The 96544-nt window shown below is 57.9% G+C and carries 85 protein-coding genes, 1 tRNA gene and 1 pseudogene; 38 read left to right on the top strand and 49 right to left on the bottom strand.

The genetic code is table 11. From position 1 onward, the window contains the following. From E0F99_RS11350 to E0F99_RS11335, 4 genes are all read left to right on the top strand, one after another. Positions 1-1064: YncE family protein (locus E0F99_RS11350; RefSeq protein ID WP_207303085.1), on the top strand; the 1064-nt coding region annotated here is incomplete at its 5' end. Between the two features lie 316 nt (positions 1065-1380). Continuing rightward, on the top strand, positions 1381-2670 hold the full coding sequence (locus E0F99_RS11345; protein ID WP_083356445.1) for a GGDEF domain-containing protein: 1290 nt from the start codon (positions 1381-1383) through the stop codon (positions 2668-2670). A gap of 90 nt (positions 2671-2760) precedes the next feature. Further along, positions 2761-4530 carry an acyl-CoA dehydrogenase C-terminal domain-containing protein gene (locus E0F99_RS11340; RefSeq protein WP_083356446.1) on the top strand — a complete coding sequence of 590 codons (1770 nt, stop codon included), beginning with the start codon at positions 2761-2763 and terminating at the stop codon, positions 4528-4530. 152 nt (positions 4531-4682) lie between these two features. After that, the gene (locus E0F99_RS11335; protein WP_083356447.1) at positions 4683-6461 is read left to right on the top strand and encodes an acyl-CoA dehydrogenase C-terminal domain-containing protein; all 1779 of its coding nucleotides are present in this window, start codon (positions 4683-4685) and stop codon (positions 6459-6461) included. Between the two features lie 226 nt (positions 6462-6687). On the opposite strand, the gene E0F99_RS11330 is transcribed toward E0F99_RS11335, so the two are convergent. Further along, positions 6688-7587 (bottom strand): LysR family transcriptional regulator, encoded by a 900-nt coding sequence (locus E0F99_RS11330; RefSeq protein WP_083356448.1) that lies wholly within the window; start codon positions 7585-7587, stop codon positions 6688-6690. Positions 7588-7796: 209 nt separating this feature from the next. Here E0F99_RS11330 and E0F99_RS11325 point away from each other — a divergent pair, with 209 nt between their 5' ends. Further along, on the top strand, positions 7797-9065 hold the full coding sequence (locus E0F99_RS11325) for an aspartate aminotransferase family protein (RefSeq protein ID WP_083356449.1): 1269 nt from the start codon (positions 7797-7799) through the stop codon (positions 9063-9065). Between the two features lie 183 nt (positions 9066-9248). Beyond that, positions 9249-9407 carry a YqaE/Pmp3 family membrane protein gene (locus E0F99_RS11320; RefSeq protein ID WP_010207008.1) on the top strand — a complete coding sequence of 53 codons (159 nt, stop codon included), beginning with the start codon at positions 9249-9251 and terminating at the stop codon, positions 9405-9407. 5 nt (positions 9408-9412) lie between these two features. Here the strand turns inward: E0F99_RS11320 and pqqE are convergent, their stop codons facing one another. The 9 genes from pqqE to E0F99_RS11275 form a co-directional block, all read right to left on the bottom strand. After that, positions 9413-10543 carry a pyrroloquinoline quinone biosynthesis protein PqqE gene (gene pqqE / locus E0F99_RS11315; protein ID WP_083356450.1) on the bottom strand — a complete coding sequence of 377 codons (1131 nt, stop codon included), beginning with the start codon at positions 10541-10543 and terminating at the stop codon, positions 9413-9415. Further along, positions 10536-10811, bottom strand: a complete 276-nt coding sequence (pqqD, locus tag E0F99_RS11310) for a pyrroloquinoline quinone biosynthesis peptide chaperone PqqD (protein WP_083356451.1) — start codon at positions 10809-10811, stop codon at positions 10536-10538. The genes pqqE and pqqD overlap by 8 nt, the downstream gene beginning before the upstream one ends. Then, a complete protein-coding gene (gene pqqC, locus E0F99_RS11305; RefSeq protein WP_083356452.1) occupies positions 10808-11560 on the bottom strand; it encodes a pyrroloquinoline-quinone synthase PqqC in 753 nt (250 codons plus the stop codon). Before pqqC ends, pqqD begins: the two co-directional genes overlap by 4 nt. Before the next feature lie 11 nt (positions 11561-11571). Continuing rightward, positions 11572-12483, bottom strand: coding sequence for a pyrroloquinoline quinone biosynthesis protein PqqB (gene pqqB, locus E0F99_RS11300; protein WP_083356453.1), 912 nt, complete (start codon positions 12481-12483; stop codon positions 11572-11574). Positions 12484-12553: 70 nt separating this feature from the next. After that, positions 12554-12628 carry a pyrroloquinoline quinone precursor peptide PqqA gene (pqqA, locus tag E0F99_RS11295; RefSeq protein ID WP_009045898.1) on the bottom strand — a complete coding sequence of 25 codons (75 nt, stop codon included), beginning with the start codon at positions 12626-12628 and terminating at the stop codon, positions 12554-12556. A gap of 155 nt (positions 12629-12783) precedes the next feature. Then, on the bottom strand, positions 12784-15159 hold the full coding sequence (gene pqqF, locus E0F99_RS11290) for a pyrroloquinoline quinone biosynthesis protein PqqF (protein ID WP_083356454.1): 2376 nt from the start codon (positions 15157-15159) through the stop codon (positions 12784-12786). 59 nt (positions 15160-15218) lie between these two features. Continuing rightward, positions 15219-16013, bottom strand: a complete 795-nt coding sequence (locus E0F99_RS11285; RefSeq protein WP_083356455.1) for a carbon-nitrogen hydrolase family protein — start codon at positions 16011-16013, stop codon at positions 15219-15221. 10 nt (positions 16014-16023) lie between these two features. Then, positions 16024-17727 carry a flavin monoamine oxidase family protein gene (locus E0F99_RS11280; RefSeq protein WP_083356456.1) on the bottom strand — a complete coding sequence of 568 codons (1704 nt, stop codon included), beginning with the start codon at positions 17725-17727 and terminating at the stop codon, positions 16024-16026. Between the two features lie 146 nt (positions 17728-17873). Continuing rightward, positions 17874-18320 (bottom strand): Lrp/AsnC family transcriptional regulator, encoded by a 447-nt coding sequence (locus E0F99_RS11275; protein WP_083356457.1) that lies wholly within the window; start codon positions 18318-18320, stop codon positions 17874-17876. A gap of 539 nt (positions 18321-18859) precedes the next feature. On the opposite strand from E0F99_RS11275, the gene E0F99_RS11270 reads away from it, so the two are divergent. The 4 genes from E0F99_RS11270 to E0F99_RS11255 all read left to right on the top strand — a co-directional run bounded on the left by E0F99_RS11270 (position 18860) and on the right by E0F99_RS11255 (position 22718). Further along, a complete protein-coding gene (locus E0F99_RS11270) occupies positions 18860-19495 on the top strand; it encodes a 3'-5' exonuclease (RefSeq protein WP_130908765.1) in 636 nt (211 codons plus the stop codon). 245 nt (positions 19496-19740) lie between these two features. Then, positions 19741-21048: an SMODS domain-containing nucleotidyltransferase gene (locus E0F99_RS11265; RefSeq protein ID WP_162276179.1), complete on the top strand. Its 1308-nt coding sequence runs from the start codon at positions 19741-19743 to the stop codon at positions 21046-21048. Continuing rightward, positions 21045-21656, top strand: a complete 612-nt coding sequence (locus tag E0F99_RS11260) for an SLATT domain-containing protein (protein WP_083356458.1) — start codon at positions 21045-21047, stop codon at positions 21654-21656. The genes E0F99_RS11265 and E0F99_RS11260 overlap by 4 nt, the downstream gene beginning before the upstream one ends. A 99-nt stretch (positions 21657-21755) precedes the next feature. Then, a complete protein-coding gene (locus tag E0F99_RS11255) occupies positions 21756-22718 on the top strand; it encodes a hypothetical protein (protein WP_083356459.1) in 963 nt (320 codons plus the stop codon). 42 nt (positions 22719-22760) lie between these two features. On the opposite strand, the gene E0F99_RS11250 is transcribed toward E0F99_RS11255, so the two are convergent. The 9 genes from E0F99_RS11250 to E0F99_RS30415 all read right to left on the bottom strand — a co-directional run bounded on the left by E0F99_RS11250 (position 22761) and on the right by E0F99_RS30415 (position 29214). After that, positions 22761-23627: a DUF5677 domain-containing protein gene (locus E0F99_RS11250; RefSeq protein WP_083356460.1), complete on the bottom strand. Its 867-nt coding sequence runs from the start codon at positions 23625-23627 to the stop codon at positions 22761-22763. Positions 23628-23868: 241 nt separating this feature from the next. Next, entirely contained in the window at positions 23869-24441 is a 573-nt protein-coding gene (locus tag E0F99_RS11245; protein WP_083356461.1) for a plasmid mobilization protein, read from the bottom strand. A gap of 465 nt (positions 24442-24906) precedes the next feature. Beyond that, positions 24907-25197 carry an antitoxin VbhA family protein gene (locus tag E0F99_RS11240; protein ID WP_083356462.1) on the bottom strand — a complete coding sequence of 97 codons (291 nt, stop codon included), beginning with the start codon at positions 25195-25197 and terminating at the stop codon, positions 24907-24909. A gap of 721 nt (positions 25198-25918) precedes the next feature. Further along, positions 25919-26995, bottom strand: coding sequence for a TrbL/VirB6 family protein (locus E0F99_RS11235; RefSeq protein ID WP_083356463.1), 1077 nt, complete (start codon positions 26993-26995; stop codon positions 25919-25921). A 1-nt stretch (position 26996) separates the two neighbouring features. Continuing rightward, positions 26997-27269 (bottom strand): EexN family lipoprotein, encoded by a 273-nt coding sequence (locus E0F99_RS11230; RefSeq protein WP_083356464.1) that lies wholly within the window; start codon positions 27267-27269, stop codon positions 26997-26999. After that, the gene (locus E0F99_RS30260) at positions 27266-27604 is read right to left on the bottom strand and encodes a hypothetical protein (RefSeq protein ID WP_207303084.1); all 339 of its coding nucleotides are present in this window, start codon (positions 27602-27604) and stop codon (positions 27266-27268) included. Before E0F99_RS30260 ends, E0F99_RS11230 begins: the two co-directional genes overlap by 4 nt. A gap of 298 nt (positions 27605-27902) precedes the next feature. Next, positions 27903-28157, bottom strand: coding sequence for a hypothetical protein (locus tag E0F99_RS11220; RefSeq protein WP_083356466.1), 255 nt, complete (start codon positions 28155-28157; stop codon positions 27903-27905). A gap of 44 nt (positions 28158-28201) precedes the next feature. Further along, entirely contained in the window at positions 28202-28975 is a 774-nt protein-coding gene (locus E0F99_RS11215; RefSeq protein WP_083356467.1) for a helix-turn-helix domain-containing protein, read from the bottom strand. Beyond that, positions 28972-29214, bottom strand: coding sequence for a plasmid-related protein (locus tag E0F99_RS30415; RefSeq protein ID WP_083356468.1), 243 nt, complete (start codon positions 29212-29214; stop codon positions 28972-28974). The genes E0F99_RS11215 and E0F99_RS30415 overlap by 4 nt, the downstream gene beginning before the upstream one ends. A 198-nt stretch (positions 29215-29412) precedes the next feature. Between E0F99_RS30415 and E0F99_RS11205 the strand changes: the two genes are divergently transcribed. From E0F99_RS11205 to E0F99_RS11190, 4 genes and pseudogenes are all read left to right on the top strand, one after another. Then, complete coding sequence (locus E0F99_RS11205) at positions 29413-30024, top strand: hypothetical protein (RefSeq protein WP_130908764.1); 612 nt, start codon at positions 29413-29415, stop codon at positions 30022-30024. 310 nt (positions 30025-30334) lie between these two features. Beyond that, a pseudogene (locus E0F99_RS30410) lies at positions 30335-30460 on the top strand (effector protein); the annotation flags it as partial. 27 nt (positions 30461-30487) lie between these two features. Next, positions 30488-30961, top strand: a complete 474-nt coding sequence (locus E0F99_RS11195) for a caspase family protein (RefSeq protein ID WP_083356470.1) — start codon at positions 30488-30490, stop codon at positions 30959-30961. A 279-nt stretch (positions 30962-31240) separates the two neighbouring features. Further along, positions 31241-32164, top strand: a complete 924-nt coding sequence (locus tag E0F99_RS11190; protein WP_083356471.1) for a hypothetical protein — start codon at positions 31241-31243, stop codon at positions 32162-32164. Positions 32165-32369: 205 nt separating this feature from the next. Here the strand turns inward: E0F99_RS11190 and E0F99_RS11185 are convergent, their stop codons facing one another. The 7 genes from E0F99_RS11185 to rpsU form a co-directional block, all read right to left on the bottom strand. Then, entirely contained in the window at positions 32370-36221 is a 3852-nt protein-coding gene (locus E0F99_RS11185) for an RNA-directed DNA polymerase (protein WP_083356472.1), read from the bottom strand. A gap of 606 nt (positions 36222-36827) precedes the next feature. Next, on the bottom strand, positions 36828-37901 hold the full coding sequence (locus E0F99_RS11180; RefSeq protein WP_083356473.1) for a site-specific integrase: 1074 nt from the start codon (positions 37899-37901) through the stop codon (positions 36828-36830). Positions 37902-38029: 128 nt separating this feature from the next. After that, positions 38030-38106, bottom strand: a tRNA-Ile gene (locus E0F99_RS11175). A 15-nt stretch (positions 38107-38121) separates the two neighbouring features. After that, the gene (locus E0F99_RS11170; protein ID WP_083356474.1) at positions 38122-41865 is read right to left on the bottom strand and encodes a bifunctional diguanylate cyclase/phosphodiesterase; all 3744 of its coding nucleotides are present in this window, start codon (positions 41863-41865) and stop codon (positions 38122-38124) included. Between the two features lie 135 nt (positions 41866-42000). After that, positions 42001-43851: an RNA polymerase sigma factor RpoD gene (gene rpoD, locus E0F99_RS11165; protein WP_083356475.1), complete on the bottom strand. Its 1851-nt coding sequence runs from the start codon at positions 43849-43851 to the stop codon at positions 42001-42003. A 67-nt stretch (positions 43852-43918) separates the two neighbouring features. Further along, positions 43919-45889, bottom strand: coding sequence for a DNA primase (gene dnaG / locus E0F99_RS11160; protein WP_083356476.1), 1971 nt, complete (start codon positions 45887-45889; stop codon positions 43919-43921). 443 nt (positions 45890-46332) lie between these two features. Then, positions 46333-46548: a 30S ribosomal protein S21 gene (gene rpsU / locus E0F99_RS11155; RefSeq protein WP_002551877.1), complete on the bottom strand. Its 216-nt coding sequence runs from the start codon at positions 46546-46548 to the stop codon at positions 46333-46335. A 203-nt stretch (positions 46549-46751) separates the two neighbouring features. Between rpsU and tsaD the strand changes: the two genes are divergently transcribed. Further along, the gene (tsaD, locus tag E0F99_RS11150; RefSeq protein WP_083356477.1) at positions 46752-47777 is read left to right on the top strand and encodes a tRNA (adenosine(37)-N6)-threonylcarbamoyltransferase complex transferase subunit TsaD; all 1026 of its coding nucleotides are present in this window, start codon (positions 46752-46754) and stop codon (positions 47775-47777) included. Positions 47778-47809: 32 nt separating this feature from the next. Here the strand turns inward: tsaD and plsY are convergent, their stop codons facing one another. Continuing rightward, positions 47810-48379 carry a glycerol-3-phosphate 1-O-acyltransferase PlsY gene (gene plsY / locus E0F99_RS11145; protein ID WP_083356478.1) on the bottom strand — a complete coding sequence of 190 codons (570 nt, stop codon included), beginning with the start codon at positions 48377-48379 and terminating at the stop codon, positions 47810-47812. A 72-nt stretch (positions 48380-48451) separates the two neighbouring features. Between plsY and folB the strand changes: the two genes are divergently transcribed. After that, complete coding sequence (gene folB, locus E0F99_RS11140; protein ID WP_026140135.1) at positions 48452-48805, top strand: dihydroneopterin aldolase; 354 nt, start codon at positions 48452-48454, stop codon at positions 48803-48805. Next, the gene (folK, locus tag E0F99_RS11135) at positions 48796-49314 is read left to right on the top strand and encodes a 2-amino-4-hydroxy-6-hydroxymethyldihydropteridine diphosphokinase (protein ID WP_083356479.1); all 519 of its coding nucleotides are present in this window, start codon (positions 48796-48798) and stop codon (positions 49312-49314) included. Before folB ends, folK begins: the two co-directional genes overlap by 10 nt. Positions 49315-49381: 67 nt before the next feature. On the opposite strand, the gene E0F99_RS11130 is transcribed toward folK, so the two are convergent. From E0F99_RS11130 to E0F99_RS11080, 11 genes are all read right to left on the bottom strand, one after another. Continuing rightward, positions 49382-50611 (bottom strand): multifunctional CCA addition/repair protein, encoded by a 1230-nt coding sequence (locus tag E0F99_RS11130; RefSeq protein ID WP_083356480.1) that lies wholly within the window; start codon positions 50609-50611, stop codon positions 49382-49384. Between the two features lie 63 nt (positions 50612-50674). Further along, entirely contained in the window at positions 50675-52240 is a 1566-nt protein-coding gene (locus E0F99_RS11125) for a SpoVR family protein (RefSeq protein WP_083356481.1), read from the bottom strand. Then, on the bottom strand, positions 52237-53508 hold the full coding sequence (locus tag E0F99_RS11120) for a YeaH/YhbH family protein (protein ID WP_083356482.1): 1272 nt from the start codon (positions 53506-53508) through the stop codon (positions 52237-52239). Before E0F99_RS11120 ends, E0F99_RS11125 begins: the two co-directional genes overlap by 4 nt. Before the next feature lie 113 nt (positions 53509-53621). Next, the gene (locus E0F99_RS11115) at positions 53622-55544 is read right to left on the bottom strand and encodes a PrkA family serine protein kinase (RefSeq protein WP_083360357.1); all 1923 of its coding nucleotides are present in this window, start codon (positions 55542-55544) and stop codon (positions 53622-53624) included. Between the two features lie 285 nt (positions 55545-55829). Further along, positions 55830-56159, bottom strand: coding sequence for a thiosulfate sulfurtransferase GlpE (gene glpE, locus E0F99_RS11110; RefSeq protein ID WP_083356483.1), 330 nt, complete (start codon positions 56157-56159; stop codon positions 55830-55832). 9 nt (positions 56160-56168) lie between these two features. Then, complete coding sequence (locus E0F99_RS11105; protein ID WP_083356484.1) at positions 56169-57017, bottom strand: symmetrical bis(5'-nucleosyl)-tetraphosphatase; 849 nt, start codon at positions 57015-57017, stop codon at positions 56169-56171. Then, positions 57017-57397: a Co2+/Mg2+ efflux protein ApaG gene (apaG, locus tag E0F99_RS11100; protein ID WP_069551974.1), complete on the bottom strand. Its 381-nt coding sequence runs from the start codon at positions 57395-57397 to the stop codon at positions 57017-57019. Before apaG ends, E0F99_RS11105 begins: the two co-directional genes overlap by 1 nt. Positions 57398-57503: 106 nt before the next feature. Further along, the gene (gene rsmA, locus E0F99_RS11095; RefSeq protein WP_083356485.1) at positions 57504-58316 is read right to left on the bottom strand and encodes a 16S rRNA (adenine(1518)-N(6)/adenine(1519)-N(6))-dimethyltransferase RsmA; all 813 of its coding nucleotides are present in this window, start codon (positions 58314-58316) and stop codon (positions 57504-57506) included. After that, entirely contained in the window at positions 58313-59302 is a 990-nt protein-coding gene (gene pdxA, locus E0F99_RS11090; RefSeq protein ID WP_083356486.1) for a 4-hydroxythreonine-4-phosphate dehydrogenase PdxA, read from the bottom strand. The genes rsmA and pdxA overlap by 4 nt, the downstream gene beginning before the upstream one ends. After that, positions 59299-60633 (bottom strand): peptidylprolyl isomerase, encoded by a 1335-nt coding sequence (locus E0F99_RS11085; RefSeq protein ID WP_083356487.1) that lies wholly within the window; start codon positions 60631-60633, stop codon positions 59299-59301. The genes pdxA and E0F99_RS11085 overlap by 4 nt, the downstream gene beginning before the upstream one ends. Next, complete coding sequence (locus tag E0F99_RS11080; protein WP_083356488.1) at positions 60614-63454, bottom strand: LPS-assembly protein LptD; 2841 nt, start codon at positions 63452-63454, stop codon at positions 60614-60616. The genes E0F99_RS11085 and E0F99_RS11080 overlap by 20 nt, the downstream gene beginning before the upstream one ends. 130 nt (positions 63455-63584) lie before the next feature. On the opposite strand from E0F99_RS11080, the gene E0F99_RS11075 reads away from it, so the two are divergent. From E0F99_RS11075 to E0F99_RS11065, 3 genes are read left to right on the top strand one after another with little or no spacing between them, the layout of a single operon-like run. Beyond that, positions 63585-64610, top strand: a complete 1026-nt coding sequence (locus E0F99_RS11075; protein WP_083356489.1) for an aminoglycoside phosphotransferase family protein — start codon at positions 63585-63587, stop codon at positions 64608-64610. Continuing rightward, a complete protein-coding gene (murU, locus tag E0F99_RS11070; RefSeq protein WP_083356490.1) occupies positions 64607-65281 on the top strand; it encodes an N-acetylmuramate alpha-1-phosphate uridylyltransferase MurU in 675 nt (224 codons plus the stop codon). Before E0F99_RS11075 ends, murU begins: the two co-directional genes overlap by 4 nt. Position 65282: 1 nt before the next feature. Beyond that, positions 65283-66050: a TerB family tellurite resistance protein gene (locus E0F99_RS11065; protein ID WP_083356491.1), complete on the top strand. Its 768-nt coding sequence runs from the start codon at positions 65283-65285 to the stop codon at positions 66048-66050. A 153-nt stretch (positions 66051-66203) separates the two neighbouring features. On the opposite strand, the gene E0F99_RS11060 is transcribed toward E0F99_RS11065, so the two are convergent. Continuing rightward, positions 66204-67178 (bottom strand): alpha/beta hydrolase family protein, encoded by a 975-nt coding sequence (locus tag E0F99_RS11060; protein ID WP_083356492.1) that lies wholly within the window; start codon positions 67176-67178, stop codon positions 66204-66206. Positions 67179-67255: 77 nt separating this feature from the next. On the opposite strand from E0F99_RS11060, the gene E0F99_RS11055 reads away from it, so the two are divergent. The 10 genes from E0F99_RS11055 to trpE all read left to right on the top strand — a co-directional run bounded on the left by E0F99_RS11055 (position 67256) and on the right by trpE (position 79007). Continuing rightward, entirely contained in the window at positions 67256-69250 is a 1995-nt protein-coding gene (locus E0F99_RS11055) for a sensor histidine kinase (RefSeq protein WP_083356493.1), read from the top strand. 18 nt (positions 69251-69268) lie between these two features. Further along, positions 69269-69898, top strand: a complete 630-nt coding sequence (locus E0F99_RS11050; protein WP_083356494.1) for a response regulator — start codon at positions 69269-69271, stop codon at positions 69896-69898. 254 nt (positions 69899-70152) lie between these two features. Continuing rightward, positions 70153-71265 carry an ABC transporter ATP-binding protein gene (locus tag E0F99_RS11045; protein WP_083356495.1) on the top strand — a complete coding sequence of 371 codons (1113 nt, stop codon included), beginning with the start codon at positions 70153-70155 and terminating at the stop codon, positions 71263-71265. 43 nt (positions 71266-71308) lie between these two features. After that, positions 71309-72349, top strand: coding sequence for an ABC transporter substrate-binding protein (locus tag E0F99_RS11040; protein ID WP_083356496.1), 1041 nt, complete (start codon positions 71309-71311; stop codon positions 72347-72349). A gap of 106 nt (positions 72350-72455) precedes the next feature. Next, the gene (locus tag E0F99_RS11035) at positions 72456-73703 is read left to right on the top strand and encodes an ABC transporter permease (RefSeq protein ID WP_083356497.1); all 1248 of its coding nucleotides are present in this window, start codon (positions 72456-72458) and stop codon (positions 73701-73703) included. A gap of 12 nt (positions 73704-73715) precedes the next feature. After that, positions 73716-74540, top strand: a complete 825-nt coding sequence (locus E0F99_RS11030; RefSeq protein ID WP_028618151.1) for an ABC transporter permease — start codon at positions 73716-73718, stop codon at positions 74538-74540. Positions 74541-74735: 195 nt separating this feature from the next. Then, positions 74736-75884: an iron-containing alcohol dehydrogenase gene (locus E0F99_RS11025; RefSeq protein WP_083356498.1), complete on the top strand. Its 1149-nt coding sequence runs from the start codon at positions 74736-74738 to the stop codon at positions 75882-75884. An 83-nt stretch (positions 75885-75967) separates the two neighbouring features. After that, positions 75968-76642, top strand: a complete 675-nt coding sequence (gene rpe, locus E0F99_RS11020) for a ribulose-phosphate 3-epimerase (RefSeq protein WP_003194703.1) — start codon at positions 75968-75970, stop codon at positions 76640-76642. Beyond that, complete coding sequence (locus E0F99_RS11015) at positions 76639-77457, top strand: phosphoglycolate phosphatase (protein WP_083356499.1); 819 nt, start codon at positions 76639-76641, stop codon at positions 77455-77457. Before rpe ends, E0F99_RS11015 begins: the two co-directional genes overlap by 4 nt. Before the next feature lie 68 nt (positions 77458-77525). Continuing rightward, a complete protein-coding gene (trpE, locus tag E0F99_RS11010; RefSeq protein ID WP_130908763.1) occupies positions 77526-79007 on the top strand; it encodes an anthranilate synthase component I in 1482 nt (493 codons plus the stop codon). Positions 79008-79140: 133 nt separating this feature from the next. Here trpE and estP read toward each other — a convergent pair whose 3' ends face one another. Next, positions 79141-81063, bottom strand: a complete 1923-nt coding sequence (gene estP, locus E0F99_RS11005) for an esterase EstP (RefSeq protein ID WP_083356501.1) — start codon at positions 81061-81063, stop codon at positions 79141-79143. A 423-nt stretch (positions 81064-81486) separates the two neighbouring features. Here estP and E0F99_RS11000 point away from each other — a divergent pair, with 423 nt between their 5' ends. From E0F99_RS11000 to E0F99_RS10985, 4 genes are all read left to right on the top strand, one after another. Continuing rightward, entirely contained in the window at positions 81487-82080 is a 594-nt protein-coding gene (locus E0F99_RS11000; RefSeq protein ID WP_083356502.1) for an aminodeoxychorismate/anthranilate synthase component II, read from the top strand. Positions 82081-82089: 9 nt separating this feature from the next. Continuing rightward, positions 82090-83139, top strand: a complete 1050-nt coding sequence (gene trpD, locus E0F99_RS10995; protein ID WP_083356503.1) for an anthranilate phosphoribosyltransferase — start codon at positions 82090-82092, stop codon at positions 83137-83139. Then, on the top strand, positions 83136-83972 hold the full coding sequence (trpC, locus tag E0F99_RS10990; RefSeq protein WP_083356504.1) for an indole-3-glycerol phosphate synthase TrpC: 837 nt from the start codon (positions 83136-83138) through the stop codon (positions 83970-83972). Before trpD ends, trpC begins: the two co-directional genes overlap by 4 nt. A gap of 110 nt (positions 83973-84082) precedes the next feature. Then, positions 84083-84778, top strand: coding sequence for a lipoate--protein ligase family protein (locus E0F99_RS10985; RefSeq protein ID WP_083356505.1), 696 nt, complete (start codon positions 84083-84085; stop codon positions 84776-84778). On the opposite strand, the gene crp is transcribed toward E0F99_RS10985, so the two are convergent. Next, a complete protein-coding gene (gene crp, locus E0F99_RS10980; protein ID WP_083356506.1) occupies positions 84775-85419 on the bottom strand; it encodes a cAMP-activated global transcriptional regulator CRP in 645 nt (214 codons plus the stop codon). The two genes, E0F99_RS10985 and crp, sit on opposite strands and share 4 nt — an antisense overlap. Before the next feature lie 247 nt (positions 85420-85666). Here crp and E0F99_RS10975 point away from each other — a divergent pair, with 247 nt between their 5' ends. After that, a complete protein-coding gene (locus E0F99_RS10975) occupies positions 85667-86089 on the top strand; it encodes an OsmC family protein (RefSeq protein ID WP_005792019.1) in 423 nt (140 codons plus the stop codon). Positions 86090-86168: 79 nt separating this feature from the next. Here E0F99_RS10975 and coq7 read toward each other — a convergent pair whose 3' ends face one another. The 6 genes from coq7 to hemJ form a co-directional block, all read right to left on the bottom strand. Next, positions 86169-86816, bottom strand: a complete 648-nt coding sequence (coq7, locus tag E0F99_RS10970) for a 2-polyprenyl-3-methyl-6-methoxy-1,4-benzoquinone monooxygenase (RefSeq protein ID WP_083356507.1) — start codon at positions 86814-86816, stop codon at positions 86169-86171. A 117-nt stretch (positions 86817-86933) separates the two neighbouring features. After that, the gene (locus E0F99_RS10965) at positions 86934-87272 is read right to left on the bottom strand and encodes a histidine triad nucleotide-binding protein (protein WP_083356508.1); all 339 of its coding nucleotides are present in this window, start codon (positions 87270-87272) and stop codon (positions 86934-86936) included. 46 nt (positions 87273-87318) lie between these two features. Continuing rightward, positions 87319-88107, bottom strand: a complete 789-nt coding sequence (locus E0F99_RS10960) for an SDR family NAD(P)-dependent oxidoreductase (RefSeq protein WP_083356509.1) — start codon at positions 88105-88107, stop codon at positions 87319-87321. Positions 88108-88170: 63 nt separating this feature from the next. Continuing rightward, positions 88171-89136, bottom strand: a complete 966-nt coding sequence (locus E0F99_RS10955) for a DUF805 domain-containing protein (RefSeq protein WP_083356510.1) — start codon at positions 89134-89136, stop codon at positions 88171-88173. Positions 89137-89202: 66 nt separating this feature from the next. Further along, positions 89203-90165: an NAD(P)H-dependent flavin oxidoreductase gene (locus tag E0F99_RS10950; protein WP_083356511.1), complete on the bottom strand. Its 963-nt coding sequence runs from the start codon at positions 90163-90165 to the stop codon at positions 89203-89205. Positions 90166-90189: 24 nt separating this feature from the next. Then, positions 90190-90618, bottom strand: a complete 429-nt coding sequence (gene hemJ / locus E0F99_RS10945; protein WP_083356512.1) for a protoporphyrinogen oxidase HemJ — start codon at positions 90616-90618, stop codon at positions 90190-90192. Positions 90619-90754: 136 nt separating this feature from the next. Between hemJ and argC the strand changes: the two genes are divergently transcribed. Both argC and erpA read left to right on the top strand, forming a co-directional pair. Beyond that, complete coding sequence (argC, locus tag E0F99_RS10940; protein ID WP_083356513.1) at positions 90755-91789, top strand: N-acetyl-gamma-glutamyl-phosphate reductase; 1035 nt, start codon at positions 90755-90757, stop codon at positions 91787-91789. 164 nt (positions 91790-91953) lie between these two features. Next, a complete protein-coding gene (gene erpA, locus E0F99_RS10935; RefSeq protein WP_003176443.1) occupies positions 91954-92304 on the top strand; it encodes an iron-sulfur cluster insertion protein ErpA in 351 nt (116 codons plus the stop codon). Positions 92305-92369: 65 nt separating this feature from the next. Here the strand turns inward: erpA and E0F99_RS10930 are convergent, their stop codons facing one another. Together E0F99_RS10930 and E0F99_RS10925 are read right to left on the bottom strand one after the other, a co-directional pair. Beyond that, a complete protein-coding gene (locus E0F99_RS10930) occupies positions 92370-93461 on the bottom strand; it encodes an anhydro-N-acetylmuramic acid kinase (protein ID WP_083356514.1) in 1092 nt (363 codons plus the stop codon). A 3-nt stretch (positions 93462-93464) separates the two neighbouring features. Then, positions 93465-94865 carry a peptidoglycan DD-metalloendopeptidase family protein gene (locus E0F99_RS10925; RefSeq protein ID WP_083356515.1) on the bottom strand — a complete coding sequence of 467 codons (1401 nt, stop codon included), beginning with the start codon at positions 94863-94865 and terminating at the stop codon, positions 93465-93467. Between the two features lie 209 nt (positions 94866-95074). On the opposite strand from E0F99_RS10925, the gene tyrS reads away from it, so the two are divergent. Beyond that, positions 95075-96274, top strand: coding sequence for a tyrosine--tRNA ligase (gene tyrS, locus E0F99_RS10920; RefSeq protein ID WP_083356516.1), 1200 nt, complete (start codon positions 95075-95077; stop codon positions 96272-96274). The last annotated feature ends 270 nt before the right edge of the window (positions 96275-96544 follow it).

The following is a 96544-nucleotide window of genomic DNA, read 5'->3' as shown; positions in this document are numbered from 1 at the left end:
TTGTCCAATTTCCCATCAGCGCGACAATCATCGCCCAAAGCGCGGGCCAACCTATCAAGTTAAGTTACTTGGTGACGGTGGGGGGAACTACCGTGGCGTCAGAGGTTCAGGTACTGACGGTTCAGGCAGCCACAACAAATCCAGGAAGTCCAGGTGTGTTCGCCACTGTCGCTGTGGGCCTGCACGCACACGCTATCACGATCACCAAGGACGGGTTGCTGGCTTATGTAGGTAATTCACTTGACCACACAGTTTCAGTTATCGATATCAACTCCCGCAAGGTTGTTGATACCATTTTTGGAACACCGTCGGCGTTCCAGATGTTACTGAACGCAGATAACTCACGACTGTATGTGAGCAGTTTCAAGGCTGGAACAATTGCAGTTATCGACACCGCAACGCGCAGGTTAATTATGACGATGACGCCTTCGGGCGGCGAAAGGAGTGCATGGATGGCACTCAATGCGGATGAGTCGCGCCTGTTTGTGGCGTGTAGCTTCGGTGGGTTCGTAGCGGTCCATGATACGAAAACGGGTGCGCTTCTGAACCGTATCACCACGCCACCAATGCCGGAGGGTGTAGCGCTCAACCCAGACAAAACACAGGTATTCATCTCCACCAGTAAGGAGACCATGATCACGAATGCGAACGGGCTCGGCGGGGGGTTGGCGAAAGTTTCAGGCTATACCCGATTTACCCAATCCGAAGGCATAGCCTTCAACCCTAACAATAAACCGTATCCTCGTGTCTACGTGACCGGCAATGATTCACTGGCGATTATTGATACCCAAACCAATGCTGTTACCAAGAGCCTGTCCGGCTTCACTTACTCTTGGGGCGCTACGATGAAGCCGAAGGGTTCAGAATGCTATGTTGGCGCAGTGGGCCCAGGCGGGACGCCAGGCAATCGCGATTCGCTTTACATCATCAATACTGAAACGGAACAAGTCATTCGTCGCTACGCCGGCTTCGACAACATTGCAGGTATCGCCTTCACACCTGATGGTGAAATCGCCCTGATAGTCAATCATGGAACGGGGAAAGTATCGTTCTATAAGACTTGAGGTGTTTTTGGCGCCTCATAACCACACTCGGAAAATGTGATGGGACAGCCTAACCCTAGGCTGTCGCTTTTTTATGCGGACTCAGGCGGAGCCTGCAGCGGCTACTGCTCAGAATTGACGGTGAGCAGTGGTTGTTTCATCGCGCGGGCCCCTTTCCCTGTTCCGATGCGTGATAAAAAACCACAGCGCGACACTCAGGGATTAGGCCGATCGGCCGTTACAGTGATGGCAATGTGATACAGGTCACATTGAGTGTGCTTAACTGTGAGCAGTGAAGGCACTGTGCCATCTTTTTGAGTGGGTCGGAGCTTTACCCTTGTCGCGTGCTTCTGCTGTACGTTTCAGTCATTTCCTACCGTCACTGCTGTTATTAATGGCGGGGCTTTCGGCTGCGTATTTGAAGGACCTCAATGTGTTCTTCACCTCGCTGTTCAACGTACTGCCGACCTTGGTGTTGTTACTTGGCGGCTCGTATTGCGCGGTGTATCGGCGCCAGCGTGAGCTGTTCCTGATGATCACGGTGTACGTCGTTTACTTCCTGTTGGACACCCAGACCGATTACTACCGTGACAACGGCCGTGTTCGAGAAGATGCGGCGGTGGTCTTCCATCTGTGTTGCCTGTTGTTGCCGTTGCTGTTCAGCATTTATGCACTGTGGCAGGAGAAAACCCACTTGTTCCGCGACTTTGTGGCCCGCTGCGCCGTGCTTTTCGCGGTAGGCAGTTTGGCGCTGGCGCTTGAGCAGAGTTTCCCGCAGGCGTTGTTGAGTTGGCTGGCGCAGATCCGCTGGCCGGCCTTGCACGGGCGATGGATGAGCCTGATCCAGCTCTCGTACCCGATGTTCCTGATTGGTTTTGTCACCCTGGCGGCGCAGTACTGGTACCAGCCGCGCCCTCTGCATGCCGCGCAATTGGTTGGGCTGCTGGGGCTGTTCTGGATGTTGCCGCAAACCTTCATCCTGCCGTTCACCCTGAACATCATGTGCAGCCAGGTGATGCTGATGATCGCGGCCGGCGTGGCGCATGAGGCGTATCAAATGGCCTTTCGTGATGAACTTACCGGTTTGCCGGGCCGCCGCGCCCTTAACGAGCGGATGCAGCGCCTGGGGCGTAACTATGTGCTGGCGATGAGTGACGTCGACCACTTCAAACGCTTTAACGACACGCACGGGCATGACGTCGGCGACCAGGTATTGCGTCTGGTGGCCAGTAAGCTGTCCAAGGTCAATGGCGGCGGGCGCGCCTACCGCTATGGCGGTGAAGAGTTCGCCGTGGTCTTTGCAGGCAAGACGCTGGATGAATGCATGCCGCACCTGGAGGAGATCCGCGAGATCATCGCCAACTACGACATCAAGCTGCGCAACCCGGACCGCCCAAATGACGATCAACAGGGTCGCCAACGCCGTGCGGGCAGCGGCGCGTCGAGTGTGTCGGTGACCGTCAGCATCGGTGTGGCCGAGCGCCAGGCTGAGCAGCGCACCCCGGAAGAAGTGCTCAAGTGCGCCGACCAGGCGCTGTACGCGGCCAAGGGCGCCGGGCGTAACTGTGTGGTGGCGGCCGGGCAAACCCGGCGTGGCGCCGTGCGCATGGAGCGTGCTGCCGGTTAAGTGATGGCGGTGTATTCAGCGGTTCTACAGTGATTGTTTGCGGGCGTGGCCGGCAGTAGCTTGAAACCATCTGCTGCCGGAGACATCGCCATGCCTGAGTACAAAGCTCCCCTGCGCGACATGCGCTTTTTGATCGACAACGTGTTTGATTTCCACCGCCACTACGCTGCCCTGGGCGCGACGGACGCCAGCCCGGACATGGTCAGTGCGATCCTCGAAGAAGGCGCCAAGTTCTGCGAAAACGTGCTCGCACCGCTCAACCGCAGCGGCGATGAAGAAGGCTGCCATTTCGACAACGGCGTAGTGACCACGCCCAAGGGGTTCAAGGAAGCCTTCGCCCAGTACGTCGAAGGCGGCTGGCACGGCGTGGCGGCGGACCCGGCCTACGGTGGCCAGGGCTTGCCGCAGTCGTTGGGGTTGGTGTTGAGCGAGATGATCGGCTCCAGCAACACCTCCTGGGGCATGTACCCGGGGCTGACCCACGGCGCGATGTCGGCGATCCATGCCCATGGCACCGACGAGCAGAAAGCCACATTCCTCAGCAAACTCACCGCCGGCGAGTGGACTGGCACCATGTGCCTGACCGAAGCCCACTGCGGCACAGACCTGGGGCTGATCAAGACCCGCGCTGTGCCTCAGGCGGATGGCCGTTATGCAATCACCGGCAGCAAGATCTTCATCTCCGCCGGCGAGCACGACATGAGTGCCAATATCATCCACTTGGTGTTGGCCAAGCTGCCGGACGCACCGGCGGGCACCAAAGGTATCTCCTTGTTTATCGTGCCCAAGTTCCATGCGGATTCGGGTGAGCGCAACGCGGTGTACTGCGGTTCCATCGAGCACAAGATGGGCATTAAGGCGTCGGCCACGTGCGTGCTGAATTTCGACGGTGCCACGGGCTTCCTGATTGGCGAGGCGAATAAAGGCCTCAACTGCATGTTCACCATGATGAACCACGCGCGTTTGGGCACCGGCATGCAAGGCCTGTGCAATGGTGAGGCGAGCTTCCAGGGCGCAATAAAATACGCCAACGACCGCCTGCAAATGCGCTCGCTGACCGGTGCCAAGACGCCGGAGAAAGCCGCCGACCCGATCATCGTGCACCCCGACGTGCGCCGTATGCTGCTGACCATGAAAGCCTTCAACGAGGGCAATCGCGCGTTAACCTATTTCACCGCGCAATTGCTCGACACCGCACACCTGAGCAGCGATGCCGGCCAGCGCCAGGAAGCTGAAGACCTGTTGGCGTTCCTCACGCCCATCTGCAAAGCCTTTATGAGCGACACCGGGCTGGAAGTGACCCACCACGGCATGCAGGTGTTCGGCGGCCATGGCTACATTCGCGAATGGGGCATGGAGCAATTGGCCCGCGATGCCCGGATTGCGCCGATCTATGAAGGCACCAACGGTATCCAGGCCCTCGACCTGTTGGGGCGCAAGGTGTTGGGCAGCCAGGGCAAACTGTTGCGCGGTTTCACCAAGATTGTGCATAAGTTCTGCGCAGCCAATGCTGAGCATCCGCAGCTTAAGGCCTACGTGGAACAGCTCAACCAACTGAACCAGCAATGGGGCGAGTTGACCGTGAAAGTCGGCATGGCCGCCATGAAAAACCCGGATGAAGTAGGCGCAGCCGCTGTGGATTACTTGATGTACAGCGGTTACATCATTCTCGCCTACCTGTGGTTGCGTATGGCGATCGCGGCTCAGGCTCAAGACGACGCTGAGTTTGCCAACGCCAAACTGGCTACCTGCGAGTTTTACTTCAAGCGCTTGCTGCCGCGTACGGCGACCCATCGAGCGGCAGTGGAGGCGGGCAGCGAATGCCTGATGGCCTTACCTGCTCAGATGTTCGCACTGTAGGAGCTGATCCTCCCAGACAAGATCTGTGTGTGACTTATAAATACCTAATGGTCATGAATTGACTCTATGTGTCTGAAAAATTCTTCGGGTACACTCGGAGCTTGTAAAACCGATCCTATCGAATCACTCTTCACGTTCTCACGAGGTTTGCCATGGCTGATTACAAAGCGCCGCTGCGTGATATGCGCTTCGTCCTCAACGAAGTTTTTGAGGTCGCCAAGACTTGGGCCCAATTGCCAGCATTGGCAGACACCGTGGATGCCGAAACCGTTGAGGCGATCCTTGAGGAAGCGGGTAAAGTTACCGCCAAATCCATCGCGCCCCTCAGCCGTAATGGCGATGAGCAAGGCTGCCGCTGGGCGGACACCGTGGTCAGCACGCCGGAGGGGTTTGCTCAGGCCTATAAAACCTACGCCGAAGGCGGTTGGGTGGGTGTAGGCGGTGATCCGATTTTCGGTGGCATGGGCATGCCTAAGGCGGTCTCGGCCCAGGTTGAGGAGATGATCAACTCCTCGAGCCTGGCGTTCGGCTTGTACCCGATGCTGACGTCTGGCGCGTGTGTGTCGATCAACACCCACGCCAGCGAGGAGCTCAAAGCGACCTACCTGCCGAAGATGTATTCCGGCGAGTGGGCCGGCTCCATGTGCCTGACTGAAGCGCACGCCGGTACTGACCTGGGGATTATCCGCACCAAGGCCGAGCCTCAGGCGGACGGTTCTTATAAGGTCAGCGGCACCAAAATTTTTATCACCGGTGGCGAACACGACCTCACCGAAAACATCATCCACCTGGTGCTGGCCAAGCTGCCGGATGCACCGGCCGGGCCGAAGGGCATCTCGTTGTTCCTGGTGCCGAAGTTCATGGTCAATGCCGACGGTAGCTTGGGCGCGCGTAACCCGGTGAGCTGTGGTTCTATCGAACACAAGATGGGCATTCAAGCCTCCGCGACCTGCGTGATGAATTTCGACGAAGCCGTGGGTTACCTGGTGGGCGAGCCGAACCGTGGCTTGGCGGCAATGTTCACCATGATGAACTACGAGCGTCTGGGTGTCGGCATCCAGGGCTTGGCGTCGGGTGAGCGTTCCTACCAGAACGCGATTGAATACGCGCGCGACCGTCTGCAGAGCCGTTCGCCGACTGGCGCCCAGGCCAAGGACAAAGTGGCCGACCCGATTATCGTGCACCCGGACGTGCGCCGCATGTTGCTGACCATGAAGGCTTCCAACGAAGGCGGTCGCGCATTCTCCACTTACGTGGCGACGCAGTTGGACATTGCCAAGTTCAGCGAAGACGCTGCGGCGCGTGAGCGTGCAGACAGCCTGGTAGCGCTGTTGACGCCAGTTGCCAAGGCCTTCCTCAGCGACCTGGGCCTGGAAACCACCGTGCTTGGCCAGCAAGTATTTGGCGGCCACGGCTATATTCGCGAGTGGGGCCAGGAACAGCTTGTTCGGGATGTGCGCATCACCCAGATTTATGAAGGCACCAACGGCATCCAGGCGCTGGACTTGATGGGGCGCAAGATCGTCGGCAGCGGCGGCGCGTTCTACACGTTGTTCGCCGACGAAGTCCGCCAATTCATCGCCACGGCGGGCGCCGAACTGGGTGAATTCATCCGTCCGCTCAGCGCGGCGGTGGACGCCCTGGATGAATTGACCGCGTGGGTGCTGGACCGCGCCAAGGCCAACCCGAATGAAATCGGCGCGGCCTCGGTGGAGTACCTGCACGCCTTTGGCTACATGGCTTATGCCTATATGTGGGCACGCATGGCCAAGGCGGCGTGGGGCAAAGAGGCTGAGGAAGACTTCTATGCCAGCAAACTGGGCACCGCGCGTTTCTACTTTGCCCGCTTGTTGCCGCGTATTCATTCGCTGAGTGCGTCGGTAAAAGCCGGTAGCGAATCGCTGTTTTTGCTGGATGAAGCACTGTTCTAAGGGCTTTCAAGGCGTGTAAGCATTCTCTTACATGACGTGCTGCTATTCGTCCTCTATCGCCAAATTGGATCCACGGATAATCTACTTCACATGGACGTCGCGCAGGAAGCGCAAAGCAACAACACGGACACGTAGGATTCTGCCAGGACGGCGGAGTGAAATGGATGTCAGGGAAACAGTCTGCAAAGCCCCGCTTCGGCGGGGTTTTCTTTTGCCTGCGAAAAAGTCAGGCCGGTGCCTGCGGCGCGTTCATCACGTCTTCCAGCAAGGTGCGCAGCAACGCCACCGTGGCTTGCTGGCGCTGCACATCGCGGCACACCAAACCCACTTTCAGCGCTACCCTCGGCTCACTCAAAGGCTTCCACAGCAGTGCCTTACTGTTGTGCTCGTCCTGGGAGCGCCCGGGTAACACCGTCGCCAGTTTGGTATGGGGCAGGCTGTCGAGTATCCCAATCATCGTATTGAGCTCCGCCTGCACTTGCGGCCGCCGGCCCAGGTTAGAGAGCTGGCCTTGCCAAATCTGCCGCACCTGAAACTCTTCGCCCAGCAGCAACATCGGCAATTCGGCTGCCTGTTTCAGCGAGACTTTCTTGAACTCGCGTAGCGGATGGTCTTCGGGGATGACCACCTTCAACTCATCTTCATACAACAGCACGCCGTGCAGCCCTGGCTGACGTGGCGGCAGGTAGCTGATGCCGATGTCCAGCGAACCATTGAGCAGCCGGCGTTCGATTTCCAGCCCCGTCAATTCGTAGATCTGCACCACCAAATGCGGTTGGGCCTTGCGCACGCGCTCAAGCATTTGCGGGACGAGGCTAGTGTGCACGGTTTGCAGCACGCCGATAGCCAAGGTGCGCATCGCCTGGCCCTTGAAGTTGCGCAAGGCTTCGACGGCTTGCTGCATGCCGTCGATCAGCGGCAACGCGTGGTTGTACAAGGTATGTGCGGCCAGCGTTGGCAGCAGGCGCTTGCTGCTGCGCTCGAACAGACTCACATCCAGGTTCTGCTCTAACTGGCGAACCTGTTGCGACAGGGCCGGTTGCGAGATCGACAGGCGCTCTGCTGCACGGCCCACATGGCCTTCCTCATAGACCGCGACGAAATAACGCAGTTGCTTGAAATCCATAAGGATTACTTATCGAAAAAGCTGGAAAAACGAAATGGCCGTTGGCCCCTTTGACGCCTAGTCTAGCGCCTATTCGCAGGGTTTACAGGGCCGGATCTGGCAATGAACAGCGTATCTGTTGATAGCGGTTACATAGGCAAGGCAAAACACCTCAAGGTGGTTTTTCGGGGCTGCATCGACCATGGTCAGGTTGCTATCGGGGGTGAGCTGTGAACCTGTTCAATATGCGTCGCCCCGCGGCGAGTCTGGATGACCTGATCCTGGACGCCCCGCGCGACCATCTCTCCAGTGAATGTCTGATGCCGACGGTGGCGCGACCGCCTCAAGTTTTCGTGCGCGGCCAAGGTTCCTGGCTCTGGGACAGCGACGATCGGGCTTACCTGGACTTCAGCCAGGGCCGCGCCGCCAATAGCCTGGGCCACAGCCCGCAAGTGTTGATCCACGCCTTGGCCGATCAAACTCAAGCGCTGATCAACGCGGGTAGCGGCTTGTATAACCGCGCGCAACTGAACCTCGTCGACAGGCTGTGTCAGCGCACCGGTAGCGGCCAGGCTTACCTGCTCAACAGCGGCGCGCAAGCCTGCGAAGCGGCGATCAAGCTGGCACGCAAATGGGGGCAACTGCATCGCGGCGGCGCCTACCGCATTATCACCGCCAGCAACGGTTGCCATGGTCGCGGTTTCGCAGCGATGGCGGCTTCGGCAGGCGCGATTGCAAACCGTTTTGAGCCGCAGTTGCCGGGCTTCAGTCACGTGCCTTTCAACGACCTGCCAGCCCTGCACGCTGCGGTCGATGCGCAAACCGTCGCGATTATGCTGGAGCCAATTCAGAGCGAAGCCGGGGTCATTCCCGCAACGGAACACTATCTCAAAGGCGTCGAGCGCCTGTGCCGCGAGCTGGGCATTCTGCTGATCCTTGATGAAGTGCAAACCGGTATCGGCCGTTGCGGCGCGTTGCTCGCTGAACAACAGTACGGCGTACGCGCCGACATCATCACCCTCGGCAAAGGCCTGGGCGGCGGCGTACCGTTGGCCGCACTGCTGGCGCGGGGCAACGCCTGTTGCTTCGAGGTGGGCGAGTTGGACGGCACCCATCATGGCAATGCGTTGATGGCCTCAGCCGGAGTGGCGGTACTCGATGCGGTGCTGGAGCACGGCTTCCTGGAGCAGGTGCGCGAAGCCGGGCTTTACCTGGCCGAAGGGCTCGCGCGCTTGGCTTACCGCTACGACCACGGCCAATTGCTCGGTCAGGGCCTGATGTGGGGCCTGACGCTGTCGGATGATTGCGCAGATGCCGTGTTAAAGGCAGCGCTGCACGAAGGCCTGATCCTCAACGCCCCGCAACCCAATTGCCTGCGCTTCACGCCTGCCTTGACGGTGAGCAAAAGCAACATCGACGAAATGCTCCTGCGTCTTGCCCGGGCCTTCTCCCGCGTGCGCACCGCGCAACTGCAATGCCGCAAGGGCATCGCCGTTTAACCGCACATTCCAGAACCGTCTCGCGGCCTACGCGGCGCCTCCAGCCTGATTCTTTTGGCTGGGGGCGTTTTTTTGTCTGCTTACTGAAGGATGGCCCAGTGCCAGAACTCACTGAACCCTTACGAACGGCCAGGGTCGATTAGCTACACGGCTCACACGAGCCGACTTTCTGGAGTTGAACCCATGGATATTATTCGCATCATCATCGCCATTCTGCTGCCACCACTGGGTGTGTTCCTGCAAGTGGGTTTCGCCGGCGCATTCTGGCTGAACATCCTGCTGACCTTGTGCGGTTACTTCCCGGGGATCATTCACGCCGTGTACATCATCGCCAAGCGCTGAAACCCTCAGCCTTTTGCGATGAGCCGTGAATTACGCTCGTTGCGAAAGGCCAGTTGCTCGATGGTCTGAGTGGCGTGTTCGGCTTCTTCCCGCGCTTGCAGGATGATGCCGTGCTGCTCGGACTTGCTACACACCGGGTCGGCGTTGCTCGCATCACCCGTGAGCATGAATGACTGGCAGCGACAGCCGCCGAAGTCTTTTTCCTTCTCGTCGCATGAACGGCAGGGTTCAGGCATCCAGTCGTAGCCGCGAAAGCGGTTGAAGCCAAACGAGTCGTACCAGATGTGCTGCATGCTGTGGTCGCGCACATTCGGAAATTGCACCGGCATTTGTCGCGCACCGTGGCAGGGCAGGGCGGTGCCGTCCGGCGTTACCGTCAGAAAGATGCTGCCCCATCCATTCATGCAGGCTTTCGGGCGCTCTTCGTAGTAATCCGGCGTGACGAAGATCAGCTTGCACGGGTGGCCTTCGGCTTCCAGCTTGGCGCGGTATTCGTTGGTGACGCGTTCGGCGCGCACCAACTGTTCTTTAGTCGGCAGCAGCCCCACACGATTGAGCTGCGCCCAGCCGTAGAACTGGCAAGTGGCGAGCTCTACGAAGTCCGCCTCCAAAGCGATACACAGCTCAATGATGCGGTCGATCTTGTCGATATTATGCCGATGGGTGACAAAGTTCAGCACCATCGGGTAGCCATGCGCTTTCACCGCGCGGGCCATTTCCAGCTTTTGCGCGAAGGCCTTTTTTGAGCCGGCCAGCAAGTTGTTTACCTGTTCGTCGCTGGCCTGAAAACTGATCTGGATGTGGTCCAGCCCGGCTTTCTTGAAGTCGCTGATTTTCTGCTCGGTCAGGCCGATGCCGGAAGTGATCAGGTTGGTGTAGAAGCCCAGCTTGCGCGCCTCGGCGATCAGTTCGGCAAGGTCCTGGCGCACCAGCGGTTCGCCGCCGGAAAAGCCCAATTGCGCGGCACCCATTTCCCGCGCTTCGCGAAATACCTTAATCCACTGTTCGGTGCTCAGCTCCTTGCCCTGCTCGGCAAAATCAAGCGGGTTGGAGCAATACGGGCACTGCAACGGGCAGCGATAAGTCAACTCGGCGAGCAGCCACAGCGGCAGGCCAACAGGTGGTTTTTCAGGCAAGGGTGATCCAATGCTCAGCACGGGCGACCTCCATGAAATCCTCGATGTCTTTGCCGAGTTCAGGCACGCCGGGGAATTGTTTATCCAGCTCGGCGATGATGGCGGCCACGTCGCGCTCGCCGTCGATCAAGCCGCCAATCAGTGCGGCGCTGTCGTTGAGCTTGATCATGCCTTCGGGGTAGAGCAACACGTGGCCTTTTTGCGCCGGCTCGTATTGGTAGCGATAGCCCTGGCGCCAGGTCGGTTTTCTGCTGCGATCAACGCTCATAGGGCGATCCCCTTATGCCACACCCGCTGCTTGGTCACGCTGTGATAGGGCGGGCGGTTCAGTTCATAGGCCATGCTCATGGCATCCAGCATGCTCCACAGGATGTCCAGTTTGAACTGGAGAATTTCCAACATGCGCTCCTGGCCCACGCGGGTGGTGTAGTGCTGCAGCGTGATCGCCAGCCCGTGTTCCACGTCGCGCCGGGCCTGGCCCAGGCGGGTGCGGAAATATTCATAGCCGGTGGGGTCGATCCACGGGTAGTGCTGCGGCCAGCTGTCGAGGCGCGATTGGTGGATCTGCGGCGCGAACAGCTCGGTCAGCGAGCTGCTGGCGGCTTCCTGCCAGCTGGCGCGGCGGGCAAAGTTGACGTAGGCGTCCACCGCGAAACGCACGCCGGGCAGCACCAGTTCCTGGGAGCGCAGTTGGTCCGGGTCGAGGCCGACGGCCTGGCCCAGACGCAACCAGGCCTCAATGCCGCCGTCTTCACCGGGGGCGCCATCGTGGTCAAGCAGGCGCTGGATCCACTCGCGGCGGATCTCGCGGTCCGGGCAGTTGGCCAGGATCGCGGCATCCTTGAGCGGGATGTTCACTTGATAGTAGAAACGGTTGGCGACCCAACCCTGGATCTGCTCGCGGGTGGCGCTGCCTTCATACATCGCCACGTGGTACGGGTGATGGATATGGTAGAGGGCGCCCTTGGCACGCAAGGCATGCTCGAACTCGGCAGGCGTCAGCGGTGTGTCAGTCATGTGGTCTGCTCCTACAACTCAATGCTCATGCCGTCGTAAGCCACTTCGACATTACGCCGCACCAGCTCAGCGCGCTCGGGGGAGTCTTCATCGAGGATCGGGTTGGTGTTGTTGATGTGGATAAGCACCTTGCGCTGCTCGGGCAACTGCTCCAGTACTTCGAGCATGCCGCCGGGGCCGTTCTGTGCCAAGTGGCCCATCTCGCGACCGGTACGGGTGCCGACGCCACGGCGCTGCATTTCATCGTCGTCCCACATCGTGCCGTCCACCAACAGGCAATCGCTGCCGGCCATGATCTCCAGCAGCGGCGCGTCGACCTTGCCCAGGCCCGGGGCGTAGAACAGTTTGCCGCCGGTGCGCAGGTCTTCGACGATCAGGCCGATGTTGTCGCCAGGGTGCGGGTCGAAGCGGTGCGGCGAGTAGGGCGGCGCGGCGCTGCGCAGTGGCAGCGGGGTGAAACGCAGGTTGGGGCAGGCGGGGATGGTGAAGCTGGCGTCCAGCTCAATGCGGTTCCAGGCCAGGCCGCCATTCCAGTGCGTGAGCATGGTGAACAGCGGGAAGCCGGTGCTCAAATCTTCATGAACCATGTCGGTGCACCACACTTGGTGTGGGCAGCCTTCGCGCAGGCTCAACAGGCCAGTGGTGTGGTCGATTTGGCTGTCCATCAGGATGATCGCGCTGATGCCGGTATCGCGCAGGGCACGGCCGGGTTGCATCGGTGCAAAGCCTTGCAACTGTGCGCGGATATCCGGTGACGCGTTGCACAGCACCCAATTGACGCCATCGTCGGAGATCGCGATGGATGATTGAGTACGCGCCAGGGCCCGCAGGCTGCCGTCGCGAAAGCCTGCGCAGTTCACGCAGTTGCAGTTCCACTGCGGGAAGCCACCGCCGGCGGCGGAACCTAGAATCTGGACAAACATGATCGCTCCATCAGTAAAGCTCAAAACAAAAACGCCCCGGGCGAACCGAGGCGTTGTATTACTCAGCCAATCAACGGCTGGCGAAGTACATGGTGACTTCGAAACCAATACGCAGATCAGTGTAAGCAGGTTTGGACCAAGACATATTTATACTCCTACGAAGGGATGGGACGTTCAATACTCATACATATAGTCCACCTCCAACCGGAGATGTTCAGAGGTGTGCGTATGAATGTTACGCAATTCTTTTCAAGTTAGCGCTGTCTTGGTGGCAAAAGCCTTTTGCAGGGCCGGCAATGATCAGCCTGCGGTTTGCCAGAAACCCTCACAGGGCGGGCCGTTGGCCACACAGCGCCAGCCGCCTGCGGTGTCGTTGAGTTGCCGCGCGGCGTGCTGCAAATCCTCGCGCGTGCGGGTTTGGATCAGTGCTTGAAGCTGCTCCAGATAACCCGACGAATGGCCAGACATATGCGCGTGCCAGAGCAGGTCGGCGGCTTGGGCGATGGGTAATGCCTGGGCGGTCAATTGCTCTGCCAGGGGCTGGTTGCCCAGGTCGGCACTGTTGTCGATCAACGCCGGGAGCTGCGCCAGGAAGGTCTGCAGGTGCTCAATGATCCCAGCCAGGGAAGCACTTGGAGATTGCACGCCAAACAGCAGGCCGGTTTGCCCGTTGATCTGTCGGATACCGCTGAATACGGCGTAGCCGATTTGCAGTTCGACGCGCAGCCGCTGGTAGAACGGCCCTTGGAGCAGATGCGCGAGCAGGCGCCATGCCGCTTCATCGTCCAGAGATGACGTCGGCGTTGGGCAAAACAATAGCAACGCGGCCTCGCTGGATTCGGTCTTCACCTCGTGCCAGAGTCGCTGCCCGTCGAGGTTTTGCGGCGTGTATTCGATGGTTACTGGCTGCCCAGGCAATCGCGCTGTGGCGGTTTTGATTGCTGCCGCACATGTTGTGGGCAACCCTGCTCCCAGGCCTTGCCAGCGTGCGGTGGTCCATGACGCGGGTGTTTCACTCGGCCCAACGCCCGTACCAACACAGTAAGCGGGTAACGCCTTGAGCAGCGCTCGGATGGCAATCATCGGCGTTTGGGTGAATGGCGACGGCGGCTCACCGGATTGGCTCAGGTTAAGCGCCAGCGCTTCGACCACGGCAGGCATAGGCTCGTGAAGGCCGACCATTTTCACCCGCCAGTCATTGGCGAGTGTTTCGAAAGACAATTCGATTCCGGCCTGGCGGGCATTTTCACGCAATGGCTGCAATGCGTTTTCCAGGCCGGCGGGCACGGCGCAATCGAAACGCCACTGCAGATAAAGCGCACCCTCATCGGTGTCTTCCGCCAAGGCTTGGCTGAAGGTCAGTGCCGATACGTCTCGACGTCCCCGCGAGCGGTCCTGGGCAAAGGTGCGCAAACCTCTGTGAGCGCTGGTTTGGCCGCGTATCAACCCCGCGCGTTCTTCCTTGACCGGTGGGCGCAGGAATGGATTGTTGGGCGGCAACTGCCAGGTGTGCTCGCAGAGCGGCAGGTGCAGTGAATCGAGCAGGCGCTTCAAGGCTGCGACGCCCTGTTCCGACAAGTCTTCGCTGTCGTTGCGAGCCAGTGCCAGGGCCCCCTGGATCTGTTGCTGGCGGGCGTTCAGCAAGGCGAACTCTTCTCGTAACGGCGTCCAATCGCTCTGTACGAAAAAGCTCAGCCAGTCGTGCAACAACGCTTCGATCTGAGTAGCCGAATCGCCCTTGGCGCCGAGGGTAATGTCGATATCCAGCAGCGCTTGCCCGGCGAAGTGATAGAGCACGGATGCTTGCAGTGCGCTCGCGAGCTTTCGCGCCTTCAGCTCCGCCAGCAAGCCGCCGGGCGCCGAGGCGTTGAGCCAGATGCAGAGAAAATCCAGTGCTTCGCGGGGTACGTCACAGGCAATGACGTGGTGCTGGTGATGATTGGCGGCATGTTGATAGGCGTGTGCTGCGCCTCGCATCAGTGCGGGCGGTTCGGTCTGTGGGTGTAAAGGCCCCGAGGCCAATGCCTCGCTGAATTGCTGCGCCAAGGCTTGCAGCTCATCCAATGATTGCGGGCCAGCAAGGCTCAAGGTCATCTGCCCGCTTTGGTAAAAATGCGCGTGGAATTCCCGCAGTGCTTGCTGAAATGCCTCACGCTCCACAGGCAAACTGTCGCGATTACCCGCATGAAAACCGCACAGCGGATGATCAGCAGCCAAGCCTTTGAGTAGCGCAACCTGCTGCTGCGCCTTGGCATCCTGGGACCAGGCGACAAACTCCGCGTGCAGCACTTCGCGCTCACGCAACTGATCTTCAATCGCCAGGCGCGGGTGGGTGAGCATGTCCGCCAACCGTTCCAGCCCATTTGCAAACGTCGCCACCGGCAGCTCAAAGAAGAAATCCGTAGTGCGCTCGCGGGTGCTGGCGTTGATCTCCCCGCCATGGCGTTGTACGTAGGCCATCAGCCCTTCGCTTGCCGGAAAACGCTCCGTCCCGAGAAACAATAGATGCTCAAGAAAATGCGCCAGCCCCGGCCACGCCAATGACACGTCATGGCTGCCCGCAGCCACCCGTAAAACCGCAGCGCAGCGCTTCAGACGCGGCGCATGGCGCAGGGAAACCCGCAGGCCGTTGGTCAGGGTCAGGTGAAGGTGATGAGGGTGGGCCGGCGCAGGCATGGGCACTTCCGAAACGTAGGATGTGACCATGTTAACAAACCGCTGACAAACCGGCTGCGTCAGGGCTTGTGCAGTGCGCCGTACAACGCCGGGCGACGGTCTTGCAGGTAGTGATTGGCGGCGCGTGCATCAAGGATCGACTGGCGGTCCAGCGCCCCGACGATCAAAGCCTCGTCCAACCCAGCCTGGGCGACGCGCTGGCCATTGGGCGCAGCAATGCTGCTTTGCCCGCAATAGTGAATATCGCCTTCCTGCCCGCAGTAGTTGGCGTAGGCCACATAACACTGGTTTTCATAGGCCCGCGCTCGCACGGTCACGTCGGCGACAAAGTCGAACGGCGCCATATTGGCGGTGGGCACCAGGATCAACTCGGCGCCGGCCAGGGCCAGACGCCGGGTATTTTCCGGAAATTCAAGGTCGTAGCAGATCAGGAATCCGAGCTTCCAGCCGTTCAATTCCACCAACGGGAAATCATCTTCCCCGGCACTGAACATCGAGCGGTCCAGATCACCAAACAGGTGGGTCTTGCGGTAGTTGCACAGGCGCTGGCCGTGGGCATCGATTAACTGCACGGCGTTGTAGATCTGCCCATCCTCGGCCCGCTCCGGGTAGCCGTACAAAATCGCCAGCCCCGCGCTTTTGGCAAGGGTGGCAATCGCCTGCGCGGACGGCCCATCCTGAGATTCGGCAAGGGCGCCGACCGCTTCGGCGCCGATGTTGTAGCCGCTGAGAAACATCTCCGGCAGCACCAGCACATCGGCATCCGATGCCTCATGCGCCAGCTGATGCAGGCGCTTGAGGTTACCGGCCACATCCAGCGGTAGCGGCGGGCATTGGTACAGGGCGACGCGCATGCTCAACTCCTTAATCGGCCAGGGCGATCGGGCCGATTTCGTCAAATACATCACCCGGCCCAGGGTTCTGCGGATGCGTGCTGCCGCCGAAGTGGGTCATGATGCCCCACACCGCGTTCAGCGAGGTTTGCACCGCGCCTTCCACCCAGGCGGGCGTCCAGGAAACGTCGTCCCCGGCGATAAAAATCCCACGCTGTTCGGCGGGCATGTCCTTCTGCATGAAGTGCGCATACATCCGCTGGTTGTAGCGATAGTGGCCGGGCAGCGCACCTTTGAAAGCACCGAGGAAGTGCGGGTCGGCTTCCCAGGACACGGTGATCGGGTCGCCGATGATGCGCGCCTTGATGTCGACTTTCGGGTAGATCTTTTTCAGTGCGTCGAGGGCCAGTTTCACCCGCTTGTCGATGGGCTGCGGGAGCATTTTCAGTGCGTCGCTCATCCACGAGTACGACAGGCAAATCACGCCTGGCTTGTCGTCGCCGTTGTCGAACAAATAGGTGCCACGGGTCAGGCGATCGGTGAGGGTCATGCTCATCAGGTCGCGGCCGGTTTCCGGGTCTTTGTCTTTCCAGAACGGGCGGTCGACCATCACGAACGTCTTGGACGATTGCATGTAGCGCGTGCGATCCAGGGCCATCCACATTTTCTGCGAGAACAGGGTTTCGTCGCATTCGATCTGGGTGGTCAGCAGCCAGCTCTGGCAGGTGGTCAGTACCGCGGCATATTCGCGGGTGTCGCCGTAGTTGTCGGTCACCGCGAAACGGCCGTCGGCGGCGTGGGCAATGCGTTTCACGCCGGCCCGTGGCGCGCCGCGATGCAATGAGCTGAGGCTGGTACCCGCTGGCCAGTGAGCGCAACGCTCCGGCACGTGACGCCAGATGCCCATGGGCACTTGCGCCACGCCGCCAACGACCAAATGCTGGTGGTCGTCGCAGTTGGTCATCACCACGCGGAAAATTTCCAGCATCGAATTGGGAAAGTCCGAGTCCCAGCCGCCGGTGCCGAAACCGACTTGCCCAAACACCTCGCGGTGCGCAAAAGACAGTTTGGCAAAGGCCTTGGAAGTGGCGACGAAGTCATAGAACGTGCGGTCGTCCCACAGCGGCACCAGCTTGTTCCACAGCTCTTTGAGGCGCGGCACGTCGCGGTCACGGATGGCTTGCTGGATATCGCCGAACTGCGAGCCAGCTTCCAGCGCATCCGCCCACGCATCGGCGACTTCCTGGAACAGCACCGGTAAGTCCGAGAGTTTTTGCGCGTAGTGGGTCTGGCCTTCGAGGTCGACCACCGTGCTGCCGGAGGCTGGCGTCAGCGGGTTGGGGAAGGGTTTGGTCTCCAGGCCCAGCTTGTCCACATAGTGATAAAAGGCAGTCGACGACACCGGAAAACGCATGCCGCCCAACTCGGCGATGATGCCCTCGGCCCCTTCAAACGCCTGGGAGCGCAAACGGCCGCCCATTTTCGAGGCTTCGTACACCACCGGCTTCAGGCCCAGCTTCATCAACTCGTAAGCGGCCACCAGGCCCGCGATCCCGGCACCGACAATCGCCACTTCGGCGCCATGGTTGGCCGCCGGAATGCTGCCCAAGCCTGCCGGGTGCTCGATCCAGTCATCAAAGGCAAACGGAAAGTCCGGGCCAAAGATAGTGATGGGCTTTTTACCGTCGGCGGGATGGCGATGGGTCTTGCTGACGGTGCTGGACGGAATGCTCATGGCTGACCTTACTGACGACTCGGTGGGTTGTAGCCCGTTGAGTATAGGAAAAGATGGCAGCCAGTTTAGGGCGCGTAGCGTTCGTTATTAAGACGCAATGTGTCGTCGGATTGAACTGTTTTTAGTCAAAGTGACGAGCTAGTTGGTCATATCGGCTGGCCACGGTCCAATTTGTTGCTGAGAATGATCGACGTGGTGGTTTTTTCCACTCCTTCGACGCTGCCGATCTGGTCCAGCAGCTGGTCGAGCTGCTCCGGCGAATCGGTGCGTAGCCAGGCCACGTAATCGAACTCACCACTCACCGCACACAACTGCTGCACCTGCGCCATGGCACTCAGCCTGCGCAGCACTTCCTTGCCCGAACGCGCTTGCACGGTGATCCCGACATACGCCTGCAAACCCCCATCGACCACCCGCTGCCCGAGGCGCACGCCATAACCGGTAATCACCTGGGTTTTCTCCAGGCGCGCCAGGCGCGACGTCACCGTGGTGCGCGCGATACCCAACTGCCGGGCAAGCATGGCCACGCTTTCGCGGGCGTTGATCTGCAAGGCAGCGATCAGTTGGCGATCGATTTCATCGAGGACGGGCAAGGGCAGGGCTCCAGTGCGGGCGGCAATGGGGCTATATGTTACAGACTTCCAGACACACAAAAGCCGCGCATTGCGCGGCTTTCTTGTTTGGTGGGCCCAGTAGGACTCGAACCTACGACCAAGGGATTATGAGTTGCTGGGCGACGTGCTATGCCTAGAGAAATCGTTCGTAGGTGAACGTAGGTTGGCATAGCTGGAGGCCCCGTATTACGTGGTGTTGAGCGTAATTTTGAGTAGGTTGCTTAAGCTGGGCATTGTACCGCAAAGGTACTGTTTTTGCAGCTCGTGCACGTTTGTAAGTAAGGATCGGCTCCAATGCAAACTCGCGGGCGGCGACACTCATCAGAGCTGGCGAACTGTGTAGTGGTCCCTTCTTTCATGAAGCGCTAAACGTATGGTTGGCGAAGAGGTCTTACTAAATTATAAGGTTGGCAGATGAGTAACCCTTCTCTGCCATTCAGTAAGCGCTACGCATCAATACCCGGTTTGTCGGCCTCTATGGCAATGGAGTGTTGAAGATCCGCATTCCCGGAAGGCATATGAAAACTCTCCCCAATACCCGAAAATTGCGGACGTTCGAGACATTTATAAGTGCTTTCGAATTTATGCTATGCGTGGACCTTGAAGCGACATGCGACGAGCTCATAGGGGCTGAGTCTCCTCGAAAACTGATCGTAGGGCCGGATGAGATGGAAACCATTGAGATAGGGCTAGCCGTGGTGGATTTGCGAACGCTGGAAACTGTTGAAATGTTTCAGCGCTACGTTCGCCCGGTCCTTCACCCTACTCTGACACCCTTCTGCACCAGCCTGACTTCAATTAAGCAAGCTGATGTGGATGCAGCGCAAGAATTCTCGGAGGTCGCCATGGAGGTCGCTGCGCTCCTACAAAAATATCCCAGCGCATTGTGGGGCTCTTGGGGACATTACGATGCTGACCAGCTTGCGGCTGACGTCCTGAGAGCCAACTGCAGGCCGATACTGCCTGGAATTGCGTACTTAGATATTGAGCGGTGCTATTGCGAAATATTTGCATGTCCATCATTAGGGTTGAGGCCCGCAGTCGAAGCGCTTGGCCTAGCTTGGAGCGGCCGGTACCACCGAGGCATCGATGACGCTAGGAATCTCGCCAATATGGTTACGCTGCTGTTGGAAAAGGCTCGGTGCATCTCGTAGCTGCTTGTTCCCAGTGCCTATCAAAAGCGTGCTCCAATCCTAGCTGGCATCTCCTTGTCGACACGAAATTATGAGCTCTCAGTCATTTTTTTGCCGGTCGCGGGACTATGCGTAGTAGGTTACGCTGGCTCTTGCCCGCGCAGCCCACTGAAAAGTCAGACGATGGACCTTTATAATGGCTGTCGGCTACTATGTGCTCGCACTCCAACAAAGCGTGATTGGGGACTTGACCAGTAGGGATGCCGATGTCAGTTGCTGTTATTTTTAAGGATTTCGTATCCGATCTGCGCATCACCAATCACGTAACGATCGAAGATCGTTACGCCAGTATCACACGCTCGCTGAACAAGTATTTCCGGACGTTGGATTCGACCGCCAATAACCTTCAAGTCGGCTCATATGGCCGGTGGACAGCCATCAAAGGCGTTTCCGACCTCGATATGTTGTACATCATGCCCGGCAGTGCTTGGGATAGGTACAACAAGGAGGGGGGGCAATCGAAGCTGCTTTCAGATACCAAGGCTGCAATCCAGGAACGGTACTCCACGACCACTATTACGGTTGACCGCCTGGTGGTGTGCGTCAAGTTCCAGAATTTCAACGTCGAGGTTCAGCCCGTTTTCAAGCAAGACGACGGCAGCTTCAAATATCCTGATACGTACAACGGCGGATCGTGGAAGATCACTAAGCCCAAAGATGAAATCCAGGCTACCGGGGACGTCGATGATGACCAAAATGGAAACCTGCGTCGTCTTTGCAAAATGCTTCGGGCGTGGAAGAACAAGCATGGCATCGGGATTGGGGGTCTCCTGATCGACACGTTGGCACATAATTTCCTCACGCAGACGGATGATTATGCTGACAAAAGTTTCGCCTCATACGACTGCATGGTCAGGGATTTCTTTTACTACGCATCAAACCTTCCACAACAGGAACGTTACGCGGCGTTGGGCAGCCGCCAGCATGTCAAAGTGAAGCAAAAATTTCAAAAACCTGCCAAGCGAGCATATGAGCTTTCCCTGAAGGCCATCGAAGCTGCGGGTAAGGAAAATGAGGGGGAGCGGTGGAAGAAAGTATTTGGTCCCGACTTTCCGACCACACGTACAGCCGCACGTGCCGGCATGGAGTCACTGGCCAAGTCCTTTTATACCTTCAGGGACACAGAGGAATTCATCGAGGATCTCGCCCCGATCGATGTCCGCTACCCCTTGGTACTTGACTGTGATGTCGAGCAAAAAGGTTTTCGAGAGCGGTTGCTGAGTGAATTGATTTCACTAGGATTGCCCCTCCAGGCGCGCAAGACGCTCAAATTTAAGATTGGTCGAAACGACGTGCCTGAGCCGTACACCGTAAAATGGAAGGTTCTCAATATTGGGCAAGAAGCTGAGAAGCGAGATTGCATCCGCGGCTATATAATCGCCGACCAGGGCCATGAGACAATCCAGGAGTCCACGAGCTTTAAAGGCGACCACTCGGTTGAGTGCTATATCCTCAAGGATGGCGTTGTCGTGGCTCGGAGCGAGATAACTGTACCTATCAGTGAAAACATATGAGCCAAGCGTCGTTACTCAAAAGTATCGCAGAAACGGGCTACAACGTTGGCTTTGGTGGACGCAAGCACTGGGCTACGTATGACATCGTAGATAAAGTCCCAGGATTCATTGGGTTTATTGGTACGGCCGTAGGTATTTTCTCTCTGGTCTACGAGTCCCTGTCCGCAAAAAATGTTTCTGCGTTTATGGCCGTTTTCGGCGTTATCGGAATTTATATCTCGGTTTACGATTCTAAGAAGTCGGACTACGAAAAGTCTGCCGTGGAGATAACCAGAATTTTCAATGGTCTGCGTGATTTGTATCGCGAAGTTGAAGCGTTGGAGGCAAGTGCAGATTTTTCTAGTTATAGGGTAAGACTAGCTGCATTTGAATCGCAATACTATGGTGCCTCTATCAGCAAGCAAATTCTTTTTAGCGATTGGTACGCGCACTACAAGTTTTTTTGGCAGTATCAAATCGATTGGGTAGCAAAGCAGAAGAATTTTAGCTTTTGGAGAGACAAAGTGCCGCTTACGGCATGGCTAGCTATGGCCGCACTTTTTGTATTGATTGTCACCTCTTTTATTCTACACATCGACTCAGTTAAAAAATGTTTCGGTATCAACTGATCCGTGCAAAAACTTGGAATGATACAGGCGTTTCTACATCGGTTAACTTGAGCGGTGGATTGTTCTTTGTGCTGTAACTGCGTAGCCTAAGGAGTATTCATGATAAAACCACCATTCAAAATTCTCAAATCTCATCTGGTAGATGCATTTTTCATCACGGCTGAGAAGTTGTATCGCGAATTTAAGGAACCTCTAGGGATGGTGGATAGATTTAGAAGTGGACGAATCTATTTTCTTGTCAAGCGACGTAAAGCGCGGTTTTCCAGTGCCCGTCTAAGCAAAAGGTGCCAGATCGTATTTAAATATACCTCGCAGGGCATGCTGTCGCGCCCGCACAAGGTCGACATTGCTCAACTGATTCATGGCGCGCCGACTATCAACAGAAAATATTTCCCGACCCCGGCCCATCTGCAATCAATGATCGAATATGTCGACTCCGCGAATGAGTATGAACGCCTGCTGAAGCGAGATCCGCTGGTTGCAGCCGTCATGCCGGGAAGCGGGGAGAAGGAGCGCGTGGATCGGGCAATTGCCTACCATTTTTTGACACCTGCCGACCCGCTGCCCAAAGATGAAAACAGACACATCATCTTTGCTCATCAACTGCTGCGTGTTACCGATGATGTTCCGGAAAAATACGAAGTCATGTACATCGGCAAGGCCATGGAGCTGTCTGACCGAATGCACGGGCATAAACGCGTGCAGCAAGCCCAGGCAGAATGCGAAGACGATGCTGAAGTCTATCTGTACTTCTTCACTCCGCGATTCGAGGCGATTGAGTCTAGCGACGGCCGGATCCTCAAACAACCTAGTGACTATCTGGCCTTAGGGGAGGAAAGTCTTGTGCTCGCCGCCGAGGCAGGATTGATCAATCACTTTTCACCTGAAATGAACGTTCAGAATAAAACGACGGACCTGCGTAAAAGCAAGGTTATGGCCCGCGTGAGAAGTTTGAAATACACTCACTTTATTTCCGAGTGTAACTTCGACGAACATGACTATGCGTTCGAAACGACGAAAATTAGCAAGAGTGGCGTGCACGAGAAGATTTACTCGCTCTGATGCAGAGTAAGTGCTTCCAAATCTAGGTGTGCTCCGCTCGAACTAGGTATTTATCAAGAAATCTTCAAATTTAGCAGTGCCAGAATTTAAACCCTCTAGCCTAGTGTGGTCGAAATTATCATGGCGCATTATTAACTCATTTAATTTTTTCGAAAGTGACTCTGCTAGGTCGTCAGTAAGGTCTGGCACTAGAAAATTACAGCATCTTGAAAAAGCTTCTGCCCTCAGTCCTATGGCAATCGCGTAATGATAAATTGCCAAGCGTAACCTCTCTTTGTTCCAATAAATCAATGCCTCCTCTCCCTCAGTCATTGAGATTGAAAATAGTTCGCCGAGGTCAACAAGTACCGACATTTCGTCGGAAAAACTGTGGACGGAATCGCAGAGTGGTGAGTAAAACGCATAATAGTGACTCTCCCAGCCTAGCGCTCGGAATAAGCCCTTAGTCCCTGGATAGCGCCCTATGTTCGGCCAGCGCTTATCAAACCTTGCTAACATTGTGGTCCCAGATTTTTGCCTACCTTGTGCAGCAGGATTAACTGCCCCTTGAGATGCTAGATAAGTTGACCAATCCTTACCGTTGTTTTCTGTCAGCTGCTTGCTGCTGCGAAGCAAGGCCAGCGCGTTATCGCCTTTATCCATAGACACATATAGCATGTTGGCAGATTGCTCAATGATTACGCGGCTCATTGCTTCTAGCGTCGAAAAAGACTTGGTGTCTAAGCACGCGCAAGCCTGTCGGCATAATTCGTACAGAACGCTTAGATATCGACGAATAATAATTCTTTGTGGGTCGCTCCTCGTGTTGTCAAGCAATGTTTCCTTGTGTTTTCCTACCCAGTCATTGATCTGCTGGTTGAGGTTTTTTATTTCTTGAGAGTCTTGCTTTAAGTCAATAAAAGGCTTCATAGCTTAATCCTATATTCTAAGTTAGCGCCTTTTTCGATAGGAGCATTTTTAGTCGGTAACGGTAAAGGCGGAGCATAAAGGGTACCGGGTCGATTGCTTGTCATGAACTCATGAACGAACCGCTGTCTATGCTAGTCGCTTAAGTCTAGCAAGTGCCGCTCCAGGCTTGCTCAAACCGCACCGCCGACAACATCTGTATGCTTTTCTATAACCCGGCAATGCACATGGGGCTAGGACTCCCTTACATGATTTTCCATCGGCTCAAGCAGGCATCTTGGAGCTCAGAAACAACTTCGGTATGGCTATATATATACTCGGAAAGCTGCTTTATTTCCTTCGAGGAGAGCTCCAGATTGCCGCTCTCATGCATTTTTTTTGCTATCTGATTCAGATTTCTCCCAATAGCGCGAAGCTGCCCCGACGACTCCCAGAGCGCCTTTGTGGCGTCCATCGTGAATTGGGGCTGGTTGGTCAAACTGGCTCGAACGCAATTGATGACCCACCGCTGGGGCGAGCATCCCTCGGCTTCTGAGCGTGCCACGATCTCATGGTGCTCACTGGGTGTGAATCGAACCTCAAGCCTTTGTTTCGGACCTTCGTCTGGCTCGCCTGCGATTTGCCCTGATATCCAGTCCTTCACTTCAGGGGGGGGTTCATCTTGGATGACGTAGCGCATTAGCGCTCGGATCACGCCGTGTTGAGAGCTACCTTTTTTCTCGCAGTGCGCTTCCCACTCTGATTTCAACTCGGCCGGTATGCGTACTCGGTAAACGGCGCTATCTCTTGTTGCGCCGATGGTCGCTTTGCGCGGCATGTGCATTCCCCGGTGGGTATCGACAATTCACTATTTTCGTAGTGAACCACATTTTACCGGCAAACGCCTATCCTGCACTAGATCTCCACTCGCTTTAGTTCTTGTTCATGAACAAGCTTTCGTGGGAAGAGGGCAATGACGGATTCAAATCGGGTTGGGGGGCAGAGTGGGTCTCTCTCACTGTGCCGTAGTGAGCATTCAACGCGTTACTGGATACGTCAGTAACGCGTGCTCTCTCTTCGGTCTAACTGCGACTAGTGAATTAAGTCGACCTTCCTGGATTGTCCGCAACGGTTTTGTGCGCACGGTGTTCCGGCGTTTGACCTATCCTGCATTAGGTCTCCATGTGCTTGGATCGTTGTTCATGAACAAGCTATGGGCGCCCATTTCACCGGCGATTTGCCTATCCTGCATTAGATCTCCATGCATTCCATTCCTTGTTCATGAACAAGCTTTTTGCAACGCTCACTGCGTTCTTGAGGGTTGAGAATCGTCGCTTTCAGGAAACATCTTCTGCGACAGAATCACAAATTCGTCCAAGTCGATTTCGCCGGTTATGTAACGCTGACCAAGGTGTTTCATTTCTTCTGAGCTTTCGAATCCCGAAAGACCGATGGATGCGGTGGCAAATTCGACAGCTTTCTTACGCTCGCTCTGCTCAGCCTCAGAAATCTGATGCTCCGGTCCCTTCGTATCAACGGCTTCAATTTCGTTGCTTCCTTGGTGCTGCGTTGGCTCTTGGTTGTTTGAGGTCATGGGGATTTCTCGCTGTTTGGCTGAACGCGGTAGCGCGTTAGCGCTATGTCTGTGGTGCGTAGCAAAGTAGCAAGGTTTTTGCTGGATGTGGTGTCAAGGGCGGCACCGGAAGCCGCACGCGGAGCGGAGCCGAAGGCGAGCACCGAACGGGTGAGGATGCCGGGCGTAGCCGGACCCTTGATGCCACAGTAAGCACTAAGCCTATGGCAAGGGGGAGGTCAAGGGCTCTGCCCGCCGTACCTGCCCCTGCAGCCAGTCCGGCAAGTTCGGACACGGGATGCAACCGAAGGGGTTGCCCAAGCAACGCGCGGAGTTTTCGTAGTCGTGTTGCATTCGTTTTCAGTGGGTTGTGTGTCCGGGGCGAGTTCAATGCCCCTTATGACTGAACATGAATCAGAGGCGCGCTGAAACTGTCTTGTTTTTGGTATTAGTCTTTTATTTACAATCGGTTAACGTATTTGAGAATTGCCCATCCCCCCGCCCTTCCCGCGAGCGGGAAGGGAGCGAGTCGCCCTCTGTCGTCAAGGGGGCAGGGGAGGCCTACGGCCTTGATCCCCTGCGCCCATGACTTGAGCGTTGGTCGCTTCTGCCGCGTCAAGGGGCCGAGTCCTCGTCGCTTTGCTCCTGCGGGCCGCACCAACCCCTTGACCCGTCATACGCTTGTTGTGGGGCTCAGAAAAAGACCCCGCCGAAGCGAGGTCTGATGAGTCAAACGTCAGGGCTACTGATTTACTTTGCCGCCTGTAGCGTTCCCCCAGTTTTTGCCCATGTTCTGCATTACGTGCTGTCGGTAGGCTGGGTTCCAGGCTGTGTTACCCGCCGCAAGGTGGTTCAAGCGTCCGGCCGTGACCATCTGGCCCGACTGCATGTCACGGCGCGTTGACTGTCTGTTGAGGCCCTTGGTGATTGGTGCCATGGCTCCGTTTGCGATTCCTCGCAGGGTAAGTGCCGCACTCGATATACCTCCTGCAAGGCCTCCTGCAACGCCATGGGCTTGACACATCATGTAGAGCACGACGATGGTTGTAACCAGCAGCTCAAGGAACGTTGAAATTGGGTAATCGGCTGGGTTTGCCAAAATGCCGGCAGTTATCGAGGAAAAATATTTGATTCCAAAGCTGAGAACCGTGCTAACCAGTGCCGTCTGCATGATGTACGTGATGACCTGGGCAAACCAGCTATCGAACCACTTGGATGTGAACTGTCCGAACAGCAACATCATGATGAAGACTGGCCCGATTCCGAGCATGATCGCTAGCATTCCTTTTGCGACAACAATCATGGCCCCTGCTGGAACCGCGATGAGCAGCGTAGCGGTGTAGACGACGAGGGCGTTCAGGGCATCCCAAATTATCATCCCGATTTCGTAGGAGTGGCGTTGTCCCATTTTCGACAACATATCTGCACCGATCTGCCAGCCGTCCGACATTGCCTTGTCGATGACCTGAAAAACCGAGTCTGAGGTTGATGGATCACTCGTCGCTGTGAAGGCGGCCGTTACTCCTGTTTCAAGCCCCCTCAATGCCTCTACTACCCATGACATGTACGTGTCGGCGTTCATGGCCAGGCCGCTGATAAGCAGGAACTTTCCGCAGGTTTTGAGAAAGTGAGAGGCCGACTGCTCAATTGTTCCGGTGATCATCATGTAGCCGACCATCGTCAAATATAGCGTCCCGCCTATCGTCACGGTGAGCGTGAAATCCTCAATCACTCGGCTCGAGGTAATGCTGATGAACGTATGGAGGGTTTGATCCATTGACCCTCCGATCCATTCAAATATTCCTGTTTTGGTCGCCATTCTATTTCTCCTGAGAAGAGAAATTTATCGGCTCACGCTGCTTGTACTCCCGGTTCTCAAGCACCAATGCGTTTGCAGCGGTTTTCGCGTTGACGCAGTTCGGTGTCAGAGCAAGCTCGCCGGGATTGGCGTTACACCTTTCCAAAACCTTCAGTCGCTCAGGCGAGTTTGCTTTGTACCAATCAACCGTCTGCACGGGCTCATCTCTGCCGCAGCCTGAAAGAGACGCGATGACGATCATAAGAAACGCAGGGATAGTAAGGTGGGATTTCATTTTTCTTCCTTGGATTGAATGATCATTGAGGGCCGTCCAGCGCTCTCTTGTTTTACGATGTTGATTTTGTCGGCGTGCATAGAAAAGGCTAGCTCAGTTGCATCGATGATTTGCATTGCTGCAAGGGTGCGCAGCACGCTTTCCTTGGTGCCTGCCCAGGCACCCGCCAGTCGGTGAAGGGAATTGTTCAAAATGGCGAGTGATGCTCCAAGGCTACCGGCTGCCATGAAAGCGCCGAACAAGGGAGGAATTGGAGCTGATTGGCGGGGGAGAGTGATGCCAAACCAGTCGATAAATGCCATCGCGAACGGCACCAGCGCGAGAACCGCAGCCATGATGTCCCGATGGAGTAGTTTAGGTGCGCGCCGTGAGAGCTCCAGCATTAATCCCATACGGGCAGTGCATATCCAAAATCTGCGGATGGAGATAATTAGGAACGTGCTCAGAACAAGCATTGGTAAGTATGCATATGAAATCATTGTTGTGCTCCAGTGGTTACTTGGAAGTGCAGGTCTGTGTCTGCGGCGCTTTAGTCGAGTTATTTACTTCGCTTTTCTGATGTGAGCGAGATTTGAATATCGGTATTGGATTGCTAAGTCGGGTGTGCTTTGCTTGTGCTCTGGTGGGTTATGGCTAAGACCAAGATTTTCGGTCAACCACGATTTGATCGGATAAATAGGGGATGTTGGCAAGTTCGTCTAAAGCCATCTCGACGGTCCTGAAGAAGAAAGGTCGATTCTCGTCGTCCGTTACAGTATGGCCAATGGTCCCATCTGATACGCTCAGTGCAAAGCCATACTTGTAGTGAGCTTTTAAGATTACTTGGATATCTCCTGTTCTGTCTAAGCTATCGCAATAGTTTTCAAGCTGTTTGAAATGTAATGGCATTGAGATGCTTCCTTTCAGATTGCAAGAATATTTCTGTGAGAGTCCTAACGTACAAGTTTGCTGGAAGTGAATTTTTTCATGCTTTCAAGTGCTTGGTTACGTGCCTCCTTGTTACGAGTATTTGGTTTGGCGTGAGTTTCAACTAGTGTTTCGTTCAGCAAAGGATTTGGTTTGCTCGGCCGGGCCATTGGACAGAAAAGTCCCTTTCTATAGTTTAGAATGAGCCCGTTAAACCATTTTGAGGCTCGGCCTCTGATCCTCCCTGCTTTCAGTGCGGCTGCCAGTTCGTCCAAAAGCTGCTGAGCATCCTGGCTAGGTACGTCCTGTAGAATATTGCTGATCCACATGCGATCACTGGCCTCTAATTTTTCCGGGTATCGGAGGCCAGTCTCAGTTAGTTGTTGTATTCCTTTTTTTGGTTCTGTTGGTAGTTCTTGGGGTGTCACTGCTGTGTCATCCCCTCCGCGACACTCTGCTGTCTGGGGCTGGGGTGACATGGGTGACACCCCCCCAGTGACAGCTCTGTCACAGGGGAGCATTGACTGTACTGTTGGGAGGGTTATGACATATCTATTTGAGGTTTGGCCTCCATCCGGTCGATATTCTTCTTGGATGGCTAACAGACCTGCCTGCTCAAATTTCTTAAGTTGACGTTGAACTGTTCGTGGGCCGATGCCGCATAGTCCAGCGATAGTTTTCACTTTTGGCCAACTTTTCCCACCTTCGTCTGCGTGCTTAGCTATTGCAAGCATCACGAGCTTCTCGGTAGGTGAGTCAAAGTTGTGTGCCCAGACTACATCATAGGTTTTGTAGCTCATTGCAAGCTACTCTTAGGGGGCACCTCAATGTCTAGGTTCAATGCGTCATTGATTTGCATTGTTCTAAAATATACGCGCCGACCGATCCTGATCATTGCCGGTTTAAGTTTTCGGGAAATGTCGGTGTCTGAATATAGAGAGACCCTTACTCCGTCAGGTGAGCGGCCTAGTAGGATGGCAATGTCTGGGATGCTCATCAAAGGGCCAAAGCGGTTAAGTAGATACTCTTCAGTTGTCATATGTAAGTTCGCAGTTTTTGGAGAAGGTCTGCGAATTCTTGAGGGGGATTGGCGTATTGTCAAACTGGCTTATCCGTCAAAACTACCAATATGTAGTATCTTGGTTGACTGCTTTATGCGTCTTGGTAGTCTTGGGTTGGCTATGTTGGTTTTAAAGTTGAGCGATGGTGTTCTGAAAAGACCTGTATGTACGGGTGTTTGCTGGTGTTTTTTGGTTTTCTATGGTGCGACTATAAAAATAGTCGAATTTTTTTTCACGATTCCTACAAGAACCAAGTTGCCTTGAGTTTTTGTCCGCCTTACCCACAAGATCCTCAGCCCGAAGATGATAAAATAGCCCTGAATTATCTAGCCGCCTACGATAGTCAGCTTTTGGCCGATTGCAACCAGTTGCGAGACGCTGCTTTCGGCCTGGAGAGGCTTCGAAGAAGCCTCTCCAACGTGTTACGGTGTTTTTTTGATGGCAATCCAGACGTACACGGCGCTTTCGATGCTCTGGATCCCGCCGAGAAGAAGCGGGTGGCTACTCGTATCGTTCTCTGGGCGGTTGATGAGGTTGGGGAGGACTCTAAGGAGGTCGCTCAAATGTTGTCGTGTGGAGGCTGGGCTCGGCTGGAGACTTTGTGCGCTGAAATGGACGAGCAATATTTCTATCTGCTGGAGCGTGATTACGATGGATCTTACGCTTGGCTTAGTAAGGCCCACGCATATAGTGCTGGCGTGTTCCTTACCCGCGACGAACTTGACGACGTGGTCTATGAATCGACTTTCGCGACTGATAAATCGTTCCAAGTCAGTGGTTTCTTGTGAACGCGTGATGCAGTGTGAGTAACGAAAGGCTGTCGATGACCACTTTCGACCCAAACCGGACATTGAGCTAGACAGGTCTTCCAGTGCGGCAATCTTGCTGCCAAGCTCACCAACCTGCTTAGTCGAATCTCGATTACGCAGGTCCCGTGCTAGAGGGGTCACAGGCAGCTAAATTCAGCCTCCATTAAGGTAGTTGCGTACGGTCCTCATGAGATTTGTACGTATTGGTTGATTCAGCCGTCCCTGCTATGGAAGGAGTGCCAGTACGACCGGAGTATTTGCCGAAAAATGGATGTGCTTCAGATGAACTCTGAGCTATGTAGGTTGCTTTCTGGGATGTTGCTGTGACCCTGGACGCGATGTTGCTTGCTACTTCCAGATTGACCTGCCACTGATGCCTTTGACGTTGCTGTGCTCGACACTCATTGTGTTGATCAGGTAGTCGACCTGATCAAGGTGCTCTATGGCCTGCATTTTCTTATTCTTGATTCTAGACTCTTTCAAGGTAGGGCAACCCATTGCTTGTAAGGAAATATGGCGTATCATCATAGTGCCACCACTGGCGCGTGTCGAGTCACATAGCCACAAGCTCAATTTGATAGGTTTACAAAATTTCATGAATGTAGCCATCGTAATCGGCGTAGAAAAGTATGAGTCTAAAAACTTTGAGAACTTATCTGCATGCAAGAAAGACGCAGCAGCGATTAAAGCTGTCATCGAGAATGTTAAAGACTTAGAAGAAATCCTATTCTTGGGAGAGAATGAGTCAGCATCAGATGTCAAGAGAAAGATTTCCGACCTCGTAGAGAAGTATAAGGGCAAGGATTTACAAGAGCTATTCTTTTATTTTTCAGGGCACGGAGAGCGGTTTGAAGATGATTTTTTCTACGTGCTATCCGATTTTGATCCAAAGCGAAAGGAAACTACTGGGCTTTGAAATTCGGAGCTGGATGATTGGATAAAAACTCTTTCCCCGAAGCTTTGTATTAAAATAATTGATGCTTGCTTTAGCGGTACTCAGTACATAAAAAGTGAGTTTAATGCTGAGGAAGAGCTAACGAAATCAGCAAAAAAATATGGCCTAAATGATGTGTATTTCTGGTTCTCATCCCGAGACAGCGAATCATCCTACGCTGGTACCGAGTTCAGTTATTTCACAGAAAGCATTTTAACAGCCATATATGGGTTGGAGGGAGATGTACGTTACAGGGAGATTATGGCGGTCGTTGCGGATGATTTTGCAAATAAAGGCGGACCTAAACCTATTTTTGCAACTCAGTCCGACAATATAGAGAAGTTCGGGACTATCACCAAGCAAACCCATAGCATTATAAGCAAAATATTCGGCTTTTCAGATGCGCAAGAGGATCAAGAGGCTTCGACAAAAACTGCCGCTCCTCTTCCAAAAGAAGACTCCATTTACGCCAAGATTCAAAAAGTATCCGCATCTACATGCTTTGACGAACAGGCACTTATCGACTTTGTTAGTGAGTTTAAAAAAGAAGTCGGAAATTGGCCTGGTGATATAAAGAAGATTTATAAAGTCTCGTTAAATTCAGATTTATCCCCCTACGCTGTGCCCAATCAATCAAAAATAGGTGAGTGGCTGATCGGGAAATCTGAAGAAAATTATTTCGCAGAGGCTACATATGGCACAACAAAATATACGGTAGAAGAGTATAAGGCTCTACCAAAGAAGCCGTCAAAAAGCAGTGACCCTTTTGCTCTGATGGGTGCAAGTATAGGTGCCCTATCTCGCTGGCGTCAGCATGAACAAGAATCAACCGAATATAAATTAGAAACCGTTACGAAAACGAAAAGATATGTAGACGGCTTTAATTATACTCATTCAGCTGAAGATAGGATTTTGCGATTCGATTTTAATCCAATTTTTGAAATAGTGCCGCCTCTATCGATATATATGGTTTCTATTTATTCCAATAGGGCGTTATCCATCCATTTCTCTTATGAGATGCTAAACAGGAAAAATTGGGGGAATTACTCGTCTCCAGTCTGCGAGAAATGGAGGACTATCAAGGTGGGCGTTAATGGGAAGGGGGCTGCCAAAGCTGCATCTGAACATATCCAAAAAGAGATAATTCAATGGTTGGAGGCCGAGCTGAAGAAAAGGGCGGAATGATCTGCGATTGATCTGATAGTCAAGATGGTGAGCCATAAACATGGCTGCCATCTTGTAAATTGGAAGCAGTGCAATACCTGCTCCTCTGGCCGGCTGCTTTTGGCCGATAGCAGCCTCATCCCTAAGCCCACTCAAGCGAGTCATCTAATTAAACCTGCAGTTCCGCCGGTGGTGGAATCGCCGCGAGACGGCGCAAGTCACATACTTAGCGTCGCCCCTCAAAGCCAGCAGGTGCAGCTTTCTTCTCTTTAGCCTGCTCAACATTTCGGCTGCTTTGAAATGCCAGAAGGTCAACATCGAAAATGCTGATTACCGCCTGATTATTCCCATGGACGTGGGCGATCTGTCGCTCATGATGCGCTTTGAAGGGGGCCTGAGCATTTGAACCGCCATATTGACCGGTATTGGCTAGCATGATGGGCTGGTACATATGGAATTGCAGGGCTGTCGCCATGGTGTCGAACGTGCCGATGTCCTTGTTTAGCGCAGCAATTACAAAACCATCAGTGATATCACGCATGTCTGAGGCGAGCTTCAGATCGGTAGCGTCATAGCAAATGGCGCCGGTCAGCCTGGCAGTAACGCCCTGCTTATCTTTGAACTCGACGATGACCTGGTAGGGCCTGTGTCCCGCCACACCAGCTTTCAACTCCCAAGGAATTCCGTACTCCTTGCCTTGATAGGCGCGAATGATCTGTCTACCGGCAGCACTCTCCTGTCGCAGAAGCCACACAGCCCGGTTGATGGGTTTTTTGAGGTATGGATGCTCTACGAAGGTTTGCCCAGCAAATATCACAGCGCCAGTGCTGTCTGATAGCCTGTGCAAAAGCCACATGTCATCGGGATGGATGGCAAGTTCTGGAAATACAATAAGGTCCAATTGCGCTTTGCGCTGTGTGGAGGGTTTTCGGTTCGCGAAGCGTGCGGCCGAAAGCTGCTGTCCAAGCAATCGGCACATCGCTGCAAGATGCGCCCTATGCCTGGCTCGGTAAGGTTCTGGCCAATGCAGCGGATCAGCTTCAGAAAAGTCGGTATCCCGGGGCATCAAGGACTGGACCAGTGCCACTTTGAAAGCAGTCAGGTTTGTAGTCTTGGCACACTCGATAGGTAAAAGGTAAGCAGGAAGATTGGACTGCCTTCCGAAAAGACGCCCCTGTTCTTCCAATCTTGCCTTGACCAGAATAAGCAAGTCCGACGGGATTCCAGCTTCAGCGAACCCTACAACGACGTTCCTGTTGATCTCCAACCCAGGCCACTGAAGCAATCGCATGACCAGCTCGTTGAGCCATGGTGAAATGGGAGTAGGCTCTTCGCCCAGCCCTGGGCTCAGGGGCATCAATCCCAAGCGGCGCTTGTACCAACTGCTCTGGATACCTCGATATCGGTCAAACTGCTCCTCACGGAGGGGGAAAAAACGAGTGGTGAAGTCGCTTTCCCCGACGATAGCGGAACGCAAGAGACGCCCGAGGCGATACGCCCACGCCGAGTCATCCGAGCACCATGATGGTGTCTCGTTCCATGGCTGTACAATCTTGTTGGGAGCTTTAAACGTCAAGATCATCTGGGTGTTGGGGTCTTGAACCCTGCTCCAGTCCGCGCACTCTACAGCCAACCAATCCAAGCTTATTCCATCGTTATCCAATAGGCCCGATGACGCGGCTTTCAACAGTTCGACTGTCAACTTGAGCAACGCGTTTTCCTGAACAAATGGATTTTCAGGATGAGTAACTATTGCCAAAAGAGAGCGCTTGCCGGCTCGCCAGTCTTTGAGCCGAATGGAGGATTCTTGAGTCTGCGGTGGAGATAGATACCGATCTACATGCTTGACCCAACCGACTTTGCCTCTACCGATCCACGCAGCGTGGATCTCGCCCAAGACCCTTGGTTCGATCATGGCAATATCATCGATAAGCTTGTTGGCTTCTTTGATAGGTAGGTTTTGCAGCCAAGTGCCTAGCCAGATTACAAACTTGTCGCGCTGCCCCGTAATGCGCATTACTAATAGCCCTGCCGTAAGCGCAGTGGAGAGCTCTGGAGTGAACGGTGGTGAAAAACGCAACGCCCCATGCAAGGCACTGTACGAGACCAACTCCTTCAGCGGTGGCAACAAGACTGGGTATTGCATGACCGCCAGGAACAATGCCGCCTGTTGAAGCAGATACCAAGGAAGGTCTGAGTCGGCGACGACCTCTAACGCCGTCTGCAGAAGCTCTTTGCGATACCCGGCTATATCTGCCGAAGCCGGATAGCTTTCTGGACGATGCAATCCTGTCTCCACTGCACCGGCCCTTAGCAGATCAGATAATACAAACAGCGATACTTCACGTTCTGCCCGATTCGCTCCAGACTTCAGTTTCAGCTGCAACGCCTGTAGAACAGGCCGCAGTAGCTCTGCGGACGGGAAAATGTCTAATCCACATCGTAGTACGCTGGCCAAAGCTGGGTTGCGAGACCAGCATGCAACCAGCTTTCGCGCGATCGTCTCCATTTCGTGATCGAGCGCTTGGCGCTCGCTCACTTCTGTATTCGCCAGTGCATCTTCAGCAGGTAGTTCAGGATCTGCCATGCTGCGACGCATTCGTAAGACTTGGCGTAGGCGGTTGGCCGCGAAGCGTTTGACAGTGTCATCGCGCACATCTGCTCGCGGAAGCGAAATCCGAGCCAGTGCGAGAGGGTTTTCATCGACGTCGGCAGCGTCGTCTAGCGCGTCCGCTAGCCAGAGCAAATGGTCCAAGCTCCCGGTAGCCTGCAGCAACGTGGCCGGATCTGGAGCTGTGCTGATTTGTCCATTCACGCCACGCATGAAACGCGACGTACTACCCTGCACGGCGAAGTCCTCCCAAGCAACGGCCTCGGACTTTTCTTTTTTAACTTCCAAGCCGTTATGCTCGTCCTTGAAGCACCCGCCAATCAGACTGTTAGCCCAGTCGCTCATATCATTTGCAAGGGCTTCAAGGGCCATACTTTTCGCGGCTTCGTTGGGAATCGCAACGACCAGGCGCATGTCATCTACGTAGCGGCAGTAGTCGACCAAGCGGGCGGTGACGGTGTTGCCGTTAACTTTGACGGGAATGCCAATTTTTTGAGTCAGGGTCCCGAGAACCATCTGATCAAACTCATGCATATAAGCGTTGGCAAAGAAGCCGCTAGCAACCAATCCCTGAGGCAGACCCAACTTCAAGTCTGTACGATCAGCAGCGTCGCTTACATGCCACTGCCAGCGAAGTATTTTCTCCACAGCCTGCCAGAACGGTTCTGCGTCTGATACGACATAGGGTATTGAGAACCTAGTGGCGTAACTCTGGTACAGGCTGCGCAAGCGCTTCACCACAGCGGGTTGGCTTACACAGTCGTAAAACTTGGCGAGGTCGAGTTTTACTACAAACAGCCGCTCCTCCTGCAACGTTGGAAGGGCTTCGCGGCACACCTCGGCCGGACGCTCCAGGAAACGCTCATAGTCAACAAAAAACTGCGAATACGTTGTTGCGTTACCCCATCGAAAGCGCGCCTGCTGACGACCGTCCGAGTCTGTTAGCCAGTCGCAGAAAAGTCGATTGCCGTAGCTACAGACATGATGTCTGGCTTGTGACTTGCTGGCATAGGTCGCAGGGTCCGGATTGCCCTGCAGGGTCTCCACCGCGTCAGCGACACAAAGCATAACGCAGGACGCCATCACCTGCTCACGGATACTGACATGGGCCAACGGACGCAAATCCGGCTCGGTCTGTAGTGACTTGTCAGACTTCAGCGTAGGTTTGAATTTCCAATCGCCACCTTCTTTTTTTGACGGAAAGTGCCACTTGCCGTTCTTCGGTGCAGGAACCAAGCGCAGTGGGCTGGCAGAGGCGTGATCGCCCCACGAAATCTGCTGCTGCCAAACGCGCAGGGTTTGCGGAAGCAAGAGAGAGACTTGTTCCAATTCCAGAATGTCGGCGTACCAGTTATGTCGCCGAATATACGCATCAGCTTTCTTCCATGCTTGAGCCAAGACAGCCTCATCAGCAAGCAGGGAGAGCGACGGCCCCAGACGCTCGTAACGACTTGCAACGACACTCACTCGGCAGCCTCCATAACATCATTGGTAATAGGTTCTGTGCAAGATTGGCTCACAGGACTCCACCGAGGTGGAGGCAACAACAGGCGGTAAGGCCTATTACTCGCACTGATCGTTAAGCACTCCTCTGCCGATGTTGCGCAGCCACACTGACCGGTAAGTGACGTCCTTTTCATCGATGTCTCCCTTCATATCAGGACATCTTATCGCATGCGTGCCTAACATTACGCCATGCGATTTTTCGGCTACCGAACAGGTATTGGTCGAGCGTTGCTAGGCGCCGATGTTGGCAGTGCAGAGCGGCATAGCTTCACTCATTTGGCGTTGCAGTCCTGCGAGACGGCTGTACGAGCGTACGGGATCTGTCTGCATTGCTGTGGGTAACTGGATAGTCCTAGTTTCGTTGCTAGTCTCAGAGGTCCTTTTCGCGTCCGACACTTCGAGTGAAAACGTCCGCTTTTGGCCGATTTCTGTTCGCAGATCTCTGTAGATCATGGTCACCAATCGTGCTGATCAAAATGCAATCAGGTAGGCAAGTGGAGTGTAATTTCACATACAGAAAAGCCCCGAAGGTGAGGTGGCGTGGCAACCCCCCCCCCCGGTCTTAAACTAATAAACTTCAGTGGCAGGCCTCGTAATTTTGTCCAGTCTACTAACGAGGTCTTCGGCTCGCAGGTGTGTGTAACGCTTAAGCATCTGCATCGACTTATGACCACTGATGGCAGAAACCTCCTGATCAGATAACCCGCCTTCGACAAGCCGACTCACCGCCTCATGACGCAGGTCGTGAAACCTAAAGTCAGGTAGATCGAGCTTTTTCTTCAACTGCCCCCAAATTTTCGTGAAGGCATACGGACGACGTTTCTTGTCCTTTCCGGGCTCACCAAAAAACACCAGGTTGCAGTCGATTGGTCGCACCGGGTTATCCATCGCAGCTTTGAATACTTCAGTAGCGCGCTTGCTCAGTGGGACCGTTCGGGAGCCGTCGTTCTTTGTGTCTGAGAGACGTATGACGCGCTTTGCCAAATCCACTTGAGGGCGACGTAGCGATGAGATCTCTGACGAGAGCATACCCGTTTCCAGAGCGATGCACACAATCCAGCCCAGCATAGGATTGCTATGCCGATTCACGGCCGCGAGCAGAAGGCGTTCTTCCTCCGGCGATAACCTCCGATCACGGCCGTCCCCAGGGCTAGGCTTGCGGATGTTTAGCACTGGATTGAACGTAAGGCCCAACCCCCACTCCTGAATCGCTACCGTATATAGGTGGCTCAATAGGGCCAGTTCGAGGCGCACGGTGTTGTTGCTGATGGTCCCACCACGGCTGGGTTCGTTAAGGCGCTTGTCACGATAGCCGGCGATGATTTCAGCAGAGAGGGCAGCCAGTGAGTATTTGCCCAGGTGCTCGATAAGCTTTTTGGCTTTTGAGGTTTCGCCACGTTGAGTGGTGGGCTTCTTGGTGGGGGTGATGTCGCTCAAGTAGCGTTTGAGTGCCGCCTCCAGCGTCATGCGTTCGGAACCGCTGCGCTGGACGTATATGCCCCTCACCATTTCATCTTCGGTGCGACGCGACCAGTCCTCCGCATCGCGCTTGGTGCGGAAGGTTTTGGCTACTGTCGGCCAGCCAGTTTTGCGGATCAAAGCCTTCCAAGTACCGGAAGGGGTTTTGACTAGTGTTGCCATCTGAAAGGACTCCAAAGGTGTACTGGCGCACCAGCACTGTACCGATTTTGTACCTTTGGACCATAGGACTGTATTAGTGGAGGACCATCCAGAAACACGAAAGCCGCGCAACGCGCGGCTTTCAAAGGTGGTGGGCCCACACGGACTCGAACCGTGGACCAAGGGATTATGAGTCCCCTGCTCTAACCAACTGAGCTATAGGCCCTCAGTAGGTCGCGGATTATAACGATGGTTTCCCCGCTGTGCCATCCGAAAAGTCTGAAACGCTCATATGAAGAAAAGCCTCGGCAAAAAGCTCAGGCGGCAGGGGCAGGCTGACGATGTAGCCTTGCATCTGTTCACAGCCTTCGGCGGCGAGGAATGCCTGTTGCGCGGGGTTTTCCACGCCTTCGGCGATGATGGTGAATTGCATGCTGTGGCCTAGGGCGATGATGGCGCGCACGATGGCGGCGTCGTGGGGGTCATCGGGCAGGCCGCGTACAAAGGACTGGTCGATCTTGAGGAAGTCCAGCGGCAGGCGCTTGAGGTAGCTAAGGGATGAATAGCCGGTGCCGAAGTCATCAATCGCCAGCTGCACGCCCAGGCGTTTGAGTTGGTGCAGCACTTCCAGTGCTTCTTCGGCCTGGCTCATGATGAAGTTCTCGGTGATTTCCAGCTGCAGGCAGCCGGGCTCCAGCTGGTAGTCACGCAGGAGCTGTTCGATGCGTGCGAGCAGGTTGGGGTGGCGCAGTTGGGCGCCGGCAAGGTTGACCGACAGTGGGCCGAAGTTATCGAAAGCTTCTCTCCACAGGTGCATCTGATGGCACGCCTGTTCCAGTACCCAGTCGCCGATTTGCAGGATCATGCCGTTCTCTTCGGCCAGGGCGATGAAGTGTTCAGGCGGTACGTCGCCAAAGGTCGGGTGGTGCCAGCGAATCAGGGCTTCGGCGCCGATCAGTTCCTGGGTGTCCAGGCTCAACTTCGGTTGGTAGTACAAAAATAACTCTTCACGCTCGATGGCGCGGCGCAGTTCGTGTTCCAGGGCCACACGCTCTTTGGCTTGGGCGGTGAGGTCGCGGGTGTAGCTTTCGACGCGGTTGCGGCCCTTGGCCTTGGAGCGGTACATCGCAGCATCGGCGTTTTTGACCAGGGTGGCGACGTCGGTGCCGTCCTGCGGGTAAAGGCTGGTGCCGATACTGGCGCTGATAAAGAACTCGTGCTCGCCGGCCTGGAACGGTGGGGTAAAACAGGCGAGAAGTTTATTGGCGAGGTGCTCGGCATCGCTGGCGTGTTGCAGGCCGGGCAGCAGGATGATGAATTCGTCGCCACCCAGGCGAGCCACGGTGTCCACGTCGCGCAGTTGCTCCTTGAGGCGCACGGCGATGTCCTTGAGTAGCAGGTCGCCGACGGGGTGGCCGAGGCTGTCGTTGATGTGTTTGAAGCGGTCGAGGTCCAGAAACAGCACCGCGCCTTGGTTGCCGCTTTCCTGCTGGCCATTAAGTGCCGCCTGCAAGCGGCTTTCAAACAGCGTGCGGTTGGGCAGGCCGGTCAGTGGGTCGTGATGCGCCTGGTAGTCGAGGCGCGCCTGGGCGTGCTTGAGGCTGGAGATGTCGGCGAACACGGCGACAAAGTGGGTGATCAGTTGCTCGCGGTTGCGCACGGCGCTGATGGTCAGCCAGCTGGGGTACAACTCGCCATTCTTGCGGCGGTTGCAGATCTCGCCCTGCCAGTGGCCCTGCGCGGTCAACTGGTGCCACATGGCCGCATAGAACGCGCTGTCATGCTGGCCGGAGGCGAGCAGGCGCGGCGTGCTGCCGAGCGCTTCGGCTTCGCTGTAGCCGGTGATTTCACTGAAGGCGCGGTTGACGGCGCTGATGTTCTGCCGGGTGTCGGTGATCAATACGCCTTCGGCAGTGCTTTCGAATACCGTGGCCGCCTGTTGCAGTTTTTCCTGCATGAGTTGGCGTTCGGTGATGTCCCGCGCGATGGTCAGCATGCAGTCGTCGTCGCCGATGGGCAGCGGGCGACTGGACACTTCACAGAGGCGAATCTGGCCGTCGTTGCGGCGTATATGGCAGACGAAATCGCGAACAAACCCGTCGCGTTGCATCAGTTCGAGCATGTGTTTGCGTTCGTTGAGGTCGACCCAGATGCCCAGGTCCAGGGTGGATTGGTCGAGCGACGTTGCGCTGGCGAACCCGGTAAGACGGCTGAAGCCGTCATTCACTTCAATCAGCAGCCCATCGCGCTGGCGACTGAGGAGCAAGCCATCGGGTGAGGCGTGGAAGGCCTTGGCGAATTTCTCTTCGGAGGTTTGCAGCTGTTGCCGAGTTTCCTTGAGCTGGGTGATATCACGCACCACCACCACCAAAGCCTCGGTGGTGTCGAGTTGGAACGGCTGCGCTGAGATCAACCCGGTAAAGGTTTGGCCGTTGCTGCGCCGAAAAGGCATTTCCAGGTTGCGGATGCTGGTGGTCTGCACCCGTTGCAGCAGGTCGGGGCCGACGCCTTGAATGCCCCAGATATTTAATTCGGTGGCGGTTTTACCCACGACGTCTGCGGCGCTCAGGCCGATCTGGTCCTCAAACGCCTTGTTGACCTCCAGCAGGCAGCCATCGGACAGGCGTGCAATCACCAGGATGTCCGGGCATTGCTGGAACACCGAGGCAAATTTCTGCTCGGACAGCTGCAAGGCTTCTTCGGTGCGCTTGGCTTCGCTGATATCGATCATCAGGCCGCGCAGTACCGGCTCATGCCCGTGCTCGATGAGGCTGACAATGTCGCGTACCCATAAGCAGCGGCCATTGGCGGTGATCACCCGATAATCGACGCTGTGATCACGGTTGGCGCGGGTTTCCTGGTAGCAGTAGGCCTCGGCACGTGTCAGGTCGGCGGGGTGGATGATGTTGCGCCAGAAGCCTGGAATCAGCCAATGCGCGCGAGGGTAGCCGAGTAGGTCCTCGGCATGCGGCGATACGTAGCTGTAGGTGAAATCCGTGATGCTGGCTTCCCAGGCGATGGCGGACAAGCTCTCCACCAGGCCTCGATAATGGTATTCGCTGCTGCGCAGTTCTTGTTCAAGCGCGACTCGTCGGGAGATTTCCGAACTGAGCCGTCGATTAATCCGAATCACGATGGCCAGTACCGTGCTTAGCAGCAGCACCGCCGGCAAACCGTACATCAGCAAGTCGGCCCAAAAGGTGCGGTGATCGGTGAAGCTGCCTACCCAGTGTTGCTGGATCGCGTCGGTTTCGTCTGAACTGAGGTCGGCGAGCACCTTGTCCAGAATGCCAACCAGCATTTTCTCATCGCGCGGGACGCCCATCGCCAGCTGATAGCGGTAGGGTGTTTCGCCGCTGACGTATAAACCATCGAGCTTGAGTTGGCGCAGGCTCCAGACGCTGGAGGCAAGATCGCTGACCACGGCATCCACTTCATCGGTTGCCAGCGCCTGCAGTGTCGAGCTGACATTGGGCATGGCCACCAGGTTGAGGTCGGGATGGTGGGTGCGCAGCAATTCGTGAGGCGCGTAGTTTTCCACCACGGCGATCTTCAGGCCGTACAGGTCTTTGAGGTTGCGTGGTTTCGCGCCGCCTTCATGCGCCAGGATAACGATAGGGAAGTCCAGATAGGGGCGTGTGAAGGCCAGGAAGCCCTGGCGCTCCGGGGTGGACATAATGCCGGGCAGCAGGTCGAGTTGGTTGTTTTTGGCCTGTTCGAGCACGGCGGTCCAGTTTACGGGCTCGATCAGTTTGATCCTGATGCCCAGGCGGTCCTGGATCAGGCGCACGTAGTCGGCGGCCAGGCCTTGGTAGCGGCCATTTTCGTCACGGTATTCGAAAGGTGGCCAAGAAGCATCCACCCCCAGGCGCAGCTCCTGATGGTCCGCCAGCCAGCCACGCTCTTCATCGGTGAGAGTCAACGCGCCAGCCGTTGCGGTCCAGGTGAGCAGCGACAGCAGTATCACGGTCGGCAGTCTGGGCATAACGGTCTCGTTATGGCACGGGGAATGTTTCGAGTGTAGACGGGCATTGCGGGGGAGGGGGCGCGCGCGGGCGTTAATCTGTAGAAAGTAATCTGTAGAAAGCAAAACCCCCGGCCTGGGCCGGGGGTTCTGGTATCACTCGTCGAGGAAGGAGCGCAGATGCTCGCTTCTCGTCGGGTGGCGCAACTTGCGCAGCGCCTTGGCTTCGATCTGGCGGATCCGCTCACGGGTCACGTCAAACTGCTTACCGACTTCCTCAAGGGTATGGTCGGTATTCATGTCGATGCCGAAACGCATGCGCAGTACCTTGGCTTCACGGGCAGTGAGGCCGGACAGCACGTCGCGAGTCGCTTCTTTAAGGCTCTCAACAGTGGCGACATCGATTGGCGACTGCATAGTCGAGTCTTCGATGAAGTCACCCAGGTGAGAGTCTTCGTCATCACCAATCGGCGTTTCCATGGAGATCGGCTCTTTAGCGATCTTCAATACCTTGCGGATTTTATCCTCAGGCATTTCCATGCGTTCGCCCAACTCTTCCGGGGTCGGTTCGCGACCCATTTCCTGCAACATCTGCCGGGAAATACGGTTGAGTTTGTTGATCGTCTCGATCATGTGCACCGGAATACGAATGGTGCGGGCCTGGTCGGCGATCGAGCGAGTGATCGCCTGACGGATCCACCAGGTGGCATACGTCGAGAACTTGTAACCGCGACGGTATTCGAACTTGTCCACAGCCTTCATCAAGCCGATGTTGCCTTCCTGGATCAGGTCAAGGAATTGCAGGCCACGGTTGGTGTACTTCTTGGCGATGGAGATCACCAGGCGCAAGTTCGCTTCAACCATCTCTTTCTTCGCGCGGCGGGCCTTGGCCTCACCGATCGACATGCGACGGTTGATGTCCTTGATCTCGGCAATCGTCAGACCAGTTTCGGTCTGCAAGGCGGTCAGCTTCTGCTGGCAACGGATGATATCCGGCTGCAGGCGACCAATGGCTTCAGCGTATTTCGCCTTGCCCTTGGCCAGTGCGTCGGTCCAGCTTTCGTCAACTTCGTTGCCCGGGAACTGGCGCAGGAAGTCAGTACGCGGCATGCGCGCATCACGTACACAGAGCTGCATGATTGCGCGCTCTTGGGCACGCAGACGCTCAAGGGCACTGCGAACACGCTCAACCAGGCCTTCGAATTGCTTCGGCACCAGCTTGATCGGCATGAACAGCTCAGCCAGGACTACCAGCTCGGCGATTGCCAGCTTGTTGCCACGACCGTGCTTTTTCAGAGCCTTGCGGGTGATTTCCATTTGATCGGAAACCGCACCGAAGCGCTGGGCAGCGACGATCGGATCGGGGCCGCTTTCAACTTCATCTTCGTCGTCGGTGCTGGCTTCAGCATCGTCGTCGTCAGTCTCGTCGTCGGCTTTAGCAGCCTTCGGGTCGACTGGCGGCGGTACTTCGGCGGCAGGCGGCGCAATGCCGTCGTCCGGGTCGATGTAACCGCTCAATACGTCAGACAGGCGACCACCTTCGGTGGTGACGCGGGTGTACTCGGAGAGAATGTGGTCAACCGTGCCAGGGAAGTGCGCGATTGCGCCCATCACTTCACGGATGCCCTCTTCGATACGCTTGGCGATTTCAATTTCGCCTTCGCGTGTCAGCAACTCGACCGTACCCATTTCGCGCATATACATGCGCACAGGGTCCGTCGTGCGACCGATATCGGTCTCCACTGCTGCCAACGCTGCTGCTGCCTCTTCGGCCGCCGCTTCGTCGGTATCGGCGTCGGCCAGCATAAGGGAATCCTTATCTGGCGCAACCTCGAATACGTTGATCCCCATGTCATTAATCATGCGGATGATGTCTTCCACCTGCTCTGGATCTGAAATATCTTCAGGCAGGTGGTCGTTGACCTCCGCGTAAGTCAGGTAACCCTGCTCACGACCGAGTGTGATCAACTCTTTGATACGAGACTGCTGTTGCGCTTTTCCGGACATAACACCCTATCCACTGAAGGTCTTGGCGGGCAAAAAACAAGCCGAGGATTATACCCGAGCTATGACCTCACGCGCCAGCTGAGGTCGGGTTTGATGCGGAAACATTCTGTTTTAAGAGGTCGCGCATCTGTTTTGCTATCTGAATTTGCTCTTCAGCCGACAATCCCGGCTGTCTTGCTCTTTTGATGAGTTCGTCGAGGGTCTGCGTATGCTGACCCGCGGATAACCTAGTAATGGTGTCTAAAAACTGTTGTTCAAGGTTATCGCCGTCAATTAGCCACTCCTTTTCTGCGAGTGCTTTCAAGAGGCGGCCTTGTTCGGTGCCATGCCAACGAGCCATCAGCTGAATTGAGTTTAGCTTAGGATTTTTCTGTACCGCCTCGATCAAGGCGATCAGTACCTGCGCATAGGTGTTGCTTTCGTTGGCAAAATGATCAGCGCTCTCGACCTTCTTGGCCAATTGCGGGTGGTGGATAAGCGTGCGCAACGCAATAAGCGTCGGTGCTTCCACCGCCACTGGCGTGCGTGGTGCAGAGGGCTCATCGCGATCACCGCGCTTGCCGTTCTTGCTCCAGGGTTTCTTGTCCCATTTCTTGCCGCCCGCGCCGGGTTTCTTCGCGGTCCACTCTTGCTGGGGCGTGTAGGCCTCCTGCGGTGGGTGGAAGTCGGAATAGTCCGGCATGGCGTCGTAATCCATGGCCGGGTCGTAGGCGGGCGGTGCACCTTGCGGCGCGCTGTGCACCAGCTGGCTGACGGCTTCACCGCTCAAGCCGGTGATTTCCAGCAGGCGCATGCGCATCAGTGATTTCAGGTTGGCGCCCGGCACTTTGTCGATCAGCGGTGCTGCGAGGGTGGCCATGTGGGCCTTGCCCTCAAGGGAGCGCGGGTCGGCTTCTTCGGTCAATTGCTGGAAGAAATAATCCGCCAGCGGTTGCGCGTGTTGGTTGATGCGCGCGCGGAACGCGTCGGTGCCTTCGGAGCGCACCAGAGTGTCCGGGTCTTCGCCTTCAGGTAGAAACAGAAAGCGTGCACGGCGCCCATCCTGCAGGCTCGACAGCGTGGCTTCGAGCGCGCGCCATGCGGCGTTGCGGCCAGCCTGGTCGCCGTCGAAGCAGAACAATACGCTGGGCACCACGCGGAATAGGCGCTTCATGTGTTCTTCGCTGGTGGCGGTGCCCAGGGTGGCTACTGCGTTACGCAGGCCTTGCTGTGCAAGGGCAATCACGTCCATGTAGCCTTCAACCACGATGATTTCATCGAGGTTGCGATTGTTTTTACGCGCTTCGAACAGGCCATAGAGTTCCTGGCCTTTGTGGAACACCGGGGTTTCCGGGGAGTTCAGGTACTTGGGCTTGTCGTCTCCGAGTACTCGACCACCAAAAGCGATGATCCGACCCCGGCTATCGCGGATCGGAAACATCACGCGGTCGCGGAAGCGGTCATAGCGCTTGCCGGTCTCGGCATTTTCCACCAGAAGGCCGGCGTCGATCATGGCTTTCTGCTGCAGGGTGTCGCTGCTCAGGTGCTTGTACAGGTTGTCCCAGCCTGGCGGAGCGAAGCCCAGGCCGAAGTCTCGGGCGATTTCACCCGTGAGGCCGCGGCCCTTTAGGTAGTCAACGGCGGCCTTGCGCTGCGGATGGCTTTTAAGCGCCTGACGATAGAAGTCGGCAGCGGCCGTCAGCAGTGGGTACAGCGGTGAGTCGGTGGGTTGCCGCGGTTTGTGCGGACGGCCACTTTCTTCTCGGGGAATTTCCATGCCGGCGGCTTTGGCCAGGTCCTCGATGGCCTGGGGGAAGTCCAGGTTGTCGTGGTCCATGAGGAAGCCGAGGGCATTGCCACCCGCGCCGCAGCCGAAGCAGTAGTAGAACTGCTTGTCGGGACTGACGCTGAACGAGGGGGTTTTCTCTTTGTGGAACGGGCAGCAGGCGGTGTAGTTTTTGCCGGCTTTCTTCAATTGCACGCGCGAGCTGACAACATCGACGATGTCGGTGCGGTTCAGAAGGTCGTCAATAAAGCTCTGGGGAATTAGCCCGGCCATGGCGTTCTCGTCATCACTGCGTGTCAATGAGGCCCGCGAAGTGCTCAGGCGCGCAAATTTGCGGCTCGATCAACTGTCGTCTGCTTGGGCTGTCAGGGAGTGTATCTGCCGAACATTCACTGACGTTAATTTCTATCAGTGTTCGGCGTGGAAATGTTGCCCGGGCGTCCGGTGTTGGCCAATGGCAGGCCTCGGAAGCGCATCGTAGGGCACAGCCGACACAGTCGATCGTCTGCTTAAAAGAATGAGTGTGCTCGTCAGTAGCCTTGTTAGGCTCGTCAGAAGAGACGCGCACCGCTGGCAAAAGAGCCAGTCCTGACGTGTGAAGCAGTGTCTCGGTCGCATGTGCGGCGTCAACGGTGAAGCATCAAGCGATATCCGCAAATGCCAATAGCCCGGCTGAGGGCCGGGCTTGGCAGAAGCTTGCTACGTAAGTCTGCGTATTAGTACAGACGAACGGCGCGGCGCTGCTCGCGCTGAACTTTCTTAGCGTGACGCTTAACAGCGGCTGCTGCTTTGCGCTTACGCTCAGAAGTTGGCTTCTCATAAAATTCGCGGCTACGAACTTCAGCCAGAACACCGGCTTTTTCGCAGGAGCGCTTGAAACGACGCAGAGCTACGTCGAAGGGTTCGTTCTCTTTTACTTTGACGGCTGGCATCCAGAGCTACCTTCTTTCATTACCGGGAATCAACGTTCTCGTCGCAAAAAATTCGCGGCTGAGGTCGTCGGTTTTTAAGGGTTGCGGATGTTAACCCCTCATTGCCCGGAATGCAAAGCCTCTGATCGAAAACCGCTAGTCGGGAGGTGGAGTGGCGACTATTATGCGCGCCTTCGAATTCAGCCTATACAAGGCGCAAACCCATGCTAGTACTGGGACTTGAAACCTCCTGCGACGAAACCGGTGTCGCACTTTACGACAGTGAACGCGGGCTTTTGGCCGATGCACTGTTCAGTCAGATCGACCTGCACCGTGCCTATGGCGGCGTGGTGCCGGAGCTTGCCAGCCGCGATCACGTCAAGCGCATGCTGCCGTTGATTCGCCAGGTGTTGGACGAGGCTGGCTGCGTGCCAACCGAGATCGACGCGATTGCCTACACCGCCGGTCCCGGATTGGTCGGAGCCCTGCTGGTTGGGGCCTCTTGCGCTCAGGCGCTGGCATTTGCCTGGGGTATTCCGGCCCTTGGCGTGCACCACATGGAAGGCCATTTACTGGCGCCCATGCTGGAAAAAACACCGCCACAGTTCCCGTTCGTCGCTTTGTTGGTTTCGGGTGGGCATACGCAGCTGGTTCAGGTCGATGGAATCGGCCAATACACGCTGTTGGGCGAGTCTTTGGACGATGCCGCAGGCGAAGCATTCGACAAGACCGCGAAGATGATGGGGCTCAATTACCCGGGCGGTCCGGAAATCGCTCGTCTCGCCGAAACAGGCGTGCCGGGTCGCTACACCTTCCCGCGTCCGATGTGTGATCGTCCAGGGTTGATGTTCAGCTTCAGCGGCTTGAAAACCTCCGCGCTGAACACCTGGCAGCAGAGCGTCAGCGCCGGCGACGACAGTGAGCAAGCCCGTTGCGACATCGCACTGGCGTTCCAGCAGGCCGTGGTGGAAACTTTGACCATCAAGTGCAAGCGCGCCCTGAAACAGGCAGGCATGAAGCGCCTGGTGATCGCTGGCGGGGTCAGCGCCAACAAAGCCTTGCGCACCTCGCTGGAAAAAATGCTCGGTGGCATGCAGGGTGATGTGTTTTATGCGCGCCCTGAATTTTGCACCGACAACGGCGCAATGATCGCGTATGCCGGTTGCCAGCGCCTGCAGGCAGGGCAGCATGAAAGCCTGGCGATCAGCGTGCAGGCACGTTGGCCGATGGAGCAGTTGTCGCCGTTGTGAGGGCCGACGTGAGCCGGGCTCATCGAACGTATTTAAAAATGCCGTTCGCGCCCGGCAAACAGGTCGCGTAAATTGCCGCGGTGGCGCCACACGATCAGCAGTGTCAGCACGCTCATCGGCAATAGTGCCGCAGGCGCCTGCCATGCCAGCAATGGCAGTGTGAGGGGTGTGGCGATCAGCGCGGCCAGGGAACTGGTGCGGGTCAGGTAGAAGGTCAGCAGCCAGGCCAGCAGGGCCAGCAGTGCTGCCGGAGGGTAAATCCCCAGCAACATGCCGGCTGCCGTGGCGACGCCCTTGCCCCCGCGAAAGCGGAAATACAGCGGAAACAGATGGCCCAGGACGGCGCACACGCCTACCCAGGCCTGCTGTTGCAGGGAAAGGCTGGCTAGATTGGCGATGAGTACGGGCAACAGGCCCTTGCAGATATCGCCCAGCAGCGTCAGTACGGCGAGTTTCTTGCCGGCCAGGCGCAACATGTTGGTGGCGCCGGCATTGCCTGAGCCACTCATTCGCGGGTCGGGGTTTCCCGTCAGGCGGCTGAGCAAAATGGCGAAGGACAGCGAGCCGAGCAGGTAGGCGAGAATCGCCAGTGACCAAAACATGCTAACTATTCCGGGCGAGGACGCCCTGATTCTAACGGGGCATCGCGCCCTTGTCGTGCTGCGGAGAAGAGCTTGGACAGAGTGTTTATCGAAGGCCTGGAAGTCGACACCGTGATCGGGGCCTACGACTGGGAGCGCGGCATCAAGCAATGCTTGCGCCTGGACCTGAGTTTTGCCTGGGACAATCGCCCGGCGGCTGCGGGTGACGACCTGACCTTGGCGCTCGATTACGCTAGCGTATCCGCACGTATCCAGGCCTTTGCCGAGCAGTCCCAATACCAGTTGGTGGAAACCTTTGCCGAACGTCTGGCCGAAGTGTTGATGAGCGAATTTCAGATTCCCTGGCTGCATCTCAAGTTGACCAAGCCCGGCGCCGTGCCGGCCGCCAAAGGCGTGGGTGTGGAGATCGAGCGCGGATGTCGCTAACTCAGGTTTACCTTGGTCTTGGCAGCAATATCGAGCGCGAGCGCCATCTACGCGCTGGCCTGGATGCGCTGGCGAGCTTCTTGACCGATGTGCGCTGCTCGCCCGTGTTCGAAAGCCAGCCGGTGGGCATCAAGAGCGGGCCGTTCTTCAATCTGGTGGTATCGGCCTATACCGACCTGCCGCTGATGGAATTGGATCGCCGGCTGAAGTTCATCGAGGCCGACAATGGCCGTTATGCGCCCGATCGCAAAGGGCTGCCGCTGGATATCGACGTGTTGCTGTATGGCGAGCTGGTGGGGAATTTCGATGGCCTGATCCTGCCGCGGGCAGAGATCCTGAAAAACGCCTTTGTGCTGTGGCCGTTATCCTTGATGGCCCCCGACCGTGTGCATCCCGAGGCGGGCAAGGCATTGGCCGGGCTGTGGCGTGACGCGCAGATCGATCAAGTGCTGGCGCCCGTCGGCTTCGAATGGCGGGGCGAACAACTCACCCCCACGGATCTGCTGTAGCCCCTGACCTAGCGGAGCGGGTGCACATTTATCTGTGGCAAGCCCGCTTGCCACAAACGCTTGCCTGTTACTCGTTGTGCTGTGCCTTGTAGATTTTCAACGCCTTGAGCCTTTCGCGCTTGAGCGCCTCGCCGAGCTCCGGGCCTTTGAAGCCTTTCTCCAGCAGGGGCGCCACCGCGACTTCGCGTGCAACCTTGGCCGCGCCGCGCAAATAATCCGCCTGTGGATAACTTCGCTGCTCAAATCCCTTTCGCCCGCGCGAGTCCATTTCACACGCGACCACAAACTCCTCAAAGCGCTGCGGTCGTCGATATACGTCAAAACTCTGCAGCAACTCCAGCAATATTGACGCTTTCAACTCCAGCGCCCGATGGCCGTGAGTGTGATATTGGCAGACCAACAGCGCCAGTTCCTGGCAGTCTTTCGGCACCTTGAAGCGTTCGTTGAGCGCCTTGATCAGCTTCAGGCCGGTATGTTCGTGAGCAATATGCTGCGGCAACTTATCCACAGGCGTCAGGCCTTTGCCCACGTCGTGCAGCAGGCAGGCCCAGCGCACTGTGAGTGGTTGGTTATGCAGGGCGGCCTGCTCCAGTACGCTCAACGTGTGAAGGCCGGTGTCGATTTCAGGGTGGTGAATTTCCGGCTGCGGTACGCCGAAGAGTGTGTTCACCTCCGGCATTAAAGTGTTTAGCGCATCACAGTCACGCAGCACCTGGATAAACACCTGAGGCTGATCTTCCATCAGTGCGCGGGAGATTTCTTTCCAGCTACGCTCCGGCGTCAAGGCTTGCAGTTCGCCGGATTCGCTGAGCTGACGCATCAGCTCCAACGTCTCGGGCGCGACCGTGAAACCCAGGTGCGCATAACGCGCCGCAAAGCGTGCAACGCGCAGCACGCGCAATGGATCTTCGGCAAACGCCGGGGAAACGTGACGAAGAATGCGCGCTTCCAGATCGCGCTGGCCGTGATAAGGGTCGGTGAGGTTGCCGTCATCGTCTTGCGCAATGGCGTTGATCGTCAGGTCGCGACGAATCAGGTCTTCTTCCAGCGTGACCTCGGGGCTGGCATGAAACACAAAGCCGCCGTAACCCCGGCCACTCTTGCGCTCGGTGCGGGCGAGGGCGTATTCATCGCCGTTCTTCGGGTCCAGGAACACCGGGAAGTCAGCGCCCACCGGTTTGTAGCCCTTGGCGAGCATTTCTTCAGTGGTTGCGCCGACGACAACGCGGTCGATGTCGGTGACCTTGATGCCGAGCAGGCGATCACGTACCGCGCCGCCGACTGTGTAGATTTTCATGAAAAAGCCTCCATTAGCAGCACAGGATAACGCCTGTGCCTGACCAATGGAGGCTTTGCTGTTTCAGAGATGAACGACGGCCAAGTCCAGGCGGCCGTAGTCGTTGTCGCTGTGATCGCTGCGCGGTGGCACGTGGTGAGTCTTCATCACTTGGTCGCCCTGCAGGGTTTCCAGGTGAATGTCGAACCCCCACAGTCGATGCAGGTGCTTGAGTACCTCCTCAGTGGATTCGCCCAAGGGTTTGCGGTCGTGCTGCTGGTGACGCAGGGTCAGCGAGCGATCGCCGCGCACATCAATGCTGTAGATCTGCACATTAGGCTCCCGGTTGCCTAAGTTGTACTGCGCCGCCAGGGTCTCGCGGATAGTGCGGTAGCCGGGCTCATCGTGAATGGCCGGCACCACCAGATCATCCTTGAGGTCGTCATCCATGATGCTGAACAGCTTGAGGTCGCGAATGACCTGGGGTGACAAGTACTGCAAGATGAAACTCTCGTCCTTGAAGCTGCTCATGGCGAACTTGATGGTCGACAACCAATCGCTGCCGGCGATTTCCGGAAACCAGCGGCGGTCCTCGTCGGTGGGGTGTTCGCACATGCGGCGGATGTCGCGGTACATCGCAAAGCCGAGTGCATAGGGGTTGATGCCGCTGTAGTACGGGCTGTCGAAGCCGGGTTGAAACACCACACTGGTGTGGGAAGTGAGGAACTCCATCATGAAGCCGTCGGTGACCAAGCCCTCGTCGTACAGGTCATTCATCAAGGTGTAGTGCCAGAACGTCGCCCAGCCCTCGTTCATCACCTGGGTCTGGCGCTGTGGATAAAAGTACTGGGCGATCTTGCGCACAATACGTACGATTTCCCGCTGCCACGGCTCCAGCAGTGGCGCGTGTTTTTCCAGGAAATACAGGATGTTTTCCTGAGGTTCGGCGGGAAAGCGTGCATTGTCCTTATCGCTGTTCTTGCCAGCGCGCTTTGGAATGGTGCGCCACAGGTCGTTGATCTGTTTCTGCAGGTGCTCCTCTCGCTCCTTCTGGCGCAGGCGTTCTTCCTCGGCGGAAATCGGATACGGGCGTTTGTAGCGGTCGACTCCGTAGTTCATCAGCGCATGGCAGGAGTCCAGCAGATCTTCTACCGCGTCGATGCCGTGGCGTTCCTCGCATTGCATGATGTACTGCTTGGCGAACACCAGGTAATCGATGATCGAACTGGCATCGGTCCAGGTGCGGAACAGGTAATTGCCCTTGAAGAAGCTGTTATGCCCGTAGCAGGCATGAGCTACTACCAATGCCTGCATGCAGATGGTGTTTTCTTCCATCAGGTAGGCGATGCACGGGTCGGAGTTAATGACGATCTCGTAGGCCAGCCCCATTTGGCCACGCGTGTAGGACTTTTCAGTGCTGAGAAAATGTTTGCCGTAGGACCAGTGGTGATAGCCCAAGGGCATGCCCACTGAGGCGTAGGCGTCCATCATCTGTTCGGCGGTGATCACTTCGATCTGGTTGGGGTAGGTGTCCAGGGCATAACCCGCCGCGATACGGCTGATTTCCCGGTCATAGGCCTGGATCAGTTCAAAGGTCCACTCGGAGCCGGTGGAAATGGGTTGGCGCTTATGCTCTTTTTTGGCGGTCATGTCACTAACCTGCGCTGGAAGAGTTCACGGAAGACCGGGTAGATATCGCCGGCCGAGACCAGTTGCTGCTGGGCGAATGTATCGGCAAAGGCTTCACCGATGCGTTCGTATTCAAACCACAGGGCCTGGTGCTCACGGGGGGTAATCTCGACGTACGTGTAGTACTGCACGAACGGCATGATCTGGTTGATCAGGATGTCGCGGCAAATCGGCGAATCGTCGTTCCAGTTGTCGCCGTCGGAAGCCTGGGCGGCGTAGATATTCCACTCGTTGGCCGGGTAGCGCTCGGCCATGATCTCCTGCATCAGTTTCAAGGCGCTGGACACAATGGTGCCGCCGGTTTCCCGAGAGTAAAAAAACTCCTCTTCGTCGACTTCTCGTGCGCTGGTGTGATGGCGGATGAAAACCACGTCGATCTTGTCGTAGTTCCGCTTCAGGAACAGGTACAACAGGATGAAGAAGCGCTTGGCGATGTCTTTGGTCGCCTGGGTCATCGAGCCGGACACATCCATCAGGCAGAACATCACGGCCTTGGAGCTTGGGTTAGGTTGTTTGACCAGCAGGTTGTATTTCAAGTCGAAGGTGTCGAGGAATGGCACGCGGTGAATCCGCGCGCTGAGTTTCTCGATTTCCGCTTCGGTTTCCTGGATATCGCCGAAGTTGTCTGGCTCTTCGCGCTTTAAACGCGCCAGCTCTTCCTTGGCCTGCTTAAGTTTGGCGCGGCTGCTGCCCGACAGGGCGATACGTCGGGCATGGGCCGAGCGCAGCGTACGGATGATGTTGATCCGCGACGGGTTGCCCTCGTTGCTGATCCCGGCGCGCACGGTCTTGAAGGTGTCGGTGCCGGTCAGGTTGCGCTTGACCAGGTTGGGCAGTTCCAAGTCCTCGAACATGAACTCGAGGAATTCCTCCTGGGTGATCTGGAACACGAACTCATCCATGCCTTCGCCGGAATTGCCCGCCTTGCCAGGGCCTTTACCGCCGCCACCGCCTTGTGGGCGCTGGATATGTTCGCCGGTGGTGAATTCCTTGTTGCCCGGGTGCACGACGGTCTGCTTGCCGCCGCGTCCGTGGTGCAGCACCGGTTCGTCGATGTCGCGTCCGGGAATGCTGATTTGCTCGCCATGCTCCATGTCAGTAATGGAGCGGCGGCTGACGGCCTCTTCAACGGCCTTTTTGATGTGGTCACGGTAACGCCGCAGGAAACGCTGACGGTTTACCGTGCTCTTGTTCTTGCCATTGAGGCGTCGGTCGATCACATAGCTCATGGGGAGCCCTCCGGGCAGCTTCACGTTACAAGCTTCAAGCCGCGAGCTGGAAGCTTAGAGACAAGCGGTCAGCTGCCAGGCTAAGAGCCTGGCAGCACGCGCCTGTCGCTGCCTTACTGTGATTTACGAACCCGTAGGTACCACTCCGAGAGCAGCCGTACCTGTTTGTCGGTGTAGCCTCGCTCGACCATTCGAGTGACGAAGTCGTTGTGTTTTTGCTGGTCCTCTTTGCTGGCCTTGGCGTTGAAGCTGATGACCGGCAGCAGATCCTCGGTGTTGGAGAACATTTTCTTCTCGATGACCACCCGCAGCTTCTCGTAGCTGAGCCAGGTAGGGTTCTTGCCGTTGTTGTTGGCCCGGGCGCGCAAGACGAAGTTGACGATTTCGTTGCGAAAATCCTTCGGATTGCTGATGCCGGCCGGCTTCTCAATCTTCTCAAGCTCCTCGTTGAGGGCTACGCGATTGAGGATCTCGCCGGTTTCCGGGTCGCGGTATTCCTGGTCCTGAATCCAGAAGTCGGCATACAGCACGTAGCGGTCGAAGATGTTCTGGCCGTACTCGCTGTAGGACTCCAGGTACGCCGTCTGGATTTCCTTGCCGATGAACTCGATGTAGCGCGGCGCCAGGTATTCCTTGAGGAAGCGCAGGTAGCGCTCGCGTGTCTCGGCCTGGAACTGCTCCTGTTCGATTTGCTGCTCCAGCACATAGAGCAGGTGCACCGGGTTGGCGGCGATTTCGTGCGGGTCGAAGTTAAAGACCTTGGAAAGGATCTTGAATGCAAAGCGTGTCGACAGGCCGTTCATGCCTTCATCCACGCCCGCCGTGTCGCGGTATTCCTGAATCGACTTGGCCTTGGGATCGGTGTCCTTGAGGTTTTCGCCGTCGTACACGCGCATCTTCGAATAGATATTTGAGTTTTCCGGCTCCTTGAGGCGTGACAGCACGGTGAACTGCGCGAGCATCTTCAGGGTGTCAGGCGCGCAATGAGCTTTGGCCAGCGAGCTGTTGAACAGCAGCTTGTCGTAGATCTTGATCTCATCGCTGACCCGCAGGCAGTACGGCACCTTGACGATGTAGATCCGGTCGATGAAGGCTTCGTTGTTCTTGTTGTTGCGGAAGGTGTGCCATTCCGATTCGTTGGAGTGGGCCAGCAGAATCCCGGTGAACGGAATCGCGCCCAGGCCTTCGGTACTGTTGTAGTTACCTTCCTGGGTAGCCGTGAGCAGTGGGTGCAGCACCTTGATCGGCGCCTTGAACATCTCCACGAATTCCATCAGGCCCTGGTTGGCCCGGCAAAGCGCGCCCGAGTAGCTGTAGGCGTCGGCGTCGTTCTGTGGGAATTCTTCGAGTTTGCGAATATCGACCTTGCCCACCAATGCCGAGATGTCCTGGTTGTTCTCGTCACCCGGTTCGGTTTTTGCCACGCCGATCTGGTTGAGAATCGACGGGTAGAGTTTCACCACGCGGAACTGGCTGATATCCCCGCCAAACTCGGCCAGGCGCTTGGTGGCCCACGGCGACATGATGGTATTGAGGTAGCGCCGTGGGATGCCGAAGTCTTCTTCGAGGATCTCGCCATCTTCCGTGGCGTTGAACAGGCCCAATGGCGACTCGAAGACCGGTGAACCCTTGATCGCGTAGAAGGGCACCTTCTCGATCAGTTGTTTGAGTTTTTCGGCCAGGGACGACTTGCCCCCGCCAACGGGGCCGAGCAGGTAGAGGATTTGCTTCTTCTCTTCCAGGCCTTGGGCGGCATGGCGGAAGTAGGAGACGATCTGGTCAATGCATTCTTCCATGCCGTGGAAGTCTTCAAAGGCCGGGTAGCGGCGGATCACCTTGTTGGAAAATATTCGCGACAGGCGCGAATTGTTGGCGGTTTCCACCAGCTCCGGCTCACCAATCGCCAATAGCAGACGTTCGGCGGCAGACGCGTAGGTGCTGCGGTCTTGTTTGCACAGCTCGAGATACTCTTGCAGCGTGAGTTCTTCTTGCTGTGTGGACGCGAAGCGTTGTTGGAAGTGGCTAAAGATACTCATGACGTCGTCACCTCGCTCGATACGTGGAGCCGACGCCGGGTCAATCAGTCGATGCTGGCAGTCATTGGTGATCAACCAATGGCCGTTTTCCCCCCAAACACCCTCAAACGCTACCGATGACCCGCACGCCGGTGTACCGGCTCTCCCCTGATTCGGATGGCCTGCGCTTAAGGATAGTTCGGAATCGGGGAGGTCAAGGCGGGATACGTAATTAGTTTGGCTGCGCCGTTCGTCAGAAACGACGCGAGCCCAAGCGTCACGCGGGGTAGCGGGGTGTGAAAAAAATTATTGCGAATCGCTGGAGGCAATTTCTGCAGGATAGGTCGCACGCCACAGCTCAAAGCCGCCGTCCAGGCTATACACGTCAGAGAAGCCCTGGCTGATCAGGTAGGCCGCCGCGCTCTGGCTGGAGTTGCCGTGGTAACAGGCGACGATCACCGGCGCGTCGAGGTCGGCGGCGCGGATGAAGTCGGCGATGTTGACGTTATCCAAGTGCTGGGCGCCGGTGATGTGGGCCGCCGCGTAAGTTGGCTGGTCGCGGATGTCGACCACTACTGCACCTTTCTCACGCAGGGCTTGTGCTTGTTCGGGAGGGATACGTTTGAATTCGCTCATGGCGGGCTCCTATGGCTTGGCGGCCGGCAGTGTCACGGAAAGAGGGGGCTGGCACTGGCAGCTCAGGCGCTCGCCGGTGTCGATATTCATCAGGGTCATGCTAGCGCCCCACACGCAGCCGGTATCGAGGGCGAACACGCCGGGCTCGTCGCATTTGCCTTCAAGGGCTGCCCAATGGCCGAAGATGATCTTCGTGTCACGGGTCTTGCGTTCCTTGTGAGCGAACCACGGCTTGTAGCCGGGCTGCGCGGTGTCGGCGCCTTCTTTGCTCTTGAGGTCGAGCTTGCCTTCGACGGTGCAGAAGCGCATGCGGGTGAAGTAGTTGGTGATCACGCGTAGGCGGGGCACGCCGGTAAGGTCGTTGTCCCACTTGACGGGCTCGTTGCCGTACATGCCGTCAAGGTAGGCGGTGTATAGGCTGTCATCGGCCAGGGCGCTCTCGACTTCGGCGGCGCACTTGAGGGCTTTTTTCAGCGTCCACTGCGGCGGGATGCCCGCATGGACCAGCGCCATGTTGCGGCCTTCGTCGTAATGCATCAGCTTCTGCCGGCGCAGCCACTCCAGCAGCTCGGCGCGATCCGGCGCTTCAAGGATCTCACGCAGGGTGTCGCCCTTTTTCAGGCGCTCGATGTTATTGCCGGCGGCCAGCAGGTGCAGGTCGTGGTTGCCCAGTACACACACCAGCGAATCACGCAGGCTATATAAGTAGCGCAAGGTGTCCAGGGACTCGGGGCCGCGATTGACCAAGTCACCCACCAGCCACAGGCGGTCGCTTGCCGGGTCAAAGGCCACTCGTTTCAGCAAGCACTTAAGGGGCTGCAGGCAGCCTTGCAGATCGCCGACTGCGTAAGTCGCCATCAGTGCAGGGCTCCAGGCACCGCGAGGCGGAACGGCGCGATGATGGCGTCGAACAACTTACCGTCGGTGGCCTTCATCTGATACGAGCCCTGCATGGTGCCAACCTTGGAGGTCATGACCGTGCCGCTGCTGTAGGTATGGCTGGCGCCAATGTCGATCAACGGTTGCTGGCCAACCACACCGGCACCGCGCACCTCTTCGACCTGGCCGTCACCGTCGGTGATCACCCAGTGGCGCGACAGCAGCTTGGCCGGCACCTGCCCGTTGTTCTTCACCGTGATGGTGTAGGCAAAGGCGAAGCGGTTGTGTTCGGGTTGCGATTGGTCCGCGAGGAAGCGGGTGACGACGCTGACGTCGATCTGGTAGCGAGGATCGGACATGCAAGAGGCCTTAAAAGCAAAAGCGGAGGACAGCAGATGCGGGTCAGTCTAGGCCATCAGCAGGGCACTAGGCCAGATATGCTGTCTGGCCCGTGCATCGCAGGCTTCAGTCCTCGGCTGGCGCAGGCTGAATGGCAAGCTGGTCAGCCAGGCGTACAAATGCGGCCAGGTCCAGTTGCTCGGGGCGCAGGCTGCCATCGACGCCGGCGGCTTCGATTTCAGCGTTGCTCAACAGCGCCTTGAGCGTGTTGCGCAGGGTCTTGCGACGCTGATTGAACGCTTCGCGCACCACGCGCTCGAGCAACTTGTGATCCTTGGCCGGGTGCGGCAACACAGCGTGGGGCACCAGGCGCACGATGGCCGAGTCGACCTTCGGTGGCGGGTTGAACGCACCCGGGCCGACGTTGAACAGGTGTTCCACGCGGCAATGGTACTGGACCATGATCGAAAGGCGGCCCCAATCACCACCACCAGGCCCTGCGGCCAAGCGCTCAACCACTTCTTTTTGCAGCATGAAGTGCATGTCGCGGATGATCCCTGCGTTGTTCAGCAGGTGGAAAATCAGCGGCGTGGAGATGTTGTACGGCAGGTTGCCCACAACTCGCAGGCTGTTGGGCGCGGCATTGAGGCTGTTGAAGTCGAACTTCAGTGCATCGCCCTGGTGCAGATTGAAGTTGGATTTACCGGCGAACTGCTGATTGAGGATCGGGATCAGGTCCTTGTCCAGTTCAACCACGTCCAGTTGACCGCCACTGGCCAGCAGGCCTTGGGTCAGTGCGCCCTGGCCCGGGCCGATTTCCAGCAAGCGGTCTTCCGGCTTGGCATGGATGGAGCGCAGGATGCGGTCGATTACGCCAGCGTCGTGCAGGAAGTTTTGCCCGAAGCGCTTGCGCGCCCGGTGTTGGTAATGCTCGGTCATATACGGGTCTCGGCCATCTGATAGGCGGTTTCCAGGGCCACGTGCAGGCTGCCGGTATCGATCTTGCCGCTGCCCGCCAGGTCCAGGGCGGTGCCATGGTCGACGGAGGTGCGGATGATCGGCAGGCCCAGTGTCACATTGACTGCGGCGCCGAAGCCTTTGTATTTCAGCACGGGCAGCCCCTGGTCATGGTACATCGCCAGCACTGCGTCGCAGTGCTCCAGATACTTGGGGGTAAACAGAGTGTCCGCAGGCAGTGGGCCACGCAGGTCCATGCCTTCTTGGCGCAGACGCTCTAATGTCGGTTCAATAATGTCTATTTCTTCATGGCCTAAATGGCCGCCTTCGCCGGCGTGCGGGTTAAGCCCACAGACGAGGATGCGCGGTTGGGCAATGCCGAATTTCTGTTGCAGGTCGGCGTGCAGGATGCGTGTGACGCGCTCCACGCGCTCGGCGGTGATGGCATCGGCGATATCGCGCAAGGGCAGGTGCGTGGTCACCAGGGCAACCCGCAGGCCGCGCGTGGCCAGCATCATCACAACTTGGACGGTATTGGTCAGTTCAGCAAGGAATTCGGTATGCCCGGAAAAGGCGATGCCGGATTCGTTGATCACGCCCTTGTGCACTGGGCCGGTGATCATGCCGGCGAAGTCGCCATCGATGCAGCCCTGGCCTGCACGGGTCAAGGTTTCCAGCACAAACGCCGCATTGGCTTTGTTCAGTTGCCCGGCCACGACGTTGGCTGCAAGCGCGGTATCCCACACATACAGGCTGCCCGCGGGTGCTGGCAGGTCGGGCCAGTTGCCCGGCACCACGTCCAGCAGGTGGACAGCCACACCCAGCTGCGCGGCCCGCTCAAGGAGCAGGTCGCGGCTGGTAATAGCAATCAGGGGGTGTGGCTGAGGTTGAGAGGCGAGCAGCAGGCACAGGTCTGGACCAATGCCGGCCGGCTCGCCGGGTGTTACCGCGAAACGCTGGGGTTTCACTGTTTTGCCTGGTCGGTGCCTGTTTGCTCGGCGCCGGGCAGCTTGTTTTCTACGTAGGCTTCGTCACGGATCTGACGCAACCAGGTTTGCAGCTCTTCGTCGTACTTGCGGTTACGCAATACAGTCAGTGCTTGCTGCTCGCGGGCCTGGGTGGTGTTGTCAGTGGCGCGACGGCCAAGGACTTCCAGCACATGCCAGCCGTATTGGGTCTTGAACGGCTTGGACAGCACGCCTTGCGGGGTATCGGCCATCACTTGCTGGAACTCAGGCACCAAGGCTTTCGGGTCGATCCAGTTCAGGTCGCCACCGTTGAGAGCTGAGCCCGGGTCTTCGGAGAAGCTCTTGGCCAGGGTTGCGAAGTCTTCACCGCCTTCAATGCGGTCATAGATCTTCTGGGCCAGTTCCTTGGTTTGCGCCTCGGTACGGATTTCGCTTGGTTTGACCAAGATATGACGAACATGCACTTCGTCTTTCAGCGAGGTCTCGCCGCCACGTTTTGCCAGTAACTTGAGGATGATGAAGCCGCCCGGCGTACGTGCTGGCTGAGTGATTTCACCCGGTTGCATGGCGCTCAGTTCACGGTCAAACGGAGGTGGCAATTGAGCAGCTTTACGCCATCCCATGTCGCCGCCGTCCAGGGCGTTGTCGCTGCCGGAAACGGCAATCGCCGTTTGGGCAAAGTCAGCACCGGCTTTCAGGCGGTCATAAATAGCCTGGGTTTTTGCGGCGGCGGCATTAAGCTGCTCAGCGTTGGCGCTGTCCGGTGTCGGGATCAGGATATTGGCCAGGTGCAGCTCTTCGGAGAGCTGCATCTTGCCAAGGTCTGACGCCAGGAAGTTCTTCACTTCCTGCTCGGACACCTGGACCCGTTCGGCCACACGGCGTTGACGCACACGGCTGATGATCATTTCGCGGCGGATCTGGTCACGGGCGTCCTCATAGGACAGGCCGTCGCGAGCCAGGGCAGCACGGAACTGGTCAATGCTCATGTTGTTGCGTTGAGCGATGGTGCCAACGGCCTGGTTAAGCTCTTCGTCCGAAATACGGATGCCGGAACGATCGCCGATCTGCAGTTGCAGGTTTTCGACGATCAGGCGTTCCAACACCTGTGGGTCCAGTACGCTGGTGGGCGGCACGCCGCCGCCACGCTTGGCGATGGTTTGCTGAACTTCCTTGACCCGTTGGTCCAGTTGGCTCTGCATGATCACGTCGTTATCGACGATGGCCACTACCTTGTCCAGCTGTTGAACCGCCGCGTGTGCCGATGCGGTCCCCAGGAACAGCGCGCCCAGCACTAGCGGGCGCAAGCAATCAGAAAGCTTGATCTTCACGTTCACGATAACCTTGAATGCCTTTGTCGAGGAAGCTCTCTACCTTGGCGCCAGTCAGGCCGCCGAGTCCTTTAAGGACGATCTGGAAGAAGAGCCCGTGGTCACCCTTTTCGTTGAGCGGGGCGATCTGGCTGTATTCGTCGTTGGAAACCCAGTAACGGTTGATGACGCGCAGTTTCCAGCAGCAGTTGTCGTACTCGAAACCACCGAAGGCTTCCAGGGTACGGTTGCGGGCATAGTCATACTGCCAGCGGGTGATCAGGTTCCACTGAGGAATGATCGGCCACATCATCGAGAAATCGTGTTGCTGGATTTTGTAGTAATCCTTCACGAAGTTTGCGTCGGGTTGACCATAGTCACCACCGAACTGCCATTTGCCGGTCAACTGGTTGTAGACAACCTGGTCATTACGATAGCGGTAGCCGACGTTGATGATCTTGTTCGGGTTGTCTTCCGGCTGGTAGTGGAGCATTGCGCTGCCGGAACGAGGGCTGTGTTCCTCGGTGTCCCAGTTGTAGTCGGCAGTGGCGCGCCAGTCGCGGTTGAAGCGGAACTCGTATTCCAGGGCAACTGGCGATACGTCAGACTGTGCATCGGCACGGTCGGAGGCGAGGATGCCCGGCAGTTGAACCTGGCGATCCTTGAAGTACACCGCTTGGCCTATGGACGCGCGCTGACGTTCGAAGCCATTCTCTTCGATCCAGCGGCTGGTTAAGCCCAGGGACAGCTTGTTCTCGTCGCCGATCCGGTCGTTGCCGCTGAAGCGGTTGTCGCGGAACAGAGAGGCGTAGCTGAACGAGTACTCGCTGGTGTCGAACACCGGGATATCGCTCTGGTCCTTGTTCGGGACATAGAGGTAGAAGGCCCGCGGCTCCAGGGTTTGGCGATAGTCTTTGCCGAACCAGTTGGTATTGCGGTCGAAGTACAGGCCGCTGTCTACGCTGGCGATTGGGATTGCGCGGTCTTGGGAGCTTTTGAATACGCCGCCGGCGTATGGAGATGCACCCGGCTTAGTAGCAGCCAACTGAGCATCAACAATATCTTGCTTGCCCTTGGTATCAAGGTCCAGATCGTACTTGGTGTAGACATACTTGAGCTTCGGCGTGATAAAACCGTAGGTCCAGTTCATCGGGTATTCGACGGCTGGCGCAACGTTCAGGCGAGTACCGTTTGCACGGGTCAGACCTGTTACGTAATCATCCAGACGCTTTTTACCTACAGCAACACCCCTCTCATCGAACGGGCCACCTTCCTTGTCGAAAATGGTGCCGCTCCTGAGGTCCCGGTCAAACCGAACAGCCTCAGTCTCATAAGTAAAGTTCAAACCACCCGGATGGTACGGCAGAGCGCCATTGAAGGTGATCTGCGGCAGTCGGTCATACGGGGTGATCTGGGAAATCGTCGCCAGTTGGTAAGCCTGAACGTTCAGGCGCGCCTGATAGCTGTCACCGCGATAGGTCAGGGAGCCCTGCTGGTTGACGAAGTCCTGGGTCTGGATACCTTCCTGATAGGCCTTCAAGTCCTGGAAGTAGAACGGGTCGCTGATCTTCGTGTAGTCGACCTGGGTCGACAGGCGCGAATCGAGCCCGCCCTTATGCTGCCAGTTGAGCATGTAGCGAGTTTTTTCGTAGTCGGTCTGTTTTTTCCGCTCGTCGCTGTCGTCGTTCAGGTACGCGCCGCCGAACTGACCTTCGCTGGATTTGGTGAGGTAGCGGAACTCGCCTTCCATCAACAAACCGCGCTTGGTCATGTACTGCGGGTACAACGTGGCATCGTAGTTTGGCGCCAGGTTGAAGTAGTACGGCGTTACCAGCGTGAAGCCGGTTTCGCTGCCGGTGCTGAAGCTCGGCGGCAGGAAGCCGGATTGACGACGATCGTCGATCGGGAAATAGATGTACGGGGTGTACAGGATCGGAATGTTCTTGATCCGCAACGTCGCGTTGGTCGCCGTACCGAAGCCGGTGGCCGGGTTCAACGTGATGTTGTTGCCTTTGAGCTGCCAGGCGTTGCTGTCCGGCTCGCAGGTGGTGTACGTACCGTCCTTGAGACGGATGATCGCGTTCTCGGCACGTTTGGCGTACAGCGCGTTACCGCGAATGCGCGATTTGTGCAGCACGTATTCGGCGTTGTCGATCTGGGCGGCGCCCGTATCGAGCTGAACCTCGGCATGGTCACCGACGATCAGGGCGCCGTTGTCGCGCAGTCGAACGTTGCCGTTCAGCTCGCCACGGTTCTCGGCTTGATACAGGCTGGCTTCTTGCGACTCCAACTGCATGCTGCCCTGGCGCATGACGACGTCGCCGGCCAGGGTTGCGATCTGTTGTTCCTGCTCGTAACGAGAGACCTTGGCACCGATAAAGGTCGGCGCATCGCTCTTGTCCGTCTTGTCGTTCATGCCTGGACGCATCGGCTCGATGTACGCGCCAGCGCAGTAAGGACCGGTTTCGGCCAACTGGGCTGCAGTCAGCTTCTCGCGCGGTACCCAGTCCAAGTGGCTGTAGTCGGCGCTGCGCGCACGCAGGCCTCGGCCCTTGGCTTCGGTGACCAGCGCGGTCTTCGGCCCGGCATCGGCGCTGCCACCGGCATCGGCTTGCGCCGTGCTGCCGGCGGAGCTGACGGCTGCGCCGTCATGCACCGGGCGTGGTGGCAACGGGGCTGCGGCGGTTTTTGGCGCGCAATCCCAGGCACCCGAAGCAGAGACTGAGCAGTCATACTGTTCCGCGGCGACCACGAATGAGGTGGCGAAAGGTTGCATGGCCAGCAGACTGCCGGTTACCAGCAACGGAAATTTTCTACGAAACGCGGGGGATTTCAATGCCATCTTATTAGTCCGGGCTTCCTGCGTGCCATCTGCCCGCGGTGTGGGCCGCACGCCTCTCGATGGTCTGAAAAAGATGCGTGATAATAAAGCATGACCCGCTTGACGGCTAGCGCCGTCGGAGACCCTTGTAATGCCCGAGCAAGATCTACGTTTACAACAGCTGAAAGTCTGGCTGGATGAGCAGTTGCCGATCCTTTTCAACGCTCAGGATTGGGGTGTCATACCCCCGGCCACATTGACTGCGGCCAGCAGCGACGCGAGTTTCAGGCGGTACTTCCGGTGGGAAGGCGGTGGGCGAAGTTTCGTCGTTATGGACGCGCCACCCCCCCAGGAAAACTGCAAACCTTTCGTCGATATCGCTGATTTACTCGCGAAATCAGGAATAAATGTGCCAAAAATTTATGCAGAAGATTTGCCGCGCGGCTTTCTTTTGCTCAATGACCTGGGCAGAAAAACCTATCTGGACGTGATTGACGAGCAAAACGCCGACCCATTGTTTGCCGATGCCATCGATGCGTTGCTGGCTTTTCAGCAATTGCCGATGGACACGCCGCTGCCCAGCTATGACGTCGCCCTGTTGCGCCGTGAGCTGGAATTGTTTCCGGAATGGTACGTTCACCGGCACCTGGGTATCGAGTTTGATACCCGCCAGCAAGCGCTTTGGCAGCGCGTCAGTGATCACTTGATCGACAGCGCCCTGGCCCAGCCGAAGGTGCTGGTGCATCGCGACTATATGCCGCGCAACCTGATGATCAGCGAACCGAACCCTGGCGTGCTGGATTTCCAGGACGCGGTTTACGGCCCGGTCACCTACGACATCACCTGCCTGTTCAAGGATGCATTCCTCAGTTGGCCCAAGGCGCGCGTACGTGAGTGGCAGCGTGGCTACTGGGAGCGTGCCGGGCAGTTAGGTATTCCGGTGCAGGCCGATTTCGAAGCGTTCCAGCGCGCCGGCGATCTGATGGGCGTGCAGCGCCACCTCAAGGTGATCGGTATCTTTGCGCGCATCTGTCATCGCGACGGCAAGCCACGTTACCTGGCCGACGTGCCGCGTTTCTTTGCTTATATAGACGCGGTGCTGGCAGACCGGCCGGAGTTGGACGAGCTGGGCGAACTGCTGGCCAGCCTGCGCCAACCTGTCGAGGCAGGCGTATGAAGGCCATGATCCTGGCGGCCGGCAAGGGTGAGCGGATGCGCCCGCTGACCTTGCACACGCCCAAGCCGCTGGTACAGGCGGGCGGCAAGCGGCTGATCGAGTATCACCTTGAAGCGCTGGCCAAGGCTGGCTTCAGCGAAATCGTGATCAACCATGCCTGGCTCGGGCAGCAGATCGAAGGCTATCTGGGCGACGGTGCGCAGTTTGGCCTGCGCATCCAGTATTCCGCCGAAGGCGAGCCGCTGGAAACCGGCGGCGGGATTTTCCAGGCATTGCCGTTGCTGGGACACGAACCCTTTCTGGTGGTCAATGGTGATATCTGGACCGACTACGACTTCACTTCGCTGCGCCGGCCGCTTCAGGGCCTGGCTCATCTGGTGATGGTGGATAACCCCGCGCATCATCCTTCGGGCGGGGATTTCTACCTGGATCAAGGCTTGCTTCATGATGCGGCGCCCGGTGCCGATAACCTGACCTTCAGTGGCATTTCAGTGCTCGACCCTCAATTATTCGCGGGTTGCAGTGCCGGTGCCTTCAAGCTGGCGCCGTTGTTGCGAGCGGCCATGGCGAAAGGTCTGGTAACGGGGGAACACATGGCGGGACGCTGGATTGATGTCGGCACGCTGGAGCGCCTGGCGCAGGTCGAAACCTTGCTGACTGCGGGGCAATAAAATGTTGTGGCCAGGGACACTGATTGGTGCCGGGGCTGGCTTTGCCATTGCCAGTATTCCGGGGGCCTTGTTGGGGGCATTGCTGGGGCAGGCGCTGGATCGCCGCCTTCAGTTGCAAAGCTGGGCGCAATTGCGCGAGCGCCTGGGCGGGCGCCCGGCGTTGCGCAATGACGAACTGTTGTTCGTGCTGTTGGGGCGTCTGGCCAAGAGTAATGGTCGGGTAGTGGATGGGCATATCCAGCAGGCGCGCCAGGAAATGCGCGCGTTGGACATGACCGAGTCGGCCCAGCGTCGGGCGATTACTGCGTTCAATCGCGGTAAATCCGGCGCTGACCGGGTGCGCAACTATTTGCGCGTGCTCAAGGCTCAGCCCCATGCCGCCGAAGGTGTGTTGCGCGCGTGTTGGCGCATGGCCTGGGCGGACGGCAAGGCGGATAACGCCGAACGCGACTTGATCGACTTGTGGGGCAAGTGGCTCGGCTGGACGCCGCAACAGCTGCAGGCGCTGGCGGCCGACTACGTGCAGGAGCGTAAGCCGTTGGCCAATCGTAGCGGCGCCTACCAGGACGCGATGCGCATCCTGGGGGTGACGTCCACCACCGAACCGACCGTGATCAAACGCGCCTATCGTCGCCTGCTCAGCCGCCACCACCCGGATAAAATTGCCGGAACCGGCGCCAGCCCTGCGCAAGTGCGCGAGGCGACCGAGCGAACCCGCGAGTTGCATAACGCCTACACGTTGATTCGCGAGCGGCGGGATTTCAGATAGCCACCACCCTTTGGAAGTGAGCACCCAATTCAATGTGGGAGCGGGCTTGCTCGCGAATGCGGTGGATCAGCCGATGAATCTGTCGACGGACACACCCTATTCGCGAGCAAGCCCGCTCCCCCATTAGGTCTACGGCGCTTTTGAGATAGGCGGTCAGCCCTCTTTCGGCTCCGGGCTCAGCCACCCGCGAACCCGCCGATACAACTGCTCTTGCTCAGTCGAGCTATTGCCGGGCAGGGTTTTGAGTGACACCTGTTTGTAGCCATCATTCTTCGCACGCTTGGCGGCTTGCGCGCGCTCCAGTGCGTGTTTGCGCTCTTGGGCGCCGTCCTGGTAGAAGACGTCCGCCGTCGGTACTTTCAGCGTTGGGGCCAGTTGTTGCAGATTCGGCTGTCGACCCGCAGGCGTCTTGCCAGCCACCATGACCAACTTCTGCACCTGAGACGGTTGTTTCTCGCCCAGGTAACGCGCGGCCCACCAGGCGCCGGTGCCATGGCCGAGCAGCACCACGCTGCGTGCGCTTTGTGTTTGGGCAAAGGCGACGGCAGCGTCGATGCGGTCGAAGATGCGCTTGGCGTCGGTTTTGTCCTGCTCATCGGCGCCCGGCACCACCGCCGGGTCGGTGCCTTCGGCTTCGGCGCTGGCGGCCTGTTCGATAGGTTTGGCGGCGGTGCTGCCGTCCTTGCTGCTGGTGTCGACAGCCGCCTTGGGCGATTCCAGGGCGCGCGGCGGCAAGGTGTCGACGTTCACGTCCGGCAGCGACAGGCTGAGCGTGCCCCATTTGGCGTCGGGTAATTTATGCCGCAACGGTGCGATTGCTTGCGGCCAGTCAGCACTTTCGCCGGCGCCCGGCACGATAATCACCACGCCTTCGGGCTCGGCGCTGTTGGCCGGTTTCCACAAGGCCAGAAATGAATCGCTGCCGCCCTGCAATTGTTGCTGTTCCTGTTGCGGAACTTGGCGCTCCAGGGCGTTGGCTTCTTCCTGGCTGCGCTCGGGCAGGGGTTGGCGTTCAGCCGGTTTTTCGGCAGAGGGTGCCGGCTCGTCGGCGGCCTGAACAGAAAAGGCGCTGGTAAATAGCAGCGACAGGCACAATGCTGGCAGTGCCGAACGGTGGATAAAGGGCATCGTTAATTCCCGGCCAGAAGTGATTCCAGCAGCCTAATGGGTTGGTCAGTATTTGTCAGTGATGTGAGACGTGGATCATGGGTTTTCGCTGTCTGCTGGTTATCGGCTGTGTGTGCTTTGCCTTGATGGCGAATGCCGCGCCTGCGCCTGCCACACCGCAGGCGCAGCTCAATGCACAGCAGCGTGAGTGGCTGGCCCAGCACCCGGAGCTGCGCGTGGGCCTGGTCTTGCAGGCACCTTACGCGCAATACGATCGGCGTCTGCAGCGCTTGTCCGGGGCGAATGTCGAGTTGATGCAATGGCTGGCCAAAGCGCTGAATATCGAGCTGACCTGGCGCAATTTCCCCAGCCAGGAGCAATTGGAAGCCGCCGTGCGCGACGGCGAAGTGGATATTGCCCCGGGCTTGCAGCAAACCCCGGTCGGTTTGCGTCTGTGGTTATTCAGCGACCCTTATATGCGCGTGCCCCAGCATATCGTCGGCATCCGCGAAGGCGGTGGCGCGGTGGAGCTGGAGACGCTCGACGAACTGTCCCGCGTTGCCGTGCGCATGCCCAGCGCCGTGGCCGATTACCTGCGCAGCAATTACCCCAACCTCAACCTGCAAGGCGTGCCCATGGAGCGCCAGGCCCTGCAATTGTTGGTGAGCCAGCAGGCGCGTTATGCCGTGGTGGATGAGGCGCAATTGAGCCGATTGTCCGGCGAGGCGGAGTTCGCCGGGCTGGCGGTGGTCGGCGATATCGGCCTGCCGCAATTGCTGCGCGTAGCCACCCGCCGCGAGTGGCCGGAACTGGCGAGCATCATGCAAAGTGCCTTGCGCGCGATACCCGCCCGTGACCTCGACCAATTGCACAACCGCTGGCTGCAACCCAAATACTCACGGCTGAGCGAATCGCCGGGCTTATGGCAAAACCTCAGCCTGCTCTTGGCGATGTTCTTGCTCGCCAGCCTCGCCGTGGTGGTCTGGCAGCGCCGCCACCTGCGCGTGCTGGAACACAACTTGCTGGCCGCTCGGGAAGAAAGCGCCGCGCGTGCGGCCGGTGCCGAAGCGTTGCGGCTGACGCAGTTCTCCATCGATCAAAGTACGGTCGGCATTCTTTGGGTCAATTGGGACAGCCATGTGCGTTACGCCAACCGCGCCGCCGAGACCATGCTGGGCTACGCCGCGGGCGCGCTGATCGAGCGGCCGCTGATCGATTTTGACCCGACCTTGAACATGGACCGCTGGCTCGACGTGTGGAAGCGTGCGCGTGCCAGCGCAGAGGGCGCGCAAACCTTCGCCGCCGATTGCGTGCGCGCTGACGGCAGCCTCCTGCCGGCGGGTGTGTCGTTGAGCTTTCTACGGTTTGCCGAGGGTGAATACCTGGTGGTTTATCTCAACGACGTCACTGAACGTCGTCGTTACGTGGCCGCCTTGCAGCAAAGCGAAACACAGCTGCGCGAGCTCTCTGCCCATCTGGAAACCGTGCGCGAAGAGGAAAAGGCGCGGATCGCCCGTGAAGTGCATGACGAGTTGGGCCAGATGCTCACCGTGCTCAAGCTGGAAACCTCGATGTGTGAGCTGGCCTATGCGCAGCTGGACCCGGGCCTGAACGAGCGCTTGAACAGCATGAAGCGGCTGATCGCCCAGCTGTTCCAGCTTGTCCGGGATGTGGCGACCGCGCTGCGCCCGCCGATTCTCGACGCCGGCATCGCCTCGGCTATCGAATGGCAAGCGCGCCGCTTCGAAGCCCGCACGCAAATCCCTTGCCTGGTCCAAGTCCCGGATAACTTGCCGGCCCTGAGTGATGCCAAGGCTATTGGTCTGTTCCGCATCCTGCAGGAGGCGCTGACCAATGTGATGCGCCATGCCCAGGCGCATACTGTCGAGCTAACCTTGACCGTGGAGGGCGCCGACCTGCGGCTGACCATCAGCGATGACGGCGTCGGTTTCGTCGAGGCCCAGGGCCGACCGGTGTCGTTTGGCGTCGTCGGCATGCGCGAGCGTGTGCTGATGATGGGCGGGCAATTGAGCCTGCACAGCGAACTGGGCGAGGGCACCACCTTGAGTGTCACGGTGCCGTTGGATGCATAACTAGAGGAGCAAGCCCCTGTGATTCGCGTATTGGTAGCCGAAGACCACACCATCGTCCGTGAAGGCATTAAGCAACTGATCGGCCTGGCCAAAGACTTGCTGGTGGTCGGCGAGGCCAGCAATGGCGAGCAACTGCTGGAAATCTTGCGCCATGTACCCTGCGAGGTGGTGTTACTGGATATCTCTATGCCGGGCGTGAATGGCCTGGAAGCTATCGCGCGCATCCGTGCACTGAACCATCCGCCGGCGATCCTGGTGCTGTCCATGCACGATGAAGCGCAAATGGCTGCTCGCGCGCTGAAAGTCGGGGCGGCGGGGTATGCCACCAAGGACAGTGACCCGGCGCTGTTGCTGACGGCGATTCGCAAGGTGGCGGCGGGCGGGCGTTACATCGACCCGGACCTGGCGGACCGCATGGTCTTTGAAGTTGGCCTCACTGATACGCGGCCGCTGCATTCGTTACTGTCAGAGCGCGAGTTCTCGGTATTCGAGCGCCTGGCCCAGGGCGCCAACGTCAATGACATCGCCCAGCAACTGGCGCTGAGCAGCAAGACCATCAGCACCCACAAGGCGCGGTTGATGCAAAAGCTCAATATCACTTCATTGGCTGAATTGGTGAAGTACGCGATGGAACACAAGCTGTTGTGACCGCATGATCGTTCCCGCGCCCTGCGTCAGGCTTTGTTGGCGGCATGCCTGTTTACGACACCCTTTGAACCCCGCCGCAGCCATCCCAGGCGCATGCCGCGTTGACACTGTCCCATCCCCGCCATCCGTGTAGGGCAATCCCTACCCCGAACCTTCCACCCGGCTGATGCGATTCTCTCCTGACCCCCGATTTCCGGGGCCTCGCGCCTGGACTACGCTTGTGCCACAGCAGTCCAAAATACAAAGGTGCGGGTATGAGCGAGGTGGATTCAAATGATGTGCTGGTCAGCTTTCGTGGCGTGCAGAAGAGCTACGACGGCGAGAACCTGATCGTCAAAGACCTCAACCTGGAGATTCGCAAGGGCGAGTTCCTCACCCTGCTCGGGCCGTCCGGTTCGGGCAAGACCACCAGCCTGATGATGCTCGCCGGTTTCGAGACGCCGACCGCCGGGGAAATCCTGCTGGCCGGGCGCGCCATCAACCACGTGCCGCCGCACAAGCGCGACATCGGCATGGTGTTCCAGAACTACGCGCTGTTCCCGCACATGACGGTGGCAGAGAACCTGGCATTCCCCTTGTCGGTGCGCGGCTTGAGCAAGACCGATATCAGCGAGCGGGTCAAACGCGTGCTGAGCATGGTCCAGCTCGATGCCTTCGCCCAGCGTTACCCGGCGCAACTCTCCGGCGGCCAGCAACAGCGCGTGGCCCTGGCCCGGGCGTTGGTGTTCGAACCGCAACTGGTGCTGATGGACGAGCCCCTCGGTGCCCTCGACAAACAACTGCGCGAGCACATGCAGATGGAGATTAAGCACCTGCACCAGCGCCTCGGTGTGACCGTGGTGTACGTGACCCACGATCAGGGCGAAGCCTTGACCATGTCCGACCGCGTGGCGGTGTTCCATCAGGGCGAGATCCAGCAGATCGCCGCGCCGCGCACCCTTTACGAAGCGCCAAAAAACACCTTCGTCGCCAACTTCATCGGCGAGAACAACCGCCTCAATGGCCGCCTGCACAGCCACACTGGCGAGCGCTGCGTGGTGGAGCTGGCGCGTGGTGAGAAGGTCGAGGCGCTGGCGGTGAATGTCGGCCAGCTCGGCGGCCCGGTGACGTTGTCGGTACGCCCGGAGCGCGTCAGCCTCAATGGCGCCAGCGAATCCTGCGTCAACCGCTTCTCCGGGCGCGTGGCCGAATTTATCTACCTGGGCGACCACGTGCGCGTGCGCCTGGAAGTCTGCGGCAAGGCCGATTTTTTTGTGAAACAACCGATTGCCGAGCTGGACCCGGCCCTGGCGGTCGGCGACGTGGTACCGATTGGCTGGCAAGTCGAGCACGTTCGCGCACTCGACCCACTTCTAGAGGCGAATTAATCGCCCCCTGGCTTCACCAACCCTGCACGTGGAGAGAACAACAATGTTGAGATCCCTTAAATATTCCGCCCTGGCCATCGGCTTGATGGGCGCGACACAGGCCATTGCAGGCCCGGACCTGACGGTCGTGTCCTTCGGCGGCGCGAACAAGGCGGCCCAGGTCAAAGCCTTTTACGCGCCGTGGGAAAGCGCGGGCAACGGCAAGATCATCGCCGGCGAATACAACGGTGAAATGGCCAAGGTCAAAGCCATGGTCGACACCAAGAGCGTGTCTTGGGACTTGGTGGAAGTGGAGTCGCCGGAACTGTCCCGTGGCTGTGACGAAGATATGTTCGAACCGCTCGACCCGAAACTGTTCGGCAATAGCGCCGATTATGTGAAAGGCGCGATCCAGCCGTGCGGCGTGGGGTTCTTTGTGTGGTCGACCGTGCTGGCGTACAACGCCGACAAGCTGACCACTGCACCGACCAGTTGGGCGGATTTCTGGGACACCAAGAAATTCCCGGGCAAGCGTGGCCTGCGCAAGGGCGCCAAGTACACCCTGGAATTTGCCTTGATGGCGGACGGCGTGGCGCCGAAGGACGTGTACAAAGTGCTGGCCGGCAAAGACGGCCAGGACCGTGCGTTCAAGAAACTGGATGAGCTCAAGCCGTCGATTCAATGGTGGGAAGCCGGTGCACAGCCGCCACAGTACCTCGCCTCGGGTGACGTAGTGATGAGCTCGGCCTACAACGGCCGCATTGCTGCCGTCCAGAAAGAAAGCAACCTGAAAGTGGTGTGGAACGGCGGCATCTATGACTTTGATGCGTGGGCCATTCCTAAAGGCCTGGCCAAGGACCGCGCTGAAGCGGCGAAGAAGTTCATCGCCTTCTCGGTGCAGCCACAGCAGCAGAAGACCTACTCGGAAAACATCGCCTACGGCCCGGCCAACACCCAAGCCGTACCGTTGCTGGCCAAGGATGTGCTCAAGGACATGCCGACCACGCCGCAGAACATCGCCAACCAGGTGCAGATCGACGTGAGCTTCTGGGCGGATAACGGCGAGCAGCTCGAGCAGCGCTTCAATTCCTGGGCGGCCAAGTAACCCCGCATAGCCCCCTGTGAAAGCAGGCTTGTGTGGGAGCAGGCAAGCCAGCTCCCACAAAAAGCCCGGCCCACAGGGGATTCTTAGAAGAATTCCGGAGTCAGCCATGGCCATCGCCGTTCCCTCCAACGAGGTCAACAGCCCCACCCTCAAGCAGCGCCTGGCGCGTGCCGAGCGGCTCAACCGCTGGAAGGCCCAGGCCTTGATTGCGCCGCTGGTGCTGTTTTTGCTGCTGGTGTTCCTGGTGCCGATTGTTGCGCTGCTTTATAAAAGCGTCGGCAACCCGGAAGTGGTGGGCGGCTTGCCGCGTACCGTGGTGGCGGTCAAGACTTGGGACGGACGCGGCCTGCCGGGTGAGCCGGTGTACCAGGCGCTCAGCGAAGACCTGGGCGAGGCACGCAAAAACCAGACCTTGGGCGACCTGTCCAAGCGCTTGAACATGGAACTGGCCGGCTACCGTAGCTTGCTGACTAAAACCGCGCGGGCGCTACCTTTTACCCAAGCGCCTGCCTCTTATAAAGAAGCGTTGGAAAGCCTCGACGAACGCTGGGGCGACCCGGCGTACTGGCAGGCGATCCGGCGCAATACCAGCAGCCTCACGCCGTATTATTTGCTGGCTGCCGTCGATCACCGCATCGATGATCTTGGCGAAGTGGCCCCGGCCACGCCCGATCAGGCGATCTACCTGGACATCTTCGCCCGCACGTTCTGGATGGGCTTGGTGATTACCTTCATCTGCCTGCTGCTGGCCTATCCACTTGCGTACCTGCTGGCCAACCTGCCAGCACGCAAAAGCAACCTGCTGATGATCCTGGTGTTGCTGCCGTTCTGGACCTCAATCCTGGTGCGGGTGGCGGCGTGGATCGTGTTGCTGCAGTCCGGCGGGCTGATCAACAGCGCGTTGATGGGCATGGGCCTGATCGATAAACCCATGGAGCTGGTGTTCAACCGCACCGGGGTTTACATCTCGATGGTGCACATTCTGTTGCCGTTCATGATTTTACCGATTTACAGCGTGATGAAAGGTATCTCGCCCACGTATATGCGCGCGGCGATTTCCTTGGGTTGCCATCCGTTCGCCAGCTTCTGGCGGGTGTACCTCCCGCAGACCTATGCCGGTGTCGGCGCCGGTTGCCTGCTGGTGTTCATCTTGGCGATTGGTTACTACATCACCCCGGCGTTGCTCGGCAGCCCGAACGACCAGATGGTCAGCTATTTCGTGGCGTTCTACACCAACACCAGCATCAACTGGGGCATGGCCACGGCGTTGGGCGGCTTGTTGCTGCTGGCGACGGTGGTGCTGTACCTGATCTACAACCGGCTGGTGGGCGCCAGTCGCCTGCGCCTGAGCTAAGGAGACCTTGCGATGCTGAGCCCTTATATGTCACCGGTGGAGCGGGTGTGGTTCTACAGCTTGCGGATCTTGTGCGGCTTGATCCTGCTGTTCCTGATATTGCCAGTGTTGGTGATTATTCCGCTGTCGTTCAACAGCGGCAGTTTCCTGGTATACCCGCTGCAAGGTTTTTCGCTGCATTGGTATCAGGACTTTTTCGCCTCGGCCGAGTGGATGCGTGCGTTGAAGAACAGTATTATCGTGGCCCCGGCGGCCACGGTGTTGGCGATGGTGTTCGGCACCCTGGCAGCGATTGGCCTGACACGTGGCAACTTCCCTGGTAAGGCGCTGGTCATGGCCTTGGTGATTTCGCCGATGGTGGTGCCGGTGGTGATTATCGGTGTGGCCAGTTATTTGTTCTTCGCGCCGCTGGGGTTGGGCAACAGCTTCTTTTCACTGATCGTGGTGCATGCGGTGCTGGGTGTGCCATTTGTGATCATCACCGTGTCGGCGACGTTGCAAGGCTTCAACCATAACTTGGTGCGAGCGGCGGCCAGCCTGGGCGCCTCGCCGCTGACCGCGTTTCGCCGGGTGACCTTGCCGCTGATCGCGCCTGGGGTGATTTCCGGCGCGCTGTTTGCCTTTTCCACCTCGTTTGATGAAGTGGTGGTGACGCTGTTTCTTGCCGGCCCGGAGCAAGCGACCTTGCCGCGCCAAATGTTCAGCGGCATCCGTGAAAACTTAAGCCCGACGATTGCGGCGGCGGCCACGTTGCTGATTGCCTTCTCGGTATTGCTGTTGTTGACCCTTGAATGGCTGCGAGGCCGCAGCGAGAAACTGCGCACTGCCCAGGTCTAGAGCCAAGTCGGGATCAAAATGTGGGAGCGGGCCAGCCAGCCTATGTGTCGCCTGACACTCAGCTATCAGGAGTCAGCCCCCTCCCACATTGTTTTGTGTTCATTCGGATAATGACCATTCAGCCGCTGAATGGCAGACAACCCATTTGTCTCAGCTACTCTTGTGCCAGCCCATCATTAATAAGAGGCCGCGCACATGAGTACCTCCTCATTCAAGATTGCCCATAAACTGCTGACCGGTGCTGGCGCCATCGAACAGCTCGCCTTTGAGCTCACGCGCCTGGATGTGGATAACCCGCTGATCGTCACGGACGCCGCGCTGGTCAAGTCCGGTACGGTGGCGCTGGCGCTGGAACACTTGGGCGAGCGGACTTACGAAATCTTTGACCGCGTTTTGCCCGACCCGGAAATCGCCATCGTCGAAGACTGCATGCGCGCGTACCGCGAAGGCGGGCATGACGGCCTGATCGGCGTCGGTGGCGGCAGTGCCATCGACATCGCCAAGAGCGTCGCGGCCTATGCCGGTTACCACGGCGCGCTGGCGGACTTGTTCGGCGTCGACCAAGTGCCGCGCAAAGGGCCGCCGTTGATCGCCATCCCGACCACGGCCGGCACCGGTTCGGAGGTCACCAATGTGGCGATCCTCTCCGACAAGGCCGCACAGCTGAAAAAAGGCATTGTCAGCGATTACCTGCTGCCGGATGTCGCGCTGATCAGCCCGCAAATGACCCTCACGTGCCCGCGCAGCGTCACCGCCGCCAGTGGCGTGGATGCCATGGTGCATGCCATCGAATCCTACCTGTCGCTGAATGCCTCGCCGATCACCGATGCCCTGGCCATTGGCGCGATCAAGCTGATCGCCAAGGCGCTGCCTAAGGCTTACGCTAACCCGGCCAATCTGCAGGCCCGAGACGACATGGCCACCGCCAGCCTGATGGCCGGCATGGCGTTCGGCAATGCCGGGGTCGGCGCGGTGCATGCGTTGGCGTACCCGCTGGGCGGGCGTTTCAATATCGCCCACGGCGTGAGCAATGCGTTGTTGCTACCCTACGTGATGCACTGGAACAAGCTGGCGTGTGTGGAGCGCATGCAGGACATTGCCCAGGCTATGGGCGTGAATGTCAGCGGTTTAAGCGTCAATGATGCCGCCGACCAGGCGGTCGAGGCGATGACGCGACTGTGCGCCGCAGTGGAGATCCCGTCAGGCCTGCGCAGCTTCGGCATTCCCGAGGACGCGATCCCGGCCATGGCCACCGAAGCAGCGGGCATTGAACGCTTAATGCGCAACAACCCGCGCAAGCTCAGCGCGGCCGACATCGAGAAAATCTACCGGGCCGCTTACTAGCCATTGAGCCAGGTCACGGTGCGCAGGGCAAAGCATGAGGTATACAATGCGCGCCATCGTGATTTAGCTCAAAAAGGTGCGTCATGCAGCCCTTCGTTATCGCTCCATCGATTCTCTCCGCCGATTTCGCCCGCCTGGGTGAGGAAGTGGACAAGGTGTTGGCCGCTGGTGCCGACTTTGTGCACTTTGATGTCATGGACAACCACTACGTGCCCAACCTGACCATCGGCCCGATGGTCTGCGCGGCGCTGCGCAAGTACGGCATCACCGCGCCGATCGATGCGCACCTGATGGTCAGCCCGGTGGACCGTATCGTCGGTGACTTCATCGAGGCCGGTGCGACCTACATCACCTTCCACCCGGAAGCCACGCTGCACGTCGATCGCACCCTGCAACTGATCCGCGAAGGCGGCTGCAAGGCGGGCCTGGTGTTCAACCCGGCCACCCCGTTGAGCGTGCTCGAGTACGTGATGGACAAGGTCGACATGGTCTTGCTGATGAGCGTCAACCCAGGCTTCGGTGGGCAGAAATTCATCCCAGGCACCCTGAACAAGCTGCGCGAAGCCCGCGCGCTGATCGATGCGTCGGGGCGTGATATCCGCCTGGAAATCGACGGCGGGGTCAACGTCAACAATATCCGCGAAATCGCCGCTGCCGGTGCCGACACCTTCGTGGCCGGCTCGGCGATCTTCAATGCCCCGGATTACCAGGCCGTCATCGACAAGATGCGTGCCGAACTGGCGCTGGCGCGTCCATGAGCGGCTTTGAGCAGCTGTTCCCCGGCAAACTGCCACGGCTGGTGATGTTCGATCTGGACGGTACCTTGATCGACTCGGTGCCGGACCTGGCGGCGGCCGTGGACCAGATGCTGCTCAAACTGGGGCGCAAGCCTGCGGGTGTCGAGTCGGTGCGCGAGTGGGTCGGCAACGGCGTGCAGATGTTGGTGCGCCGGGCTTTGGCCAACCACATCGATGCCGAAGGTGTCGATGAGGTGGAGGCCGAACACGCCCTGGAATTATTCAACGCCGCCTATGAGGACGGCCACGAGCTGACCGTGGTTTACCCCGGCGTGCGCGACACCCTCAAGTGGCTGCACAAGCAAGGCGTGGAAATGGCCTTGATCACCAACAAGCCGGAACGCTTCGTCGCGCCGTTGTTGGACCATATGAAAATCGGCCGGTATTTCCGCTGGATCATCGGTGGCGATACCTTGCCGCAGAAGAAACCCGACCCGGCGGCGCTGTTTTTCGTGATGAAAATGGCCAATATCCCAGCCTCCCAATCGTTGTTTGTCGGTGATTCGCGCACTGATGTGCAGGCCGCCAAAGCGGCGGGCGTGAAGTGTGTGGCCTTGAGCTACGGCTATAACCATGGCCGGCCGATTGCCGAAGAATCGCCGGCACTGGTGATTGATGACCTGCGACTGCTAATCCCCGGTTGCTTGGGAGCGGGCGCTGAGATAACGTTGCCCGACACCGAACCGTCCCCTTCTGGAAATCCCATCGTGGTGGTCACTCGCAAACTCTGGATGAAAGTCATCAAGGCCCTGGCCCGCTGGCGTTGGCGCGCCTGACTGATCCTGGCCGCGCTGCGGCACGTTTGCACACCTGACCGTTTGATCCTCAAGCCACGAGGCACCTCATGAACCGCGAAGAATTCCTGCGTTTGGCCGCTGCCGGCTATAACCGTATCCCGTTGGCCTGCGAAACCCTGGCCGACTTTGATACGCCGCTGTCGATCTATTTGAAACTGGCCGACGAGCCCAACTCCTACTTGCTGGAATCGGTACAGGGCGGCGAGAAGTGGGGCCGTTACTCGATCATCGGCCTGCCGTGTCGTACCGTGATGCGCGTGCATGATCATCATGTGAGCATCACGCTGGATGGCGTCGAGATCGAAAGCCACGACGTTGAAGACCCGCTGGCCTTCGTCGAGGCATTCAAAGCGCGTTACAACGTGCCGACCATCGCTGGCCTGCCACGCTTCAACGGTGGCCTAGTGGGGTATTTTGGCTACGACTGCGTGCGCTACGTGGAAAAACGCTTGGGCAAATGCCCGAACCCGGACCCGCTGGGCGTGCCGGACATTCTGTTGATGGTCTCTGACGCGGTGGTGGTGTTCGACAACCTCGCCGGCAAGATGCATGCAATTGTCCTCGCTGACCCAGCCCAGGCCGATGCCTTCGAGCAAGGCCAGGCCAGCCTCGAAGCCCTGCTTGAAAAGCTGCGCCAGCCGATCACCCCGCGCCGTGGCCTGGACCTCAGCCGTCCTCCGGCCGCCGACCCGATCTTTCGTTCAAGCTTTACCCAGGATGACTACGAGCGTGCGGTCGATACCATCAAGGAATACATCCTTGCGGGTGACTGCATGCAGGTGGTGCCGTCGCAACGCATGTCCATCGACTTCAAGGCTGCGCCGATTGACCTGTACCGCGCGTTGCGTTGCTTCAACCCTACGCCCTACATGTACTTCTTCAACTTCGGTGATTTCCACGTCGTGGGCAGTTCGCCTGAAGTGTTGGTGCGGGTCGAAGACAACCTGATCACCGTGCGCCCGATCGCCGGTACTCGCCCACGTGGCGCGACCGAAGAAGCTGATTTGGCGCTGGAAGAAGACCTGCTGAGCGACGATAAGGAAATTGCCGAGCACTTGATGCTCATCGACCTGGGGCGTAACGACACCGGGCGCGTTTCGGAAATCGGCTCGGTGAAGCTCACCGAGAAGATGGTCATCGGGCGGTATTCCAACGTGATGCACATTGTGTCCAAAGTCACCGGCGAGCTGAAAGCCGGTCTGACCGCGATGGATGCACTGCGGGCGATTCTGCCGGCGGGCACCTTGTCGGGCGCGCCGAAGATTCGCGCGATGGAAATCATCGACGAGTTGGAGCCGGTCAAGCGTGGCGTCTACGGCGGTGCCGTGGGGTATTTCGCCTGGAACGGCAACATGGACACCGCGATTGCGATCCGTACTGCGGTGATCAAGGACGGCGAACTGCATGTGCAGGCCGGTGGCGGGATTGTGGCTGACTCGGTGCCAGCGCTGGAATGGGAAGAAACCTTGAACAAACGCCGCGCGATGTTCCGTGCGGTGGCGTTGGCCGAGCAAACTCCGCAAAACTGAGATCAGATGTAGATCAAAATGTGGGAGCGGGCTTGCTCGCGAATGCGGTGGTTCAGTCAAACATCTGTGACGGACACTGCATTCGCGAGCAAGCCCGCTCCCACATTTATGTTGTGTAGGTTTCAAGATCGCATCAGAAATCCAGACTCACCCCCACACTCACCCCTTGCTGGGTAAGGCTGTCATCCTTCCTCAGGTTATACGCCGCCCGCAACGTCAGTTCCTGAGTCAGTGTGTGGCCGACGCCCACACTCAAACGGTCCGAATTGCTGCGGGGCGTGTAGCCGTCCAGTTTAAAGTCGATACCCGGCACGCTGTTGAGCGACATCTTCACCTTTTGCGTGTCGTTTTCGAACTCATGCTCGTGGGCCACTTCGCCAAATACTTGAGTTTGCGGCGTGACACGGTAGCTGCCCTGCAAGCCAGCACCAAGACGCTTGGAGTCGCGTTGCTGATCATCAAACGTCAGCGCGGTCGAGCGGTTGTCTTTTTCCGAGTAGCCGTTCACTTCGACCCGCGCATAGTCGGCGCTGATGAACGGTGACAGATGCCAGTCGCTGCCGGCGCCGGCGATGTCATAGCCTACTCGGCCGCTCAAGGCCCACAGCCAGCCATCGGTGTCGCCTTTTTCCGAGCCTTCGCTGACGCCTAGTGCGAACTTACGCTTGAGGCTGTCGAAGTCCAGTTTGCCGCCGGTCAGCGCGGCATCGGCCCACCAGTGATTTTGCTGGTATTGCGCGAATGCGCTACCCATGTAGCTGTTGAGCCTGTAGTCCGAATCGCTGGCGCCGGCTTCGAGTGTCTGGCGATACAGGCCGGCTGCAACGCCGACGCGCCAGTTTTCGTCGAGCCGGTAGCTGCCGCCGATATTCAGGTTGTAACCACTGCCGTCGCCACTGGCCGAGCTACGTTGGTCATCGAAATCCAGATGCTGACCACCACCGGCGACAATGGCGCGCCATTGGCCGACGGCTTGCCATTTACCGTTGTCCGTCTGCCACTGGTTGCGCAGTTCATCTTGATGGGCGCGCAAGGTGCCTTGGGCCATCTCCGGCAGCAAAGTCAGTTCCCATGGCGCCGCGAGCAGTGAATAGGCGTAGTCGGCGATCAACCGTTGCCCGGCGATGGTCGGGTGGACCGAGTCGTTGTAGATCAGCTTGGTCGGGTCCGGGTTAGTGCCACCAATGCCGTAGGTCGGGTTGGCCGTGCAGCTGTTACCGCTGAAACAGGTGCCGGTAAGGTTCTGGCCGGTGGCCAGACCAAAGCGCGCCGGGTCGGCGAAGGTTTCCTTCAACAGCAGCGGGATATTCAACGGAATGATCTGTGCATCGATCTGTGACAGGCGCTGCACCAGTGATTGGTTGAAAACAGTACTCAGGGCCGAACTCGACGCCTGCAGTGGCGTGCCGTTAATCGCGGGAGTCAGGCCCAAGTCGGGCAGCATCCACACCATGATGTAGCGCGCGCCGGCTTGTTGTAGCACTTGGGCGCTGTCAGCCAGGCGTCCGCCGGCGGCAACGGCTTGGCCGGGGCTGAGCACGCGCCCTTGCAGGAAGTCATTGCCGCCACCGGACAGGAAGTACAGCGCATTGGGGTCGGCCCGCCCGCCGTTTGCCGCAAGATAACCCTGGCGACTGCGCAGCACAGTGCCGCCACCGGGGTTGCCAGGTGGGATCGCCGCATCGGAGACCGAGGTGATAGAGTCCAGGATGTTGTCGGTACGGTAACCGCCGACAGCCCAGTTGTTGCCGTCAGGTAAACCTTGGGCCGCGCGAACCGGCGAGGTGGAGGCGTTAAGGTCGTTTGGCGCTACACCGAGTTTGGAGCCCAGCAAGGTCGAAGACACCAGCCCATAGTCGCCCTGGAACGTGGGGCCGGTGCGATTGGTAAAGCGCAGGGTGGCGCCATTCGAGCCATCCGGGAATTGGCCGGCGTCGGCCAGACTGTCGCCAAAAACCACCAGGGTTGAGTACGGCGAAGAGGCTGCAAATGCCTGTGCGCAGGCCAGTGACAGAAGGCCGGCGGCCAGGGGCGCGAAAAACGGTGGTCTGAGCATGCGAAATTCCATTTAGTTGTTTTTGTATCGGACACGAAACACTAGCAATGTATTGCGCGAATTCGGCGAAGAAAACAGTTTTTTCCTATAAAGATTCCGTCGCGATGTTCCCGCTTTCGCTGCTCCATATTGCACCGCTGGCGAGGCTACGTTACTGTGCCTGAACGTATGAATGAGACCCTCCCCGTGTTGATCATCAGCAAACTCTTGATGCGAGTAGTCAAGGCACACGCCCGTTGGCGTTGGCGCGCCTGACATTTTTCTCTGCCGGCCTGGCCGGACCTGTACCGATTTGCCTTCTTCACCCGTTATTTGACGCCCCTTGCCGGCTAACCCTGGCAACCGGAACGTGCGTCTGGCAGCGGGTCACACGCTTGGAAGGCGGTCATTTGAAATCAGTGAATTCAAGAGGTTTGAACCCACATGTTGCTGATGATTGATAACTACGACTCTTTTACCTACAACGTTGTGCAGTACCTGGGTGAACTCGGTGCCGAGGTCAAGGTGGTGCGCAACGATGAACTGACAGTCGCCGAAATCGCCGCCCTGAACCCGGAGCGCATCGTGGTTTCGCCTGGCCCTTGCACGCCCACCGAAGCTGGCGTGTCCCTGGAAGCGATCAAGTATTTCGCCGGCAAGTTGCCGATCCTGGGCGTGTGCCTGGGCCACCAATCCATCGGCCAAGCCTTTGGCGGTGACGTGGTGCGCGCACGCCAGGTGATGCATGGCAAGACCAGTCCGGTGTTCCACACAGACTTGGGCGTGTTCCACGGTCTGAACCTGCCGGTGACGGTAACCCGCTACCACTCGCTGGTGGTCAAGCGTGAGACCTTACCCGAGTGCCTTGAGCTGACGGCCTGGACCCAACTGGAAGATGGCTCGGTCGATGAGATCATGGGCCTGCGCCACAAAACACTGAATATCGAAGGGGTGCAATTTCACCCCGAGTCGATCCTGACCGAGCAGGGCTACGAGCTGTTCGCTAACTTTCTCAAGCAGAGCGGCGGCACGCGCTAAGGACTTTCCATGGATATCAAGACTGCCCTGGGCCGTATCGTCGGCCACCTGGACCTGAGCACCGCTGAAATGAGCGATGTGATGCGCGAAATCATGACTGGTCAATGCACCGACGCGCAGATTGGCGCGTTCATGATGGCAATGCGCATGAAGAGCGAAAGCATCGACGAAATCGTCGGTGCCGTGTCGGTCATGCGTGAGCTGGCCGACAAGGTCGAACTCAAGACCCTCGACGGTGTGGTCGATGTGGTCGGCACCGGCGGTGACGGTGCAAATATCTTTAACGTGTCGACGGCGTCCTCCTTTGTGGTCGCGGCGGCCGGTTGCACTGTGGCCAAGCACGGTAACCGTGCGGTCTCCGGCAAAAGCGGCAGCGCCGATTTGCTGGAAGCGGCCGGCATCTACCTGAACCTGACGCCGGTACAAGTGGCGCGCTGCATCGACAGCGTCGGCATTGGCTTTATGTTTGCCCAGTCCCACCACGGCGCGATGAAACACGCCGCTGGCCCGCGCAAGGACCTCGGCCTGCGCACCTTGTTCAACATGCTCGGCCCGCTTACGAATCCGGCCGGTGTGAAGCATCAGGTAGTCGGCGTGTTCAGCCAGGCGCTGTGCCGCCCGCTGGCCGAAGTCTTGCAAAGGCTGGGCAGCAAGCATGTGCTGGTGGTGCATTCCAAAGACGGCCTGGACGAATTCAGCCTGGCGGCGCCGACCTTTGTGGCGGAGCTGAAGAACGACCAAGTCACTGAGTATTGGGTTGAGCCCGAAGACCTCGGCATGAAAAGCCAGAGTTTGCATGGCCTGTCGGTGGAAAGCCCGGCGGCCTCGCTGGAGCTGATTCGTGATGCTTTGGGGCGTCGCAAAACAGAAAACGGCCAGAAAGCGGCCGAAATGATCGTACTGAATGCCGGTGCGGCACTGTATGCCGCCGATCACGCCTACAGTCTTAAAGAGGGCGTTGCCCTCGCACATGATGCATTGCACACCGGGCTCGCTCGCGAGAAGCTCGAAGAACTGGGTGCCTTTACTGCAGTGTTCAAGATGGAGAATGAAGGATGAGTGTGCCGACCGTTCTGGAAAAGATCCTGGCCCGCAAGGCAGAAGAAGTTGCTGAGCGCCGCGCCCGTGTCAGCCTGGCCGAGTTGGAAGCCCAGGCGAAGATTGCCGATGCGCCGCGTGGTTTCGCCAATGCCTTGATTGCCCAGGCCAAGCTGAAGCAGCCGGCGGTGATCGCCGAGGTCAAGAAGGCCTCGCCGAGCAAAGGCGTGATCCGTGAGCACTTCGTGCCGGCCGACATCGCGGTGAGCTATGAGAAGGGCGGCGCAACCTGTCTGTCGGTACTGACCGATATCGACTTCTTCCAGGGTTGCGACCTGTTCCTGCAACAGGCCCGCACTGCGTGCAAGTTGCCGGTGATCCGCAAGGACTTCATGGTTGACCCGTATCAAATCGTCGAAGCCCGTGCCCTGGGCGCCGATTGCGTGTTGCTGATCGTCTCCGCATTGGATGACGTGAAGATGGCTGAACTTGCGGCCGTGGCCAAAAGCGTTGGCCTGGATGTGCTGGTGGAAGTCCACGACGGCGATGAGCTGGAGCGGGCACTGAAAACCCTCGACACACCGCTGGTGGGGGTCAACAACCGTAACCTGCACACGTTTGAGGTCAGCCTGGAAAACACGCTCGACTTGTTGCCGCGCATTCCACGCGACCGTTTGGTGATTACCGAGAGCGGCATCGTCAACCGCGCAGATGTTGAACTGATGGAAATCAGCGGTGTGTACTCGTTCCTGGTCGGCGAGACCTTCATGCGCGCCGAGAACCCGGGCGCGGAACTGCAGCGTCTGTTCTTCCCGGAGCGCGGTGTGGCGGTCAGCGGCTCGACGCTGGATTGATTTGAAACACAGTCAATGTGGCAGCGGGCTCGTGTGGGAGCAGGCAAGCCCGGCTCCCACACTTGCCGGCTCCCACATTTGGAATGGGTTTGCGCAGTGAGGATGGCGCAATGATTAAGCCAGTCGCGATGACCGTCGAAGCAGGCCTCGCCGCCGAGCAACACCTGCTGGCGGCCGTTTGCGCCGGTGAGCAGGCATTTGGACTGCTGTTCTGGCAGCCCAGTGATCAAGCATTGGTGATGCCGCGCCGCTTGAGCCGCTTGCCGGCGTTCGACGCCGCCAGCCAAGTATCAGCCGATTCCGGTTGGCCGGTAGTGCTACGGGAAACCGGCGGTGAGCCGGTGCCGCAGTCTGCCGCTACCGTCAATATCGCCTTGGTTTACGCGCCGCCGCGCAGCGAAGGCGATCAGGGGCGCATCGAAACCGGTTACCAACGCTTGTGCCAGCCGATTTGCGACTTGTTGATCGAACTGGGTGGCGATGCATCCGTCGGTGAAATCGACGGTGCGTTCTGCGACGGTCGCTATAACGTCAACCTCAACGGTCGCAAGATGGTGGGCACTGCCCAGCGCTGGCGGCAGAGCGGTGGCCGCCCGGTGGGCTTGGTGCACGGTGCTTTGCTGCTGGATAACGACCGCGAGGAGTTGATTGCGGCAGTCAACCGCTTCAATGAAGCCTGCGGCCTTGACCAGCGGGTACGTGCCGACAGCCATATCGCGTTGCACGAAGCCTTCCCCGCACCGGATGCGATCAGCCGGCTGGATACGTTGTACCGGCAGATGCTGGCCGGGCTCCTGCCGCGTTAACGCGTCCCGAACACCACCATCGTTTTGCCTTTGACGTGCACCAGGTTGCGTTCTTCCAGGTCTTTGAGCACGCGACCGACCATTTCCCGTGAGCAGCCGACAATGCGTCCGATTTCCTGGCGTGTGACTTTGATCTGCATGCCATCCGGGTGGGTCATGGCGTCAGGCTGTTTGCACAGCTCCAGCAGGCAGCGGGCTACTCGCCCGGTGACGTCAAAGAACGCCAGGTCGCCGACTTTGCGTGTGGTGTCGCGCAGTCGCTGGGCAATCTGACCGCTCAGGGCGTAAAGGATGTCGGGATCATGCTGGGCTAATTCGCGAAACTTCGCGTAACTGATTTCGGCGACTTCGCATTCAACCTTGGCCCGCACCCAGGCGCTACGTTCCTGCTCTTTGCCGGCCTGTTCAAATAGCCCCAGCTCGCCGAAGAAATCACCGGTATTCAAATACGCGATGATCATTTCGCGGCCGTCTTCATCCTCAATCAGGATGGTGACCGAGCCCTTGATGATAAAGAACAGCGTTTCGGAGCGTTCGCCCGCGCAGATGATGTTGTGCTTGGCCGGATAACGCCGGCGCTGGCAGTGCATCAACAGCTTGTCGAGGTTCTTGATCTTGGGTGTGGGAGTAAGAGCAACCATGGTTGTATCCCGAAAAGACTGCACGGTGTGGTTGGATTTATTTTTATCCAGCGGCGTCGGCTTTGATGCACGCTGTACAAAGGATGGCAATGCGCCATTGAATTGGCGCCAGCTTACCAGACACATTCTGCCCCGATTAAGGAATTTACCGGGCAAACGCTGTCATTGATCGTTTTAAGGAACAAAGCTGCTGTTTCCAGGCGCTGTGCTAAGCTGGCGACCCTTTTTTAGCAGTGGAGTCTGGGCGATGAAGGCACGCATCCAATGGGCGGGCGAGGCCATGTTCCTCGGTGAATCGGGCAGTGGCCATGTCGTGGTCATGGACGGGCCCCCGGAAGCCGGTGGCCGTAACCTGGGCGTACGCCCGATGGAAATGCTCCTGCTGGGTGTTGGCGGTTGCAGCAATTTCGATGTGGTCAGCATCCTTAAAAAATCCCGTCAGGCTGTTGAAAGCTGCGAAGCCTTCCTGGAAGCCGAGCGCGCCACTGAAGACCCCAAGGTGTTTACCAAGATCCACATGCATTTCGTGGTGAAGGGGCGGGCGCTGAAGGAAGCCCAGGTCAAACGCGCCATCGAGCTGTCGGCCGAGAAGTATTGCTCGGCGTCAATCATGCTCGGCGCGGCCGGTGTGGCTATCACTCATGATTACGAGATTATTGAGTTGGGTTGAGACACACGGCAAAAGAAAAGGGCGCTTCGATAGCGCCCTTTTTTGTGGATCAATTTTGATGCGCTTAGATTCGACGCACTTAGATTCGATAGGTGCTTTTAGTCATAACCTTGGCCAGCACGCTCATGCCAAACCTGACCGGTGCCGGGAAGCGGAAACCGCCCGCATCCAGTGCACTGTCTGCGTGGTGTTCTTCATCAATGCGCATCTGCTCCAGAATCGCACGGGACTTCTCGTCTTCGGCCGGCAGTTGCTCCAGGTGTTCATCCAGGTGTTTGCACACCTGATGTTCCGTCGCGGCGACAAACCCGAGGCTGACCTTGTCGCTGATCAAGCCGGCAGCCGCACCGATACCGAACGACAAACCGTAAAACAGTGGGTTCAGCACACTGGGATGGCTGCCCAGTTGGCGAATGCGTTGCTCGCACCAAGCCAGGTGATCGATTTCTTCCTCGGCGGCATGTTCCATCGCTGCGCGTACTTGCGGCAGCTTTGCAGTCAGCGCCTGGCCTTGGTACAACGCCTGGGCACAGACTTCCCCGGTATGGTTGATGCGCATCAGGCCAGCGACGTGGCGGGTGTCGGTCTCGCTCATCGTTGCGTCCGGTTGCACGATCGCAGGCGATGGGCGGTACGGTTGGCCGCTGAACGGCAACAGTGTGCGCATGGCCATGTCGGCCTGCAGCAACAGACGGTCAATCGGCGAGTAGTGACGTTGGGTAGTCATGCTGACCTCCGGGAAGAATCTCGGCGGCCAGTTTACCGCAAGAGAGGGCAAAGCGTTTGCGCTGAGTCAAGGGCATGGCGTCGCAGCCTGGGGCCACGACCCATGCAGCAAGGCAGATCAGCCCGGTGGCCAGTTCATCTGGCGCTGACCCAGCACGTGCATATGAATGTGATAAACGGTCTGGCCGCCTTCTTCATTGCAGTTCATTACGACGCGAAAACCTTTCTCGCAGCCTTGTTCCACTGCCAGCCGCTGAGCGGTGAACAGAATATGGCCGGCCAGGGCCTTGTCTTCTTCGGTGAGGTCGTTGAGTGTGCGAATCGGCTTTTTTGGAATGACCAGAAAATGCACGGGTGCCATAGGGGCAATATCGTGGAACGCGAGGACCTGGTCATCTTCGTAGATGATCTTCGCCGGTATTTCCCTGTTGATGATCTTGGTGAACAGAGTATCCACAGCTGTTTCTCCATGGTGAAAGTGCAAGAGGAGTGTACCCAGGCCGTCAGCGAGGGCAATAGGCCTTGTTGATGGCACCGGCGATCTTGCGCGTCAGCCAGCGTGGACTGAAACGCGGGCTGAATGACAGCCAGCGGTTACGTCGCCCAGGAATGATGATGGCTTTGTTTTTTTCCAACGCGCGCACGGTGTGGAGCGCGACCTCTTCCGGGCTCATCAGTTGTCCGCTGCGAGCTAACTTGGCGGTGTCCATCTGCGCGGTGCCGAAGAACGCAGTCCGCGTAGGGCCAGGGCACAGCACTGAAACCTTGATGCCACAGGTCTTCAATTCTTCGCGCAGGCCTTCGGAGAAGTGCAACACATAGGCCTTGCTGGCGTAGTAGCTGCTCATCCAGGGGCCCGGTTGAAAGGCGGCCACCGAGGCAACGTTGAGAATCTGCCCGCCACCTTGCAACGCCATGGCATTGCCCAAGGCATGGCACATGCGGGTCAGGGCGAGGATGTTGACTTCGATCAGGTCTTGTTCGGTCATCCAGTCCTGGGCCAAGAATGGCCCACTGGTGCCGATGCCGGCGCAGTTGACCAGCAGATCGATCTGCCGCTCACCCTCTTCAAGCTCCAGCAAAAAACCGGACAAGCGCAATGGCTCGCCCAGGTCGCAGGCTCGAAACAGCACCTCGACGCCGAAGCGTTGAGTCAATTCGATTGCAATGCTTTCCAACTGATCACGCTGGCGGGCCACCAGAATCAAGCTGCGGCCACGACGCGCCAGTGCTTCGGCCAAGGCCAGGCCGATGCCGCTGGAGGCACCGGTGATCAGAGCGTAACGGGTCATGCCTTTCTCCATCGCAACGCCGCCAGGCCTGTGACAGAGGTATCACAGGCGGCGGGCGTTTCTTCACTGTTCTGGAGAGTCTACAGGTTCGGCCGTGTCGTCAGCACTTTGCGCGGCTTCTTCTTCATCAACGGTGACGCTTTGATCGGTGGCGTCATCGGAGGTGATCGAGCTGCTTTCGTAACTGCTGTCCATGTTGGCTTCGAGCTGATTCAAGTAGCCGTTCATACCGAGTGTGACCACGATGGCGAGCATCACCGGAATGAATGCCAGCCACAGCGTGGCCAACACTTTTACCGCTGTGGAGTTGCGCGGTGGCGGCGGGCCGTACTGATTGGCGCCGGTGTTACCCGGCAGCACCAGCAGCAGAAGTGGGAAGATGCTGTTTACGACTGGCACCAGGTTCAGAAAGTACAGCCAGCCTGACCAGCCGAGGTCGTGCAGTCGCTGTACGCCGATTTGTACGCTGACCCAAACGAGTGCGACGAACAGCGCGAGCCCCAGCAGCACCCCTAGAATCGTGCCCGCCGTCGGCGAGGCGGTTGCCACGGCGAAGCTCGCCGTGCTGATGATGCCCCCTGCGACCAGCAATGCGAGGGTCAATACCAGCGTCCAGGCCAGATAACGCAGGCGACCGATGCGTCCGTGGATGGTGAATACCTTGAGCGTTGTGAACTCTGCAGTGTGTTCACCCACGGCAGCACGCGGCGGTGCGTAGGGCGAAGCAGCGGGGCGCGAGAAGTCGGAGCCGCCGGAATCGGTCTCGTGCGCTTCGGCCAGGCTGAAGGCCACGGGTTGCTCAGGCTCGATGCGTGCATCGACACCGGCGTTTTTCAGCGCGATGAGGTAGGTTTCGGCATCGGAATGCGACAGGTCACGCTTGAGCGCAACCGGGCGGCCGGTGAAGAGTTTTTCGATGGCTTGCACATCGCTCTTGAACAGCTCGGCGAGGTTCAATTTGGCAGTGGTGCTTTCGACACCCGGGAGCAAGGCTCCGTCGAACACTATCTTGAAACGGTTGTCGCTCATGCGGGCATCCTTGTCACTTAATCAGGAAGGGGGCAGGTGGGCTTCAATCAGCAAACCCGGCGGTTGTCAGCGTGGCCATTGTAACTGGACAGCCTGCTCGCGCGCTTTGCGATATTCGGCATCCAGGCGTGCAATCAGTTCATCGACGCCTGGCAAATCATCAATCTCACCGACGCCTTGGCCGGCTGACCATACCGTTTTCCAGGCCTTGGCCTCGTCGCTCAACGGCTTGAGCTTGGAGCCGAAGTTGACTTCACCTTTGCCCTGTAGGGCGGCAAGGTCGAAACCGGCGTTTTCCAGGCTCTGACGCATAAAGCTGGCGGGTACGCCGGAGACTGCGGGAGTGTGCACGATGTCGGCAGCGCGCGATGTGAGCAGCATCTCTTTATACGCATCCGGGGCGTGGCTTTCCGTGGTGCCGATAAAGCGCGTGCCGAAATAGGCGAGGTCTGCGCCCAGCAACTGGGCGGCGAGGATCTCGTGGCCATGGTTGAGACAGCCAGCCAGCAGCAGGGTCTTGTCGAAGAACTGGCGAATCTCGGCAATCAGTGCGAACGGGCTCCAAGTGCCGGCATGGCCCCCGGCGCCTGCCGCCACGGCAATCAGGCCGTCAACACCCGCTTCTGCAGCTTTCTCGGCATGGCGCCGGGTGGTGACATCGTGGAACACCAGGCCGCCATAGCTGTGCACGGCATCGACCAGTTCCTTCACCGCCCCCAGGCTGGTGATCACGATCGGCACCTTGTGCTCGACGCATATCGCCAGGTCGGCTTCCAGGCGCGGGTTGCTGTTGTGCACGATCAGGTTAACGGCATAGGGCGCGGGGTTGTCCAGTTGTGCGAGGCCCGCTTCGATCTCTTCCAGCCAGGCTTTGAAGCCGCTGCTTTCGCGCTGGTTGAGCGCCGGGAAACTCCCTACCACGCCATTGCGGCAGCAGGCCAGCACCAGTTGCGGATTGGAAATCAGGAACATTGGCGCAGCCACCACGGGCAGACGCAGACGTTGTTCAAGCAAAGCGGGCAGCGACATTGGAGGTACCCCGAGTGATTGAAGTTAAAACGGTTTGACCACGACCAAAATTACGATAGCCAGCAATATTAGAACCGGCACTTCATTGAACCAGCGATAAAAGACATGGCTGCGGGTGTTTTCGCCACGGGCGAAGCGTTTTACCTGTGCGCCGCACATATGGTGGTAACCGATCAGAAGCACGACCAGTGTGAGCTTGGCGTGGATCCAGGCGCCGGATTGAAAGATGGCAGGGTTGAGGTAGATCAGCCAGCCGCCGAATATCAGGGTGGCGATCATCGCCGGGCCCATGATGCCGCGATAGAGCTTGCGCTCCATGATGCAGAAGCGATCTTTGCTGACGGTGTCCTCACTTTGCGCGTGGTAGACGAACAGGCGTGGCAGGTAGAACAGCGCGGCAAACCAGCAGACGACGCTGACGATGTGGAAGGCTTTGATCCATAGATAGAGCATTTCTAATTATTCCCAGGTTCACGGTAACTGACGATAGTAGTGGCTCATGCGCCCGTACGTCACGTTGGCGGTTGTCGCAGGACGATACGGCCCCTATTATCGACGGCTTTCCAGTGGGTTCGTTGAGGGCAGGTTTATGGTCAAGGTCGGTATCGTCGGCGGCACGGGTTACACCGGTGTCGAATTGCTGCGTCTGTTGGCTCAGCATCCGCAAGCTGAGGTGGTGGTCATCACTTCCCGATCCGAGGCCGGGCTGGCCGTGGCCGATATGTACCCGAACCTGCGAGGCCACTATGACGGCCTGGCGTTCAGCGTGCCGGACATCAAGACCCTTGGCGCCTGTGACGTGGTGTTCTTTGCCACGCCTCACGGTGTTGCACACGCATTGGCTGGCGAACTGTTGGCGGCGGGCACCAAGGTCATCGACCTGTCGGCCGACTTCCGCTTGCAGGATGCTGATGAGTGGGCCAAGTGGTACGGCCAGCCACATGGCGCGCCTGAGTTGTTGGACGAGGCGGTATACGGCCTGCCGGAAGTCAATCGCGAGCAGATCAAGCACGCGCGGCTGATCGCCGTGCCGGGTTGCTATCCGACGGCGACGCAGTTGGGTTTCCTGCCATTGCTGGAAGCAGGGTTGGCGGACACTTCGCGCCTGATCGCGGACTGCAAGTCCGGCGTCAGCGGCGCCGGTCGCGGCGCGGCGGTGGGTTCGTTGTACTCCGAGACGTCGGAAAGCATGAAGGCCTATGCGGTAAAAGGGCATCGTCACTTGCCGGAGATCCGCCAGGGGCTGCGCCGCGCCGCCGGTAAAGACGTGGGCTTGACCTTCGTGCCGCACCTGACGCCGATGATCCGTGGCATTCACTCCACGTTGTACGCAACCGTTGTCGATCGCTCGGTAGACTTGCAAGTCTTGTTTGAAAAACGCTACGCCAACGAACCGTTCGTCGATGTGATGCCTGCCGGCAGCCACCCGGAAACCCGCAGCGTGCGCGGTGCCAACGTGTGCCGGATTGCAGTGCATCGTCCGCAGGATGGCGACCTGGTGGTGGTGTTGTCGGTGATCGACAATCTGGTCAAGGGCGCGTCGGGCCAGGCCGTGCAGAACATGAACATCCTGTTCGGCCTGGATGAGAAGCTGGGCCTGTCCCACGCGGGCATGTTGCCGTAAGGCTCAGCGACTGCTTACAAAAGGCCCGCTGATCGGGCCTTTTGTGTTTTTAAGGGCGGCAGCGCAGATTGATATACCGTAACAATAGTTGACCGCTTTTCTAGGAGAAGCGGATAATGCCCGTCATTACGCATATGGCGGCGGTACGCCGGGAGATTATCAGCATGAGCGTTGAGTCCTTCACCCCCACGGCTTTGCAATTCACCCACGGTGCTGCGCACAAGGTGAAGAGCCTGGTCGATGAAGAGGGTAATGATCGCTTGAAGCTGCGCGTATTTGTTACGGGCGGCGGTTGTTCAGGGTTTCAGTACGGTTTTACCTTCGATGAAGATGTGGCCGATGACGACACCATCGTCGAGCGCGAGGGCGTCAGCCTGGTCGTGGACCCGATGAGCTTCCAATACCTGGCAGGTGCCGAGGTGGATTACCAGGAAGGTTTGGAGGGTTCGCGTTTCGTGATCAAGAACCCTAATGCCACCACGACATGTGGTTGCGGGTCTTCGTTCTCGATCTGATCGACAGCGGATACAAAAACGCCGCTTGGCTTTGATAGGCCAAGCGGCGTTTTGCTGTCTGGGGTTCAAGCCGGGTAGATCGCGCCCAGTACTCGCAGCCCGCGTGCGCCGGTGACGCTGGGGCGGTTGGCGGCAATGCCTTCGAGGCAACAATGGGCCAGCCAGGCGAAGGCCATGGCTTCGACCCAGTCGGGGGCGACACCGTAAGTTGCCGTGCTGCTGACCTGGGTGGACGGCAGCAGTGCCGCCAGACGGCTCATCAGTGTGGTGTTATGCGCGCCGCCGCCACAGATCAGCAGCGTTTCAGTCTCCGATTGCGCGGTCTGCAGAGACTCAACAATGGTCAATGCCGTCAACTCAAGCAGGGTCGCCTGTACGTCCTGGGGTTGGAATGCAGGTAGCTTGCCGAGGTGTTGTTGCAGCCATCCCAGGTTGAAGACTTCACGCCCGGTGCTTTTCGGGCCTTTAGTCTGGAAGAAGGGATCGCTGAGCAGGCTGTTGAGTAGCTCAGGTTCGACCCTGCCACTGGCGGCCCACTGGCCGTCACGATCAAAGTGTTCGCCGCGCTGCTGGTGAATCCACGCATCCAACAAGACGTTGCCGGGGCCGCAGTCGAAGCCGGCGACCGGTTTGCCGGTCTCGATCAGGCTGAGGTTGCTGAACCCGCCGACGTTTAATACGGCACGGTTGCCGGTATGCTCACCGAACAGCGCTTCATGAAAGGCAGGTACTAGCGGGGCGCCCTGGCCACCGGCAGCAACGTCGCGGCTGCGGAAGTCGCTGACCACGCTGATGCTGGTCAGCTCGGTGAGCAGTGCGGGGTTACCGATCTGTACGGTAAAGCCTCGGGCAGGTTCGTGGCGGATGGTCTGCCCGTGGCTGCCAATGGCGCGAATGTCTTGGGGTGTAAGGTTCTGCTGTTGCAGTAAGGCATGAACGCCCTGGGCGGCGAGCGTCACCCAGTGTTGCTGGGCCACGCATGACCGGGCGATCTCGTCCGGGCCGCTGGCGCATAGGCTTAGCAGTTCGGCGCGCAGGGTCTCGGGCATCGGGATGTAGTGCGTGGCGATCAGGTTGATCGCCGGGTCTTGTTCGATCAGGGCGATGTCCAGGCCATCAAGGCTGGTCCCGGACATCACACCTATATAGAGCGGCATACCTTAACGCTTCGCCGAGGCCAGCAGGGTAGAGCGCTCCTGGTCCATGCGTGCCATTAATGGCTGGCTTTGCTGCAGGAAGCGTGCGCGCTCGGCTTTGGCGATCGGGTCGGCCATAGGCAGCTTCTGGCCGAGTGGATCGACATGGACGCCGTTCACTTGGAACTCATAGTGTAAGTGCGGGCCGGTGGACAGGCCGGTGGTGCCGATATAGCCGATTACCTGGCCTTGCTTGACGTTGCTGCCAGTCGAAACGCCTTTGGCGAAGCCTTGCATGTGGCCATACAGCGTGCGGTACGTGTTGCCGTGCTGGATGATCACGGTATTGCCATAGCCGCCGCGACGTCCTGCGAGCAGAACCTTGCCATCACCGGCTGCTTTGATTGGCGTGCCGCGCGGGGCGGCATAGTCCACGCCTTTGTGGGCGCGGATCTTGTTCAGGATTGGATGTTTGCGGCCCATCGAGAAGCGCGAGCTGATGCGTGCGAAGTCCACCGGGGTGCGGATGAACGCCTTGCGCATGCTGTTGCCATCAGCCGTGTAGTAGCTGCTACTGCCTTGTTTGTTGGTGTAGCGAACGGCGGTGTAAGTTTTGCCACGGTTGGTGAAACGCGCGGAAAGGATATTGCCGGTGCCGACGACTTTGCCGTTGGCGACTTTCTGCTCGTAGATCACGTCGAATTCGTCACCCTGGCGAATGTCCTGGGCGAAGTCGATGTCGTAGCCAAACACACGGGCCATGTCCATGGTCATGCTGTGGGATAAGCCGGCGCGGGCGGCGGATTGCGACAGCGAACTGTTGATCACGCCGTGTACGTAGGCGGAGCGCATTACCGGCTTGGTGGTGATGCGGTTGAAGGCAAAGCCTTTGGCGCTTTTGGTGAGGGTAATGCTTTCGAGGTCGCTGACACTGGTGTGCAGCCAGTTCAGCTGGCCGTTGGGCGTCAATTCAAACTCAAGCTTTTGACCATGTTTGAGCTGAGTGAACTGCTTGGCTTGTTTATCGCTGGCCAGCACCTCATTAACGGTAGCAGCGGGTAGGCCAACCTTCTCGAACAACGTTGAGAGCGTGTCGCCTTTGGCCACGATCACTTCGCGGTGCAGGGGGTTTTTGGTCGCGACTGCCGCAGGCTGCTCCTGATTGTCCTCGGGCGTGCTTTCGATCTGTGCGAACGGCGATTCAACGGGTGCATTTGTGGCTTGTTGCGCGTCGGCAGCGTCTTGATCTTGTGTCAGTTGTTCAGCTGGACTTTCCAGGTCAAGGCTCAGGGATGTTCGTTTGGCTTCTACGTCACTGGAAGGGAATACCAGGAGTGCCAGGCTGAGAAGGGCGGCGATACCACTTGCTGCGAGCAGGTGGGTCTTCGGGTAAAGCGGCGGCGCTTTAGACGGGTCTGTGGTCATAAGTAATTTTGACTTTGAAGATGAGGTGGAAAAGATGAATGACATGATGAAGATGAAATAACTGTATAAAATATAACCAAATCATCTGTGGCGCAAGCTCGCGAACGCTGGGCTTGCTGAACGGTGTCCGTGCGCAGGGCAAAACTTGTAATTAGTCCCTGATCTTGTATGGTTGGTTCCCTTTTGAATCTGAGCCTTGCGGGTCTGTTATGAAGTCGGTTGAAGAGCAGCTAGCGCTGATAAAACGTGGTGCGGAAGAACTGTTGGTCGAGGCCGAGCTGATCGAAAAGCTCAAGCGTGGCCAACCCCTGCGTATTAAGGCTGGCTTCGATCCGACCGCGCCGGATCTGCACCTGGGCCATACCGTGCTTATTAATAAGCTGCGTCAGTTCCAGGAACTGGGGCATCAGGTCATCTTCCTTATAGGTGACTTCACCGGGATGATCGGTGATCCAAGCGGCAAAAGCGCGACGCGTCCGCCGCTGACCCGTGAACAGGTTCTCGACAATGCCGAGACCTACAAGACCCAGGTGTTCAAGATTCTCGACCCGGCCAAAACCGAAGTGGCGTTCAACTCCACCTGGATGGACCAGATGGGGCCGGCGGACTTCATTCGCCTGACCTCTCAGTACACCGTAGCACGCATGCTTGAGCGTGATGATTTCGATAAGCGCTACTCCACCAATCAGCCGATTGCGATCCATGAGTTTCTCTACCCGCTGGTTCAGGGGTATGACTCGGTGGCGTTGCGCGCGGATGTTGAGCTGGGTGGTACTGATCAGAAGTTCAACCTGCTGATGGGGCGCGAGCTGCAGCGTGCGTATGGGCAAGAGGCTCAGTGCATTCTGACTATGCCGTTGCTGGAGGGGTTGGACGGCGTCAAGAAGATGTCCAAGTCTCTGGGTAACTACGTGGGTATCCAAGAAGCGCCGGGTGTGATGTACGGCAAGCTGGTTTCGATTCCAGATGCGTTGATGTGGCGTTACTTCGAGCTGTTGAGCTTCCGTTCGATGGACGAGATCAACGCATTGCGCGCTGAGGTTGAGGCGGGTGCTAATCCGCGTGACGTTAAGATCAAGCTGGCGGAAGAGATCGTTGCGCGCTTCCATGGTGAGGAGGCTGCGGCGAGTGCTCACCGTGCGGCAGGTAACCGGATGAAAGATGGCGAGCTGCCCGATGATCTGCCGGAGATCGAATTGATGGCTGCTGAAGCAATGCCGATTGCGGCTGTCCTTAATAAGGCGGGCTTGGTGAAGAACTCTGCGGTTGCGCGCGACCTGTTGGGGTCCGGTGGTGTGCGTATAGATGGTGAGGTTGTAGATCGCACCTTTATATACGAGCTGGGCGCCACCCACGTTTGCCAGGCTGGGAAGAAGGCTTTTGCGCGTATTACGCTCAAATCCGAATAAACCTGAAATTAAGTGTTGACGGCGTTTTATATCTGTCTATAATTCGCCCCACTTCCGGCGCAGTCGAAACGGAAAACTCCTTGGTAAACAAAGAGTTACGCAATATTCGACAGCGAGTTGCTTCAGTTCATCGAAGCCCAGAAGGAGTTGGTAGGGCAGTGTTGTTTGGCTCTATTAACGTTTCGATCTTCTCGGTCGAAAGCGGAGAAAAAGAGGTGTTGACAGCAGCGTGTAACGCTGTAGAATTCGCCTCCCGCTAACGAGAGATCG

It is taken from the genome of Pseudomonas antarctica (assembly GCF_900624995.1).
GTDB classification, from domain to species: domain Bacteria; phylum Pseudomonadota; class Gammaproteobacteria; order Pseudomonadales; family Pseudomonadaceae; genus Aquipseudomonas; species Aquipseudomonas antarctica.
The sequence above is the reverse complement of the archived record's forward strand: the minus strand, read 5'-3'. Positions and strand labels throughout refer to the sequence as shown.

Bases quoted from the DNA above. Each gene is read 5' to 3' on its own strand.
- tyrS (WP_083356516.1), top strand. From the start codon at position 95,075: ATGAAGTCGGTTGAAGAGCAGCTAGCGCTGATAAAACGTGGTGCGGAA.
- E0F99_RS11340 (WP_083356446.1), top strand. From the start codon at position 2,761: ATGCCTGAGTACAAAGCTCCCCTGCGCGACATGCGCTTTTTGATCGAC.
- pqqF (WP_083356454.1), bottom strand. From the start codon at position 15,159: ATGCCTGCGCCGGCCCACCCTCATCACCTTCACCTGACCCTGACCAAC.
- E0F99_RS11220 (WP_083356466.1), bottom strand. From the start codon at position 28,157: ATGCCATTACATTTCAAACAGCTTGAAAACTATTGCGATAGCTTAGAC.
- E0F99_RS11260 (WP_083356458.1), top strand. From the start codon at position 21,045: ATGAGCCAAGCGTCGTTACTCAAAAGTATCGCAGAAACGGGCTACAAC.
- E0F99_RS10950 (WP_083356511.1), bottom strand. From the start codon at position 90,165: ATGTCGCTGCCCGCTTTGCTTGAACAACGTCTGCGTCTGCCCGTGGTG.
- E0F99_RS10930 (WP_083356514.1), bottom strand. From the start codon at position 93,461: ATGCCGCTCTATATAGGTGTGATGTCCGGGACCAGCCTTGATGGCCTG.
- E0F99_RS11130 (WP_083356480.1), bottom strand. From the start codon at position 50,611: ATGAAAATCTACACAGTCGGCGGCGCGGTACGTGATCGCCTGCTCGGC.
- trpE (WP_130908763.1), top strand. From the start codon at position 77,526: ATGAACCGCGAAGAATTCCTGCGTTTGGCCGCTGCCGGCTATAACCGT.
- E0F99_RS10985 (WP_083356505.1), top strand. From the start codon at position 84,083: ATGATTAAGCCAGTCGCGATGACCGTCGAAGCAGGCCTCGCCGCCGAG.
- crp (WP_083356506.1), bottom strand. From the start codon at position 85,419: ATGGTTGCTCTTACTCCCACACCCAAGATCAAGAACCTCGACAAGCTG.
- E0F99_RS11245 (WP_083356461.1), bottom strand. From the start codon at position 24,441: ATGCCGCGCAAAGCGACCATCGGCGCAACAAGAGATAGCGCCGTTTAC.
- E0F99_RS11335 (WP_083356447.1), top strand. From the start codon at position 4,683: ATGGCTGATTACAAAGCGCCGCTGCGTGATATGCGCTTCGTCCTCAAC.
- E0F99_RS11285 (WP_083356455.1), bottom strand. From the start codon at position 16,013: ATGCGCGTCGCCCTGTACCAATGCCCGCCGCTACCGCTGGATGTGGCC.
- glpE (WP_083356483.1), bottom strand. From the start codon at position 56,159: ATGAGCGAATTCAAACGTATCCCTCCCGAACAAGCACAAGCCCTGCGT.
- E0F99_RS11235 (WP_083356463.1), bottom strand. From the start codon at position 26,995: ATGGCGACCAAAACAGGAATATTTGAATGGATCGGAGGGTCAATGGAT.
- plsY (WP_083356478.1), bottom strand. From the start codon at position 48,379: ATGTTTTGGTCACTGGCGATTCTCGCCTACCTGCTCGGCTCGCTGTCC.
- E0F99_RS11320 (WP_010207008.1), top strand. From the start codon at position 9,249: ATGGATATTATTCGCATCATCATCGCCATTCTGCTGCCACCACTGGGT.
- argC (WP_083356513.1), top strand. From the start codon at position 90,755: ATGGTCAAGGTCGGTATCGTCGGCGGCACGGGTTACACCGGTGTCGAA.
- E0F99_RS10955 (WP_083356510.1), bottom strand. From the start codon at position 89,136: ATGAGCGACAACCGTTTCAAGATAGTGTTCGACGGAGCCTTGCTCCCG.
- rsmA (WP_083356485.1), bottom strand. From the start codon at position 58,316: ATGACCGAGCATTACCAACACCGGGCGCGCAAGCGCTTCGGGCAAAAC.
- E0F99_RS11030 (WP_028618151.1), top strand. From the start codon at position 73,716: ATGCTGAGCCCTTATATGTCACCGGTGGAGCGGGTGTGGTTCTACAGC.
- E0F99_RS11115 (WP_083360357.1), bottom strand. From the start codon at position 55,544: ATGAGTATCTTTAGCCACTTCCAACAACGCTTCGCGTCCACACAGCAA.
- apaG (WP_069551974.1), bottom strand. From the start codon at position 57,397: ATGTCCGATCCTCGCTACCAGATCGACGTCAGCGTCGTCACCCGCTTC.
- E0F99_RS11265 (WP_162276179.1), top strand. From the start codon at position 19,741: ATGTCAGTTGCTGTTATTTTTAAGGATTTCGTATCCGATCTGCGCATC.
- E0F99_RS11180 (WP_083356473.1), bottom strand. From the start codon at position 37,901: ATGGCAACACTAGTCAAAACCCCTTCCGGTACTTGGAAGGCTTTGATC.
- coq7 (WP_083356507.1), bottom strand. From the start codon at position 86,816: ATGACTACCCAACGTCACTACTCGCCGATTGACCGTCTGTTGCTGCAG.
- E0F99_RS11195 (WP_083356470.1), top strand. From the start codon at position 30,488: ATGGCCTGCATTTTCTTATTCTTGATTCTAGACTCTTTCAAGGTAGGG.
- E0F99_RS11330 (WP_083356448.1), bottom strand. From the start codon at position 7,587: ATGGATTTCAAGCAACTGCGTTATTTCGTCGCGGTCTATGAGGAAGGC.
- E0F99_RS11015 (WP_083356499.1), top strand. From the start codon at position 76,639: ATGAGCGGCTTTGAGCAGCTGTTCCCCGGCAAACTGCCACGGCTGGTG.
- estP (WP_083356501.1), bottom strand. From the start codon at position 81,063: ATGCTCAGACCACCGTTTTTCGCGCCCCTGGCCGCCGGCCTTCTGTCA.
- pqqC (WP_083356452.1), bottom strand. From the start codon at position 11,560: ATGACTGACACACCGCTGACGCCTGCCGAGTTCGAGCATGCCTTGCGT.
- E0F99_RS11045 (WP_083356495.1), top strand. From the start codon at position 70,153: ATGAGCGAGGTGGATTCAAATGATGTGCTGGTCAGCTTTCGTGGCGTG.
- trpD (WP_083356503.1), top strand. From the start codon at position 82,090: ATGGATATCAAGACTGCCCTGGGCCGTATCGTCGGCCACCTGGACCTG.
- rpoD (WP_083356475.1), bottom strand. From the start codon at position 43,851: ATGTCCGGAAAAGCGCAACAGCAGTCTCGTATCAAAGAGTTGATCACA.
- hemJ (WP_083356512.1), bottom strand. From the start codon at position 90,618: ATGCTCTATCTATGGATCAAAGCCTTCCACATCGTCAGCGTCGTCTGC.
- E0F99_RS11055 (WP_083356493.1), top strand. From the start codon at position 67,256: ATGGGTTTTCGCTGTCTGCTGGTTATCGGCTGTGTGTGCTTTGCCTTG.
- E0F99_RS10975 (WP_005792019.1), top strand. From the start codon at position 85,667: ATGAAGGCACGCATCCAATGGGCGGGCGAGGCCATGTTCCTCGGTGAA.
- E0F99_RS11230 (WP_083356464.1), bottom strand. From the start codon at position 27,269: ATGAAATCCCACCTTACTATCCCTGCGTTTCTTATGATCGTCATCGCG.
- E0F99_RS11025 (WP_083356498.1), top strand. From the start codon at position 74,736: ATGAGTACCTCCTCATTCAAGATTGCCCATAAACTGCTGACCGGTGCT.
- E0F99_RS11280 (WP_083356456.1), bottom strand. From the start codon at position 17,727: ATGAGCATTCCGTCCAGCACCGTCAGCAAGACCCATCGCCATCCCGCC.
- pqqD (WP_083356451.1), bottom strand. From the start codon at position 10,811: ATGAGCGTTGATCGCAGCAGAAAACCGACCTGGCGCCAGGGCTATCGC.
- dnaG (WP_083356476.1), bottom strand. From the start codon at position 45,889: ATGGCCGGGCTAATTCCCCAGAGCTTTATTGACGACCTTCTGAACCGC.
- E0F99_RS11105 (WP_083356484.1), bottom strand. From the start codon at position 57,017: ATGGCGACTTACGCAGTCGGCGATCTGCAAGGCTGCCTGCAGCCCCTT.
- E0F99_RS11075 (WP_083356489.1), top strand. From the start codon at position 63,585: ATGCCCGAGCAAGATCTACGTTTACAACAGCTGAAAGTCTGGCTGGAT.
- E0F99_RS11270 (WP_130908765.1), top strand. From the start codon at position 18,860: ATGAAAACTCTCCCCAATACCCGAAAATTGCGGACGTTCGAGACATTT.
- rpe (WP_003194703.1), top strand. From the start codon at position 75,968: ATGCAGCCCTTCGTTATCGCTCCATCGATTCTCTCCGCCGATTTCGCC.
- E0F99_RS30415 (WP_083356468.1), bottom strand. From the start codon at position 29,214: ATGACAACTGAAGAGTATCTACTTAACCGCTTTGGCCCTTTGATGAGC.
- murU (WP_083356490.1), top strand. From the start codon at position 64,607: ATGAAGGCCATGATCCTGGCGGCCGGCAAGGGTGAGCGGATGCGCCCG.
- erpA (WP_003176443.1), top strand. From the start codon at position 91,954: ATGAGCGTTGAGTCCTTCACCCCCACGGCTTTGCAATTCACCCACGGT.
- E0F99_RS11035 (WP_083356497.1), top strand. From the start codon at position 72,456: ATGGCCATCGCCGTTCCCTCCAACGAGGTCAACAGCCCCACCCTCAAG.
- E0F99_RS10960 (WP_083356509.1), bottom strand. From the start codon at position 88,107: ATGACCCGTTACGCTCTGATCACCGGTGCCTCCAGCGGCATCGGCCTG.
- pqqB (WP_083356453.1), bottom strand. From the start codon at position 12,483: ATGTTTGTCCAGATTCTAGGTTCCGCCGCCGGCGGTGGCTTCCCGCAG.
- E0F99_RS11080 (WP_083356488.1), bottom strand. From the start codon at position 63,454: ATGGCATTGAAATCCCCCGCGTTTCGTAGAAAATTTCCGTTGCTGGTA.
- E0F99_RS11040 (WP_083356496.1), top strand. From the start codon at position 71,309: ATGTTGAGATCCCTTAAATATTCCGCCCTGGCCATCGGCTTGATGGGC.
- E0F99_RS11065 (WP_083356491.1), top strand. From the start codon at position 65,283: ATGTTGTGGCCAGGGACACTGATTGGTGCCGGGGCTGGCTTTGCCATT.
- rpsU (WP_002551877.1), bottom strand. From the start codon at position 46,548: ATGCCAGCCGTCAAAGTAAAAGAGAACGAACCCTTCGACGTAGCTCTG.
- E0F99_RS11240 (WP_083356462.1), bottom strand. From the start codon at position 25,197: ATGACCTCAAACAACCAAGAGCCAACGCAGCACCAAGGAAGCAACGAA.
- E0F99_RS11000 (WP_083356502.1), top strand. From the start codon at position 81,487: ATGTTGCTGATGATTGATAACTACGACTCTTTTACCTACAACGTTGTG.
- E0F99_RS11060 (WP_083356492.1), bottom strand. From the start codon at position 67,178: ATGCCCTTTATCCACCGTTCGGCACTGCCAGCATTGTGCCTGTCGCTG.
- E0F99_RS10925 (WP_083356515.1), bottom strand. From the start codon at position 94,865: ATGACCACAGACCCGTCTAAAGCGCCGCCGCTTTACCCGAAGACCCAC.
- E0F99_RS11250 (WP_083356460.1), bottom strand. From the start codon at position 23,627: ATGAAGCCTTTTATTGACTTAAAGCAAGACTCTCAAGAAATAAAAAAC.
- E0F99_RS11215 (WP_083356467.1), bottom strand. From the start codon at position 28,975: ATGAGCTACAAAACCTATGATGTAGTCTGGGCACACAACTTTGACTCA.
- E0F99_RS11125 (WP_083356481.1), bottom strand. From the start codon at position 52,240: ATGACCGCCAAAAAAGAGCATAAGCGCCAACCCATTTCCACCGGCTCC.
- E0F99_RS11120 (WP_083356482.1), bottom strand. From the start codon at position 53,508: ATGAGCTATGTGATCGACCGACGCCTCAATGGCAAGAACAAGAGCACG.
- tsaD (WP_083356477.1), top strand. From the start codon at position 46,752: ATGCTAGTACTGGGACTTGAAACCTCCTGCGACGAAACCGGTGTCGCA.
- E0F99_RS11255 (WP_083356459.1), top strand. From the start codon at position 21,756: ATGATAAAACCACCATTCAAAATTCTCAAATCTCATCTGGTAGATGCA.
- E0F99_RS11170 (WP_083356474.1), bottom strand. From the start codon at position 41,865: ATGCCCAGACTGCCGACCGTGATACTGCTGTCGCTGCTCACCTGGACC.
- E0F99_RS30260 (WP_207303084.1), bottom strand. From the start codon at position 27,604: ATGGCTGCGGTTCTCGCGCTGGTGCCGTTCGCGATGGCATTTATCGAC.
- folK (WP_083356479.1), top strand. From the start codon at position 48,796: ATGTCGCTAACTCAGGTTTACCTTGGTCTTGGCAGCAATATCGAGCGC.
- E0F99_RS11190 (WP_083356471.1), top strand. From the start codon at position 31,241: ATGGCGGTCGTTGCGGATGATTTTGCAAATAAAGGCGGACCTAAACCT.
- trpC (WP_083356504.1), top strand. From the start codon at position 83,136: ATGAGTGTGCCGACCGTTCTGGAAAAGATCCTGGCCCGCAAGGCAGAA.